The organism is Paenibacillus albiflavus (assembly GCF_004344915.1).
GTDB classification, from domain to species: domain Bacteria; phylum Bacillota; class Bacilli; order Paenibacillales; family NBRC-103111; genus Paenibacillus_AM; species Paenibacillus_AM albiflavus.
This window is the reverse complement of sequence record NZ_SKFG01000010.1, coordinates 173,015-288,357: the sequence shown is the minus strand read 5'-3', so window position 1 is coordinate 288,357 and position 115,343 is coordinate 173,015. Positions and strand designations below refer to the sequence as shown.

Sequence of the window (115,343 nt, the reverse complement as noted above, 5' to 3'; positions counted from 1 at the left end):
TCTAGTAAAGAGAAGATGATTACTAGTTTAATGAAACACGATCATTCAACCTATCATGAAGCACTGCATTGGGGTAGTCAGTCGAGCGATACAGAAGTGAGCGGAGAGTTCGCTCCAGCGCATCCTAAATGGAGAGCCAAACCAAGGCGTACCCATTAGAGCCATCGTTCCAGATGGCTCTTCCTTTGTTCCGGCGGATATTTATGGTACACTAGTTCTGTTTGAATCCGCATATTTCGTGGAATAAAACGAAATTTCGTAAATTTTACTACAGGAAGGTGAATTATGGCACATCAATCTAAATCATTTAATGGGAAACAATCGAAATCATGGCTGATCCTCATGAGTGTTTTAATTATCATAACCGTATTAGCGGCAGTGGCGGCATTATACTATCAAAATAAGCATCCTCACAAAATTGCAGAGCCTCAAGTGCTAGAGAAGGTTACCTCTTCAGAGACAATTGCGGATCAATATGATGTCGTTGTAGTCGGAACAGATCCAGAAGGGATAGCAGCAGCTGTATCTGCTTCGCGCAATGGACTTAAAACTTTGTTAGTGGACGGCAATAATCGCGAAATACTAGGTGGTTTATTTACATTAGGTTGGTTGAATACGATCGATATGAACTGGAAGCCTGGCGGCAATGGAATTACAGGACAAGTTCCACTCAATAAAGGCATTTTCTCGGAAATGTTTGGTCAGATTGAGGGCGATTCATTCGACGTCATAACAGCTGCCAATGTTTTTAATAGAATGGTGAAAAATGAGAAGAACATTGACCTCTTATTGCAGGTACAAGCGATAGAACCGCTGATGAAGGCTGAAGCGGGAGCAAATGGTAATAAAGTGATTGAAGGTGTAAATGTAACGCTGCACGATGGGACCAAGAAAACGATTAAATCCAAATCTGTTATCGATGCATCGCAGGATGCTGATCTAGCTGTAGCGGCAGGTGTTCCTTATACATATGGCAGGGAAGATCTTGTAGGCGATACGAAGACGAAGATGGCTGTAACTCTTGTATTCCGTTTAAAGAATGTAACGCCTGAGGTTTGGAAAAATATCAAGGACAAGCTCAACAATGACGATAGCAAAGATACTGGTGCCAATGATGTCAGCGCGTGGGGTTATTTTGAAATGTATCAATATCCGTCAAGTAATCCTGAACGTGTCAAAATGCGCGGTTTAAACATTGGTCGTCAAAATAACGAAACGATGCTGATTAATGCCTTGCAAATTTTCGGTATCGATGGATCAGATCCGAAATCAAGAGAAGAAGCTTTTGAAATTGGAATGAAGGAAGTTCCGCTTGTTGTGGAATATATGAAAACCCATTTCCCAGAGTTTGCAGGACTAGAGCTTGATGTGACAGCACCTGAATTGTATGTTCGTGAAACGCGTCATACGGAAGGTGAGTACCGTCTAAACATCCTTGATGTCCTTGAGAATAAAGATCAATGGGATCGAATTGCTTTCGGTTCCTATGAGGTTGATATCCAGAATTCAAGCGCAGCAGGCGATGGAACAGTTGTCGGGAAAACGGATCAATATGCGATCCCTTTCCGCAGTATCGTTCCACTTCAAGTAGATAATCTGCTAGTCGTTGGTCGTGCAGCGAGCTTCGATACCCTTCCGCATGGTTCTGCACGTACGGTGCCAGTTGGTATGGGAACAGGTGAAGCAGCGGGAGCAGCTGCCAAAATTGCACAGGATGCGAATATAACGTTCCGTGAATTGTCTGCTTCTAAGGAATTGATCGCCAAGCTGCAGGAACAGCTTAACAAGCAAGGCATGGATATTAATCCATTCACAATTGAACCTTATGCTTACATGAAGGATCCTCAATATGAAGGTCTTCGCGTCGCACTTGCCTATGGACTCGAATATCTGGGTTACAAAAAAGAGTACGATTACAGCAAGAAATCGAATCCAGTTCGTATGGCTAACTTAATTAGTGGAGTGAAGCGGATTAAAGCGGATGCAGTTAAAGCAGATCCAAGTAAAGCGGTTAAGGGTGATCTGAAAGAAGCAGCTAAACTACCGCTAACCTTAGAACAAGCAAGTTATACGATCGCTCTTGGATTAGGAGTTCAGGTGAACTCGCCAAGTGAGGCTCAAGCTGCATTAATCAAGGCAGGGATCGTGAAGGAAGCTACGTTCACAGCCGTGAAGGACATGAATAACCTGACGAATGGTGAAATGTTCATGATGCTGAAAGATATTAAAGTTAGTTTGATTGGCGAATAAATACAAGATGAAGGGGCTATACCAAGGTGGAATGACCTGAGGTATAGCCCCTTTGCTATTATTTAAACCACAATGCATCAAGCGAGTAATCGCCAGCACCGATGAAAGCAATGCCAACAACGACTGCAATTATGATTAGCGTGAATTCAATTCCGTTTGAAGTGACCCAAAAACCGTTCTTCGCATGAACTTTGAGTAATGCACCAAGCATAACGATCGTGATGAATGCAGCTCCTAGCCAAGTGAGGAAGCCTGCAGCAACCATGAGGCCGCCGCCAAATTCAGCTAAACCAACTAATACGGCAAGAAATACCCCTGGTTTGAAACCGATGGAATCGAAGAATCCACCAGTCCCTTTAGGACCGTAACCGCCAAACCAACCGAATAATTTCTGTGCGCCGTGTGCGGCTAAAGTTAACCCCACTACTAATCGAATAACTAATAAACCAATTGATGATAACATAAATGGACAACTCCTTATTTATTTTTAATAAGTTATTTATAATAAATTACTTACTTTATGTAAGTATAATATGTTAGTATCTATCTTTTTGTCAAGTAATTATGTTAAAATAAATATTATTAAGGAGATGAGTCAACATGGCAGAACGTTTATGTCCTAGATTCGAAGACGCGTTTGAGCTGCTAGGCAAAAGATGGACAGGAATGATTATTAAAGTACTGCTAAGTGGTCCGAAACGGTTTAAAGATATATCAGATGTGATCCCGAATATGAGTGACCGCATGCTTTCGGAGAGGTTCAAGGAGCTTGAAACTGCTGGAATTATTATTCGGCATGTGTACCCCGAAACACCAGTACGAATCGAGTATGAATTGACAGATAAAGGGAAAGACCTCGAAGGATCCATGAATGAAGTTCAGAAATGGGCTGAAAAATGGTGCTTAGATATTCCGAATTCATAATAAATAGGCTTGCAAAATGTTACAAATTATGATAAACATAGTATTAAGTTAATATTAGTGCGGAAGAACCGCCCATGACTCTTGAATCATTAGAGTTTTGGGCGGTTTTTTGTGCGTGAAAGGGGCTGTATAAGCCAATTGAACTATAGATGAAGCCATAAAGGGGGGAATTAATGCTATTACTTGTAGGAGGTGTTAATAAGGATGGAGGGGCACAATAGCAAGCTGCAAATTGCTGATATTCTAGCGAGTCGTTATCAAATTATCGGTTTGCTTGGACAGGGCGGTATGGGAACGGTTTATCTTGCAGAAGATCTTAAGCTAAGTGGCAAGCAATGGGCAATCAAGGAAACGATGCTTGAGAATGATGAATTTCAAAGATTCATTGATGAAGCCGAAATCCTGGTTCGCCTGAATCATCCCTTTTTGCCTAATGTCATTGACTATATACAGCCTGATGAACTAGGAACCAGTTATTTGGTCATGGACTTTATTAAAGGCGATACGTTACAGCGTATCTTTGATCGCAGGAATCGAAGGATTGATAGCAAGGCGGTCATGAAATATGCCATGCAAATCTGCGAACTGTTCGAATACTTGCATCACGGGCAGAGCACGCCAATCATTTATCGGGATCTGAAGCCTTCCAATATTATGATTGATGAGAACGACAATATTCGATTGATCGATTTTGGTATCGCACGAAGCTTTAAAGAAGGCAAGCAGACAGATACTGTACAGCTTGGCACGATAGGATTCGCAGCGCCAGAGCAATTCGAAGAGCAGCAGACCGATCATCGTACAGATTTATATACACTAGGTGCCGTGATGTACTACTTGCTTAGCAGGGGGAGATATTATTACGTCACTCAGAAACGGCTTGATGAAATCGAGCCAAATGTGCCGCAAGATTTGACGTTTATTGTCAACAAGCTGCTTCGTAAGTCTCCCTACGACCGCTATCAGAAGGCGAGCGATGTTAAACGAGATTTAGTCCGCGTCGGATCGGTGGATACGGCGCAGCAGCATAAGCTTAGCGCTGAACATGCTTCCAGCAAGCATCCTATAGGTCCCGTTATCGTATCGGTTACAGGCGTGTATAAGGGAGCGGGAGCTACACATACGGCGCTTATGATCGCTAACTATCTCGCTTACAAGAATGCAAAGGTAGCGATTGTCGAAGCGAATGATTCGCAGGATTTTGCCAGAATCGAAGCTGTTTATGAAGGATTCAAAGAGCCTCGTTATGTTACGGACAAGTTTATCATCAACGGTGCTGAGTATTATAAGGCTGCGCTTCAAGCAGATGTCGTTCCTTTGTTACTGGAAAACTACGCTTATATCATCTTAGATATTGGATGTTATTACGAGAATCATTGGTTTGAAGAATTTGTACGTGCCCATAAGCAAATCGTAGTCGCTTCTGGCAGCGAATGGCGCCAGCATGATTTATTGAAGTTTCACAAGTGTTATCCCTATTCGGTTCAGAATCGTTGTGTGTATGCAATTCCTTTCGCCGAGGAACAGTCGATTCAGGACATTACGAAGCAAATAACGAATTCGCAGGTTGTTTCGATTCCTTGTCATTCGGATCCTTTCATTATGAATCAAGCGATCGCGGAGATGATTGAACCAATGATTGGGGCAATACCTACTGAGAAGTCGTCGAAGCTATTCTTTTCTAAAATAAGGAAGCTGAGCTTCGTAATTTCAAGCGTAATCATAATCGTGATTATTTTATCTTTTGTAATGAAGTGAGAGGAGAGCTGGAATGGCTGTTATACGCCAAAGAACCAAAAATTTAATCATGGCAGGCTCGATCGGTGCTTTATTTATGCTCGTCGTATCAAGTGGGGCTGTTTTCTGGGGTTATCAGGAGTTACAGAAATCACATGAGGAGGCGATCACTGCTTATGAGCATAAGGTGCAAGAAGCTGAGCAGCTATTACTGGAACAGCAGAGGGATAAACAAAAGGTATACGTGCTAAGGCACAATATTCCAGCTGGGACGGTAATATCAGATGATGCCCTTGTTATGCAAGAGCTTCCTAAGGATATTCTGCCACTGAATGTGGTAGACAAGCGTGATGCGATCGGAAAAGTGACCAAGATTGATCTTGCTCAGAACACGCCGCTCATCCAATCGATGTTGTTCGTGAACGGCGCTACACCTCATGACTTGAGGAATAACGAATTTAAGCTGATTACCTTGCCGAGCAAGCTTAAGACGGGCGATTTTGCTGATATTCGCATTAAGTTCCCAACAGGTCATGATTATATTGTACTCACGAAGAAGAAAGTGATGGATTTAAATCTGGATACCATCTGGCTTGAGATGGATGAAGAGGAAATATTGACGATGTCGAGTGCCATTGTAGATGCCTATTTGGAACAAGCGACAATCTATGCGCTCAGTTATGTAGATCCCTACATGCAGAACGAAGCGATTACGACCTATCCTGTTAGCAGCACGGTTCTGGAACTGATTCAAGCTGACCCGAATATTGTGCACATCGCAAGAACGGTACTTGAGAAGAAGCATCGCGAGCTTCTAGAGAAGAGACTATCGGAACTTGGAGATGCAGATAAAATGACCTATACGTCCAAACAAAGCGCTAGTACACCTAGTATTCAGAATAGGCCAATTGTTGCTAATGAAAGTAGTAGTCCAACTCAACTACCGATTTCAAATGAACAGACGCCTTCAAATGTGCATGAGGATCAGGCTCAGATTTTTAATCTCGATAGTAATAACGGGCAATAAGGGGCGTATGGAATGAAGCGTATACTTATGATCGGAGCTTGTGATAAAAGTGATCTGCTCATTTATATGAGTAAAATTTTAACGACTGGCGGCTATAAGGTTTTATTAATAGACGCAACTTTGAATGGTAATTATCAGTACGCGATATCTCGTATATCCAGCATGCCAATGTGCGAACATGATGGTTTTGATCTTGCGACAGGTTTTGTTTCTCAGGACATGATTCAATCCTATGATTATGTGTTGATTGATATCGATCATGAATCTTACCTTGCGTACTACAGTGAGCATGAGAGTCTTGTCCTAGTTGCGAATTATGATAGGCACACAATCGTCCATAATCAATTGTTAATGGAGCATTTGTACCAAGTTCATGGATCGGAAACAATCCAGCTCTGCAAAGTCATCTATCATACGGATTGTCATTTGGATGAGAACTATTTGGATTCCACACTGGATACAGTCCCTATTGCATGGATCGAACCTACGATTACCATCCATTACGATGAATATAATCACGCAGTTAAACTCATTAATCAATTTGCAAGTAAAGTCCAACTTAAGGGATTGTCGCGGAATTATCGTAGTAATCTGCTTAGTTTACTTCGAATTGTATCTGATTTAGAGGAAAATGCCATTAAGAAGGCGCTAAAAAATGCAATCAGGAGGAAGCTGTCTTGAATCAAATTGCTTTTTGGGGAAATGTGCACGGACAGGTCGGTTCAACTTCAAATGTTATTGCCGCAGCAACGATGATAGGTATTGAATATGCAACGCGAATTCTCGTGGGACAAACGCAGTGGTCATTGTCTACGTTGGAATCTGCTTACTCGGTCTTCTCGGCTGGGGAGGAACGGAATGCTTATTTTACTAACGCAGGTATTGATGCGCTTGATCGACTGGCTAGAAGCAACAGGTTATTGCCTGAAATGATCTCTGATTATACCATTCCGATCATTAACGAACGTCTTGATTTACTTATGGGGACTTCCAAACCAACAGAACTGCTGTATGACAATATGAAGGATAACATTACGAGTATATTTAGCTGTGCAGGTCAGTATTATGATGCGGTGCTGCTTGATACACATAGTGGCAATAGGAATTCGCTAACAGGCGCTTTGCTGGAGACTTCCGATGTTATTGTGGTGAATCTGTGCCAGAATATGACGCTATTAGAGCGTTTCTTCTCTAAGCAGGATTGGCCAGAAGCGCTAAATAAGAAGCCGTATATGATTGTGCTTGGACAATACGATCCGAATTCGAAATATACCGCGGTGAATATTGCGAGAAGATTTGATTACAAGGATCCCATTTATACAATTCCGTATTGTACGGATTATAAGGATGCATGCAATGATAAGCGGGTATTGGAATTTTTCATCAGGCAGCGCAATATTAATCGCAAGCATGAGAACTACTTTTTTATACAAGAGATCAGACGGTTTATTAAAGCGTTGATGTCGAAGGTCGGGAATGATATGGATGCCAAAGTAATGGATCGGAGAGCGTCTTAAGATGTTATCTTATGCAGCGATTAATTTGGTACTGATCGTACTCATTTCGCTTGGACTCATCCTGTTCTTGTTCTTAAAGCTTGCCAGGCCGCGTTCTACTCCAATAAAGAAGTCTCTCCAGACAGACAAATACACAATTACGAACATGACGGAATTTATCCGGGTGAAGCTCGGTGAGCTAACGAATAGTAATCTGTATGATTTGGGGCTGACGGAAGAAGAGTTCAAGCGTCGCAGCAATCAGCGTTCTGAGCTGAAAAAGGCTCTAAAAGGTTGTTCAACAGGGGATTACAGTGATAAATCGTATGTCAAGCAATTCATGTTCGATATGCTAATCCAAACCTATGACTTGAATGCAGACACGATTAATCTGGCGATTCCTTTTGAAGACAGTAAGCTGCTGACGATTCAGGATAAATTCGATATTCTGCTATATGTTTATAAATCCAAGGTTGGATTTGAGGCACTGAACGAAATAATTCGTATTTATAGGTTGGACGAGCCTAAGGCGGTTATTGAGCATGAAGAGAGTGAGTCCTTTATCATCACCGAGCAGGATATTCAGCGGATCTATCAAGCTGTGAACCCAAGATTAACATTTGAGGACAAGCTATCGATTATCGTGCAACGGATTTATGCTTACTACAAAGGCTTTGGCATCATTGACGAGATTAGAGATATGAATATCGATGGCGTATCAGGCGGTGTGTCGGGGACAGGTGGGGACGACGAGATGTCGCAGCGCAGTATTTGGTTGTTTTACAAAGGTAAATCGATTCATTGCTCGTTCCTCTCTTTTGGCTCGAGGCTTGAGCTTAAACGGATCTGTCAGAACATCTATAAATATAACAATCCTGGGCAGTTAACCGAAGCTAATGGTTACATGGTGAATGAAATGAAGGATGGTTCACGTGTGGTCGTTGTTCGCCCTCCTTTTGCAGAATCATGGGCATTCTTCGTCCGTAAATTTGATCTGCCGAATGTCAGCTTGGAGAAGTTGCTGCAGGATGAGAATGCGTATCTCCCGATTGCACTTCTACAGTTCTTGATGAAAGGTGCGCGGATCACTGCTATAACAGGCGCACAAGGCAGCGGTAAAACAACCTTACTGATGGCGATGATTAAGTCGATCTATGCGACGCTTACGCTGCGTATTCAGGAAATGGCGTTTGAACTGCATGCACGCAATATTTATCCAGAGCGCAATATTCTAACGTTTCGCGAGACGAATGCGATCTCAGGTCAAGAGGGGCTAGATGTCCAGAAGAAGACGGATGGAGCGGTTAATATTCTAGGTGAGGTGGCTACTGATGCTGTAGCTGCATGGATGATCCAGATGTCGCAGGTGGCGAGCTTATTCACTGTATTCACACACCATGCCAAAACTTTCAAGGATCTTGTTTTTTCTCTGCGGAATTCTTTGCTTAAGGTTGGTATCTTCAATCATGAAATGATTGCAGAGCAGCAGGTGGTACAAGTGATTAACTTTGATATTCATCTCACCAAAGACTATAACGGCAAACGTTATATTGAACGAATAACAGAGTGTGTTCCGCTTGAATTTACGAAATCTGCAACTGCTTTGGGAGGCCAAATGTTCGAGGCAAGCAACATAGTAGAGTTTAAGGATGGTAAATATGTTGTCGGTAATCGAATTTCGGATCGAAATATATCTGCGATGGAGCAATGCATGTCGAGTAAAGATCGAGAAGAATTTCATGTTTTTCTAAAAGAGCATTGGGAGTGATGGATTTCAAATGTGGATGCTAACGGCAATTCTAATCTTGATTACTCTTGTATTATTTGCTCTCTTTCTATGGACAAGCTACAAGCACCAGGGTGGCAAAAAGCCAGCAGCGATAATAGATGAGCTTCTCTCAAAAGAAGAAGCCAAGAAGAAATTAATGCAGCTGTATCAACGCTCCTATAACTGGTCGATGAAGGTTCCCTTTCTTCAGCGATATGTGCGCAACATTCGTAAACGGCTTGAAAGTATTCATACGTATGACGGTTATACCTTGCGTAAGGAAGCGATGAAAATTACGTTCGCAACGCTTGGCAGCGCATTGATCCTTATCTTGTTAATTATGATCATCAATCCTAATTTGATGCTCTTCTTTTGGGTATTGCTTGGTTTAATTGTGATTAATGGCATGATGATTGATGCATTCGTCAATCGTCTTGAAGATCGGCTTATTAAACAATTCATCCAATGTCTAAGCCATGTTCGGCATTATTATCAGCAGCACAAAATGGTCGATGAAGCGATTTATGAAGCGGCACAAGTATCAAGCTATGAAGCTGCTTTACATGCGGAGCGGGTTCATCAGATGCTTACCTCGTATAATCCGAAGGCGAAGCTGGATGAATATTACGAAGTGGCTCCGAATCGCTATCTGAAGATGTTTGCGGGTATTTCCTTTTTTATCATGGAATATGGAGATAAGACGGTCAAGAACGGTTCGCTTTATTTGAATGCACTGAGCAAGCTTACGCAGGAAATGAACTTCGACATACTGCGTAGAGAGAAATTAGGACATTTGCTCAAAGGATTAACGGTGATCGCTCTGCTCCCTGTGCTTTTTACCTCACCGATTGAGAATTGGGCTAGAACGTATTTCCCAGCAATTAGTGACTTTTATGCAGGTCAGTTTGGGTTATTATTCAAAATTGTTGTATTTCTAACCATCATTGTATCTTATATTCTCTTACGAAAAATGCTTGAGAATGATGAGGCGAACTACAGCATCAAACCTGCAAGAAATCAATGGAGGAAGAGACTTTATGACATCCCTCCGATAAAATGGATCGTCAATCGTTTTGTGCCTGGTAAACATACCAAGCAGCATTTTCAAATATCAACTTTGTTAAAGGAGACGAATTCACCGCTTACGATTGAATGGTTCTATATGAATCGGCTGCTTCTAACTTTTGTTAGTTTTATCGGGGTAATGGTGTTATTCTTCTACATGCATTCCTTGACGGTGGATCGAATTCTTCATGCGCCTACTAAACAAGTGAATTACATCGGTAAATTACCTCCGGAAGAACAGCTTAAAGCTGAGCAATTAACGGAGTTTGATCGATCAATCATTCAAGATTTATCTCAAAGTTCTATCGTCGTAAAGGAGCGAATTATTCAGAAGGTAAGCGAAGCAACTCAGACAGATCGTAATTCTGCATCTGTTATCTTAACTGCCAATCGAATTTTTGGAAAAATCAATATTTTGAAGGATGAGTACTTGAAGTGGTGGGAGTTAGTCATTGGACTCGGGATCAGTATCATGATTTATTATGTTCCAGTCTGGATTCTTCGGTTTCAGAAGCGCTTGCGTGAAATTGATATGCAGAATGAGGTGGATCAGTTCCATACCTTGATTGGGATTCTGAGTGCGTTCGAACGTGTATCTGTTGAAATTGTACTCGAATGGCTGGACCGTTCAGCGATGATTTTCCGTGCCCCATTACAGACTTGTCTTCTTCACTATGATTATGGCGCTGAAAGAGCGCTTGAGCAATTGAAACAAGAGGTTGTATTTGTTCCTTTTGTACGTATAGTTGAACGGCTGCAGTTAGCTGTAGAGAAGATATCGCTGCAAGCTGCATTCGATGATTTAGAAATGGAGCAGGAATTTTATAAACAAAAGCGGGAACAGCATTACGAGAAGGTCATCGAACAGAAATCAAGTTGGGGAAAATTAATCGGATTTGCTCCTATGTATGCACTCATCTTCATGTATTTAGTTATTCCGCTCTTGTACATTAGCTCTGTGCAAATGACGCAATATGTTAAGGTGCTTCAACAATAATGAATAGAAAAGAGGAAATGAGATGAGTAATGCGCAAAGAGCCTTATTGGTTGCAGCAGGACTATTCCTAACGATCGCTTTGATTACACTGGTGGTAAATTTGTTTGGATCAGCTCAGGACGCATCCAAGCAAGCACAGAATGAGTTCTCGGCTATTCAAACGGAACTGGCTGAACAGACGTTCATGGTCTATGACAATACGAAGCTGTCGGGGAGTCAGGTGCTTAATGCAATTCGTAAATTTAAAGATAAAGACAGTTTTGGCGTTCAAGTCAGAACGGGAAAGAATAAAGCTGCTGGAATTGATGGGTCTTGGTATCATAACTATGTGATCGTAACAGGCAACCCTGATGATCCGAATTATGGCAAAATTAGCGCGAGTATGCCGACTGGCTCACTCACGAATGCAACAAGCGAGATAGATAATGATTATATTAATCCGAGTGGGAAGTTTAAGTCGAGTCTGATTCGTGACAAGAGCAATGCGATACGTGCCATTGTTTTTGTACAAGAAACTTAAACTGTTATGGGAAATTCATCTACTGCATTGATCAATCTGACTGTTGCGATCAGCTTATTTGTGGGTGCTCTCACACTATATGCAATCTTGTTTATTCATGTCGGACAAACAGTTGAATTAACGAACACGGTCAGAGTGGAACAAGATCGTAATATTCATACAACGCTTGTACTACCTGAAGATTATCGTGTGTCAGGTGCAGAAATTTTACACTCTATCTATCTCATTAGTGATCTTGGTATTGATATTCAGGTGGATACAGAGCTGTTTCCACATAATCTGGACATTGATAGTACAGATGTGAGCAAAATTAATGTTTTTGGTTTTTATAAACCAGTCTATGAAAGAGATGGGAAAGGTCAACTTATGAAAGTGACCTATATTCCAAGCTAGTAGGGGGTACACTTCTTGTGAATGCCATATCCAAAATTGTTGCTGCCATACTAGCTGTTATGCTCTTGTATGTGTATCCAGTAGCTGATTCTTACGAGAAGCAAGATAAGATTTCGTACCTGATTACGAATAAATTGGTTGTGAATTTCGTGGATTCTGTGCGGAATAAAGGTCATATTACGCCAACCATGTATAACGATTTAGAACAAGCTTTGCAGCTGACAGGCAATACGTTTGATCTTCAGATGGAGCATCAACATAAACGATATACCCCTGTTTATACGGATCCAGCTAATCCTGGCACGTTTCAATCGACATTTGAAGTTAACTACGACGGCTTCTATCAGGAACAGATTATGCAGATTCTGTTTCCAGATAATTATAAGGCTATTGATGATCCAAGCCGAATCTATAAGCTGACAGTTGGTGATTATTTTAAGGTGACGGTTCAAAATACGAATCGTACTAATGCGACCCTGCTTCGCGATTTGCTGAATCGATCGAATACAGGAGACAATACCACGATTTACATCCCATACGGGGGGATGGTGCTAAATGAAGATTACTAATCTAGCGATTATTTTCATCTTGATTATATTCCCATTCACATATATCCAGAATTCACAGTTGAAAAGTCAGCAAACAGCTCAGCAAACTGAGCAACTATATGACACTTATCTATCAGCAGCTGTGCAAGATGCAGCTGCTGTACTCAGGTTCAACGAGAAGCAGCAGTATGAGGCCACATATGAATCGATAAAAAAACTTAGAGCAAACAAAGAACAAGCGGTAGAGGCATTTCTGCGCACACTATATACGAATTTCTCAATCACAGATGATCCTGTTTCACAACAAGTATTGGCAGCTTATATACCTGTCATTCTAGTAATTGATTACGATGGCTATTATATTTATTCCGCCGAAGAATATAAGAATGTGAATCAGGAGCCGGAAGTTAAGCATGTATGGAAGCCTAAGAAATTCTATTCCTATGTCGATCAAGCAGGCAACAGTCTTTCTTTTACCCTGGACACCTATGTGTACGCCTATGATCGGGTAAATAAACAGTGGAGCAAAGGATTTCAGGCTGATCTAGCTGCGAGTACGCGTATTCCACTGCTTAAGAAGCCTGAGGAATTTGATCAGATTAGAAGGAGTACGATCGTAAATAGTATTCAGCAGGATCTTGCCTATTACATTAATCAGCATAATACGTATGCGCGTCATTATGGGATTACATACACGTTCACACTTCCCTTAATTAGTGAAGAAGAGTGGACGAACACAATTAATGATATGGGCGTGATTGCTTTTATCCAAGGCATTCCAATCGGTGCGAAGTATTACAACAATTACGCGCTTGGAGGAAGCAGGTTGCTGAAGAAGCCTGTTATTTATGGTGCGATTCGGGATGGAGTCAAGATTTATTATAGAAGCAGTTGCAACTATACCGATACAATCGTCGAAACGTTTACAAGTGAAATAGACGCTGCTAAGAAAGGTTATTTTCCCCGATCATGTATAAATTCGACTCATTAGCAGAAAAATGCTGAAAAACATACAAATCTTGGATATAATGACGATAGATGATATATTGAGGTGTATAAATTACCTGAATATTATGGTTTTTCTGAGTGCGTTCGGAGTCACAAAACCTAAAGTACAATAGAAGCAGTACATTTTTTGGATGCATTTTGTACATTCAAAATTGCCCAAAATGCCGATTTCTGAGTTTTGTCTGCATTTCCTGCAGGCAAAAGTAGCAGGTAGGGGTAGATTAGCTAAAACGATGAGTTTTGAATGTACTTTTTGCAGTCAAAAGTTAATTCTAAGCAGAAACTGTGATTTTGACTGTATGTTTTACATTCAAGTTGGGGTGTGCATAGCTTATATCAATTGCTTTTCCAAAATTTTAAAGGGGGATTTATTCGAGATGCGCAAAGGAATCCTGATTCTATTAATGAGTGTATTACTAGGAACGTTAAGTGGAGTAAGTCAAGCTGAGGATACAATAAAAGCAAAGGCATTTACAGACGTTAAAGATAGCCACTGGGCAAAGAAAGATATCATTGATGCAGTAGAAAAAGGTTATGTAGATGGCTATCCTGATGAGACATTTAACCCAGAGGGAACCGTAACCAAAGCTGAGTTTATCAAAATGGCTGCTGCTGCATTAAAGTATAAGCTTTCTACAGATGATAGTGCTTGGTATTCGAAGTATTGGAATACAGCTAAAGAGCAGAAATTGATCGTTAATAATGATTTGAGTGAACAGGAAGTGAACAAGCCTATTACACGCTTTGAAATGGCTCGTGTGGCTTCTAGGGCTATTGGTGAAACAACTACCGAGGAAAACAAATGGATGTACCTAGCGACAAGTAACGGGCTTATTCACGGACATCCAGGAGGGCTTCTAGCAGAAGAGGAGACAACGACAAGAGCGCAAGCTGTAGCGGTTATTGAACGGATTTTATCGGTTAAGGCTGGCGTTAAACTACCCTTAGATAAGTATGCTATATCAAGCGCAGAGATTGTTTGGCATAAGACGAACGTTTTAACGATGTTACCGCAGTATTTTGCTTATGATTATAATAAGGTCGGTACAAAATTTAAAGATAACTTGATGCGACAAGAGGGAAAGATTGGATACAGTGAAGTTGAAAAATATGTGATAGTAGATATGGATGATCTAAATGATCCGAATCGCAGTTTAATTCCTCCAAATGCACGTTGGATGTATAGAGATGGTAGCAAAATTACTCACCGTACAGATGTACCCACAAACAGTTATGCTTTGTTCTCAGTGAATCATATGGTGTTGGATTTGGAAAAAGATTTAGACGAATTTAGATTTAGCCGTGTAGAATTTTTTACAGATAATTTTGATTTCAAATCAGACAAATTAAAAGCAGATGGAAAACCACACGAGATTACTATGTATGCGGAGTATATAGAGAACAGGGGATATTTAGCTTCATCCGTTAGAGACCTTAAAAAAGGACATCACGATATACGAATTGTAACAGGAACATTAATTCCTAAAGGCGAGTTTCAGGTAAACAAGAAAAGTAGTATAACGATTTATCTCGAACCTTCACAAGAACTTGGATTTACAGGTGTAGATCAGTTGTATTCATCAAAAATTGATTATTCACTTAGTAAGTAGGTGATGAAGGTGTATAAAAAACTGCTGTATCTGCTACTCGCCCTGAGCATTCTCGGGGCGAATGCATCTTACGTTTCAGCTGCTAGTGGACAAGCTCAGAAAATTTCTGATGTAACAATTGACCCTGCAAAGATACTTTTCGATAAAGGCGACTACGTAATCGCTAAATCTCCCAAGCTCTCGTTTCCTGATGTGGAGGTAAATCTTCAAGGTAATTATCGTGTTGAGCTGCGCGATCAGTCGGGAACGAAGGTGATAAAGACACTCTCTAAATCAAGCGGCAATAAGTATTCCATAGGAGAAGTTGCGGGAGAAAAGATGGAAGCAACAGGCACTGAAAAAATAAACGAGGCTTCTTTTTCATGGTTTAGAGATCCTACTAATAAATCAGTGTGGATGTACGATTTCTTCGGTAGACATTGGCACAATACAAGCAAAATGAATCCAAGTGTTTATGAGCGTCCTCCTAGTGGGGCTTGTATAGAAACAAGCGGACCTTATCCAAATGACCCCAAAATAGGAGACATTCTATATTGCAATGTAGTTAGTGATTATCGTCAAGGTACGATGAAGATTTCCGAACTTACTATTACTGACACAAGAGATAAAGTAAAGATTGCTGATGTGGATGAATTGGGTTTCGATAAAGACAAATTTGATTTAGATAACGGTAAGAGAAAATTACAACAGGGCAATATTGTGAGCATTGGGGAAGCTAAGATAGTTAAGGCAGATATGAGCTATTATTTTGATTTTAAAGCGAGATACGACGTTGAAGAGGATGAGGTTTACACTAAACCAGATGATCCAAATAGAGGTCTCAGGTATTATAACAGTTGGCAAATCGGAGTTATAGGCTACGTCTACAAATATCCTAAAATGACCGTTTGGGCTGTCGAAGGCGACGATCCTGGAGGCGGCGATCCTGGTGGTCCAGGTGGTCCAGGTGGTTCTTGCTCATTTACGGTATCTGGTCCCTCAAAAGGAACTGTTAACAAAGCTACAACAATGGACCCTACAGCCCACGGAGTTATCAAAGCAGATCAACGTGGTAACGAGCAGTTTGATGTCCTTCAAGGTATACCTACATCAGAGAATCTCTATGCCAATGCCTTCGGAAAGAACTACTTATTCCAACATGAGTTTGTAAACAATACAGGAACCTACACGTTTACGGTTAACGTAAAGAAAACATATACCCTCACATGGACTGAAAAAACGGAAAATGGGAATGGTCCTGATGGTAAACCTTTACCGCCAATGTTAACACCGATGAGTGAAACGGAAGTAGTTGAAAAAGATTATCAAATCGTAAGAGATTTTTCGTATTGGACAATAGACAACTTAGAAGTCTACGGAATCGAGAAAGCTACGATGGAGAATTACGCGCTACCAGGTGGCAGCGTAATACTTACGCCAAATGGCTATTCTGCGCCAAGTGTAGACGCTAAGAACTCAGATTCATTTGAGGACCATGTTACTCCTGCTTCGTGTAAATCAGTTGAGCTATCTCAGACAATACCCGGGGGAGATAAACGTCCGGATGTAAAACCTGAAGATTTTACTTCCCAAGCTGAAGGAGCTGTCGGACAGAACAAAGTAAAAAACGATCTTGTAACCTTTAACGGCTCTAAGATCATGGACAACCAGGAAACAGAGAAGAGCGCACCTACGCCTTCACAAATCCCACAGCCAAGTGAAATTAACAATAATGTGCTTTATAAAAACGGTAATTTGATTAGCAGTTCACTCGTAAATAAAGCCAACACACCAAGTACAGGAACCATCTATTATAATTTAGTGCTTGGAATCAAGGGCGGTAGCCCAAAGAGTTACCCCATCAATGGCATCAACACAGTCACCGTACATACACCAGCTGTTAATTACTCCTCCGTTTCAGATGATAGACCTCACAACCAGAAAATCAATCCAGCACTTGATCGCTCAGCAGTTATTCTAGATCGACCGTTTATCGTTACGATTCCAACCAGTGGGCAGCATCTGAATATCCCCGGCTATGGAAATCGCGATTATGCCAAATATGTTCGAAATAAACAAGTGTGGTTCCCGTTTGATGTTTATAACGCAGATAAAACCATTTTTTATCCGAAAGGGCAGTGGATCGACATCCCGATTGCTCAGCTCAATACAACCTTTAATCTGCCTGTCTGGGTTGACGAAGGCTTCTATGATGTTTTATTCCGTACGATAGCCGAGAATGCGCCACCTTCTTTCACCTCACAGCCGAATGCGAATACGAATCTAGCCCACCATGTCGCTACGGATGTCGTCAAAGTAGATGTCGTAGGTCGACTCTATGATTTTCGCATTACAGATATCGCTGACTTTAACTGGGAAACGGTTTTCCGTAAGACTACCCTCAATAGTGAACCAACTGGAGCAGCCTACTACGTGGGAGATAAAGATATCGATGGTGCCCCAAGAGGCAATCAAGCCCCTTATTTGCTGCCGATTCGCCAAGGAAGCCACCCGGTTCAGGGTTATAAGAATATCGCAATCAAAACAGGCTACCAATTCAGTTTTGATTTACGAACCAAAGGGAATATGTTTGGAACAGGAGATGCGATTCGGATCACACCTAGATTCTATTTTGTAAACAAGGATGGCAGTAATCGTCAAGAAGTAGATTTGTATTACCACACGAATGACAAGCTGTTTGTCAAAGTGGGTTCAGCAGATGATCTGGAAAAACGTCAGGTCATACTAAATAGTCGACTGCGTAACGTTCCGATTCAAGATATTCGGAATACGGCGATGTATCTATATGATCATGACACTTCGATCAATCCCATAACAGGTATAAGTCGTACTCAGTATATCGATAACTATGTAGCAAATACAGGAAAACCGACTTGGATTGGCAAATATAACTGGCTGATTCTACCTCAGCAAGTGCGTGTATTTACTGGGCTTATGAATGCTCCAATGGGAGTGGATCAGCAGCGTAAATTAGCAGCCGAGCAGCAGTGGTATGGAGAATATAGTCTCCCAGCCCGTGTATATGTGGTAAAACAAGGAACCAATCTAGCAGAGTATGGGCGAACGCATAATGGCCTAGATGAGAAATCTCCTATTTTTCTGAAAAATGGGTACATCATCGTCAGATTCAACGTGGAAACTATACGTGATGAGAAGCTAGATCAACCTTATCTGCGATATTATCCATTAGAAAATGATTCATTTCCATTTGATAATCAGTGGTTAATGGAAGGGTTTCAGAGGACGATAAGAGACCCGTATGGCAATCGATTTGACTTGAAGGATGGAGATATTGTTTTCTACCACGGTGATCTATCCAGCTATGACGATTTTAATTCAAATGTTACTCACTAATTCAATATACAGGCTTGGATGATAGTAAATAAATCTCTCGTCCCTGATGATTAGACATCGTTAGGAACGAGAGTTTTTTTAACAAAACAGCGTATTATTTCAATGCTCCTTCAGTAAGCCCTCCGATAATATACTTTTGCGCAAATCCATATAGAATAAGAATCGGCAGCATAGTCATGAAAAAGCCGGCAAACGCCAAATTGTAGTCAAAGCTATACTCGCTTTTAAAGTTGTAGATGAACAGCGGTAGCGTCCAAAAATCCGAAGTTCTGTTCAACATAATCAGCGGTAGCATAAAATCGTTCCAAATCCAGAGGCTATTCAAAATCAGAATCGTCACGAGAATCGGCATCATGAGCGGATAGACAATACGTGTAAAAGTTTGCCACACTCCGCATCCATCGATTTTTGAAGCATCGTCCAGCTCCAGCGGCACATTTTTGAGGAAACCGACACATAGAAACATCCCCTGCGTAAACGAGAACGTTACATACATGATGATCAATCCGGGTTGATTGAGCAGATTCAGTGAGCTCATATGTTTATAAACGGGCAGCATGATCGCCTGAAAAGGAATGAAGATGCCCGCCAAAATGAACACGTACACGAATTTAAAATAAGGCTTTCGAGCATTCCGAGAGATTGCATACGACAACATCGGAATCAAAATTAGCATGACTGCGATCGAGACGACCGTGATGTACGACGAATTCCCTAAAAACAACCAGAACTTCCCCTTGTTGATCACCTGCTCAAAATTGCCCAAGTAAAAACTAGACGGGAGAGAAAAAAAGCTGGTTGTCATTTCGGTCGGCGTTTTCATGGCGATCGTTACCGTAAAATACATCGGCGCAGCGATCAAGAGCATACCGAGCACTAGAACGGCGTATTTCAATATTTGCGCGAGTCGGCTCGTTTTCATTGCTGCCCAGCCTCCTTTCGATTGAGCAGCTTGATTTGTACGATAGAAATGATCGCAATCAGCAGAAATACATAGATTGCTTCAGCAGTGCCATAGCCGAATTTCATCTCGTTCAGTCCGTGACGGTAAATCAAAAATCCGACCGATTCCGTTGCTTGTGCTGGTCCTCCGTCAGTCATCGCGACAATGTAATCGAACACGGTAATCGCGCCTTTAATCGCAATGATCAAATTGACGTTTAACATAGGAATCAAGAAGGGCAGCGTAATCGAGCGAAAGCGCTGAAACGGACCTGCTCCGTCGATAATGGCTGCTTCACGCAAATCCTGTGGTACGCTGGCAAGTCCCGCCATGAAAATAACCATAGGTATAGCGACGCCCTGCCATAAATTCGTAAATACAATTCCGTAGACGGCTGTGCTCTTGTCGGCCAATAAGTTATCCTTTAGCCATTCAATATCGAGTGCTTCACCGATAGCAGGGAGTACTGTATAAAAAATTTGATTGAAAATAAGCCCTACCGCAATCAAGCTTAGGACAGCCGGAAAAAAATAGACAGAACGCATAAATCCCCGCCACTTTACTTTGCCACTTAACAAGATCGCAAGGAACAGCGCAATAAGCAGTTTCAGAACGACATCCAGGACGGTATAATACAACGTGAAGCTTATCGAATTGAGGAAGCGGCTATCTTTCAGGATGGTGATGTAATTGTCCAGTCCGATAAAATTAAACTTTTTGGAGAACCCATCCCAGTCGGTCATGCTGTAATAGACGCCGGTTATCGTAGGATATATGAAGAACGCAACATATAACAATACGGGAGGCAGTGTGAATAATACGAATATCAGCTTTTGCTTCTGGAAAGCGAGTGATTTTTTCCTTGCAGCAAATCGGTTCTTTTCTATACCTTCCATTTATAATCCTCCTATCTTCCTAGTCATGTTCTTTCTCGGGCATATAGTAGGGAGAAAGGATCCCGCAACGCTTAGGAATCTTTTCTCCCCTGAATTTGAAAGCAATATTCGCTACTGAGTTTGCTTATTGTAGAAAATAGAATCCAGCTTTTTGAGATAATTATCGATATTGCCTGTGGAGATCAGTTCCTGCGTAGCGGCGCCAAATTCATCAAGCGCACCTGGCGGCCATTTCCGGCTAAGCGGTGCGTAAATTTTGCCATCGTTAATCAGATCGTTTAAGCTCTTGTTCTCAACTGCGTTGTTCTTCACCCCTTTGATTGCCGCTGGATACTGGGATGTACTGATATACTCTTCAACGGCTTCCTTCGAAGCCATGAATTCGATAAATTTCCTTGCTTCCTGCTGGTTCTTGCCATCTTTGGGAAGACCGATCCCCGTATCAACCGTTACTTGCACTTTCGTATCCTCTGCTTTCTCTGCTGGCAGCGGGAACATTGCAAACTTCAGATTTGGATTCGCTTCCTTCGTTGGTTGGATCGACCAGATCCCTTCAAAGAACATCGCAGCCTTGCCGTTTGCAAATTCGCGAATTCTGTCCTCTCGAGAAACGCCCAATGAATTTTTCTGCCCGAACTGGCGAAGATCGTATATCTTCTTCGCGAAAACTTTCATATCCGGATTATCCGTGATATGGACTTTTCCGTTCATGACGTCGTCGAAGAACTTTTCCGCATTCGGCACTTGCACACCCATCATCGTTGCGGTCGAAAAGTTAATCGCGGGAACTTCTTTGTCAGCGAACAAGAAGGGCACTTTGCCTGCTGCTTTAATTTTCTCCGCCGTTTCAATAAATTCGCTGTATGTTTGTGGGATGCTAAGGTTCAACTCTTTAAACATATCTTCGTTGTAGTACACACCAAGGGTAGCGAGGGCAATCGGCACCAAATAGTTCTTCCCATCGATTTTGCTCATTTCCAGGATGGCTGGTTGCACATCTTTTAAGAGTGGATCGTTGGTTAAGTCAACGATGCTTCCATCACGCGCTGCTTTCTGGAATACAGCATTGTGCGGGTAATGATTGAAGACCGGTGGCATATCGTTCGTCGATAGTCGCATCGTCCATACGTTCATCGAATTCGGCACACTATTCTGCTCAACGATGATATTCGGATTCTTTTCTTGAAACTCGCTAATGAGCTTGTCTACTTTCGAGGCAATTTCTGTCTTTTGCTGAAAATATTCGATTTTCACTTTCTCGCCCGCTTTAGGTGTCGCCTTGCTTTCCGGTGAAGCAACACTGGCAGGAGTTGCGCCTACCGGAGTGGCAGCGCTTTCGCTTGTGTCCGTCTTGGAGCAGCCGGCTACGGCCAACAAGCATGCAGTTAGCATAATAGGCAGTTGTTTGCTCGCTTTCTTCATCAATAGAATCACCCATCCCTTTTAACATCCTGTGGTAACGCTTACAAAATCGATTCCTGCGTTAATTATATGCGCAGTCAATCTCGCAAAATAGGTCATAAATGACTAGATGAATATGACAAAACTGTCCTTTTTACTCGCCAAGCGTTCCGCCGTTTTCTGCCTTTTTACTTTGCCTGGTGTTGCCCCAAAATGTTTTTTATACATCTGAATGAAATAAGAATAATCGCTGTAACCGACTGCGCTCGCCACATCCGACACGGAAAGAATGAAATCGCTTTCAAGAAGACTTTTGGCTTTGTTCATTCTATAGGAGAGCAAGTATTGTGAAAAGCTCGTGCCCACTTTATTCTTGAACAGCCGACTCAAGTACGAAGGATCTGTAAAATATTTATTTTTAGCCAAATCTTCAAGGATAATCTCTTGGTGAAAATGTTGCTGCACATAAAGTTTCATATCCTCGGTTATATCAAACTTGGAACTGCTCGATGCAAGTTTGGAGGCTGCTGATTCCATGAGATTAGCTAACTTATCTGCGATCTCATCCGTCGAGTCATATTGGTGCAAGTCAATTTGCTCCACATAGGGCATAAGCTCACCGGTTCTCTTGTTTTCCGATTCAATAAAAGAGTTTAAGATGGCCGTAATCTTCGCACACATATCGTACAATGCGTGCACAGACAATCGCACCTCACTTACTTCAGCAATCAATTTGCGAACAAGCGAAGCAGCATCGCCAAATCTATTGTTGATCACTTTATGATCAATTTGCGTAATCCAATTATTCATCCATTCGTGGTTATAGGGTGTGACCGCTCCCATATCTGACGCATCGAAAACGATGTTGTTCCCCATGATTAATCGGTATAAGACAGCGTGTTTGGCCTCAATGTACGATTTGGCAAGCTCTCGAACATCCCGCTTGACTGTGCTTAAGCCAATTGATAGCACGCCTCCAGCTGTCTCAGCATAAGCTTGTATCACATCCTGCAATATCTGTTGCCGATCACGCAAATGATTATCCTTGGAAGCATCCGTCGCATACATCCATAGAATAACCATGTCCGAATGACGCCGATCATTGCTCAAGACAAACGGGATGCCGCGCATAGATAGCATCCGCCTGGCAATCTGCTTTACAATATCCCGTTGAAGTCCGTCCGCACGCAACACTGCTGTTGTATAAGCGTCAATTGAGCCGAATTCATTCGACTCGGACGCGAAACTTTGCTCTTCATACAAACAGGCTGCTAAACGTTCCTCTAACCAGATTTCCGCAGAAGAAACCTTATGCTCGGATATTCGATTCAGCAGCGCAACCATTTCCTGCCGTTCCACAGGCTTAAGCAAATATTGTTCGGCCTTGAACCGAATCGCTTGCTGCGCATAAATAAAATCGTCATACCCGCTTATAATCACGCTAACAACCGACGGATATTTCTCACGGATAAGTGCAAGCAATTCAAGTCCATCGATGCGCGGCATTCGAATGTCGGAGAACACAAGATCGGGCTTGCATGTATCCATCATCTCAAGCGCTTCTAGACCATCTTCCGCTTCAAACACCTTTGATGCCGAATTCCAATCGAGTATCAGTTGAACAAGCGCTTTTCTCGTATAAAACTCGTCTTCAACGACCAGAATGTTCATCGTCATGCTCCTTCTCCGCCGGTATTTTGATTTCGAAGCACGTTCCAAGATGGGGGGTGCTGCTAACACGGATCCAATATTCATCGCCGTAAAAGTTCTTGATTCGGGCGTGCACATTACGTAATCCAAAATTCACCTTTGTATCGATGGCATCCACTTGAAAAGGATGTTCGAAAATTGCGTTGAGTTCGGCCAATTTCTGCTCGCTTATTCCGACACCATCGTCTTCAATGCAAATATGCAGCGAATGTCCCCTTTTTGTGATCGATAACCGGAGGGTTCCTTTGCCGCCTTTTGGCTCCAAACCGTGATAAAAGGCATTTTCTACAAGAGGCTGTAGCAAAAACTTTAATATTTTGTAAGGATATAACTCAGTATCGATCTCATATATGACGTTAAACTTAGATAGAAAACGAATCTGCTGAATGTTGATGTAATTTTTGATTTGCTCCAGTTCTTTTTCAATCGTTACATCATCGTTGTTTTTGATATTGTATCGATACAAGCTGGCTAGCGACTTTGCCATGACGGAAATTTCATTTAACCTGTTCAGTTCAGCAATGGAGTGAATCACATTAAGCGTATTGTACAGAAAATGCGGGTTGATTTGCGCCTGCAGCATATTCAATTCCGCGCGTTTCTGCAGACGATTGGACAGGATTTCCATCTCTCTGCTCTGTTTTAACCGCAAGATCATGGCATTGTAACTATCTATGAGCTGTCCGATCTCGTCCGTCATTCTTATATTCAAAACAACCTGATCCATATTTCCCGAATCGACTCGTTTCATCGCCTTCCGCAGCTTGTGAATCGGCTTAATAAAGCGCCTCGAAAAGAACAACGCGAGGAAAAAGGCAATAATTAGAGTTAGCAAGCTCAGGATCAGATAGTTGTGGGTATTGTTTAGAAAATTATCTTCTACAACATGCAGCGGAATATATTGAATAATATTCCAATTGGTCGTTTCGTTCACGGTCGAAGCAAACAAATATGTTTCGTCTTTCATGCGAAATTGTACGATTTTCTCTCCCGTGTTTTTCTTGCTCTCAATTTGTGATAAAAGCTGTTGCCATTCCGCATCATTCGAAGCATTCGGTGAATCGTTTGCTGGATAGATCATTTTCCCATCGGCCATAACAACAGTAGTTAGCTGAAGATTGGAGTCGGATATGCCATCGATCAAATTTCGAAACGATTTATAATGAATGTCAACCTTCACGTAGCCTTCCATGTTATTTTTCAGATTCAAGTCAGATAAGTAGCGCACGATCGAGAGCAGTTTTGGATTGCCGTTCATGCTGCTGCTCGCATAAGGCGACGACACGATTATTTTGCCCTTCTGCAATGCCTGTTTGGTCACTCGCTCGATGATTGGCTCTAAATCCCACGTATAGGCTGAAGTGCTATTATAGATCCGATTATTCGGAGCGATAACAGTAACCCCCGCGATATATCCGTTCATGAGCACGATCTGATCCATTGCCCGCATCATATAGTTGGCGTCTTCCAACAATTCCAAGTTTTCTTGCTGATAATTTTTATTCAAAATAGTTTGCAACCTCGTATCCGTTAAATAAAAGTACGAGTTCCGTGCAATATTGGAAATAAAGTCGTTGACGGTCACATTCGTTCTTGTGTTCAATTGCTCCAGAAAGTCTTCATACTTGCCCTTCGTTTGGTAATAAAACTTAAACCCAGACAACAGTAGGGCCGATAATACAGGGATCAGAATAATGATTGAATACGATAACAATAGCTTGACTTGGAACGAGCTATTCGAAAGTTTGCCTACCAACGCTTTCAACACTCTATCATCTCCATCGTTCGATTCGTATTCGGACGCGCTGGTTTTATTACCACATTTTACCACGTGCTACTGTTTGCCTACTAGGGTGTATTCTAGTAAAGTTGAGAATTATTCGATCGATCACTAGAATTGGACGATGTATTTTCTTGACATTCGTATAGATCGTGATTATTATGTAAATAATATATTTGGATAATCCTTTGATCCGATGAAGGGATAAAGTAATTTGCACCCACATATTCAGAGATGAAAGCCTAGGCTGCAAGCTTTCTTATGATGAGCAAGTGAAGGACTTCCCAGAGGACACTTGGTGAACACGGAATTGTGCTTGAATAAAGCAAATAAACGTTTAGTAACTAAACTGCGTAGACGGGCGTTAACCGTATGAAGCAAGACTGATGGAGCTTATGCAATGGCTTATTGGTTTTGGAATGTGGGTGGCACCACGGGTGATTATAAACGAATCTCTCGTCCCTAGCGATTGTAATAATCGTTAGGAACGGGAGTTTTTTTATTTTAGGGGGTCAATGAGATGAGTTTACAGAAACCAAAAGGAACGTCCGATTTGCTCCCGGGAACTGTTGAAAAATGGCAGTATCTCGAGGCACAGGCAAGGGACTTATGCCGTCGCTTTCATTATAAAGAGGTGCGGACGCCTATTTTCGAACATACGGAAGTGTTTGCTCGTGGTGTAGGGGAAACAACGGATATCGTTCAGAAGGAAATGTATACCTTCAATGATAAAGGAGATCGCAGTATTACGCTAAGACCAGAAGGTACTGCAGGCGTGGTACGCGCATTCGTTGAGAATAAGCTGTATGGTGAGCCTGATCTGACGAAATTGTATTATATCGGACCGATGTTCCGTTATGAACAGCCGCAAGCAGGCAGACAGCGTCAGTTCCATCAGTTTGGTATTGAAGCTTTTGGCGCGGTTGATCCGAGTCTGGATGCCGAAGTCGTTGCGCTTGGATATACGTTCTACAAGGAATTAGGTCTTAAGGATGTTACGGTTGAGATTAACTCAGTTGGAACGCCTGCAATCAGAGAGGCATTCCGCAGCAAGCTTCAAGCTTTCTTTGCTCCAGTGAAAGATCAGCTTTGCAAGGATTGTCAGACTCGTTTTGATCGTAATCCGATGCGTTTGCTCGATTGCAAAGTGGATCAAAAATTCTGCGAGGGTGCTCCTGAACTGCTAGAAGATTTGGATGAAGAATGTCGTACGCATTTTGACGCTGTGCTTGGATACTTGGAAGCGATGAAGATTCCTTATCGCATCAATCCACGTCTCGTTCGTGGTTTAGACTATTACACGCATACTGCGTTTGAGTATAAAGCCGCTGGCATTGGCGCAATTGATACGATTGGCGGTGGTGGTCGCTATAACGGACTTGTTAGCCAATTTGGGGGACCGGATCAATCTGGTGTTGGACTTGGTCTTGGGTTGGAACGGATTCTGATCGTTCTGGAAGCACAAGGTGTTGATATTCCTGCACCTAAGCCGCTTGATGTTTATCTGATCGGTCTTGGAGAAGCAGCAGAAAAGGAAATCACTCGATTAGTTCATGAACTAAGAGTTAAGGGCGTTATGGCTGAGAAGGATTACCAAGGTCGTAAAATGAAAGCCCAAATGAAGTCAGCTGACCGTACGAATGCAACTTACGTTGCAATTCTAGGAGATGACGAGCTTGCTCGCGGTGAAATCACCGTCAAAGCGATGGCTACAGGAGATCAACAAGCAGTTGCATTAACAGAGCTTGCAGATTGGATATTAAAGACTAAATAGTGGGGGGAATTAGACATGATGCTGAAAACACATCAATGTGGAGAAATTAGCAAAGAAACAATCGGACAGACCGTTGTATTGAATGGTTGGGTACAAAGAAGAAGAGACCTTGGGGGCGTACTATTCATTGATCTTCGTGATCGCAGCGGTTTAGTACAAATCGTATTTAACCCAGCGTTTTCAGGGGATGCGCTTAAGATTGGCGATCGTTCTCGTAACGAATATGTGCTGGCTGTTAAAGGTACAGTTGTGGCACGTGATCCAGAAACCGTTAATACGAATATGGAAACAGGTGAAGTAGAGGTTCAAATTACGGAAATCGAAATTTTGAACGCTGCCAAGAACCCTCCGTTTTTTATCGAAGATGGCATCGAAGTTGATGAAATGCTTCGTCTTAAATATCGCTATTTAGATCTTCGTCGTCCAGAAATGCAAAAAACGTTAATGCTACGTTCCAAAACAGCGAAGATTTTCCGTGATTTCCTTGACGAAAATGGTTTCATCGATGTAGAAACTCCGATTCTCGCGAACTCAACTCCGGAAGGTGCGCGTGACTATCTTGTCCCAAGCCGTGTACATCCAGGTGAATTTTATGCACTGCCACAATCGCCGCAGCAATTCAAGCAGCTATTGATGGTGGCAGGACTTGAAAGATACTACCAAATCGCACGCTGCTTCCGAGATGAAGACCTGCGTGCAGATCGTCAACCTGAGTTTACACAGGTGGATATCGAGACTAGCTTCCTGACACAGGATCAACTGCTTGAAATGATGGAAGAGCTTGTGGTTCGCCTGATGAAAGAAACGAAGGGAATCGACATTCCTCGTCCGTTCCAACGCCTGCCTTATGCAGAAGCTATGGGCAAGTATGGTTCAGATAAACCGGATCTGCGTTTTGGCTTAGAGCTGGTCGATTTATCCGATTTGCTTGCTAATACAGAAGCTAAAGTATTTGCTAGCACAATCCAGAATGGCGGACAAGTTAAAGCTTTGAACGCCAAAGGCTGTGGTCTATGGAGTCGTAAGGAAATTGACGATTTGACACCATTTGCAATGCGTTATGGCGCGAAAGGCCTTGCCTGGATTCAAGTGAAAGACGGCGAAATGAAAGGACCAATCGTCAAATTCTTGAGCGAGTCCGAGCTGAATGCGATCAAAGAACGTCTTCAAGTGGAAGATGGTGATTTGCTTCTATTCTCAGCTGATAATAAAAAGGTTGTTGCAGATGTGCTTGGTAACCTGCGCCTCAAAATTGGCCGTCAGCTAGGACTAATCGACGATTCCGTTTACAAATTTGCCTGGGTAGTTGATTTCCCACTGCTGTCATACGATGAAGATGCCAAACGCTATGTAGCTGAACACCATCCGTTCACACGTCCGAAGGAAGAGCATGTTGCTTACTTTGATACAGATCCTGGTCAAATCCTGGCACAAGCATATGACTTGGTGCTTAACGGTTATGAAGTTGGCGGCGGCTCGATGCGGATCTACAATCGTGAAGTTCAGGAGAAAATGTTTACTGCACTCGGCTTCTCACTCGAAGAAGCGAATGAGAAGTTTGGCTACTTCCTCGAAGCATTCGAGTACGGTACACCTCCACACGGTGGTATGGCATTTGGCTTTGACAGATTGGTTATGCTGCTTGCAGGTACGAATAATATCCGCGAAACGATTGCATTCCCGAAAACAGCAAGCGCAACTTGTCTGATGACAAATGCGCCTGGACCTGTGGACGATAACCAATTGGAACAACTATCGATTCGTATTGCACGTAAAATGCCAGCAGCTAGTAAAAATTAATCTTAGCGATTGAATAAGGCCCTTCGGGGCCTTTTATTTAGAATAAAAAAAGGAAGAAAGTGAGGTGCGGTATGCTCCATCAATTCTCTAGAACAGAGCTTTCGATTGGACCTGAAGGCTTGGAGCTAATGAAGAACAGCACGATTGCTGTTCTTGGTATTGGAGGCGTTGGCTCGATTGCAGCTGAAGCACTGGCAAGAACAGGTGTCGGCAGATTGATTTTGATCGATAAGGATGTCGTGGATATCACGAACATTAACCGCCAGATTCATGCCTTAACAACGACAGTAGGTCAGCCAAAAGTTGATCTGATGCGTGATCGAATCAAGCTGATTAATCCAGAATGCGAAGTAATTGCCCTTCGTATGTTCTATACAGAGGAAACATATGAGGAATTGTTCAAGTATCCGCTTGATTTTGTTCTGGATGCATCGGATACGATTTCTTATAAAATTCACTTAATCAAACAATGCTTAGCTCGCAAAATTCCGATCATTTCTTCCATGGGTGCTGCTAATAAATTAGACCCTACAAGGTTCCAAATTGCGGATATTTCCAAAACAACGGTTGATCCGCTCGCACGTGTGATTCGGACCAAGCTGCGCAAGGAAGGAATCAAGAAGGGCGTTAAAGTGGTATTCTCGACAGAAGAGCCGATAAAGCCTAGAGAAGACGTGACGAAGAAAATTGTACCTGAGAACGCGCCTGAAATTCGCAAAGCAAAGCAACCACCAGCTTCCAATGCTTTTGTACCGCCTGCAGTTGGGCTCATCATGGTAAGTTCGGTCGTAAGAGATATGCTAAAGAAGCTTGAACAATAAGATAAGAATCATTTAAAGAATCCGATTCACCTTTAGGTGGGTCGGATTTTTTGTGTAAAGAATTAGCGAGTTAATTTTTGGAAACAGTATAAGAGAAGGTGATGAAATGAAGAGTTATCAGAAGCATGAACGCAATTTAATGATCGTTTGTGTGGTCGTAGCAGGAATCCTGCTGCTTGCACTAGCTCGCAAAATGTTCTCGTAATGGAGTGGATGACAGCAATGTATGATGCGGTTTCGTATAGTCGACTATTAACTGAAATCACGCTTGGATTTCATATTATTTTTGCCACGATTGGGGTGGGAGTTCCCGTTATGATTGCATTGGCGGAATGGAGAGGGATTAAGCGAAATGATCCCTATTACATTCTGCTTGCCAGAAGGTGGACCCGTGGCTTTGTAATCACGGTTGCGATTGGAGTCGTTACAGGGACTTCCATTGGTCTGCAGCTTTCGTTATTATGGCCGAGCTTTATGCAAGTTGCGGGGCAGGCGATTGGTCTGCCGCTTTTTATGGAGACGTTCGCCTTCTTTGTGGAAGCAATTTTCCTTGGCATCTACTTGTATACATGGGATCGATTCAAGAACCCGTTTGTACATTTTATGCTCATTATTCCGATTGCTTTAGCTGCATCTGCCTCAGCGTTCTTTATTACTTGCGTAAATGCATTTATGAATACGCCGCAAGGGTTTACCTTGGAAAATGGTGTCATTCGTAACGTGGAGCCGATCAAGGCGATGTTTAATCCTGCTACAGCGACCAAAGTCAGTCATGTTCTGTCCTCTGCCTATATGACGTGTGCCTTCGTGCTTGCTGCGATTGCCGCATTTAGTCTGATCAAAGGTAGAAGTGATAAGGTATATGCACGCAAAGCGCTTAAGTTGACGCTAGTGGCTGGCATTATTTTTGGCATTACGAATGCACTTATTGGGGATTTCTCTGGTAAGTTCCTTGCTGCTTATCAGCCGGTGAAATTAGCTGCAGCCGAATGGCATTTTGAGACGAAGGACAAGGCTGAACTGATTATGGGTGGCTTTCTGACGGAGGATAATGAAATCAAATATGCGCTAAAAATCCCTTATGCCTTAAGCATTCTTGCAGGAGGAAGTCCGAATACGGTCGTTCATGGCTTAAATGAAACGCCTCCAGAATTGCAGCCACCTCTAAGAATTCATTACTACTTTGATGGAATGGTGCTCATTGGTACGTTAACGATTGCAATCGGGGTCGTCTACCTGTGGTTTTCACGTGCCAAAAGAAAGAAGCCTCTTCCGCGCTGGCTGCTAATCGCGATCGTATGCTGCGGACCCTTATCGGTTATTGCGATTGAGCTGGGCTGGATTTATGCGGAGGTAGGCAGATTGCCATGGATTCTAGTTGGCTATATGAAGGTAGAAGATGGCGCAACAACGGCTAATAATGTGCATATTATGCTGCTGCTCTTCTGTCTGCTGTACCTCGTACTGGCGATTTCGTGCATTAAAGTGCTAGCCAAGCTTTTCAGAAACGCACATGTTGCAGATGAATTATTGTCGCTAGGAATTGAGGGAGGCAAACGCAAATGAATATTGATATTCTTGGTATTTCGGTACTTTGGATTTTTCTGTGGGGATATATTATTGTAGCTTCGATTGATTTTGGGGCTGGATTCTTCGGGTTCTATTCAGTGGCGACAGGCAAAAAACATATTACCTACGCCATTATTGAGCGGTATTTATCACCTGTGTGGGAAGTTACGAATGTGTTTCTCGTTTTTTTCTATATTGGGATGGTCGGATTTTTCCCGGATACGGCGATGTATTATGGTACAGCTTTACTCGTCCCAGGCAGCTTGGCGCTTATTCTGCTTAGTATTCGTGGTGCTTACTATGCTTTTAGCAATTATGGGTCCAAGCAAAATGTTTGGTATATGTTCCTCTATGGTGCAACGGGCTTGCTGATTCCTGCAGCATTATCGACTGTGCTTGTGATTTCGGAGGGTGGGATCATACAGGTAATTGAAGGTAAAATTGTACTTCTGTGGAGTGAGCTCTTCAGCAGTTTATATACGTGGTCAGTCATTCTGCTAGCGCTGGTGAGTGTATTGTATATCTCTGCGATGTTTCTGACTTACTATGCCCACAAAGCAAAGGATAAGCCAGCCTACATGATTTTGCGTGGTTATGCGCTATTCTGGAGTTTGCCGACCATACTTGCAAGCTTGTTTGCTTTTTATGCCATATCGCAGCACAATAAGGAACATTTCAATAACATGCTAAGTCTGTCATGGATGTTCATCGCCTCGTTCATTTGTTTTGCTATTGCCGTGTTTTTCGTTTGGAAAGGTCGAAATTTAGGCCTATCCTTCATCATGGTGATGCTTCAATTCGGTTTTGCTTTCTTCGGATATGGACGAGCGCATTTGCCATACATTTTGTATCCCTATATTACGATTCGTGAGCATTTTACGAATGAAACGATGGCCATTGCGCTCGTCGCAGCATTTATTGCCGGCCTGTTCGTGCTGATCCCATCCATCGTATTGCTGCTTCGATTGTTCCTATTTGATGCGGCTTATGTTCGAGGAACGAAGAATAAGAAGGGGGGAAAAGGTAGCTATGGAAAATAATTTTTTCACGTTAATGATCGCGCCTGAACTATGTGTGCTTGCAGCGTTGATCCTGATTTTTGTGTGGGCAGCTATCGCAAAAGGGGAGATCGATGAGTAAGCTCTGCCATGACAATCGCCTGTTCGTTACGCTATAATAGAAGGATTAGATGAATGAGGCGGGTTGATGATGGATTTATTTACATATGCAGAAGCGTCTAATAATCGGGGTTCTGAATTATTAGCCGATCGCATGCGTCCTATTAGTTTAGATGAGTTTATCGGTCAAGAACATATTGTGGGGCCAGGCAAGCTGTTGAGAAGGGTGATTGAGGCGGATCAGATAAGTTCTATTCTGCTTTATGGACCGCCAGGTACAGGGAAGACGACTTTAGCCCATATTATTTCCAAATATACGCAAGGCGAGTTTGTTAAGCTTAATGCAGTGGATGCAACGGTCAAGGATGTTCGTGAAGTCATTGATCGCGCCAAAATGACGAAATCGATGTATGGCAAAAAAACGATTCTGTTTCTAGATGAGGTGCATCGATTCAATTCATCGCGCCAAGATGCGCTGCTGCCTGCAGTAGAAGCAGGCATTATCATCTTCATCGGCGCGACAACGGAGAACCCGTTCCACTATGTGAACGGGGCTTTGCTTTCACGCTCGACGCTGTTTCAGCTCGAGCTATTGACGCCTGCGCACGCGATGATCGCGCTGCGTAGGGCGCTCGCCGACCGAGATCGTGGACTCGGCGGCATGAACCTCAGCGCGGACGACGACGCGCTGGAGCATATTGCGCGCATGGCGAATGGGGACATTCGCCGCGCGCTTCACGCGCTGGAGCTTGCCGCGCGTGCGACCTTGCCCGATGTGGACGGTACGGTCCACATCGATCTTGAGGCGGCGGAAGAATCGATCCGCCGGAGGGTTGCGAAAGCGGACGAGTCGACGCAGTATGACGTCTTGTCCGCTTTCCACAAGAGCATCCGCGGCTCCTCGGATGCCGCGCTGTTCTGGTTTCTCTACGCGGTAGAGAAACTGGGCATGGACCCGATGGTGTTCATTCGCAGGCTAACGGTCGCCTGCTCCGAAGACATCGGGCTTGCGAACCCACAGGCCATGCCGCAGGCAGTGGCGGCAATGGACGCATACCACCGTATTGGCTGGCCTGAGTCGAAATATATCATTTCCCAGGCAATATTGTTTGCGGTGTCGAGTCCGAAGTCGAATGCTGTTGCAATGTCCATCATGCGCTCGATGGATCTTATGAATCAAGTTGGCACAGTAGAGGTGCCGCTGCATCTTTGCGATGCGCATTATGCAGGTGCCAAAGAGCTAGGTCATGTAGGATATTTATATCCGCATGATTATCCCAATCACTATGTGGATCAGCAATATTTGCCGACGAAGATCAAAGATGAAATTATCTATCAAGCTTCCGATCAAGGGATGGAAGAGAAGATCGCAATTAATCAGCGCAAGCGCAGGGCGCAGCGCAAATAAACGGATATGGTAATTTCGCTTGGTAACTTTATCAACAATTAGCATTGTATTTGCGCGGTACATTGTCCTGTGATGGCAACATCGTGCAGTAATGAATTAATTTCATAATACCTTTAGCTGCTTCAATCAAGGCTATATATAGATCAAAACGCTTTAATTTGTCTATATATAGTTTCAATATTATCGTTTTAATGAGTTATGAAATTGATTCGTGATAATCACCGGACTTTAGGTAGTTTATTTTTTCAGTGAATGTGATAGTTTTATCAAACCGGTTGCATCACCTGCATAAACCTAGCCATCCGCTCCAGCACCTTCTCCAAATCGACGAGCGAGGTTGCATATGAGCAGCGAATAAAACCTTCGCCGCCCGATCCGAATACATGTCCCGGCACGACCGCCACCTTCGCTTCCTCCAGTAGCCGAAGAGCGAACTGCTCAGATGACATGCCAGTAGAAGCAATTGAAGGGAAGGCATAGAAAGCCCCCTCAGGCTCGTGGCAGGCCAGCCCGATTGCATTCAAGCCGGCTACAAACAACTTGCGGCGTTCATTGTAGCTCGCCATCATCTCATCCTTGGCAGCCAAGCCATGACGCAATGATTCGAGCGCAGCGATCTGTGCAATGGTAGGGGCGCACATGGCCGTGTACTGGTGGATTTTCAACATGCAGGCTATCAACTCGCGCGGGCCGCAAGCATAGCCTACCCGCCAGCCTGTCATCGCGAACGCTTTGGAAAAGCCGCTAATGACAATCGTACGCTCCTTCATGCCCGGCAAGGAGGCGATACTGACATGCTTTCTCCCATAAGTCAGCTCGGCATAAACTTCATCCGAAATGACAACCAAATTATGTTTAATAATGACCTCTACAATCGGCAACCAATCCTGCTCTGTCATTACTGCTCCTGTTGGATTACTCGGATAATTGATCATCAAAGCCTTGGAATGAGGCGTAATCGCCGCTTGCAGTGCTTGCGGGGTCAGCTTGAACTGCTCCTCTGCCGCAGCCGCCACCTCCACGATTTTACCGCCATGCAGATGGGTAATCGGTTCATAGGCAATATAGCTTGGCGCCGGAATCAGCACCTCATCACCTGGATTGATCACTGTCCGCAGCGCCAGGTCGACGGCTTCACTGCTTCCCACCGTCACGATGATTTCATGCTCAGGGTCGTAGGAGAGCGCGAAACTGCTAGCCAAATATGTTGAAAGCTCCTCCCGAAGCTCTATTAAGCCGGCATTTGAGGTGTATTTCGTCTCCCCTTCACGCAATGCCTGAATGCAAGCTTCGCGTACCTTTTCCGGTGTAACGAAATCTGGCTCTCCGACTCCAAGGGCGATTGTATCTCCGCCTGTTGCATTCAGATCAAAAAAAGCGCGAATTCCCGATGGTCGAATATCTCGTACACGCGAGGATAAAAACCGCCCTGTACACTCTCCACTAAACATATTGCACCATCTCCCATTCCTGTTTCCGCTCATGGAGCGAGCTAGCAATAATACGGTCCAGCAGTTGTGTAAAGGTCATACCTGCTGCAGCTGCGCTCTTCGGAAGCAGGCTGCCTGCGGTCATTCCAGGTAAGGTGTTTACTTCCAGCACGTAAGGTATATCTTGACACAAAATCATATCGACCCTTGCATAGACCTTGCACTGCAGCAGCCGGTAACTAGCAAGCGCGGTCTCGCGCACACGCTGCTGGGTAATGGGAGGAAGCTGAATCACCTTCTCCTCAGCGCCGTCGGCTTCATATTTCGCTTTGTAATCGAACCACTCCGAATGCGCGGAGCGAATGCCGATAATCGGTAATACCTCGCCATCCACAATCGGGCAGGTAAGCTCCGTCCCTTTAATATAAGGCTCAATCAAGATCGTCTGATCCAAATTGCATGCCTCCTGAACAGCCGGCAGCAGCTCCTTCTCATTATGCACAAGCTGGATGCCGATGCTGGAACCTCCCGCATTCGGCTTCACAATAACCGGGTAACCCAGCTGTTCAACCTCCTGCGGATCATAATCGTCCATTCCCTGCCAGCAAAAGCCTGTAGGCGTATGCACGCCCACTGCCTTCAGCAGCATTTTGGACAGCTGCTTATTCATGCATAGGCTGCTTGCCAGGACACCGCTGCCTGTATATGGAATGCCCAGTGTCTCTAGCGTTCCCTGCACCGTACCGTCTTCGCCATATTGACCATGCAGCGCCAATATGGCGAGATCGATGTCTGCTTGCTGAACTTGTGCGATTAAATCAGCTCGCTGATCGATCACAATTGGAACCACCTCATAGCGACTGCGATCCAAATGACTGATCATCTCTTGACCTGTCTGCAGAGAAACCTCACGCTCAGAGGAAATACCACCCATAATAACGCCAATCTTCATCATGACACCTCATTTTTCTTATGAATTAAGAAAGCTACGCGCCTGCTCGCCGATTATCTGAATTCCCCGCTCGATATTTTCATCTGTTACTCGTGAAAAACCAAGCCGCAATGTATTCATCCCTTGGCCTTCTTGAATAAAAAACTTGTCTCCCGGTGTAAAAATAACTCCCTGTTCTGTGCAAGCTTCTAGCAGCTGGCGTGTATTTACCCATGACGGGAAGGTAAGAAACAAGTGCAAGCCCCCATCGCCAGACAGCTGCGCCTCAGGGAGATGTGCTTCACAGCATGCCTTCGTCAGTTCATATTTGCGCTTATATTCCATACGTGCTTTTTTTACATATTTATCGAAATTTCCATTGAGCAAATATTGATATAAAATTGATTGATCAATAGTTGATGTATGAATGGTGCGTGCACGCTTAATGCTTTCCAGAGTGTCGATCAGCTCTCGGTCTCCAAGCACCCAGCCTACTCGTAAGCCAGGGAACAGCACCTTAGAGAAGCTGCCAATATAGATTACTCCGTTCCCACGTGCTGCTGTCGCTATTAAGGGTGCAACATGTGCTCCCGAGTAGCGCAGTTCCTCATTAAATCCATCCTCGATTACCGGAACCTGATAGCGCATCATTAATTTTATAACAGCGCTGCGTTTTGCCGGTGACATGACGATGCCAGTCGGATTGTGATAGGAAGGAGTCAAATAGGCCAAATCGAAGCTGTTTGTCTGCTTCTGCAATACCGCCTCAAGCTGCTCCACATCAATACCGTCACGCTCCATCGGAATGCCGGTAATCTCAAATCCATGCAGTTTCAAATTTTTGATCGCTGTATGATGGGTCGGATTTTCGCAAATTGCCGCTCCGCGGCGCCCAGCAGGGCGAAGTGTCGACAGCACAATATCAAAGCCTTCTGTAAACCCGCTTGTAATCAGCATATCCTTGCCGCTTGTATCGACGCCCTTATTCTCCATATAACGTATCAGGTAATCGATCAGCGGCTTGTAGCCCTTTGCATAGCCGTAGTTGAGCAGCACCTGCCCTTCGATTGCCATCCGATCCATGAAGGCTCGCCTTACATTCCCCAGATCAAACAGCTGCTCATCCGGAGCGATGCTTGTGAACGAGATGGTTCCTTTCTTGGCACGAATGCCCTGCTTCATCATGTCCAGCTCTACAGCCGATACAGCATACTCGTTCATTCTTGCCTTCCAGTCGATCTGCCAGGCGGCAGAGCCGTCAGCTCCCCCGTTATAAGTAGCCAAATGGCCTGCCATAGCGGCCACATAGCTGCCTTTGCCGGGAATCGCATACGTAAATCCGTCATCCTCCAAGCCTTCATAGGCTGCAATGACTGTATTGCGGCTCACCTTTAGCAGACCGCTCATTTCTCGTGTGGAGGGCAGCTTCTGATCCGCCTGAAGCGCCCCTTTTATAATTAAACGTTTGACGTATTCTTTCACTTGTATCGCGACCGGACGGTCACCTACGAACTTGAAATTCTGGAACATCCTTCATCGCCCCCCATCTATAATGATGGCATAGGAGACAAGAGAAAAAAAGAACCACCGTACTGGATTTTTCATCCTTCGGTGGTTCCTTCGCATTTTATCCCCTGTATGTCCTGATATTCGTACATCTCAAGAGCGGTAGTGATCTACGCTTCTATTTATGCACCTTATCAATAATTCCGCCACCCAAGCAAATCTCGCCGTCATAAAATACGACAGATTGTCCAGGCGTGATCGCCTTCTGCGGCTCATCGAATACGACTTTGCAGGTATTGTCATCGATGAATTTCATCGTAACGCCTTGATCGGCTTGGCGATAGCGGAACTTCGCTGTGCAGTGGTATTCGCCTACAGGCTTAGTTGGAGAGATCCAGTTGACATTCACAGCAGTTAAGCCTTTGCTGTATAGTCTAGGATGCTTGTCCCCTTGAACGACGATGAGAACATTGCGCTCCAGGTCCTTATCTGCGACGAACCAAGGCTCACCTGTACCAGCGCCCCCAATTCCTAGACCTTGACGCTGTCCAAGTGTGTAATACATCAAGCCATCATGGCGACCCTTAACTTCGCCATCAACTGTGCACATATCACCAGGTTGAGCAGGGAGGTAGTTGCTGAGGAATTCTTTAAAATCGCGCTCTCCGATAAAGCATACTCCAGTGGAATCTTTCTTCTTGGCGGTAGCAAGGCTTGCTCCTGCAGCAATTTCCCGTACCTTCGGCTTTGGCATATGACCGATCGGGAACATCGCCTTGGATAATTGATACTGATTCAGCGCATGCAAGAAATAAGTTTGATCCTTGCCAGGATCGTTTCCTCTTAATAGAACAAACTCACCGTCACGATTTTCTACTTGTGCATAATGACCTGTAGCAATATATTCAGCACCAAGATCAAGCGCCTTATTCAAGAATTCACCGAATTTAATTTCACGGTTGCACATGACGTCAGGGTTAGGTGTGCGTCCGTTGCGATATTCGTCCAAGAAGTAGGCAAACACTTTATCCATATATTGTTTTTCAAAATTCACTGTATAGAAAGGGATTCCTACTTGATCACATACTCGGCGTACATCTTCTGCATCATCTTCCGCTGTACAATGACCAAATTCATCTGTATCATCCCAATTTTTCATAAATACGCCGATAACCTCATAACCTTGCTCTTTCAGCATGAGAGCAGCTACTGAAGAATCTACGCCTCCAGACATTCCGAGTACAACACGAGGTAATTGACTCATACTAATGATTCCTCTCTTTCACTTGAAGTAAGAATATATATGCGAATCAATTATGAAATTGATTCATGCTTCTTATATATTAGTTGAATTGTTGGTGCTTACGAGCATTCTTCCTATTATAACGTCATTTTGAATAAAATAAAATAATCTGTGCATGTGATGTAACTTTTGTTGTGACAGAAACGTTATATGTATGGTAATATAAAGTTTGATACACTGGGCGTATAGAGTGATTATATGCTTATGAATCAGGCAAACCTAATAAATAGGTGAGCAATCGGATCCTAGTTCAATTATTGTAATGAGGTGCTTTCCATTTGAAAATCTCGACCAAAGGTCGCTATGGCTTAACGATCATGATGGAGCTTGCAACTCGCGTAGGCGATGGCCCAACATCTCTTAAGAGCATAGCTGAGAAACATCAATTATCCGAGCATTATTTAGAGCAGCTTGTTGCGCCGCTGCGCAATGCCCTAATGATTAAGAGCGTTCGCGGGGCGTATGGTGGATATATACTTTCAAAAAATCCTGAAGAAATTACAGCAGGCGAAATCATTCGGGTGCTTGAGGGGCCAATCTCACCAGTAGATTTTACAGAAGAAGATGATCCAGCTAAGCGAGATCTATGGATGCGCATTCGTGATGCGATAGCAGAGGTGCTAGATTCCACAACACTTGCAGATCTGGTTTCTTTCAAGGATTCAGGCAAACACGATAACTATATGTTTTATATTTAAGTCAGGTGACAACTATGAAGGGCATTTACTTAGATCATGCCGCTACAACACCAATACATCCAGAAGTACTAGAAGCCATGATTCCTTATTTGAAGGAGGCATATGGCAATCCCTCTTCCATGCATACGTACGGGCGAGAAACACGTACCGCACTTAATCGGGCACGTGATTTGATCGCGAGTCGCATCCATTGCAACCCAGCAGAGCTTATCTTTACAAGTGGTGGAACTGAAAGCAATAATACGGCCTTATTCAGCACAATGACTGCTTATACAGGCGAGAAGAAACACATGATCACGACCCGTGCGGAGCATCATGCGGTTCTTCATCCATCACATGAACTGGAAAAGTTAGGGTTTGATGTGACTTATTTGGAAGTTGATTCGACTGGACTTGTGAATGTACAAGATGTTGCAGCAGCGATTCGTCCAGATACAGTTTTGATTTCCATTATGTACGTCAATAATGAAGTCGGTACATTGCAGCCTATTGAGCAAATTGGTCAACTAGCGCATGAACACGGAATTGTGTTTCATGTAGATGCTGTACAAGCACTAGGCAAGCTGCCGATTGATTTATCTCTACTACCTGTCGATATAATGAGTATGTCTTCACATAAAATTTATGGTCCGAAGGGAACAGGACTGTTGTATGTGTCGAAGCATATTCCTTTCTTCAATTACATTCATGGTGGTTCGCAGGAGAGGAAGCGTCGCGGAGGAACCGAGAATGTCGCAGGCATTATGGCATTTGCCAAGGCTGTGGAGCTAACAACAAGTGAAGAAGCGCTAGAGAACTGGTCCATTAAAGCGGAAGGCTTGCGCCACACAATGATAGAAGCATTAACCAAACACCTTGGTTCTGATGAATTCGTCATTAATGGGCATCCCGAGCAAAGAGTTCCGCATATTTTGAATATCAGTTTTATAGGCGTGGATACAGAGACACTTCTGATGAATCTGGATCTTGAAGGTATTGCTGCTGCCAGTGGCTCAGCTTGTACATCAGGATCACTTGAGGTATCGCATGTACTGCAAGCGATGAATTTACCAGATAATGTATTACATTCAGCGATTCGTTTTAGCTTCGGAATGGGGAACGATACAAATGATATCGAAACGGCAGCACAAAAAGTTGCAACCATTGTTAAACGAATACGTAAATAATGTAATGGGTGCTATCGTTTCCACAAAGTTGAAACTTAGTGGAGGTTAGATTCATTTGCTGAAAGCAAGACATATTATCGGACTTCCGATCATTTGTTTGCAGAATGGTAAGAGATTAGGTAAAGTATTCGATCTTCTAATTGACCAGGATTGGCAGCTATCTGGCGTTATTCTTAGCCCCAAGGGCTGGTTTAGTCAATGCCAGACCATTTCAAGTAATGATTTTGTAGCATGTGGAGAAGATGCGATTACGATTGAGAACCGCAGTTTCATACATAAATGGAATGAGGATTCAACACAGACGACCTTGCTTGAAGGTCAGCACAAAATCAAGGGGTTGCCGATTATTACGGTGACAGGAAATCAACTTGGTATATTAGAAGATGTTTATTTTAGCAAACAAATGGGTAATAAAATAAAAGGCTTTGAAATTTCCGAAGGTTTCATATCTGATTTAACGGAAGGCCGTAAATGGTTAGCTCTGCCCGATTCAGTTACACGTGGCGAAGAAGCGATCATCGTTCCGGCACGCTGTGAAGAAGAAGTGACTGAATTCTTCGTATCCAAAGAAGAATAGGGTGAAGTAGGATGATGCGTTGTCCAAACTGCAATTCCAAAGATATTGGCAAAATCGGCTCACATCAGTTTTATTGCTGGGGCTGTTTTATCGAATTAACGGTGAATGGTGAGAAAATGTCCGTCTATCAAGTGGAAGAAGACGGCACACTGAGTTCATTAGATGATCTCTTTTTTGAAGAGGAAATTCACCAAGAGCACTTGCATGCTGCTAACTAATATATACGCGTATATGGCTTAGTCTGCTTCTGCTAATCATACGCTGAATTCTTTCCGCAGGACGTACGACTGAATGTATGTATGCGATAAGGATTTAGCGTATTTTTTTGTGCTTATTAGGTTATTTTGGCAAGGTTGTACATATACTTCTATTGCAAGTACTAGCTATAGGAGTGGAGGATCAAGGGTGGAGCGATTATGGAAAAATCGTTGGTTTGCGATCTTAATATTCGTCTTGCTAAGTCTGCTTGTCCTGTACATGCTGATTCAAATACGTCCTCTACTAGTCGGGACTTATGATTTTATAAAAGCTGTGCTTGCGCCGTTTTTTGTCGCAATGATTGTTTCATACGTACTGAATCCCATCGTTAATTTGTTGAATGAACGCAAGGTTCCGCGTACGATTGCGATTTTACTGATTTATGCTGTCTTTTTCACCACTTTGACTGTGATTCTGATGAATATTATCCCTGTGCTAGTGATGCAGCTTAATGAGCTGAATGATCATATGCCAGACATCATGATGCATGGACAATCCATGTTTGACGGGCTAAATCAGAGCAAGCTGATGCCGGGATCTGTTCGAGAAGGCATCTATGCTTCGATGCGGATGTGGGAACAAAATATTTCAGTGATGATATCCAAATTTATCAATGGAATCGGCGGAACGATCAATTTGCTATTTACTGCATTTATCGTGCCGTTTCTTGCTTTCTATATCCTCAAGGATTTCCAGTTGATTGAGAAAACGGCGCTTGCTATCGTTCCAAAGAAGCGTCGGAAAGAAGTGGCCTCTTTATTAATTGATATCGACAATGCACTAGGTAGCTACATTCGTGGACAATTTCTCGTTGGCTTAATCGTTGGCATTCTTGCCTATATCGGTTATTGGATCATCGGGATGCCGTATCCGTTATTATTAGCTGGAATCGTGGCGATTTTTGATATTGTTCCGTACCTAGGGCCATTCTTGGGTGCTGCACCAGCTGTTATTATGGCTTCAACGGTTTCCTGGAAAATGGTGCTGCTCGTCATTCTGATCAATACGATTGTTCAGATCATGGAAAGCAACATTGTATCTCCACAGGTAGTAGGAAGAACCCTCAATATGCATCCACTTATTATTATTTTCGCCTTGTTAGTTGGTGGCGAGGTCGGTGGAGTGGTCGGGCTAATTCTTGCTGTACCGTTTTTTGCAGCGATGAAGGTGATTATCCAGCATGTCTTTAAGTATTATATTTATCGCAAAACGAATCGAATCTAAATGCCATAAGGTACAGATATTGACACTTGATTGACGCAATACTATAATTTCATTGATAAAGCGTTGATGAAACTATAGTAAGCCATAGACCACGTCCAGAGAGAAGATGAGTAGGTTGCTGTGACATCTTCACGTTGAAGGATGGCTGAATGCTTGTTTCGGAGTACGGATCCCAAAATCCGTCGGTTGGAACCGTTATAGTCCGTGCGAAGAGATTGTAATGGGCAATCGTCAATGATGACTTGATCGTTTCATTACAATAACTAGGGTGGTACCGCGAATCATATTCGTCCCTTTTTTAGGGGCGTTTTTTGTTTTTTTGAGTATTATAGAATTTATATTAATTGTGTCATAAATTCTAAGTAATACCTTAAGAAACGCACCGTCTCTAAGGACGGTGAAACCGTTTCTTCATGTATCAATATAGGGGGTATATACAATTATGAAAGCAAGTGAAATTCGTTCGAAGTGGTTAGAGTTTTTCCAAAGTAAGGGACATCATATTGAGCCAAGTGCATCCTTAGTACCGCATAATGATCCGTCATTGCTGTGGATTAACGCAGGTATGGCACCGCTTAAGCCGTATTTTGACGGACGTGTTGTTCCAGAGAATCCGCGTATCGCGAATTCTCAGAAATGTATTCGTACAAATGACATTGAGAATGTAGGTAAAACTCGCCGTCACCATACGTTCTTCGAGATGCTGGGCAACTTCTCCATCGGTGACTATTTTAAAGAAGAAGCGATTACTTGGGCATGGGAATTTCTTACGGATCCTAAATGGATTGGGTTTGATCCAGAACGTATCTCCGTTACTGTATATAAGGATGATGAAGAAGCTTTTGAACTATGGAATAAGAAAATTGGTCTTCCTGCTGAACGTATCTATAAGCTGGGGGATGACAATTTTTGGGATATCGGTGAAGGACCATGTGGACCTTGTACGGAAATCTTCTATGATCGTGGCGAGAAATACGGGGATCTTAATGACCCTGAATGCTGGCCAGGTGGAGAGAATGAGCGCTTCCTAGAAGTATGGAACAATGTATTCTCTCAATTCAATCATAATAAAGACGGTTCTTACACACCGCTTCCGAATAAGAACATTGATACAGGGGCAGGTCTGGAGCGATTTGCATCGATTCTACAAGATGTGGATTCCAACTTCGACACTGATTTATTCATCCCGATCATTGAACATACTTGCCGTATTGCGAATGTAACGTATAAAACGAATGAAGAGCATGACGTAGCGCTTAAAGTAATTGCCGATCATATCCGCACCATTGCATTCGCTGTTGCTGATGGCGTACTTCCATCCAATGAAGGACGTGGCTATGTCATCCGTCGTCTGCTTCGTCGTGCTGTACGCTATGGTAAGGTGCTTGGAATGGATAAACCATTCATGTATCAGCTAACGGCAACTGTTGGCGAGATTATGGGCTCCTATTATACAAGTGTTGTGGAGAAGAGTGCATTCATCGAGAAGGTTATTCGTATGGAGGAAGAACGTTTCCATGAGACATTGTCAGATGGACTTCATATTCTAAGCGAAATGGTAGACAAGCAGCGCGCAAATGGACTGACACAAATTACGGGTGAAGATGCGTTCAAGCTGTATGACACTTATGGCTTCCCATTTGATTTGACTGAAGATTTTGCTGCTGAGCATGGAATGACAGTAGATCGTGCTGGCTTTGATGAAGCGATGCAGGAGCAGCGCAACCGTGCTAGAAACGCGCGCCAGGATGCTGGTTCCATGAAAGTACAAGGCGGCGCTCTCGGTGAATTTACGGATAAAAGCGAGTTTGTTGGATATACTGATTTGGTAGTATCTACTACTGTTATTGCTGTGATTCATGAGAACGAGCTAACAGAGCTAGTCGGAACCGGAGAAACTTGCCAGGTTATTCTAGCAACTACACCTTTCTATGCAGAAAGTGGTGGTCAAGTAGGTGATCATGGTACAATACAGGGAGAGGACTATACGCTTCGTGTTGTTGAAGTGAGCAAGGCTCCTCATGGTCAGCATGTGCATACCGTTATCGTAGAACAAGGTGTATTGCACACGGGTACTCAAGTTGTTGCTACTGTGGATCAAGCAAAGCGTGAGGACATTATCAAGAACCATACAGCTACTCACTTGCTGCATAAGGCACTAAAAGAAGTGCTTGGCGAGCATGTGAATCAAGCAGGTTCGTTAGTAGCACCTGATCGCTTGCGTTTTGACTTCTCCCATTTCGGCTCTATTAGCGAAGCTGAGCTGCAAGACATCGAGCAGCGTGTGAATAAGCAGGTCTGGGCGAATATTCCTGTAGATATCAGCTTAAAGGCAATTGATGAAGCTAGAGCAATGGGTGCTATGGCATTGTTCGGTGAGAAATATGGCGATATTGTCCGTGTCGTTCGTGTAGGCGATTATAGCTTGGAGCTATGCGGAGGCTGTCACGTAAGCAGTACAGGTCAAATCGGTCTATTCAAAATTGCATCCGAATCAGGTATTGGTTCAGGTGTAAGACGAATTGAAGCATTCACAGGCCGCGGTGCTTATGAATACTTGGATTCTCAGCTGAACCTGCTGAAAGAAGCGGCTGATCAGTTGAAGTCGAACATTACGGATGTACCTAAGCGTATCGATTCCGTTCTGGCTCAGGTCAAAGAATTGCAGCGCGAGAATGAATCTTTACGGGGCAAGCTGGGTCGTATTGAAGCGGGTTCACTTACTGACAATGTGAAGCAAGTGCAGGGTGTGAACGTTCTTGCTGCTTCTGTGAATGCATCTGATATGGATTCACTTCGCAATATTGTCGATGAAGTGAAAGTTAAGCTTGGTTCAGCGGTAATCGTACTTGGTGCAGTCGCTGGTGATAAAGTGAATTTAGTCGCAGCCGTAACACCTGATGTGATCAGTAAAGGTGGTCATGCGGGCAAATTAATCAAAGAAGTTGCTGCGATCTGTGGAGGTTCAGGCGGCGGTCGTCCTGATATGGCGCAGGCTGGCGGTAAAGACATTTCGAAGCTTGAAGAGGCCATCGGTGCTGTTCATACGATCGTAGGTCAGATGATTGGCTAATTATATTTTGCTTTTGTAACAGGAATTTAGCGCCTGAGGGCGAATATAGAATACAGGTTTATGATAAATTGGGGGGTGTTTGCGGTGAATTCGATGGACAGAACGATGAAGTTCAACATGAAAGCTGATGAAATCGACATCTCACCTCAAGAGGTATTGCTGACGGTATATAATGCTCTCCAGGAGAAAGGCTATAATCCGATTAACCAAATCGTAGGTTATTTACTTTCAGGGGATCCTGCTTATATCCCGCGGCACAACAATGCGCGCAGCATCATCCGAAAGCGAGAGCGTGACGAGCTTATTGAAGAGCTGGTTCGCTCGTATCTAGTTCAGCATAAGTAGGCTCAGTATTTGATGTATCCAAGAATAATGGGGCTAGACTATGGTGACAAAACAATCGGAGTTGCTCTCAGTGACCCTCTTGGTCTGACTGCGCAAGGACTAGAGGTAATTCGCAGGGCGAAGCCAGAGCAAGATCTGCAGCGTTTGAAAGACATTATTGAACAGTATGAGGTAGAAGAAATCGTTGTTGGCTTGCCGAAGAATATGAACGCATCCATTGGAACGCGAGGCGAGCTCTGTATAGCTTTTGCTGACAATCTTCGAGATGAATTGAAGCTGCCTGTTCATTTATGGGATGAACGGTTAACTACAGTCTCAGCTACGAGAGCTTTACTCGAAGCTGATGTGTCTCGTAAGAAACGCAAAGCTGTCGTAGATAAAATGGCAGCTGGGTTTATTTTGCAAGGTTATATGGATTCTAATAAGAAGAGGTGAAAGGGTATGACTGATCATAACCAACGTGAAGAAGAACCGGAAATTATTTACATCCCTGATGAAGATGGCAACGAAGAAGAATTTGAGGTTATCTGCACGTTCGAAGTGGACGACACGGAAAAGAAGTATATGATGGTTGTTCCTGTCGAAGCCAATGAAGACGATTCAGACGAAGTTTACGCCTTTCGCTATGAAGAAGACGAGAATGGAGAAGACTTAAAGCTGTTTCCGATCGAAGATGAAGAAGAGTGGAAGATTGTTGAAGAGACATTCAATACACTAGTAGCTGAATCAGAGGACGGGCAATTATGAGTGTAACTCCAATCGATGTATTGCGTAATACTTATGGTGATGATATCATTTTAACGGATGAACAGGACGAATCTGTTGTATTCCGCCTTATGATGGAATTTGAATATAATGCCCGCAAATATGCCGTTTTGCAATCGGATGAGATGCAAAAGGATGATGAAGTTGAGCTGTTTCGGATTGCACATACGGACAATGGATACGAACTAGAGACGATAGATGACGACGATGAATGGGAAACCGTGTCGGAACTGTATGATGAGATAGCCTTTCCGATGAAGGATGAACTGTAATCGTTAAACCCGAGCGGAGCTAATCTCCGCTCTTTTTCCTGTTATTAAGGAGGTGGATTATGTCAAATGATGTCGAGTTTAATGAGGATAAACCCGATAAGCCTAGGAATATAGTTAAAAAGCTTCTGACCGCTTTCATAACACTCTTGCTGTTAGCGGCAATTGCAGCTGGCGGATTGTGGTACTACGTCACTGGAGAATTAAAGCCAACTACAGCTTCTGAGCAGGAGGTTCGAATCAAAATCGAGCCTGGATCAAGTCCAGCGATCATTGCGCAAAAGCTTGAACAGAATGGAATTATCCGTAATAATACGATTTTTGTATGGTACTTGAAGTGGAAAGGAATTGGCTCCAAGTTTCAAGCAGGCGAATATGCCATGAATCCTGGCATAACGAATGACCAGATCATTGAGATGCTGAATGCAGGACAGACTGTTAAAGAAGAGATGGTCCGTGTGACGATCCCCGAAGGCTATACAGTTAGACAAATTGCTGATAAATTAGCCGAGACAGGTCAATTTAGTGCAGAACAATTTTTGAAGATTGCGGAGTCAACTACAGGTCAGTATATAGCAGATGCATATCGTCAGATTCCTCAAGATTCATCGATCACACATCATCTGGAAGGGTATTTGTTCCCGGAAACCTACGAATTCGTGAAGGGTACGACCGAAGAGCAGGTTGTTGAACGCATGCTGCAAGAACTCGATAAGAAGCTGGCTACAATTGAGGGCTTGGATAAGCAACTGGATAAACTGGGTGTAAGCTTTCACCAAATGATGACGATCGCCTCGCTAGTGGAAAGAGAAGTCGTAGTGGACAAGGAGAGAGCGCTTGTCTCTGGCGTTATCTACAATCGAATCAAACAAAAAATGCCTTTGCAAATTGATGCAACGGTACAATATTTATTTGATAAGCCCAAAGAGCGTTTATTCGAGAAAGATCTTCAGATCGACAGTCCTTATAATACGTATAAAATCCCTGGAATACCGCCAGGACCTATCGGTTCTCCAAGTATAGAGTCGATCCGCGCTGCATTATTCCCAGAGGATACGAAATACTTATTCTATGTAACGAAGAAAGACGGTTCTAAAGAGCATTTGTTTGCTGAAACGTTCGAAGGACACAAGAAGAATATTGAAGAGAGTAAGAAACAGGCAAATAAGTGAATTAAGAAGGTGAGTATTTATGGTAAGACCTGAGCTTCTTGTTAGTGCAGGTTCCAAAGAAGAGATTAAGGTGCTGTTAAGTGCAGGTGCCGATGCCGTAGTCGTAGGAGAGCCAGCATTTGGCTTGCGTTTGCCAGGCACGATTACAACGGAAGATCTTGCTGAGATTATTCCATGGGCTCACGAACATGGTAAAAAGATCTATGTTTCCGTCAATACCGTAATTGAGAATCATAAAATTGCAAGTCTGAGCACTTACTTAAAGAAGCTGAATGATCTGCAGGTGGATGCCGTTATTTTTGGTGACCCCGCAGTTATTATGGCAGCAAAAGAGGCTGCTCCAGGACTCAAGCTGCACTGGAATTCCGAGATGACGACAACAAACTATGTTACCGCAGCATATTGGGGTGATAAAGGGGCATCCAGAGCGGTGCTTGCACGTGAGCTGAATATGGATGAGGTTTTAGAATTTAAACAGAATAGTGAGCTTGAGGTTGAAGTTCAAGTTCATGGACTTACGAATATTTATCATTCCAAGCGTGATTTGGTGGATAGCTACATGGGTCATCGGAACGTTCAGCAAGGTGCGGTTAATGCTTCTATGGACCGAGGCTTATTCCTAATTGAGCATGAAAGACCTAATGAGCGCTTTCCAATCTATCAAGACGAGAATGGCACACAGATCATGAGTTCTGACGATGTTTGCATGATTGAGAATTTGCCTGAACTATTGGATGGGAACATTGATAGTCTGAAGATCGAAGGATTACTGAAATCAGTTAAGTATAATGAAACAGTGGTACGTAATTATCGGGCAGCTATTGACAGCTATCTGGCTGATCCGGCGAATTATAAGTTTAAGGATGAATGGTTAGAAGAGATCCAGGAGCTGCAAGATCCTGATCGTGAGCTAACGTTTGGTTTCTTCTATAAAGAACAGGTTTATTGATTCGTACAAGGCAATAAAGGGGTGAAATTTATGAATACAACGGCTGTAGAGGCTAGAGCTAGAGCGACAAGAGTTCGTTTGGCAAAGCCAGAATTACTTGCACCCGCTGGTAATTTGGAAAAATTAAAGTTTGCGATCCATTACGGCGCAGATGCTGTGTTCATTGGTGGACAAAAGTATGGATTACGTTCTAACGCAGATAACTTTTCAATCGAAGAAATGCGTGAGGGTGTTGAATTTGCTAAATCCTACGGTGCACAAGTATTCGTAACGACAAATATTTTTGCGCACAATGAAGATATAGAGGGACTAGAAGAGTATTTAAAGCAGCTTGAAGAGGTTGGAATTGCGGCGATTATTGTTGCGGATCCGCTGATTATTGAGACTGCAAGACGCGTTGCGCCTAAGCTTGAAATTCACCTTAGTACGCAGCAATCGACGATGAACTGGCTGGCGATCAAGTTCTGGAAAGAGAATGGCGTAGATCGCGTCGTATTAGCGCGTGAGGCAAGCATGCAAGAGATTGATGATATCAAGAAGAATGTCGATATTGAAATCGAAGCGTTCATTCATGGTGCGATGTGCTCCGCTTGGTCGGGACGCTGCGTGCTATCCAATCATTTTACAGATCGTGACTCCAATCGTGGGGGCTGCTCGCAGTCTTGCCGCTGGAAATATGATTTGTACGCGAAGGATGTACCTTTGGCGGATGGTCCGCTTGTCCAAGGAATTCCTGTGTTTAACGAGGATGATGATCCGTTCTCCATGGGCTCTAAGGATATGTACATGATCGAGCATATTCCAGATATGATTGAATCAGGCGTTGATTCTTTCAAGATCGAAGGCCGAATGAAGAGTATTCACTACGTGGCAACAGTTGTGAATGCGTATCGTCAAGCCATTGACGCGTACTTTGACAATCCAGAGGAATATGAGATGAAGCGTGAGTGGCTTGAAGAAATTTATAAAGCAGCTAATCGTCCGCTTAATACTGGATTCTTCTATAAAGTGCCCGGAACTTCAGAGCATATCTATGAGCCGGAGGATAAGGCGGTAGGTTATGATTTTGTAGGACTCGTTACGGCTTATGATGAAGCTACAGGCATGGCTACAATTCAGCAAAGAAATCATTTTAAACCAGGGCAGGATGTAGAATTCTTTGGTCCCAATGGGACTCATTTCAAACAAACGGTTGAGGCCATTTGGGATGAGAATGATGCGCCGCTTGACGCTGCAAGACATCCATTGCAATTGATTAAAATGAAAATGAATCAACCTGTCCATGTATGGGATATGATGCGTAAAAAAACAGGAAAATAGTTTAGCGGATCAAGAAGAAACGGCTTCGCTGTCCTTATAGGACGGATGCGTTTCTTAAGGTTAATCAGAGGAAGTATAGTGATAACTTATACTTTCTGATTAACTAACGCTAAGCTCTCCCCCTTAAACCCAAATTGTTTATGGGGGAGATTTTATTTTTGTAAAATTTAAAATTAGACAAATATTATTGCCGTATCCTGCCGAAATAGAATAAAGATGATCTAAATAATCCACTAAACGCTCTAGGAAGGTGATTGTGTGAATGCAGCAAAGATTAAACAGACATTATCCTCTATTGGTACCATACTTCAAAAAGCAGGTTCAACTCTAACACGTCTGTTTATTACCAATCCATTAAAATCAGTTGGTTCCAAGTTGTTCTTTATTTTCTTTATTTCTATTGTGGCGTTCGTTCTGACGGTAGGTTTGATCTCGTATAATATCTCAAAAAATATTATTTCCAAGAACGCTTCTGCGTCCTCTGTTTCTATGCTGCAGCTAGGACAGTCAAGTTTGGAATATTTCTATGATTCGATCGAGAAGGCTTCTCTACAAATATTTGCCTCATCCGATGTTCGCACCATGATGAGTCAGCTTAGCGAAACGGATCGTTCGTCCTACGAATATGTTACGCTTCGTGCGACTTTGTCGGAACGGGTGATGCCGATTGGCTTGGCGAATAATGCTATTCGTTCGATAAGCGTTGTTGGGAAAGACGGATCAATGGATGCTTTATATGGAAGTGCAATAATAGAAGTTGGCTCAAATAACGCTTGGATGCAGCAAGTTTATGATTTAAGTGGTAAGAGCATGTGGCTGCAAGGGGGAGAGAATAGCTTCAGTTCAGATACAAGCAAAATTGCATCTGCAAGAGCGTTGATTGACCCTTATACGAATGAGCAATATGGTCTTCTTTTGATAGAGGTTCCAGTATCCGAACTGATGAGCGAGATTTCCGATATTTCGCTCGGACAAGACAGTCAAGTTATGATCGTAACGGGAAATAACAAATTAATTAATCAGGTCGGTACTTATCTTCCTGGTCAGGATTCGCCAATAGCTTTAACAGACGATCAATTAAAAATCGGCAAAGACTCGTTCCAAACGAAAGACAATTTAGTTGCTTTCGCCGGATCGGAAGTTAGCAACTGGACGCTAGTTGGCGGCGTGCCTATCGAATCTCTGACTCGCGATGCAGCACAAATATTTGAATTAACGATCTATATGTGCCTAATTGCTGTAGTAATTGCGGTTATTATCGGATTAATCATTATTCGAATGATTGCTCGTCCGTTGGTGAATCTCATGGTGCTAATGAGAGAAGGAGCGGGTGGCAACTTAAATATCCGTGCAAATTATAAATCGAAGGATGAGATTGGTAGACTTGGTCGTACCTTTGATGAAATGATGCAGGAAATTACTACTCTTGTAAAACAAACGAATCAATCAGCACAAGAAGTGCTTGAGACTGCTGTTGAATTAACGAACACTTCGAAGACGACTGCAATTGCTTCTCGTGAGATTGCTGTTGCGACTGAACAAATTTCAGGTGGTGCTGCTGGTCTTGCGATGGAATCTGAGAAGGGCAGCGAGCTTACTCAACGCATTGGGGATAAGATGAAGCAGGTGATCGATTCCAACGTTACGATGGGAACCGCTGCATCGAATGTTCGGACCTCCAGTGAGAACGGTATCCAGTATATGAATGATCTAAATAGTAAAACGCAAGCTGCAGATGATATGATCCGCTCGATGGTACAGAAAGTAGACGAGTTAAAGAACAGCACGCAATCCATTGTCAAAATTCTGGATGTGCTTAACAAAATGACGAAGCAAACGAATATATTGTCGTTGAATGCGACGATTGAAGCGGCACGTGCAGGTGAAGCAGGCAAAGGATTTAGAGTTGTTGCCGATGAGATTAATCAATTAGCGATACAGTCCAGACAATCGATCGATGTCGTCGCTCAAATTACAGAAACGATCCAGACTGGCATTAATGAGACAGTAACTGTACTCGGAAGTGCATATCCAATTTTCCAAGCTCAAATAGAGGCTGTGAAAGAAGCAAGTATTATTTTTGCTCATGTGCAAGAGGATATGGGTGGATTTATTAATCAGCTTAGTGAGGTCAGCGACTCAATTGTTGAGCTGGATGAATCGCAAAATGTGCTTTCGGTTGCCATGATGAACGTGAGTGCAGTTGCAGAGGAATCGCTCGCAACATCTGAAGAGGTAGCATCGTTAAGTTCTGAGCAGCTTACGATTTCTGATAATCTGGTTCGTCTATCAGACAAGCTTGAGCAGCTATCGAATAGCTTAAAGCAATCCTTATCAAAATTTACATACTAAAATTACAACAAGGGGCTTGCATTCTATTAAGAGTGCAAGCTTTTGCTTTATTTTACTCTAAACCGACTAAATATTTTCTGAATATTTAGATAAAAATCGATTTTAAACAAGGAAATTAGTTGCTTATGTCGAAAATATAACAACAGTTTATTGAAGGGTAGGTAATAAATGTGAACTTTAATCGAAAGGTATTGCATCGAATTCGTAAAAGTAACCCTTTAAGATCTGTTGGTTCTAAGCTTTTTATTATTTTCTTCATTTCGATTGCAGCATTCGTACTTGTAGTCGGGATGACATCCTACTCAATTTCTAAAAACGTCATTGCTAGCAACGCATCGGAATCCTCTGTGGAGGTTCTAGAGATGGCGCAAATCAATTTAGAATACTTTTATCAATCATTTGAGAAAGTATCTAAACAAATTGTGACCAACTCCGAAATTAGTAAGTATTTAACGGAAATAGATAACATAGAGGACAAAGCATCGTTTGATCATTTTTCCAAAGTCAGTAAGCTTTCAGAGAAGGTTATGCCCATTGGCCTTTCAAACTCAAGCATCAAAGGAATAAGTATCATGAACCCTAAGGGTGAGCTGCTAACGGTTTTTGGCAGTGCATCACAAATTAAGGATACAGGTTGGACGAAGAATTTGGATCCACTACAAACTGAATCGGTCTGGCTGCAAGGTGGTCCAGATTCATTCACGAATTCAGCTGATGTAATTGCGATTGCAAGAAGATTTGTGGATGCTTATACGCTTGTCGATCATGGGATAGTAGTGATCGAGATTCCAGTTAAGGAACTTGCTAAGGAGATGTCGAAGGTCACATTGGGCAATGGTAATCAAGTTATGATTGTAGACAGTCATAATACCATCGTTCAAGCGTCAGAATCACTCGAACCTGGTATGCCATCGCCAATTCAGCTAAGTACAGAGCAGCAGGCGATGGACAAGGATTCGTTCTTGCTTGACGATCATTTGATTGCTTTCTCCAAATCATCGAACAGCGGCTGGTACTTAGTAGGTACGATTCCAACAGATTCGCTTATTCAAGGTGCACGACAAATTCTAACGAATACGATTTATATGTGTATCGGTGCAGCGATACTCGCTATACTTATCGGCTTTCTCATGATTAGACTGATCGCTCGTCCGCTAGTTAAATTAATGGGCTTTATGGGAGAAGGCGCAAATGGGAATCTCAACATTCGCTCCAACTATAAATCCAAGGATGAAATAGGACGATTAGGCCGAAGCTTTGATCGAATGATGGAGGAGATCACGAATCTCGTGCAGCATACGAATCATTCCGCTCATGAGGTACTAAAGACTGCTGAAACGTTGACGAATGCTTCGAGAACGACAGCACTTGCCTCTCGTGAGATCGCGGTTGCGACAGAACAGATTTCTGGTGGTGCGGCTGGACTTGCAACAGAGTCTGAGAAAGGATCTGAACTTACACAGCAGATCGCAGACAAAATGAGGAATGTGATCGAATCGAACACGAGTATGAGTGAAGCAGCTCATGAGGTACGATTATCAAGTGAGCAAGGCATTCAGAATATGCAGCATCTGAACACCAAGACGGAAGCCGCTGATGAGATGATTCGTTCGATGGTCAGCAAAGTCGATCATTTGAACAAGAGTACACAATCCATCGTTAAAATTCTTGATATGCTCCATTCTATGACTAAGCAAACGAATATTTTATCGTTGAATGCTTCGATTGAAGCTGCTAGAGCTGGATCAGCGGGTAGAGGGTTCAAAGTCGTAGCGGATCAAATCTACCAGCTCGCTGCAGAGTCAAGGGAATCGATTGATATCGTAGGTCAAATTACAGAATCTATCCAGAATGGAATTCAAGATACGGTGCAAGTGCTTGCTAGCGCGTATCCTATTTTTCAAGAACAGATCGATGCGGTTAAAGAGACAAGTGCTATCTTGCAGAAGGTGCAAGGGAATATGGGCAACTTTATTGGGCAGTTAAGCTCAGCAAGTGAATCCGTTGCCGACTTGAATCAATCGCAATCTGTGCTATCTGCGGCGATGATGAATGTGAGTGCTGTAGCCGAGGAAGCGCTTGCGACATCCGAAGAGGTAGCTTCACTAAGTTCTGAGCAGTTAACGGTATCAGATAACTTGGTTCAGCTATCGGAGCAACTGGAACAGTTATCGGACTCTCTTCATCAATCTTTATCTAGATTCAGGGTTTAGGATGAAAGCAGCAGATTTGGTTCTGCTGCTTTTTGGTGTTTTTTCATCCATTTCATGATTAATAAATCGTGTATGTTACCAAAATATGGGGCGATACTAGGTAGTGACAGATTAGAAATAGAGATGGTGAACATACATGATGATAACAAACCCCAAGAAGCAAGTAAGATTTAGAATGTTCATTACCTTGCTCACGTTAACTACCTTTATTGTGTCGATCATGGTAAGGCTATTCTGGATTCAAATTGTAGCGAATCGCAATTATTCGAGTTATCGGGTTGATTTGGTACGAAATTCAGTCATTCAGAGGCAAAAAGGCGTTGTACTAGATACTGGTCGTGGACAATTCTACGACCAACATATGCAGCTTCTTACAGGTGAACTGAAGTCAGCTCTAGTTGCATTTCCCATTACAGCGGAAGATAATCGAGTGGCAGAGCAGGCAATTAAACAGTTAGCTGTTATTTTAAAAACATCAGAAGCGGCTTTGGCCCATTGGATTCGATCTAATAAGCAACCCTCGTTATGGAAAGGTTCCAAGGATCAACGCATGACAGAAATAGATGAGAATCAAATCGAACAAATTAATCGGATGGGCTGGCCTTATGTCCAAGTTGTACAAGTTCATGATCGGTATCGCGATAATTTGGTTGCTTCTCATTTACTCGGTTATATTGGTCAGGACCCTGAGCGGATTGCTTCTCAATATAAAAACCAGCTTGATCGAGGAACCCTAAGTTTGTCTAGTGAAATTGGGGGCGCGGGCTTGGAGAAAACGATGCAGCACTGGCTGCGCGGTGATGGCAGTACTTCTTTATCTTTGTTCGTTAATTCGCGAGGGCAATATATACAAGGTTTAGGTGCGCGTACAGTTGGGGGAGATAGCAGGCATTATCCCTTGAAGGTCGTCACGACAATCGATATGTCAGCGCAGCAAATCGTGGAACGATTATTGAAGCAGTCAGGAATAACGGAAGGAGCAGTTGTCGTCCTTGATCCAGTATCAAGTGACATAGTCGCAATGGCCAGCATGCCATCTTTTAATCCCTATCAAGTGGAACCGGAGAAGCGTAACTGGAACAATCATGCGATCCAAATGGCAGCTCCAGGATCAATCTATAAAACAGTGATAGCTGCAGCTGCATTAGAAGAAGGTGTCGTAAAGAAGGATGAACTGTTTGAATGTACGGGTTCACTTGGCAAATATCATTTTCATTGCTGGAAAAAAGATGGTCATGGTCTCTTGACATTAGAGGAAGCATTCGCTGATTCCTGCAATATTGTTTTTGCGAAGATAGCAGAGCGGCTAACGGATCAGCAGATTGAAAAATACGCCAAGAAACTTGGTCTTCTATCGACAGTAGGCTGGTCTGGCAAAGTAAGTGGAATGAAGGGAATATTCGAGCAGCTGGATCTGGAGGATGCGGGACAATTGTTTGCAGCAGGAACAATGCGATCGGATGAAGGTGTGCGCATCCAGACTGCAATTGGTCAGCGGGATGTTAGGGTCACTCCGCTGCAAGCAGCTAATCTTATTGTTACGCTATTGCATGGTGGTATCGTGAATCAAACAAGAGCAGTAACAGAAATTCAGTTCCAGAACGATACGCATTATGTTGATTTTGAGCCAAGCATGTTAGTCCGAAGAAATGAAGGGATATCGATCAGAACCTCGAGCAAGCTGCTAAGCTGGATGCGTGAAGTTGTGACAAGCGGCACAGGTCAAGCCTTGCGGTCAGCGAAGTGGAATCTGGCAGGGAAAACAGGAACGGCTGAAACCATCGTTAATGGGCAGGAGCGCGTGAACCAATGGTTTATTGGATATGGTCCTACTGAGTCACCAAAGTATGCTTTTGCCATTGTAGCAGAGAATATATCACCTCAAGCTCCGAATTTAGTGCTGCCTCTAACACGGAAGATAATGGATGCATTTGCGGATAATGCGGATTAACCTTTACAATAGATGAATGAATATGGCTTACGACCACATACATGCTATATTTGTTTACTTGTTAAGATTAGGGGATGAAGTTAGATGCTTGATATTTTACGATCTGCCCGTTTGCTGGATCGAAGTTCAGATCTGGCGGGTGGCGATATATTATATCCATTCGCGCTTGAGGAGCTATTGTGCCGTGAGGTGGGAAAAGGTGCTGATCCGATTGTCCATCTATGGAGACATCCTCGTGCATTCGTTATGGGATTACGCGATAGCAGGCTGCCTGGTGCAGTTCAGGCCAAGTCGAGTTTAACTGAACAAGGATATGCAGTTACAGTTAGAAATTCAGGCGGTGCAGCAGTTCCATTAGACGCAGGTGTAATTAATATGACGATCATTATTCCGAAAGCAGAGGGGAAGATTGATTTTCATGATGACTTTGAGCGGATGTATCAGCTAGTTAGCAGAACGCTAAGTAACTGGACGGATAAAGTTCGCAAAGGAGAAATAGGCGGTTCGTACTGTCCTGGGGATTACGATCTAAGCATTGACGGACGCAAGTTCTGTGGAATTGCCCAGCGGAGATTGCTTAAGGCGATCGCCGTACAAGCCTTCATCGTGGTTGAAGGGAAGGGAATGGACTATGCGGAAGGAGCTCAGGCATTCTATGAGCAAGCAGCATGCGGCCAGGAGGCTGATTATCCGCAGGTTACTTCGCATTCCATGGTTTCTTTAGCAGAAGCAATTGGTGAACATGTGACGGCCCAAAGTTACCTAGAAGAAATTAAATCAACGCTGAATCAATTGGAGGCTGACAAAATCATGAAGCTAGAACAATTGCCAGCCCCAACTGATGTAGAATCGATGATCGGAACGCTAAGAGATCGTTACGATATTCCATCTCCAAGAAAATAATGCAGGGCGTCAGACATTTCTTTTTGCCAAAAACCCCATAAATGCTGACCAGGCTTCTCGATATAGAGAAGCTTTGTTTGTTTTTGATCCAGAATTTCCTTCGTAAGGCGATTTTCAAGTACGAAATCAAAAGTACCGCGCTCTGTTGCGACAGATGTTTCATCGGTGCCGATAATCATAAACATTTGCAGCCAGGAGAGATCCTTGTGCTCAGCAAGTGCTTGCTGGGTAGATTTCAAATAAGCGCCAGAGAAGGATATTATTTTACAAAATAGGTCATCATAACGTAAGGCTAGGTGTAGAGAAACGGTTGCTCCGAGTGAATCCCCCGCTAATATCCTTTCGTCACGGTCAGTTCGAACAGGGTAATGCTGCTCTACCCATGGGACAAGCTCTTCTGCCATAAAGCTGATATAGGCTTGATGACGATCACCATCGGGTGCATACTCTGCAGTGCGATTGACGATGTTAACGTCTACACCGACGATAATAGCAGGCTCAAGCCCTTCATCGAGAATTCCGCGGGTCATAAAGGTGGCAATTCTACCGAAATTGAAAAACTCCTCACCATCCTGACAATAGATAACGGGATAGGTTAGAAGCTCGTTATAGCCAGGAGGTAAATATATACGTAAAGATCTCTCCTCATTTAAAAATGTAGAGGAAATTGTTTTTTTCTCGATGGTCCTTTTGTAAAAGCGGGATAAATCGGAATCCATAGTAAGCTGCCTCCTACTCGCTGTGATTTTTGTCATATAATAGTTTTTGTAAAAAGGTCAAACTGTATTATATGAAATGTTAAACTGTAGTATATGAAATATTTTCATTATTGTTTTTATTACATTGATAGTGTACTTTTTACAAAAACAGAACTATAATAATACTATAACAGATCTAAACTAACATTAAAATATACTTTGAGGTGAATGGAATGAGTAAAGTACTCAGCAAGTTGAACTATGAAGTAAGTTCTGAAGATATTTCTCCATTATCAGTGCTTGCCCTTGATGGTTCGATTGAACATGAAGAGAAAATGCCAAACCTAAGTGATGATCAGCTTCGCGAATTGATGAGAAGAATGGTGTTCACCCGTACATGGGATGAGCGTGCGATAAATTTAGGTCGTCAAGGTCGTCTTGGTTTCTACGCTCCTGTATCTGGACAAGAAGCTTCGATGGTTGGTTCAGAATTTGCTCTTAACAAAGATGATTTCATCTGCCCTGGATACCGTGATATTCCTCAGTTGGTATGGCACGGACTTCCAATGTACCAAGGATTCCTATACTCCAGAGGTCACCAGCATGGTGGACAAATTCCTGAGGACGTACATGTCTTAATGCCTCAAATTATTATCGGTGCTCAAGTGCTTCATGCAATGGGTATCGCAATGGCGTTCAAACTTAAAGGTGAAAAACGCGTAGCTATTACTTATACAGGTGACGGAGGAAGCTCTGAGGGCGACTTCTACGAAAGCTTGAACTATGCTGGAGCTTTCAAATTACCTGTTATTTACTTTGTTCAAAATAATGGATACGCGATTACAACTCCATATGCGAAGCAAACTGGTGCACAGTCAATTGCACACAAAGCGCTTGCAGCTGGTATTAAAGGTGTTCAAGTAGACGGTAATGACGTGCTTGCTGTTATTCAAGCTGTTACTGAAGCAGCAGAGCGTGCTCGTAACGGTGAAGGTGCTACCTTGATCGAAGCTATTACTTACCGCTTTAAGCCGCACTCCTTAGCGGATGATACAACTAAATACCGTACGAAGGATGAAGAAGCTGAGTGGTCTGAAAAAGATCCACTAGTTCGTTTCCGCAACTTCTTAACGAAGAAAGGTCTTTGGACAGAAGAAGAAGAAGCTAGCGTGAAGGAAGAAGCTAAGGCAACTGTTGCTGAGCAAATCAAGAAAGCAGAAGCTACTGAGGCTATGACAGTTAATGGCTTGATCGATTCCATGTTCGAGCAAACACCTAAGCATTTAGAAGAACAAAAAGCTAACTTCTCATAATAAATAACGCAATTAAATCAGATGGATTTTCTATATATGAATAAGCATACCAAGTCTCATAAGGAGACTTCTAACTAGGGAGGCAGTGACTAGCATGGCTCAAATGAACATGATTCAAGCGATCAAAGACGCACTGCGCGTTGAGCTCGAGAGAGATAAGAATGTACTAATTTTTGGTGAAGACGTAGGACATGTAGGTGGCGTATTCCGTGCTACTGAAGGCTTGCAAAAAGAATTTGGCGATCATCGTGTATTCGATACACCGCTTGCTGAATCAGCAATCGGCGGTATGGCTGTAGGTCTTGGTATTCAAGGCTTCCGTCCAGTAGCTGAGATTCAATTCGTAGGTTTTATTTACGAAGCTCTTGACCAAATCGCAGTTCAAGCAGCCCGTATGCGTTACCGTTCAGGCGGACGTTACAATTCACCAATCGTATTCCGTACACCATTTGGCGGTGGTGTAAAAGCAGCGGAATTGCACACAGATTCTTTAGAAGGACTACTTGTCCAAACACCTGGTATTAAAGTAGTTGTTCCATCTAATCCTTATGATGCAAAAGGTCTAATGATCGCAGCTATCCGTGATAATGATCCTGTATTCTTCATGGAGCATTTGAACCTATACCGCGCATTCCGTGCTGAAGTACCAGAAGGCGAATATACAGTTGAAATTGGTAAGGCGAATGTTGTACGTGAAGGATCAGATGTTACGATCATTACTTACGGTATGATGGTTCATACTTCCGTAAAAGCAGCAGAAGAGCTTGCTAAAAACGGTGTAAACGTAGAAGTAATCGACCTACGTACTTTAATGCCGCTTGATATCGATACAATTGTTGAATCGATCAAGAAAACAAATCGTGCAATTGTTGTTCAAGAAGCTCAGCAAACATCTGGTATTGCGGCTGAAGTTATTGCACAAATCAATGAAAAAGCAATCCTGCACCTTGAAGCGCCAGTGCTTCGTGTTGCTGGTCCTGATACTGTTTATCCGTTTGCTCAAATCGAGGATGTCTGGTTGCCAAATCCAGCTCGTATTATGGATGCAGTTAAACGTGTAATGGAATTCTAAATCACTTATACCTAATAAGCATCTGCTTCTGAACAAATTTAGCTTATACAACATCATGTTCCTTACACCTTAGAGTTGAGCAAATTCTTTTCTGAAGCAGTTTTGCTTGTTCATAAATCCCAAAACCAACTTGTAGGAGGTCATCTCTCGTGGCATTGTTTGAATATAAATTTCCAGAGCTAGGTGAAGGTATTCACGAAGGCGAAATCGTCAAAATGAACATCAAACCAGGCGATAAAGTCGACGATGAAACAATTATTATGGAAGTACAGAATGATAAGGCAGTTGTTGAAGTGCCTTGTCCAGTAGAAGGTATTGTAAAAGAAGTGAAAGCAACTGATGGCCAAGTGTGCACAATCGGTGAGGTTGTAGCGATTATTGATGTAACTGGCGAAATGCCAGCAGGTGCTGAGCCAGTAGCTGAAACAGCAGCTCCAAGTGCTCCAGCAGCAACTCCTGCAGCATCAGCTCCAGCAGCGGCAGCGGCTCCAGTAGCTTCCAGCAGCAAAGATGTTCTTGCGACTCCAAGCGTACGCAAGTTAGCTCGTGAGAAGGGCCTCAACATCGCTGACGTTCCAGCTACAGGCAAGAATGGCAAAGTAACACGTGAAGATGTTGAAGCATTTGCAGCAGGTGGCGTAGCTCCAGCAGCAACACCGGCAGCAGCTACTACAGCAGCGCCAGCGGCAGCAGCTAGCACACCAGCAGTTGCAGCAGCAGCTAACTTGGCTGAAGAACGCGTACCATTCAAAGGTATTCGCAAAGCGATCTCCAATGCAATGGTTAAATCCGCATACACAGCTCCACACGTTACGATTATGGATGAAGTTGATGTAACTGAGCTTGTAGCATTCCGTGCTAAAATGAAGCCAGTAGCTGAGAAAAAAGGCGTTAAAGTAACATACCTTCCATTCATCGTGAAGGCTCTAGTTGCGGCATGCCGTGAATTCCCAGCGCTTAACGCTTCAATTGATGAAGAAAAACAAGAAATTGTTTACAAAAAACACTATGATATCGGTATTGCAACAGATACAGATAACGGCTTGATCGTTCCTGTCATCCATGAAGCAGATCGTAAAAATATTTGGAACGTCGCTGCTTCCATTACTGACCTAGCTACACGTGGACGTGATGGCAAGCTTGCTCCTAACGAAATGAAAGGCAGCACAATTTCAATTTCAAATATTGGATCAGCTGGCGGCATGTTCTTTACACCGATTATCAACTATCCAGAGGTTGCAATCTTGGGTACAGGACGTATTACAGAGAAACCTGTAGTTAAAAACGGCGAAATCGTAGCTGCTCCAGTAATGGCGCTTTCCCTAAGCTTTGACCACCGTTTGATCGATGGTGCTACAGCACAGAACTTCATGAATTACATTAAAAAATTACTTGCTAGTCCAGAACTGTTCTTAATGGAGGTGTAACACAATGGTAGTAGGAGATGCTTCTTTAGATATTGATGTGTTGGTAATTGGTGCAGGTCCTGGTGGCTACGTTGCCGCTATCCGTGCAGCACAATTAGGTAAAAGTGTTCTTATCGTTGATAAATCGGAATGGGGCGGCGTTTGTTTAAATCGCGGTTGTATTCCTTCAAAGGCTCTAATCTCAGCTGCTCATCGTTATGAGCATATGACACACTCCTATACAATGGGTGTAACTGCAGAGAATGTATCCGTTGATTTTGGTAAAGTTCAAGAATGGAAGGGATCCGTTGTTAAGAAATTAACAGGCGGTGTTGCAGGTCTTCTTAAAGGTAACAAGGTTCAAATGTTCAATGGCGAAGTAATGTTCATTAATGAGAACGAAGCACGTGTATTCAACGATCAAGAAGCGCCGCGCTATCGTTTCCAACATTGCATCATTGCAACAGGTTCCCGCCCGATTGAGCTTAAGCCATTCCCATTCAGCGGACGTATTCTTTCTTCAACAGAAGCGCTTGAATTGAAAGAAATTCCGAAGAGCATGGTTGTTATTGGCGGAGGCTACATCGGTATTGAGCTTGGTCAAACATTTGCTAAATTCGGTACAAAAGTAACGATCCTTGAAGGCTCCAAGTCAATTCTTCCAGCTTCCGAAGCTGATATGTCCAAGCTTGTTGCGAAGAATCTTGATCGCTTGAAAGTAGATGTATATACAGAGGCACTTGCACAGTCTTCTGAGCAAAACGATAAAGAAGTTACCGTTACTTTCACTGCTAAAGGTGAAGAGAAGAAAGTTACTGCTGAATATTGCCTAGTAACAGTAGGTCGCCGTCCGAACACGGATGGAGATCTTGGTCTTGAGCTTGCAAACGTTAAGGTTGGAGAGCGCGGTCTAATCGAGATCGACAACCAAGGTCGTACAAGCAATCCTCACATTTACGCAATTGGTGATATCGTTGCTGGTCCTGCACTTGCTCACAAAGCAAGCTATGAAGGTAAAGTAGCGGCAGAAGCGATCGCTGGTCTACCAAGCGTGATCGACTATAAAGTGATTCCGGCTGTTGTGTTCTCAGATCCTGAGATTGCTTATGTTGGATATAGCGAAAAAGAAGCGAAAGAAAGCGGCATTAATGTTGCAGTAGGTAAATTCCCTTATGTAGCTAATGGACGTGCGCTTTCTATGGACGTATCCGATGGTTTTGTGAAGGTTATTGCGAACAAGGATACAGGAATTATCCTTGGGGCACAAATCATTGGTCCTGAAGCTTCCAACCTGATTTCTGAAATGTGCTTAGCGATTGAAATGGGCGCAACTCTTGAAGATGTTGCTATGACAATCCATGCGCATCCAACACTTGGTGAAATTACAATGGAAGCAGCTGAAGTTGCTCTTGGTCACCCAATTCACCAAATCGTTTCTGGAAGATAATTAATTGTACAAATAAAGGCTATTCTCTTGAAGAAATAATCTTCAGGGAATAGCCTTTTTTCTTCTTGTGTTATTTAATGATACTTAAAGCCTGTTTGAGCACACGGATTTCAAAATTGGAATTGGCTAATGCTTCACCATCGGCTTGCACTTGCTGTGGAGAATCTGGTTTTAGTTCAATATGTTTTCCTCTCAGTATGGTTACCGCTGGATGATGAATATGTGTACCTGAATAAATGGAACGAAATATCGAGATTAGCTTCATTTTATTATTGCAATGAAAGACGGTTACATCTACTTCTCCGTCATCACTGACTGCATGAGGGCATACCTTCATCGCCCCGCCGAAGTAAGGTGCATTGGAATTAACAATCATCCAAACAGAGGAAAAATGATACGCTTTACCATCTACAATGATGTCTGCGGAATAAGGGCGGAATGTAGCAAACGCCTTAATAGCTGAAATAAAGTAGGATAGCTTGCCTAATTTGAAATTATTAAGAGCTTTCTTGTAAGTCGCTTCATTCGTATATCTCGCTACTACGGCATCGAACCCAACCCCAATGCAATTGAGTGCAACGGTGCCATCAACTTCCAATAAATCGAGTTTACCCCCATCTTGATTATTAAGAATAAAGTTTAATATTTGTATGGGATCAGACGATAAACTGTGGCTTCTGGCAAAATCATTTCCAGTTCCTCCTGGTATATGACCAAAACGAACGTTATGCAATTGACCTGATTGATAGAGTCCATTAGCAGCTTCATATATTGTTCCGTCTCCGCCAATTGCTATTAAGGTATCAATGTTGTGCTCACTTAGCAGATCTTGTGTCAAACGGGTTGTCTCACCGCGTTGTTTGGTGATTCTATAGGCGTAATTAACGCCTCGATTACGTAATTCACGCTGAATCTGATTCCAGAGAGTTAAGCCTCTACCGTAACCTGATGCAGGGTTAATAATAAAACCTAGCATTTATACACCTCTTCTATTGATGGTAATTTAATATTATCGTAATTTCAGGCTTTGTAAAGAAGAAGAGGATTTTATCCCTATTTAGTGGAAATATTCACCTGTGAGGATAGCATATTCCCGACTATACTTTGAATTGTAAGAGTTATTTAAAAATATCGGGAGGTCAAAAGATGAAAAAATCAGCAGTAACTATGGTTTCTCTACTTACAGTAGGGGCAGTATTAGCTGGATGCAGCAAAGAAGCAGCTCCATCAGCAAGCTCACCTACGCCGGCAGCACCAGCTGCATCAACGGCACCTGCGTCGACTCCAGCTCCTGAACAAGCTAAGCCTTTTACAGTTAAACTTCGCCACATCATGGTTAAAGAAACACAAATGAAAGAATTAGATCGCATGAAAGGTACGAAGCAAAGACTTGAAGAGTCTATACCTGGATTGACATTAGAACTTGAAGGACTTGAAGAGCAAGTTCACCGTTGGCAGAAGCTGCGTGCTGAAATGTCTGCAGGCAATCCTCCAACAATTTTCAACTTATTCGGTGGTACAGACATTAAGGATTTTGCAAAGACAGGCAACTTGCTTGACATCACACCGATTATTGATGAGCTTGGCATTAAAGATCAATTCTGGAATTTATCTGAATTTACAGTAGATGGCAAAGTATATGGCTTGCCGCTAGCTGGCTTCGTAGAAGGTGTATTCTATAACAAAAAGTTATTCGCAGATAACGGAGTTGAAATTCCTAAGGATCTAGCAGGTTTAGAGAAAGCTGCCGAAACTTTCAATTCCAAAGGTATTACCCCGTTCGCACTTGGTGGTAAAGATGCATGGGTAATTGGTATGCCTCTTAATACAACTTGGGTACGTATGGCGGGTACAACGATCACGAAGGATATTCAAGATGGCAAAGCAAAATGGACGGATCCAGGCGTAGTTGCCGGATTTGAGAAATTCCAGGATTTTGTTAAAAAAGGCTACTTCTCTAAAAATGCACTTGGATTAGGCTATGCACAAGGACAAAATGAATTCCAAACGGGCAAAGCTGCGATGATCTTTGACGGAGCTTGGGCTGCTGGAGCATTTACAGATCCTGAGCGTACGCCAGTTGCGGCTGATGTAGGATTCTTTGGCTTCCCAGGAATTGGTGGCCCTGGAGATAATGCAGTTAACTCTTCATTCTCCAACGGTTATGGTTTCTCTGCTAAGGCAAATGAGCAAGAGCTAAAAGTTATTAAAGCGTTTATTAAAGACGTATATTCCAAAGAAATGCAAACTGCACAAAACAAAGAAGACAGCTGGTTGCCGTCCATGAAGTTCGAAATCGATGGTGCTAAGCCAATTATGAAGGAAATTATGGAGTCCACGTCTGGCAAGGACTTATTCCCAGCGTTTGACTCAGAGGTTCCTGGTAAAGTTAACAACGCAATCCAAAGTGCAGCACAAGAACTATTAGGTAATAAAGGCTCTGCTGCTGACATTTTGAAGAAGCTGCAAACTGTTCAAGATGAGGCAAATGCAGAAGCTGCTGCTAAAGCGAAGAAATAATAGCGATTACGGCTGAAGGTAACGGGTATCACCGTAAAGTGATACCCGTTGCTTTATTAGTCTTATAGAATTGATAACTAACGTCTCGTAGTTTGACATAAGGGAGGTTTGCCAACGATATGAACAAAACATTACGCAATCCGAAGGTATATATCCTTTTTCTGATTCCGACCCTCTTGTTGTATTCCGTTTTTTATTTGTATCCCGTGTTCAATACGATTACATATGGATTTACCTTGTGGGATGGTGTGAATTCACCCATCTTCATTGGCTTAGACAACTACATCAAGGCTTTTACCAGAGATGATGTGTTCTGGACTGCTTTTACGAATAACATTATTTTTGTGCTCTTTTCTGTATTTATCCAAATTCCGGTTATTATCTTGATATCAGTTTTGATTTCAGAGGTTAGAAAGTTTTTTGGTTTTTACAAAACCGTTGTTTTCTTGCCAAGTATCTTATCAACTGCTGTTGTTGGCGTATTGTTCTCATTTGCTGTATTTCATCCTGATCTTGGAATGATCAATCAGTTTTTGAATGCAGTTGGGCTTGAAAGTTTAACAAGGGTATGGCTAGGAGATGAGAGCACGGCATTCCTATCCATCCTAATTACGAATGCTTGGCAATGGACAGGATTCTATGTCGTACTTGTTCTGGCGGCTATTCTTGGAATTCCGAAGGAAATTTATGAGGCGGCAGATATTGATGGAGCAACCATCTTTCAGAAATTAAGGCTTATCACAATTCCGCTGATTCGTTCCGTTCTGATGGTTATTATTTTGTTATCGATCACCGGAGCTATGAAAGCTCTTGATATTGTACTTGTCATGACGAATGGAGGACCATTTAATTCTACGGAGTTAATGGCAACACATATGTATACGTTAGCTTACAAAAATGTGGAGTATGGATATGCCAATGCGACTGCCAATATCATTTTTATATTTACGATTGGTATCACATTGATTTATAACTTTATTGCGAAGAGAATAGGAGATGTGGAGAGCTGATGGGAAAATCAAAAAAAATAATAATCCACATATTTCTTTGGCTCTATGTTCTGTTTACGCTCTATCCAATATTCTTTGCATTTCAGAACTCTTTTAAGACATCTGCGGATGTCATAAGCAGTCCGTTTAGTCTTCCGTTTACTACATTTACATTAGAGAATTATATAAAAGTATGGGAAGTAACGCCTGTTTTTCGCTATTTCCTTAATAGTATGTATATTTCCGTTGGCGCTAGTGCTGTCTCTATGATTCTAGCTTCAATGACGGCTTTTGCTATTGTTCGTATGCGATTTAAAGTTGCAAGCAAGTTTGTCACGCTATTTGTTGGAGCAGCATTGATGATTCCAGGTAGTTTCTTGCTGATACCACTATATTTCTTGCTCGTTAACTTACATCTGGCTGATACACCATGGGCACTATTGATGCCGTATATCACATTCGGAATTCCGCTTAGTGTATTCATTGTTAGTGCATTCTTAAGATCGATTCCGAATGAGCTTGAAGAAGCGGGTGTCATGGACGGCGTGAGCGCGTTTGGCCTATTTATTCGAATTATTTTACCAATAACGATGCCTGCACTTGTTACGATCTTTATTTTAAGCTTCCTTGGCAACTGGAACGAGTTCATTATGGCTTCATTCTTCCTATCAAGCGATAAAATGAAGACACTTCCTGTTGCGATGGTTGCCTTCCGAGACTCGATGCAGCTTAACTATGGTAGATTGTTTGCATCTACGATGTTTAGTATCGTTCCTGTTATTGTGATTTACGCCTTCTTACAAGAAAAAATTATTGAAGGGGTTACAGCAGGGAGTATTAAGGGTTAAAATAGTTAATAGATTGGTCGAAAGATTCCAATAAATCAGAGATTGCTGCTCTTGGGTATGAAGACGGAGGAGAACGCTAGATGAACTTAAGAAATAAAATGCTCATGGCTTTCTTCGTGTTTATTATTGTTCCCCTCTTCTTTGTAGGCAGTGTCACTTATTTTTTGATGCAAAATATTATTGAACGGAATTATAACGATCAAACAGAGCTGGCGATTAAAGCGGTGAGCAATAATGTTTCTTTGGTGCTTAGAGAGGTAAATAGCTATTCCGAATATTGGCGGCACAAGAGTCAGCTAACGTCGATCTTTGCCCAGCCTTCTCCGGAGTGGAAAGATAATGAAACGAAAACGAATAATGAAACAAGGCTATATATCTCGAAGGTTTTGAGTGAGACCTTTCTTTTTTACACTCCGATTCATGAAGTAACGATTTACAATCTGGAAGGCGAATCTGTTGGAGTGGCTAAGGATCAATTTACTACAGTATATCCAGTGGATTTACAAACGCTTAAGAAGTATCCCTTCTTTAATGAAGTCGTTAAGCTTAGCGGTGCGCCCAAAATGATTGGTCCTTATGAAATGCCAGATATTACGGCTTTGAATTCGATGTATACAAATGTTCGCATGATGGTTGATCCAAGTACAATGAGCGTTAAAGGCTATATGATGCAAAGGCTCAATCTGATGGAGCTTGATAATATTTTTAGATTTTTCTTATACAATCAACCTGCTGACAGTCGATTTATGATTATTAATCAAGATGGGCTCATTATGCAGGATAGTGGGCATAAGCTTGGCGGGAGCAAATTAAGTGAGCAGCTCTCTCACCCCATCGATTTTAGCAAGGAATATACTTCGAATAAAATAATGTTTGGGGATGTCGATAGTATTGTGACTACCTACAAACTGGATCTTGAACGAGATGGGGTTAAAGATTGGTATGTGGTTTATGTAACACCATGGAGCGCCATATCCAATGAAACCTTATTTGTGCTTAAAGTAGTTGCGGCTATTATTGTATTTTGCTTGATATGCGCGATTGTGTTTAATTTATTTTTCTTAAACCGATTTATTCGGTTTCTGCTAGGCTTTGTAAGCTCGATGAAGCGTGTTGAAATGGGAGATTTAAGTGTAAGACTACCTATCAAAGAGAAGAGAGAGATGGGTGTTCTAGCTCGAAGCTTCAACTCATTAGTCGAGCGGATCGCTTCTTTATTAGAGGAAGTTAAGCTGGAACAGCAGCATAAGAATAAGGCGGAGCTAATGCTTCTGGAAGCACAGATTAAGCCGCATTTTCTATTTAATACATTAGAGTCGATCAATGGTCTTGCAGTTCAGAATGAAGGCAAGAAGGTTAGTCAGCTAATCTATCGATTAGGTTCGATGCTTAGAATGTTTGAGCATGAAGAAGAAATTTCTCTGACGCTTGAACTCGATTATTTACGCAATTATTTGGAAATCCAGTCCTTTAGGTTTGAGAATTTATTTGAATATCAGATCGACGTGCCAACTTCACTAAAAGACTATTATATCCTTAAATTAACGCTGCAGCCGCTTGTTGAGAACAGTATACATCATGGATTCGAAGGTTATGAGTCTGGTGGAATAATTGCTATTCGTGCTGAAGAACAAGAGGATCGGATCCTCATATGGGTACAAGATAATGGATCAGGAATTCCGATTGAAGTGCTGCAACGACTTAAATACAAAACCTCTCAAGTTACGATTAACAAACAGATTGAGGGGAATGAAAGAATTGGTCTTGGTATCGTGAATGTGGCAGATCGACTCCGAATTCACTATGGGGCTGAGTATGGCATTTGGATATGTAGCGATACAGACATTGGAACGACAATCAAAATTGTCATTCCTAAATATAAGCCGCCGGGTGATGATAATGGAATTGAAGGTATTGCTGGTCGACGACGAGATTAATATCGTGCGGAATTTGCAGAAAATCATTCCTTGGCATAAGTATGATTTTACAAAGGTTGATACGGCTTCGAATGGCGCTAAGGCGCTGGAGTACGTCCTAAACTACGATACAGATCTAATCCTGTGTGATATTCGAATGCCCCAAATGGATGGACTTTCTTTTCTCGAGAAGTTAAAAGATCATGGCAAGAAATGTACAGTCCTAATGTTGACGGGTTACCAGGATTTTGATTATGTCAGATCTGCTTTGAAAAATGGTGCAAGGGATTATATCTTGAAGCCGATCAATTATGAAGAACTTGAGAGAATTATTGCAAAGCATGCCACAGAGATAAAGAATAGGAAGCTGGAGCAGATTAAGGAACGGAATAAATGGAACAAAGCCATGATTGTGGCCTATGAGAAATTTCTCTATGATGTTCTGCTAGATTATACAACCGTTAGCAGCAGGCAATTTTTATTTGATGAAGAAAATAAACTCGATGAGCTTCAATATACACTGCTGCTGATTGATTTAGATGATTACTCTCAAATTTCTAGGGGATGGAATGAGAAAGAGCGCAAATTAATCAATTTTGCAGTACGTAATGTACTTCTGGACGCTTTGATGAGTCATTCACTTGCGTATGCTGTTCTCCAGACACGTGAGGGTGAATGGTGTGTACTCATCCAACATCAGAAGAATTCCGGATATGATTTAGAAATGGTTCACATGTGGTCAAGAAAAATGCTGAATGCTGTGAGTGAAAATGTTAAACTAACAGTATCAGTCGGTATTTATCCTGTACATGTACCGATTGACAAGCTTGCGGATGCTTACAAGCAGCTTCAAAGAACAGTTCATCTATCTCCTCAGAATCATCAGATCATTGTTCTTGAAGAGGAAGTCTCACAGCCAAATGAGCTTAAATATTCGATGTGGGGCCTCGTAGAAGAAATTGTATCATCGATCAAGAAGCGAGATCGTGATAAAATGGAACAAGCATTCCAAGAGCTTAACAATACGTTACGAGAGATATCGGGTCAGTCGCTTCAACGGGCTGAGCAGTTTCTTCATTTCATGATTCTCCACTTATTGCGGGAGATGCATGAAATTAACGTATTAACTAGTGAAGATGAGAAATCCGTATGGACGATGCTAGAACGTTCAATATCGATCAAAAGCTTGCTGGATATTATTCATAAGCTGCTGAATGATTCGTTTAACTCAAGTACCAATCGTAAACCAAGCGATATGCTGATGGTTTCGGCAAAGGATTACATTGATAAGAATCTAGCAAATGATCTGGGTGTAGAGGAAATATCCGATTATTTGGGCATTTCTTATTCCTATTTCTCCATGCTGTTTAAACAAACCTTTGGAGAAACCTTTCTCGAATACTTGACCAAGCAGCGGATTGAGTTAGCCAAATCAATGCTTCTCGCAAGTGACAAAAGTGTGGCACAGATTGGTAAATTGGTAGGGTACTCGGAAAGACGCTATTTTACTAGAGTTTTCTATAAGTTTACTGGCTCGACACCTTCTGAATACCGCGAGAAGAATGCAGACCCGAAATCCATACTTCCCGATCTATCATCTTAGTTACAGGATTGAGTAATACAGCGTTTATAATATTCCAATTGATTCCCTATAATTCGGATGGGGAACAACCAGAAGGGGTGGCATGATGCGTTTATCTGATTTAACTCTTAAACAAAAGATTGGACAAATGTTCATGTGCGGATTTGATGCTGTTGAGGCAAATTCTCATATTGAACGCCTGATTCGTGAGAATGAAATTGGAGGGGTCATTTATTTCCGTCGCAATCTCCAAAATCCAGCTCAGGTCGCTGCGCTTTCTAATCAATTGCAACAATTAGCATCTGAATCAACGGATATCCCTTTAATGATCTCAATCGACCAAGAAGGTGGAATGGTCACTCGTATTGAGGAGGGCGTCTCCTTAATGCCAGGCAACATGTCTCTTGGCGCAATGAATGATCTAGAAGCTGTGTACCAAACGGCATGCGTTTCAGGTAGAGAGCTTCGTGCAATGGGGATAAATGTGAATTTTGCCCCAGATGTTGATGTGAATAACAATCCATTGAATCCAGTAATCGGTGTACGTTCATATGGAGAAGATCCTCATGCCGTTGCTGACATGGGAATAGCTGCCGTACGCGGTTATGAAGCTGCTGGTGTCGCAGCTACGATTAAGCATTTCCCGGGTCACGGTGATACGGAATCGGATAGTCACTATTCACTTCCGGTTGTTCCGCATGATCTTAATCGTTTGAATGAGATTGAGCTTGTGCCTTTCAAGAAGGCAATTGACCAAGGCGTTGATATCGTGATGTCTGCACATGTCATTTTCCCAGCATTAGAGCAAGGAGATCTTCCTTCCACATTATCACCGAAGGTGATTGATGGTTTTCTACGCAAGGAGCTTGGATTCCAAGGTGTTGTTTGCTCAGACTGCATGGAAATGAAAGCAATTGCAGATCACTTTGGTTTTGTGGATGGTACAATACTTGCAGTTGAAGCGGGTGTGGATCTTATCCTTATCTCCCATAGATACGAGTATCAAGTTGCAGGGATTAACGCATTAGTCGAAGCTGTCGAGAGTGGAAGAATTTCAGAAGAGCGGATTAATGAGTCCGTAGAACGTATTCTTACGCTTAAGGAGAAGCTGAAGAATCAATCGAACCAATCCATGATTACACTTGAAGAAGTAGGGATGCCTGAATGGAAGGAACTTGCTTCTAGCATATATGAGAAGAGTGTCACACTTGTGAAGAACGATGGTCAGGTTCCACTAGATGTTCGTGAACGTACGCTAGTGATTTGGTCAGAAGTACGTACGGATACTCAAATTGTAGAAGCTATAAAGCAAGAGGAGACACTTGGCTACTTCTTGAAGGAGCTTAAATTCGACGTAGAAGAAGTTCGTCTTGGATTAACCCCGCAAGATGACACTGTAACGAAGCTGTTGGATCGTGCTAAAGCATACAAACAGGTTGTATTCGTTACATATAATGCAACTTTCTCAGAGGGTCAAATTCGTATTGCACAAGAGCTTGCTACAAGCTGCAAACAATTTGTCGTTGTTGCAGGACGGAATCCATTTGATCTGATGAAATTCCCAGAGGTTCAGGCCTATATTGCAGCTTATGAGAATCGCCCATTAGCAATGAAAGCTGTTGCTAGGGTGCTCAAAGGTGAAATCCAAGCGCAAGGTAAACTGCCTGTTTCGATTACATCGGATTATTCGAAGGGTTGGTCAATCTGATTCATTAATCCTATAAACTATTAAAGTCTGCTGCGGTCTGTCGCATGCAGACTTTTTTTATATGAGCAAGGCATAAAATAGAAACCTACTAAATATTTTAGTAATAGGACATGTGATTCGATTTTCTAGAAATAGAGGTGATACACAAATGTCTATTGTATCAAGATGGTTCTCGCGTAAACAGAAGACAAATCATACAAGCGATGTGCAGTCTACTGAATCAGGCACTCTGCAACAAGAGGGGACAGAACTGGAAAATCAATCGAATCTATTGAAGGAGGAAGAAACGATGGAAGAAAAAGAAGTTTTCGTAGCCATGACGGAGGAAGTCGAAGTAGAGACTCTTGAGGCTGTTCAAGAAGAAGAAGTAGTCGATGCAGTCGAAGAGGTAGAGGAAGTTACACTGGAAGCTGATGATGAGAGCGAAGAGTCCGAAGCTGACGAAGAGGCTGAAGAAGAAGCTGAAGATGACGATGGTGATGACGAAGAAGATGTAGAAGAGGAAGAAGACGAGGAAGAAGACGAGGAAGAAGAAGCTGACGATGAAGATGAGGCTGATGAAGCAGCTGATGATGAATCCGCAGAAGATGCAGATGCTGGTGGCGATGACGCTGGGGAAGCCGAAGCATCAGATGCGGATGATGCAAGCGAAGCTTAAAAATTAAGAATAAAATATGGCGGTGAGGGGATGCGAAAGCATCTCTTTTTGTGTTGTACGATAACTGAAGCTCCTTGTTTATGCTATAGTTAAACTATCGATCTATTGCGATACAAGGAGTGTTCATAGTGCGAAATCGATATATACCGAATCAGCATGGTGCTTGGGCGATGCTCACAATTCCATTCTTGCTGGGGACATTTGCTGCAAAGGCTTCTTTTATTCATATTCTATTATTTATTGGTTGGCTGCTTGTTTACTTGCTCTCATTCCCCTTCTTGCAATTCATCCGAACAGGCAAAAGCAAGCTCTATTTGCGTCCGATTCAAATCTATGGCGTTTTGTTCGTGGTGGTTGGCGCAGCGTTGCTTATCTTAAAGCCAGTCCTTGCTTTGATAGGACTAGCTTACATTCCTTTATTTTCAATAAATGTTTATTATGCAAAGCTTAACCAAGAAAGAAGCTTTATCAATGATATGGTTGCCGTCGTACAATTCTGTTCGATGCTGTATGTTACTTATTGGCTTGGCGGAGGAACAGACTGGATACTTGCTAGTGAGCTATTTTTAATCGTATTCCTTTATTTTACAGGTACAGTATTCTATGTAAAGACGATGATTCGAGAGAAGAAGAATAAATCATTCTATGTCATTTCAGTCATCTTCCATAGCATCAGTCTAGTGTTTATAGGATTGTATATATCTCCATTGCTAATAATTCCGATGCTGATCGTATTGGCTAGAGCGGTTATTTATCCCAAGATTAAGCTGAATATTATGCAGATTGGGATTAGTGAAATTGTATTCTCCTTGATTCTGACTATTTTTTCCTTGGGAATCTATTCTTAGAATTTGATTAGAATCTTCTACTTTCATAGACTAGTGTTAGTAAATAATAGTAGAATTGAAACTAGAGTAGAAAAAGGTTAGAACTACGAATAGGAGGTAGACAGCTTGAGAAAACGCAGAATAATGATGGTATTGCTAGTGCTGCTCTTATGTTTGCAATCAACATTCGTACTAGCTAAAACCGAGCCAAAGATTAATACGAACGTGAAAGTGCTTGTGAATGACAAAACCGTATCCTCGGATGCACCGCCTTATATTATCGAAGAGAGCGGCATAACGATGGTTCCATTAAGGTTCATATCGGAAGCACTAGGGGCGGAAATCAATTGGGATCCGAAGCCTAAGAAGATTACAATACATATGGAAAGTAATTCAATTTATTTAACGATCGGTCAAAAAACCGCTGAAGTCAATGGCAAGAAATCAGCTTTGGAAGTCGCTCCAGAACTGAGAAACGATTGGACGATGGTTCCGCTTCGTTTTGTTAGTGAGAGCTTAGGTGCTGAAGTCAAATGGGAGGCTGCTACTAAGACGGCCAAAATTTATTCCTCGGGAAATAATGTGCCTGATGTTAAGCCTGAGGAGCCGGATGCGGGGAAGGAACCTGAGAAGAAGCCAGATCCGACGCCAGTTCCTAAACCGGAAGATCCCAATAAAGTGCCTGATACTGGACAAGTTAATCAGGATGAAATGCGCGCTGCATGGATCGCTACCGTCTTTAATATCGATTGGCCGTCTAAGCCGGGTCTTGATATTGCCAAGCAGAAGCGTGAGTTTACAGATATGCTCGACAACCTGAAGAATATAGGGATGAATTCGGTAATCGTCCAAGTAAGACCAACATCTGATGCTCTATATCCGTCCAAATTAGTTCCTTGGTCCAAGGTATTAACAGGTACACAAGGCAAAGATCCAGGTTATGATCCGCTTGCGTTCATGATTGAAGAGACGCATAAACGTGGAATGGAGTTCCACGCATGGTTCAATCCATTCCGTGCGAATACAGATACGAAGGTTGAACAATTAGCCGATAACCATCCAGCTAAACTGCATCCGGATTGGGTAGTTGCTCATAGAGGGCTTCTGCTATTTAACCCAGGCATTCCAGAAGTACGAGCGCATATCATCGATGCGATTATGGAAGTCGTTCGCAACTATGATATCGATGGTGTTCATTTGGATGATTATTTCTATCCGTATGGCATATCCGATGAACCGTTCCAAGATGATGCCACTTTCGCGAAATATAATCCGAAGAAGATTGCAGATAAAGGTAACTGGCGTAGAGATAATATCAATCAATTTATCCAGCAGCTATCCGCTTCGATTAAACAGGTCAAAAGCAAGATTGAATTTGGGGTTAGTCCATTTGGAATATGGCGTAACCAAAGTGATGATTCAACAGGTTCGAAAACAAATGGGTTAGCTTCCTATGACAGCTTGTTTGCAGATACGCGTACATGGATTCGCAATGAATGGATTGATTATGTAGCACCTCAGCTTTATTGGAGCATTGGATTCAAGGTTGCCAGCTACGATACGCTTGTAGACTGGTGGTCACAAGAAGTCAAGAATACGAAGGTGAAGCTGTATATTGGTCACGCTGCACATCGACTTGGGACTAACAGTACGGACTGGGCAACGAGTGATGCGATTATCGGTCAACTGCAATATAATTCTAAGCGTCCAGAGGTTAAGGGCAGTATATTCTTTAGTGCGAAGAATCTAATTAGCAATCCAGTAGGAATTAGAGAGGCACTTCAAACCTTCTACAATAAAGCAAATTAACGAGAAGCGCCGTCAGTTGGAGGAATTCCAATGACGGCGCTTTATTATATGTTTCTAGCTCAACACTAAAATAAGCACTTGATCCCTGCGTAGTGACCGCTGCGAGGACGGATCATTCTTACGATCGCTGTTGTCACCAAATTTCCTGATCCGATAAGCCATTAAGGGGTAGAAATTCGGTGACAAAGGCGAACGCTAACGCTTCTCCAGAACGATTCCGTCCTCTCCGCTCCTTTCGCTAATGGTCAAGCACTGATTATTGTTTTGAGCCATGTTTTTTTGTTTACTATAGTTTATAACCAAAATGACGAGATAGCTTTTGCGTAGTTTGGACAACAGTATCCGCCCAATGATCCAGATTCTGAGTCATTCGGTCTGTAGGACCTATTAGAGAGATGGATGCAGCTACTTTACCTTCAGCATCAAAGATGGGTGCAGCGATCCCTGTTACTCCGATATTACGTAAATTAGAGCTTATTTCATAGCCAAGCTGCCTGATCTTCGCAAGTCGCTGCTTCATTTCTTCAGGATCCGTAATGGAGTAAGGCGTATATTGTTTAAATGGCTGACTCAGGACTTGATCAATCATTTCAGGAGAGCAATAAGCAAGAATAACTCTCGATGCACTAGTTGCATATAAAGGGAAACGTCGATAGGCTTCGACATTAAATCGAATCGGATATTGGGATTCAATTTTATCGATATACATCGCATCTTGACCATCAATAATGCAGAAACAAGCTAATTCCTTCGTATAATCAGCCAGCTTCTGAATACTCGGCTTGGCAAATTCAGCCCAATCGTGATTGTCCTTCACTTTCGTACCTAATTCTAGCAAGGTATAGCCTAATGAATAAAGCTTATTGTTTGGGTTTTGTTTAATAAATCCTTCACTTTCAAGTGTAATGAGTAGTTTATGTACAGCACCTTTGGAAATTTGCAGTTTTCTGCTTAGATCGCTGACTCCAAGCTCTTTCTCCGCATTCAGAAAAAGTTTCAAAAGCGTACAACTCTTCTGGACAGAAGTTAAAATAGACCTCACCTCTTATTACCTAATAGCGAATCTAATTAATATATAAATCTAAATTCATTAATAAAATCTCAAAATTCTGTATTGAATATAGCATTTTATCGTGCTAAAATCAATTAACGGTTACACATAGTAAACGATGTTCACATATAGTGAACGATAAACCAAATTTCTGGAGGGGTAATATGAAAAAGAAAAAAATGCTCTCTGCTTTATCTGTTTTAGCAATCTGTGGTTCTCTATTAGCTGGTTGTGGCAATTCTAATAGTGCAGCGGGCACACCAGCCCCAAGCGCGACACCTGCAGCTCAAGCAGCAGCGACGCCAGAAGCTGTTAATGCTGTTACTCCAGAGAAAGAATTGGTTGTAGCAGGTAACGGCGCAACAGTAGAACAGCTAATGAAAGACGTAATTTTCAAAAAATTCAATGAAAAATATCCAGATGTTAAGCTATCATACGTATCTGGCGTATCAACCGAACTAGTTGCGAAAGTTAAAGCGCAAAAAGGTTCAGCACAAATCGACTTAACCATTGTTGAGGGCGGCGAGCAAGAGGCTGGACGTGCAGAAGGCTTGTGGGAAACATTAAATCCGCAAGAAATTCCGAACATGGCAAAGGTAGATTCTAATTTAAAAGTCAAAGATGAAAGCGGTGTCGCGGTTAATTTTACCCCTATGGGTATCTCCTATAACGCTGATATCGTCAAAGAAAAAGGCTTACCAATTCCGCAATCCTGGAACGATTTAACGAAGCCTGAACTTAAAGGCAACATCACGATGGCTGAAATCTCCAGTAACTTCGGACGCTCAGCAACAATCATGCTTGCCTATGCAAACGGTGGTTCCGAGAAAGATATGAACCCTGGTTTTGATAAGCTCAAAGTTATTGCTGGCTACATGCCAACATTCGCGAAGAACGCTTCACAGCTTCAGCAAAATCTTCAAGATAAAACAGCAGCATATACGACTTGGACGATGGCTAGAAGCATTGTGCAAAATAAAGAGAACGGTGTGCCACTAGAATTCGTTGTTCCATCCGAAGGTTCCAACCTTGTTCCGAACGTAGCGACAATAGTTAAAGGTGCTCCGCATCCAAATGCTGCTAAGCTATTTATCGATTTCTTATTATCTGATGAAGTTCAAACGCTCTACGCAACTAAGCTATACTACAACCCAGCAGTAAACGTACAGCTTCCAGATGACATTGCAAAATTGCTTGAATTCGATCGCAGCAAAGTAAAGAATTTTGACTACGAAGTAATTAGTAAAAGCACTAAAGAATGGCTAGATCGCTTCAATAAGGAAGTTGCTCCTTTAGTAGGAAAATAATAAGGGGATAAACGGATGACAAAAAAAATTGATGTTGAGCTCAGAAATATTCAGAAAAGGTTTGGCGACAATACTGTTGTTGAGAATTTCAATTTACAGATCGAACAAGGCCAGTGCGTATCTTTCTTAGGTCCTTCGGGCTGCGGAAAGACGACAACGCTCAATATGATTGCAGGCTTCCTGGAGCCTTCACAAGGTGAAATATGGGTAAAAGGTAAACTAATGAATGGGGTCCCGTCCAACAAACGGGATCTCGGTATGGTTTTCCAAACCTATTCCTTATTTCCCCATATGACTGTTGAAGAGAACGTCGCTTACGGTCTTAAGCTTAGAAAAGTGCCTAGCAAGCAAATCAAAGAAAGAGTCGGCAAAATTTTGCAAGTTGTTAAGCTGCCACATTTGGCAGATCGCCTACCCAAACAGTTATCGGGTGGACAAAGACAACGAATTGCGATTGCGCGTGCAATGGTAACAGAACCTTCGGTTCTCCTACTGGATGAACCCTTAAGTAATTTGGATGCCAAATTGCGTGAAGAGCTTCGCGAAGAAATTAAGCGCCTTCAACAGGTCATGGGGGTCACGACGATATTCGTCACGCATGATCAGGAAGAGGCGATGTACCTGTCTGATCAAATCGTTGTACTGGATCATGGTAAGGTGGAGCAAATCGGAACACCATGGGAGATCTACAATCAACCAGCTTCCGAGTTTGTTCACCAGTTTATTGGAAAATCAAATCGAATCTCAGGTGTTGTGCAAGGAACGAAGCCAGATGAAATCGAGCTGATGACTGAAAGCGGTATCAAGATTGTTGCTCAGCAGCGACAATTCGCTTATAGCTCAGGACAAGCCGTATCCATCTATATTCGCCCGGAGAAATTGAAGATTACGCCTACTGACATTGAAAAACGTGAACCTCAGCAAAGCTCCGATACAAATTCGATGTTGGCAGTTGTTCAATATACGTCGTTTTTAGGCTCCTTTACGGAATGTATCGTAGAAGCGAATGGGAATCTAATGAATATTCGTTTGGATTCCACTGATCCAGATATGCTGCTAGAAGCAGGTTCGATGGTTAAGCTGAGTTGGAATCAGAAGGACGTCTATGTCTTTTCAGCAAAGGAGAGTTAGAGCATGAAAAAGTTTTCAGGAAAAACCGTTGCTTTGTTTCTCCTTACCCCCAGCTTGATTGTCATACTTGGCGCGTTTGTTTTGCCGATGGCGTATATTTTCATGCTCAGCTTCCAAAGCGATGAAGTTAGCTTTACATTTAAAAACTACTTGTTATTTTTTCAAGATCCGTATTATTTTCAAATTTTATGGAGAACAATCAAGATTAGCTTGATGACAGTAATCGCATGTCTATTGCTTGGATACCCAGTGGCGATGTATATGGCCAAGGCATCGCCTAAGATGCGTGGCTTCATCACTTTCTTAATTATTTCGCCTCATCTCATTAGTGTAGTTATCCGCAATTTTGGCTGGGTCGTTATTCTAGGTCCCAAAGGGTTTGTGAATAGCACACTGATGCATTTTGGCATTATCGATCAACCGCTAAAGCTAATTTATAACGAGCTTGGCGTTGTAATCGGTTTAGCCGATTCTGTAATTGTGTATATGATTCTCGCGATCGCAACGAGTCTATATAGTATTGATGGATCCTTGTATAAAGCAGCTGATATTCTAGGCGCATCGAAGCTAAAAGGATTTTTTACGATTACCCTTCCGCTTAGCTTGCCTGGCATTATCGCAGGAACAACGCTTGTGTTCAGCTTGTCTATGAGTTCATTCGTTACGCCAGCGTTACTTGGAGGAACTTCGGTTAAAGTAATGCCCGTTATTTCCTACGAGACGATTATGGTATCGCTTGATTGGTCATTTGGTGCAGCGCTTGCCTTCCTGTTAATCGTATTCGCACTTGGATTAGTTGCTTTGTTCACTAGGTTGATTGAAACGAAGAAGTACAAGGAGGTGTTCTCATCATGAGAATTCGCTTTCCTTGGCATGGCTTCATTACAACGATTGTTATTCTAATGTTGATTGCGCCGCTTTTGATCATTATTCCGACTTCATTTACTTCGGCAAACTATTTATCCTTTCCACCAGAAGGTTTTTCTTTTAAATGGTATACCAAAATTCTGGATCGTCCCGAATTTATTGATTCCTTCTGGTATAGTTTGAAGCTTGCTGCAATAACGGCAGTAATCTCTACGATTATTGGCACATTGGCAGCGATTGCCCTGCATAAATATAAATTACCAGGCAGGGGCTTTATTAATGGTCTTTTGCTATCACCACTTACGGTGCCAGCTATTATTATTGGTATTGCAGCGCTGATTTTCTTTACGAAGATCGGTCTTGCCGGTACGTTTGCGGGCTTGTTGCTAGCTCATATCCTCATTACGATTCCTTATGTCGTAAGATTGGTGCTAACAGGGCTTAGTTCATTCGACTATACGCTTGAGCGTGCAGCTTACATTCTTGGAGCCAGCCCTCTCAATGTATTCTGGAACATAACAGTTCCACTTCTTAAGTCAGCGATTCTATCAGGCGCTGTATTCGCATTCTTAACTTCATTTGATAATGTGACGATCTCCTTATTCATGGTGACTCCGTCCTCGAATACATTGCCGATGGCGATCTTCAGCCACATGCAGGAATCATTAGATCCGCTTGTTGCTTCGGTATCCGCTGTGATTATTTTGCTTAATCTTTTATTTATTTTTATTCTTGAAAAGGTTTATGGATTGGATCGTTTATTCGGGTCCAATACTCACTCTCACTAAGGAAGGCAGACAATGTGATGAATCTGGTTACGCAAATTCAAAACTACATGACAGACCTATTAATTTACTTGGAAGAAAGCGTAAATATGGATTCTCCTTCCACTGACAAGGCCTTGAATGATCGCATGATCGATTGGTATGCAGCTTTGTTCCTTAAATTAACGAACGGTCGCGTAGAACGTGTGAGCAATGAGGAATTTGGTGATCGTTTAGTATGCAGTGTTGGGCCTGAGCAGGGAGCTAACAAACGAATACTTATTCTCGGTCATTGCGATACCGTATGGCCAGTAGGGGAAGCAGTAAGACGTCCTTTTGCAATAGAAGGTAATCATGCATACGGTCCAGGCGTTTATGATATGAAGGCTGGTCTACTTCAGGCGATGTATGCAATAAAAGCGCTGATGGATCTTGGAAGAATGCCGCAAGATACGGAGATTGTGCTGCTGATTAACAGTGATGAAGAGATTGGCAGCCGAACTTCCCGTGCTCATATTGAACAAGAAGCAATGAAATCAGATGCTGTCCTCGTACTTGAGCCTCCAATGGAACCAACAGGTGCGCTCAAAACCTGGCGTAAAGGTAGCGGCAGTTTTAAGCTTAAAGTGGAGGGACGTTCTGCACATGCTGGTGTAAATCCAGAGCTAGGCGTTTCGGCAATTAAGGAATTGGCTGAGCAGATCGGTCAGCTTTATGAGCTTGAGGATTTAAGCTTGGGAACGACACTAAACGTAGGCATCGTTCAAGGCGGAATTGCTTACAACGTAGTCGCTGCTGAAGCAGAAGCAATCATTGATGTTCGTGTTGCGACAATGGAAGAAGCAGCACGAATTGAGCGTGCGATGCTGGAGAAGAAGAATAATCACCCAGAGGCTGTCGTGACAGTTACTGGTGGAATTAGAAGACCTCCAATGGAGCGAACCTCTAAGATTGAGACATTGTATAAGTTGGCGGAACAGGTTGCAAGTGAAGAGCTGCCTGAACTCATTCTACAAGAAGCAGGTACAGGCGGCGTGAGTGATGGCAATTTCACAGCAGCATGTGGAATTCCTACTTTAGATGGACTTGGAGCGAGTGGCGACTTTGCGCATTCTCCTAAGGAATATGTACGCATTGATCAAATTCCGCAGCGAACAGCGCTGCTTGCAGGCTTAATTGAACGGATATAATTGTACAAGAATAGCCCACCAATGAGGTGGGCTTTTTATTATGCTTGAGCAGTAAGATTAGTCCTGAAACTGCATTTTATTCGGCAAATAATGAACGGATTTAATATAGCGGATCGTCTTGGTTTTGGCACGCATCACGATGGAATCGGTTTGCGCTTTCTGTCCAGGAAGCTGATGCACACCGCTCAAGAAATCCCCATTCGTAATTCCTGTTGCAGCGAAGATGACATCATCATTTCCTACCATATCAGCCATGCTTAGGATTTGAAGCGGGTCGCTAATTCCCATTGTACAGCATCTCTGCATTTCTTCATCGTTCATCGGCATCAGTCTGCCTTGCAATTCACCCTCCAAGCAGTATAGTGCTGCAGCTGCAAGCACGCCTTCAGGCGCACCTCCTGAACCGACATAGAGGTCAACATCCGATTCTTCAAAAGCAGTAGCAATCGCCCCAGCGACATCGCCAGCACTGAGCAGCTTTATGCGAACGCCAAGCTCGCGCAGCTCAGCGATCTGCTTCGCATGACGTTCACGATCTAGGATTGAAACAGTGATATCACCGAGCGGTTTATTTAATACTTGAGCAGCTTTGTGAAGTGTGACCGTCAGCGAATCATTTAAGTTGAGATGGCCTTTAAGTGCAGGTCCAACAGCGAGTTTCTCCATATAGATATCAGGGGCATGAAGCAAATTCCCTTTGTCTGAGATTGCAATAACGGCAAGGGCGTTATTAAGACCGCTAGCAACGAGTTCAGTTCCTTCAAGTGGGTCAACGGCAACGTCAACTTCAGGCCCGATTAGATTACCAACCTTTTCACCTATATACAGCATAGGCGCTTCGTCCATTTCACCTTCACCGATGACGACAGTTCCGTTAATCGGAACGGAATCAAGCATTCGGCGCATAGCTGCTGTGGCAGCACCATCAGCCTCGTTCTTAACACCTCTACCCATCCATTTGGCGGAAGCAAGTGCGGCTAGTTCAGTAACACGTACAATTTCTAATGTAAGTTCTCTATTCATAGTATCCACTCCAATTAAGATGTATTATTTTCCAATGAGTGATATATATTGTGTCATATATAATAATATAGTATATTATATAAGTATTCAAGGCCAATGTTACATCTTAATTATAAATTGGGGGGTAAATCATGCAAAAGCGAGTAGTTCATTTTGAAGATGGGAATCAAGAAATGAAATGGTTATTAGGTGGCAAAGGTGCCAATTTGGCTGAGATGACTCGAGCTGGGTTACCCGTTCCTCCAGGCTACACGATTACAACCGAGGCCTGTAGACAATATTTGGATAAGGGAGAATTGCCTGATGGCCTCCTGGATGAAATTATTAGTGCAATGCAAGAGCTTGAACGTAAGAAAGGGCAGCAGTTCGGCGATCCCTCTAATCCGTTGCTAGTTTCGGTGCGCTCGGGTTCCGTTAATTCAATGCCTGGGATGATGGACACCATTCTTAACTTGGGACTTAATGATGCTAATGTTCATGGGCTCGCTCAAATAACGAATAACGAACGATTTGCTTACGATTGTTATCGCAGATTAATCCAGATGTTTGGAAATGTTGTATGCAATGTAGAATCGTATCATTTTGAACGATTATTGCTTGAACAGAAGAAAGCAAAAGGTGTGGAGCTGGATCAGGATTTGACAGCAGATGATCTGAAGCAACTAATTATCGAATATCAAGATGTGTTCGAAAGAATGGCGAAGCAACCTTTTCCGCAAGATGTTAAGGAGCAATTAAGACTGGCTGTAGAAGCTGTTTTTCGTAGTTGGAATAATCAACGTGCAATCATATATCGAAGAATTAACCAAATTCCTGACGATCAAGGAACAGCAGTTAATATTCAATCCATGGTGTTCGGTAATTTAGGGTTGGATTCAGGGACTGGTGTATTATTCACTCGTAATCCTGCAACTGGTGAAGATCATCTCTACGGTGAATTTTTAACAAATGCACAGGGGGAAGATGTTGTTGCCGGGATTCGTACACCACGTACAATATCGGAGCTTAATGATGAGATGCCTGAAATTTATCGGGCTCTACACACAATGGCTAAGAAGCTAGAGGCACATTACCAAGATGTGCAGGATATCGAATTTACGATTGAAAAAGGGCAGCTCTATATGCTTCAAACGAGAAATGCGAAGCGTACAGCGCAGGCAGCCGTCAAGACAGCAGTTGATTTGGTAAAAGAAGGTGTCATCACACGAGAAGAAGCGATTATGCGGTTAGATGAATCTCATTTGAATCAGTTAATGCACCCGACAATTGATACGACGGAGCCTCTCACGCAGATTGCATTAGGCTTGCCTGCATCACCTGGAGCTGCATCGGGGCAGGTTGTATTTGATGCAGATACGGCGGAGTTATGGGCAAGTAAGCAGAATGGCAAGGTAATTCTCGTTCGGACGGAGACAACGCCAGAAGATATTCATGGTGTGTTTGCCACACAAGGTATTCTGACCAGCAGAGGCGGAATGACGAGTCATGCTGCTGTTGTGGCGCGTGGGATGGGGAAGCCTTGTGTATGCGGCTGTGAATCGATCCTCGTTGATGAGAATCAGAAGGTCATGCGAATCGGGGAGCAAGAAGTTAAAGAAGGTGACTGGATCTCCATTGATGGAGCTACAGGTAAAGTATATGCAGGGAAGGTTGTCGTTAAGGATGCGACTTTTTCATCTGAATTGACCGAACTTATTAGCTGGGCGGATAAGATTCGTCGATTAAAGGTGTTCGCCAATGCGGATTACCCGCAAGATGCGGCTAAAGCTCGTGAGCTTGGAGCGGAAGGTATTGGCTTATGTAGAACAGAACACATGTTCTTTGGAGCCGATCGTCTTCCAGTTGTTCAAGCGATGATTCTAGCCGATGATCAAGCAGCTCGCGATGAAGCACTTAAGCAATTGCTTCCGATGCAGCAAGCTGATTTTGAAGGCATTTTCGAGGCTATGGATGGATTGCCCGTTACGATTAGACTGTTAGACCCTCCGCTGCATGAATTTTTACCTCATATGGATGAGCTCGATGCAGAATATGCGGAGTTAGTTGGAGCAGGACAAGAGTTGAGTAGGGAAGCAGCACGGATCCGTATGGTAATGAAGAAAGTACGTGCCTTACAGGAAACCAATCCAATGCTCGGCCAGCGTGGATGTCGATTAGGCATTCTATTTCCTGAAATTTATGATATGCAAATTAAGGCTATTTTCTTTGCTGTCAAGAATAGTTTGGCTAAATCCATCAAGGTTATTCCACAAATCATGATTCCGCTAGTCGGGCATGTGAATGAATTGAAATTCTTTCGGGAGCGTATTGATCGCATTGCAGAGCAAATTTTAGGTGAAGCTACGGAACAATCTCGCTACGTAATAGGTACAATGATTGAGGTACCTCGCGCTGCATTAACCGCTGATCAAATCGTTCCTTATGCAGACTTTTTCTCCTTTGGCACGAATGATCTGACCCAAATGACGTTCGGATATAGCCGAGATGATGCTGAGGGTAAGTTCTTGTCCCACTATGTGGAGCATAAGCTGCTACCGAATAACCCGTTTCAAGTGCTTGATCGAGATGGTGTTGGTCAATTGATCGAGATGGCGGTAAATAAAGCCAAAACGCATAAGCCAAATATGAAATCTGGTGTTTGTGGTGAGCATGGTGGAGATAAGGAATCGATTATTTACTGTCATCAGATTGGATTGGATTATGTTAGCTGTTCACCGTACCGAGTTCCCCTTGCTCGGATAGCGGCAGCGCAAGCTAAGATTCTAGAGGGCTAATTGTTTCTTTCCCTCATTTGAGATATGATAATTCAGAGAGAATGTTTTTTTGGAGGGGTTATTATCCAACTAACGACTAGACAGTTAGAGATTGTAAGGCTAGTGACCAGTCAAGCGCCAATCACCGGCGAACAAATTGCAGAACAGCTCGGTGTGAGTCGTCCGACGATCCGCTCCGATCTCTCCTTGCTCGTCATGCTTGGATATATCGATGCTAAGCCGAAAGTTGGTTACTTTCCTGCACCAACAGCCGTTCAAGATAATGTCCATGTTCAGAAGCTTGCTTCACTCAAAGTCAAGGATGTTCAGTCACGCGCAATTATCGTATCTGAAACATCGACTGTTGGGGATGCAGTCGTTACTTTGTTCTTGGAGAACGTTGGCAGCTTAATTGTTGCAGACGAGGAAGGATCTTTGCAGGGAGTCGTATCGCGCAAAGACTTATTGAAGGTCACCTTAGGCAATGCGGCGGCAGCTTCTATGCCGATTGGTATGGTCATGACACGATCAAATCTAGCAACAGTAGATGCTGAAGATGATGTTGTAGAGGCAGCACGCAAGTTGATTTATAACGAGGTCGATAGCTTGCCTGTTGTGAGAAAGCATGAATTAGACGGGAATAAGACCAGGCTTGAAGTAATCGGTAGAATAACCAAAACATCCATGACCAAATTATTATTGGAGTTTGTATTAGGACACTAGTTTAAATATCATTAGCTAGAATCCTACGTGAAAAAGGGGAAATCATCGTGGAGAATAAGCAAACGATAACGATTTGTTCAGATTCTGTTGGGGAAACAGCAGAAGCAGTAGTGAAAGCGACACTGCGTCAGTTTCCGAACCGAGATGTGCGAATCAAACGAATTGGTCATATTCGATCAGAGAGTGAAATTACTTCAATTATGGAGCAAATAGCAGCAGAAGGTGGTTTTGCAGCCTATACGCTCGTTCAGCCTGAGCTTAGGGAAATGATGAAGCAGGAATCGATCCGTCTAGGTGTTCGTGCAATCGATATTATGGGACCGATGATGCAGGCTTACATTGATACATTTAATGATGCGCCAAGCCGTAAGCCAGGCTTGCTGCATGAGCTCGATCGTGATTATTTTAAACGAGTCGAAGCGATAGAATTTACCGTTAAATGCGATGATGGTCGCGATCTTAGCGCAATTCTTAAAGCAGATATCGTAATTATCGGTGTGTCTCGTACATCCAAAACACCGTTAAGTATTTTTCTAGCGCATAAGGGCTACAAAGTAACGAACTTCCCGCTGATGCCTGAGGTCCGAATTGCAGAAGAGTTGTATCGTGTACCGAGCAACAAAATAATTGGACTATCCATTGATCCCGAGAGCTTGCTCAAAATTCGAACAGAGCGTTTAAAAACACTAGGTCTGCCGCATGGATCACAATATTCGTCTATGACGAGAATTATTGAAGAGCTGGAATTCGCAACTTCTCTAATGAAGCAATTGCGCTGCCCGATTATTGATGTGTCGAATAAAGCGATTGAGGAAACAGCAGGTCTTATTTTGGATCATATAACGGTATAAGTTATGAGACTACCTTTTCATATTGAAGAGGTAGTTTTTTTGTTTAAGGATGAAATTCTTGTTATTTGGCATAATAATTGCTATACTAGAAGTATGAAAACGGTTTCAAAATAATTTTCCATAAGGAGGGATGAGCGATGCTGCGATTTTGGAGACGTGAGAAGAAGGATGCGCCAACTAAGCCGCATACAAAGCTTAACTTAACACTCCGTGAGGTTAAAGAAGCGATTAATAAATACGAGGAAACTTTAACTGAGCTTGGAATCAAAAGAACCGTTCTCATCGAAGCGGATAATCAAATCAATTTTGAATTGTTGGCAATGTTCTTAGGTGGAGTTCCCGACAAGAAATTCTACATGTCGCGTGAAACGTACGAAATTTTTGAAGAGAAGGATAAGCATATTCCTGTGTACTTGGATATGGTCCAAGGGGCAGTGGATGATTATATTAGTGAGAAGCGCAAGCTTCCGATCATCGACAATAGCAGTGACCAACGAGTCAATTTTGATCTTCTGATTCATAATCATAATTTAAAGGAAAAGCCAACGATTCCGCTATTTATTAGTAATCAAAGTGATATGGTTACACATGATGAGAATTGGCGACAAGATTCGTAAAAGAAAATGGATGAACCTCCTCGAACGGGAGTAATAATATTGCAAGGTCAGCCAGAACTATTTGGCTGGCTTATTTTTTTGGAGAAAATCATTAACAAATGAAGAAAAGAGTGTATTCTTGTCCATTCGTGGTCCTTTTTAGCGGTTTATAATTTGGAGTAAAAAAATATTAAAATTTCCAAATTTATGATTGACAAATATATTATTCTATAGTTTCATATAAATAACTAGATTATTGTAATTTTTCCCAATTTTAAAATAATATTTCTCTAGAAAAGGAGACAATTATGAACAAAGGATTGATTTATAATAATTACATTACTGTGGTGTTTGTTGCAATTGCCTTAGCTTTACTTGTTTATGGATTGCCAACTGGCATAAAGAATGGAAATGTTTTCGAGGCGCTTAAACCTGCTTTAATTTCATTAATTCCTTATATGATATTTGTTATAAGGGGTTTGATTTTATCTAGTAAATTCAAAAAAGATTATCCGGAAAACAAAACTTATTCCACTAATCTCCTGTCCTATATTTTATGTCTTTTTTGGATTACAAATATTGTAGCTATTCCAATGTTAATATTATGTTCATTAAAGTTATTAAAGCATATGAAGAGAAACATAGAATATATGTAATTCTGCTACAACTCAGAGTGGATTCATTTTATGTATTTGCTACGTACAACCTGCAAATCTAAAAGGAATCCATTACTTTTTAATAATACAACATTCAAATAAAGATAGGAGGTATGTGAGTTTCGTTCGTTTGCTTTTTGAATCAAGTTATAGCAGAATGGCTTGACTTAAATTATCTGAATATTTTGACTATTTGGTTTTTCGGGCATTTCAACAACCTAATTTATGAAAGGGGTATTTAAAATGGATTTGGAAAAGCAGATTCTAGAAATGATAATTGAGAGGCTTGACTTGGTAGATATAGATGTAAACGGTGTTGATTACGATGCACCGCTCTTTGCTTCATTTGACGATGAAAGAATTGGATTGCAATTAGACTCAGTGGATGCATTGGAGCTGGTAGTGGGAATTAATGAAAAGTTCGGCGTTAAAATCGGTGATGAGGATATGGCTATTTTCAGAAGTATTTCTACGATAGCGGACTTTATTCGTGAAAAAACGGAGAGCTTAGTGTGAAAAAGAGAGCTGTAATAACAGGAGTGGGCATTATATGCGGATTAGCCAATAATTCCTCCGAGTTTGAAAAAAAGATTTTTTTAAATAACACGGGTATAGATAATATATCATTATTTGATGCGAGCAGAATGAGAAGCCAGAAGGCAAGTGAAGTGAAACAGGAAATAGCCAAAGAAGACGATGTAGAACGTTTGGAGCAGTTTGCGAAGATTGCTTTAAATGAAGCTATTGAAGACTCAGGCGTATTTAAGCGTCAGACGCGCATAGAAAATAAGAGGATATCATTAAGTTTCGCAACTTCCTTGGCCGGAAATGAGAAAGTCATGGACAGGCTGAATGTCGTCGGAGAACAAAGAAAACCATTAATATCGCATTGCCCCAATTTCCTAAATCGCATTAAAAATATTGCGAAAATCAATACGTTTTCTTTTGTAACAACTACTGCATGTGCTTCTGGTAGTGGAGCAGCAGGATTAGCATATGAGATTATCGCAAATGATTTATCCGATATTGTGATATTGGGCGGTTCGGATTCCTTGACCCAATTTGCTTCCACCGGTTTCCATTCTTTAAAATCACTCAGCAGCAGTATATGTAAACCGTTTGATGTTGACCGTAATGGAATAAATATTGGTGAAGGAGCAGCATTTTTAATTGTTGAGGAGTACGAACATGCAAAAGATAGAGGCGCTTACATTTATGGTGAACTCGTGGGATATGGAATATGTAATGATGCCTATCATATGACTTCTCCCCATCCTGAAGCATGCGGTGCGATTCGTTCAATGAAGATGGCTCTTAAAGACTTTGAAGAGAAAATTGATTATGTAAATGCCCATGGGACAGCAACTCCTATAAATGACCAGGTTGAAATGAAAGCTATTGAAAACGTTTTAGGAAATCAAGATGGCGATGTTTTTGTTTCATCTAACAAATCAATGGTTGGACATTGCTTAGGAGCAGCCGGAGCTATTGAACTTGTTGCAAGTGTTCTGGCCATCAAACATAATATGGTTCCTCTTAATTACAATTTGGTTAACCCCATCAGCAGTGATGAAAGCAAATTGAAGATAGTGCGGGAAGAAAATAAAAAGGCTGAAGTAAATACGGTCTTATCCAATTCCTTTGCATTTGGGGGAAATACGGCAAGCATAGTGGTAAAAAGAATTGAAGCAAGTATAAATAATGAACTCGGAGTGATCTAATGAGAATTGCCGTTATCGGATCAGGTATTTCAGGTTTGGCATGTGCTGCTGCAATGTCTGCGAGAGGGCATCAGGTCGTTGTCTTTGAACAGTACAAGAAGATTGGGGGCTATGCACACTCATTTTTCAGGAAGAAATTCCAATTCCATTCTTCCGTTCATGCTTTCCCTGGAACGGTTTATCAATATCTTAGCCTATTGAATATAAAGTATGATCGCAATGGAATGATACCATACCGGATGTTGTACCAGTTTGAGGACAGATATCAGTTTATTGCCAGTAATCATATAGCGCAGCAATTAGCGGGAGTATTTCCGGGGAACAAGGAATCTTTAGAAGGCTTTTTTCAGGAAGTTAATGACGCGTATAAAATTTTTATTAAATTAGATGTTGTTAAAGGCGATATTTTTAAATTGAAAGCTGCGGAGTTAAAACATTTTATTCAGTTTTCCAAGAGTACCGTTAAGGATCTGTTGGTTAAATATTTTCCTGCGGATGAAGATATGGAGGTCAGGAACATTATACTGGCACTCGTAGACTTATCCCCGGATTCTACAGCATTATTGCTGCCTATCACCATCAATGAAATTAAGCAGGATGTTGTGGAATATATGATCAGTGGTGGAGCTCCGACTATACTTAATGACCTTAGATCTGTAATCCTAGACTCTGGTGGAGAAATTAGGTGTAATGAAAAGCTTGAAAAGATTCATGTTGTTGACAGGGAAGTGAAAGCGCTTACCACTCGGAAGGGTGAATTTACGAATTTTGATTACGTTATATCTTCAGTGGATATCGTTCAAGTATATAATACGATATTGGATGGGGTAAGTAAGGAGAAAATGGACTCACTTAAAAAGAGTATTGCTGATTTTGAGCCTTCCGATTCGAGTGCCACTGTTTGGTTGGGACTGAACTGTCCGCCAGAAAAATTGGGGATATCTGATATTGTGTGTTATTATCCCAAGATTTCGACGATTGAATCGAAAAGGCGGTACTTCAACCAGGATAAATATGCAAGGCTAGATAAGGACAATATTCATCTGTTGATTATCCCGACATTTTCCTTTGATCCTAAATCTACTCCCGCTAATAAATCACAGCTATGCCTTGGATTAAACGTTCCATTTTCAATCGAAAATACCTGGTATGAGCAAGACAATGCTGAGTATCAGCAAAGGAAGAAGGAAATTGTAGAACTGTTTGTCAGTCTTACAGAAGAAGTTATCCCTGATTTACGAAAGTATATTGAGGTTGTTGAATGCGCGACACCCAGAACTTATGAGAGATACACGCTAAACCCCAAAGGGGCGTCAGTTGGATTTGCTAAGACTACGGCCTATGTAACGTCACAAAATAAGCCAAGGGAATATGATGAGTATTTCAAAAATTTATTATTTACCGGAAGTTGGGTGAGTGACTTCTCAGGGGTTTTTGGGACTATTGACGTTGGATTCAGAACGGCAAACAAGCTATTGGAATTACTGGGAGAGGAGCAGTATTCTCTTCCGAAGAGAACGGTGATGTAGCAGCCTATGCAACGTACTATATATTTTCCAAGAATAAAGAATATGGTTGTGGAGACATATCCGGAGTTAAGTTCCTTAGTGACCTTTCTAAATTATTCAAAATTATATGAAATGGACAAGATTGTTGCCACCATTGAAAATGTTATGACTGAAAAAAAGGATCGGTCATTAAGTGCTGACTTCGTTGAAAGAATCGCAAGAGCAATTTCGTATTCATATGGTATTTATTTTGAATTGTTCGGGTTAACCGATAAAGAAAATTTCGAAGCTGAGATTTTGCGCCAGTTAAAAATGAGAATCTCCCCCCCAATTGTGAAAGTACCTACTTCTTTATTAAAGGGCGCTTGTACTCCTGAAAGTGAAATATGGTGTATTTGTTGTGGTATCGAAGGTAAAGCGATGGTTCTTATCAATCCTTTTGAACGTGACTACGAACTTGTTGACCCCAATTCCATCCCAGGGAAAATATCGTTCTTCAATTTAAATATTCCTGGTTTCTCAAGACCAAGTTACATTACCGACGGTAATAACCGTTTTAACAAACTAAAAAAAATCTTATAAGGAAGTATGAATATTGAAAACGGTTCTTTTGGATAAACTCGTAAAAGTGCATAGCATGGGTTCTAACTGCTGTACAAATAGTATCAGGACGATATTAAAATACTATGATTATGATGTTTCGGAAGATCTCGTGTTCGGGTTAGGTTCTGGACTAGGATTCATCTATCAGAATTATTTGGATGAAGGCTATTTTATTAGCGGACGGAATGAAAGCTTGGAGTTTAATCTAGCATATCTGCTGGAAGGGGAGCTAATTTCCGATGTTAACGACTGCTTTCAGACTGAATGGGAGAAAAACAAGGAATTTTTGGAAAAAGGCATACCTATTATTGTTGATTTAAGCATTCCATACTTACCCTACTATAAGAGGTTTACTGTCCAGTCTGAAAATGTGGCTTTCGGACTGCATAACGCTGTTTTAGCAGGCTATGATGATGAGGGAGTGTATCTTCTAGAGCATCGCTGGTCGGAGGTACTCAAAATATCGCATGAGGATTACCAATTGGCTAGAAGCGTTCACAATACTTCCGTTTCGCCGCAAAATGCCTGGAAAGTATTAAGAGTCCCTGAAAAACTTCATAAGGGAAATATGAAGCCATATATTGTTGATTCTATTCAGACCATGCTCAACAGGATTAGACAACCATTTGCTTTTAAAATCGGGCTGAAGGGCTTAGAGATGTTTTGTAAGGAAGTTGAACATTGGAATTCCTTACCACAGGATGAACTGAAAAGAAATCTAATGATCGCCGGTGTTTACCTTGAAAGGCTGGGCACAGGAGGTGGAAACTTTCGAAGGATGTATTCCCGCTTTTTAAAAGAGGCGGCTGGTTACTTGGACAATGCGTTGATTCAACAGGTAGCAGCAAAATACTCAAGTCTAGCTAGCGAGTGGAAACAGTTGGTATACGATTTTGATGAAGCTTTATGTAAGGAGGTTACTATAATTGAGGACAAGTCCCTAATAAGGCTGCAGAAAATATTAGAGATGGAGGTAGACGCTGTGGAGTGCCTACTTTTACTGTAATATTTTTTAATAGGAGGAAAACATTAATATGAGCGTTATTATTACTGGAATTGGCGTAACGGTTCCAAATAAAATTGTTCTGGAAGACTATTTCAGTTCGTTGGAAAGCGAACCGGATAAGGATCAGAAGCTTGACAATATAGAATTTACACTGATTCCAAAAGCTAAGATGAGACGCATGAATCACTATACGTCTCTGGTCATGTCCAGCGTGGAAAGGGCAATTATCGATAGTGAGATTGATTTTCAAAATATTGACAAGCATAGAATCGGCACAATATACAATACGTGTTACGGACCACTCGAAACTAATCTTGAGTTTGGAAAATTCGTTAAAGACGGGGACCCCGATTTGGGAAGTCCCATCGTTTTTGCCAATACCGTAACGAATGCTGCCATCGGTCATCTTTGTATAATAATGGGGTATAAAGGTGTAAGTACACAACTCATGGGGAGTAATAACTTATTATACTCCGAAATACTGCTTAAATCCGAACATGCTGATTATATTTTTACTGGCGGTATAGAAGACTATGTTGGGTTCTTGGATGAGGAATACCAGGCTTTCTATAATCAGATTTTTGAGGAAGGGATTTCAGGAGCGGGTGTCTCACTCCTTTTACAGCGGGATACCAGTGAGTATCAGAAGGTCTATGGAGAAATAGGAAAAACAAGACAAAAGTACATGGGAATTATGCCCTTTCAAGAAAAGGCAAAAAATGAAACCTTCGATGCATTAAATGATGTGTTGGGCCAGTTTGCCCAGGACAAAATTGATTTTCATGTTTCCATGACGAATAAGAATGAGCTTCGTGAGATGGAAACAATGTTGGTAAAGGATTTTTACAAGGAAATTCCTGTTATTTATCCGAAGGATGTATTTGGAGAACTATTTGGTTGTAATTTATCCTTTGGAGTTGCCGTTGCAGCTATGGTTCTTCAAAAGTACCCAGCAAAGGACAATGTATTGGTTACGTGCTACGATACCGCCGGAGATTATACTGGAATTTGTATTAGGAGGTGTTGAAATGGATTTTACAAACAAAATAGTTCTTGTTACGGGTGGATCGCGAGGAATTGGTGAAGCAATCGTTCAAGAATTCTACAAGGCAGGTGCCGAAGTTATCTTCACTTATTGTAATGGAGAGAAATTGGCGCGAGAAGTTGAACAAAAATATCCGGGAAGCAAATCATATCAAATGAATTTGGAAGACTTATACGATATTGAAAAGGTGTACGAACAAATTCTAGCTGATTATGATCGGATTGATATTTTGATAAATAATGCCGGTGTGACTAGGGACGGTTATGCAATGCTCATGTCTGAAAACTCCTGGGATACCGTAATAGATACAAACCTAAAAGGGACTTTCTGGCTGACTAAAAAAATGTTGTTGCATATGTTGCAAAATCGAATGGGAGTCATTATTAATATGTCTTCTGTTGCAGGACTTATCGGTGTAGCCGGACAAGCAAACTACTCTGCAAGTAAGGCCGCTCTTATAGCGCTAACGAAGACATTAAGTAAAGAGCTGGCTGGAAAGGGGATCAGGGTTAATGCAATTGCGCCAGGTTATGTAAAAACGGATATGGTAGAAAAAATACCTGAAAAGATGAAGCTCCAGTATGAGGAATCCATTGCTATGAAGCGCTTTGCCGAGCCCTCTGAGATTGCTTCCGTTGCTTTATTTCTGGCTAGTGATGGGGCAAGTTATATTAATGGTGAGACGATCGTTGTTGATGGAGGTCTAAGATAGAAATGTCCAAACTGCTTCTTATTGGATTGGGGCATATTGGGGAAGGGTTAGTAAAAAAAGGGTACCTGAACCCGGCGGATATTATATTAATAGACAAGATTCAAACGGATATAGAATTTTGTGACTTCAGGCAGTGTGATGTAAGCAACCCTAGTGAATATATCAATGTTCTTAATGAAATTAAAAATATTCACGTGTTTGATACGGTGATCTATCTTGCAGGAGTAATGCTGCCGGGTAGTGCAGGTGATATTCCTTACTTAGATTGGGAGTCTAGCTTTCAAGTCAATGTAACGGGTGCATTCCTGCTGGTTCAAAACACGGTGAACTATTTGATCCAAAACGGTGGGGGGAATTATATATTTATATCCTCGATTTTCGGGTCCACTACAGGATATGAATTAGTAGCATATAACTCCTCTAAAGCAGCCTTAAACGCTTTTGTAAAATCAGTTGCTCTTGATTATGTAAATCACAATATCAGGGCAAATACAATATGTCCGAGTTTTGTTAAATCACCTATGCTTGATAGTGCAATGCAAGTGATCGGTAAGAATAGGAATTGGTTTAGCTCTCTATCAGGGTTTAAAAATAAGCATGTAAATGTTTCGAGTATAGGCGAGGCTATTAAGTTTTTTATGATCCAGAATGATTGTAACGGTGTGGATTTATTAATTGATGGAGGGTATTCTATCAGATGAATAAAGGAGAGCAAGATGTATGGCATTGTTTTTCCCAAATGCGTGAGTTTTACCGGAACACCCCTATAATTCTAAACAGGGCTGAGGGTCATTATTTTTACGATGTGAAAAACAAAAAATATTATGATGGTGTTTCAACACTTTTAAACGCATCCTTTGGACATAACAGATCGGAGTTGATGGAGGCCATCTACACCCAGGCGAGAAAACTGGATGTAACGTCATTGTTCAATGCAGGTAATGATATTTCGCAACAGTACTTCGATCGCTTGAAGCTATATCTGCCTCCAAATTTAAACAAGGTATTCTATACGAATAGCGGTTCGGAAGCAGTGGAAACGGCTTATAAAATATGCCGCCAATATCATTGGCTTGTCGGTGATGAAAAGAGAACAAAATTTATTTCCATGAAGGGTGCCTACCACGGATCTAATTTATTGGCGAATTATATTACAGCGGCATCATCGATCAATAGAGGTATGGAAAAGATAATAGATCAAGAGCTTTTTTTCGTGGTGGATATCCCGGATTCTTATGATGAAACGGATGCCACCGAGAATGAACTTGTCGTTGATAGATTACACAGCTTGGAAAGCATGATTATAGATCAGGGTCCTGAAACCTTTTCATCAATTATTCTGGAGGTTGTGCAGTTATCGAACGGTGCCTACCCTTTGCCAAAGCTTTTTTTGGAAGGCGTGCAGAATCTATGCAGAAAGTATGGTTTGCTATTTATCATTGATGAGATAGCGACAGGGTTCGGCAGGACTGGGAGCATGTTCGCCTTCGGGACATATGACCTAAAACCAGACATCATTACTTTGGGTAAAGCCATTAACAACGGATTAATCCCAATGGGTGCAGTCGTTGTTTCCGAGCATATATTCAATGCTTTTTTAGGAGAAAAGGATGAAGACAAAGAACTGCTACATGGCTATACCACAAGTGGGCATCCAATTGCCTGTGCGGCTGCTCTCGCGACTTTGGATCTAATGGAAAATACATCCATCCTCGAGTGCGTCAATGAATTGGGAAGTAATCTTAAAACTAGTTTGATGCCACTATTAAATTACGAATTTGTAAAGTGTATCAGTGGTAATGGTATGATGCTAGCATTGCGTTTTAAGCCAGGCTATCGGGTTGCTATGAGCGAAAAATGGGGAATCTCCCATATCCTTGATTCAAAATTAAAGCAGAGAGGATTTTTGTTTTATCCAGACGATGAAGATACCTTGATCATTGCTCCGCCTTTAACATCTTCCAGAGAAGAAATTGTTTCTTTAGTTGATACTGTTTTATCTACTATTGAGATATTGAGTAAAGGAGTTGTAAGGAAATGAGCATGAAAACGTATGATGTTATTGTCATCGGCGGGGGCATATCAGGAATGCTGGCAGCATTACTGCTAGCAAAAAAGAAGATGAAAGTTGCACTGATCGAAAGAACAAAATTACTAGGTGGCTTCTTTAAAACAATTAATTTGGACGGTAAGGTTCTTCCTTATGGGGCTCATCATATCGGACTGGGTGGAAATACCCTTAAAAAATTTTTCGAAAAAATAGATATTGATATTGATATAGGCTTTAAGGTTCAGGATATTTTTCACATCAAAATTGGTGAGAAGGAATATGAAATTCCTATCGACTTAGCAAAACTGTCGAAGTCATTAGTACAATACTTTCCTCATCAACAAAATGAAATAATTGATTTCTTCAACAAGATAATTTCTTTTTCGAAGGATCTAGAAGAGGATAATGAGCACCGGGTAGCCGAGTACTTTCGGAAAACTGTAAGTATTCCCTATATAGATTTTTTAAAGGAACGGTTCAAAGACGAAACTTTAATTCTATTGTTATTAAGTATCGGACCTGGATATGGCGGCGTTAATGAGCAGGATTCGGCATTTACCTACATATCCATACTTGCCACCTATGGTAAGGGATCAGGCTATTTTAAGGATTACGGCAAAAACCTGTATCATTTATTAATAGAAAAAATGGATGAATTGGGAGTAGAGGTTTATTTATCAAGTCATTTTGAGATCGATAGGTTTAACGAACACAATGTTCAGGGAACACTTTTACAAAATGGGGAACTTGAGCTTGCGGTTACAGGTAAAAAGGTTATTGTTGCCTGCCAGCCATTGGGTATACTGAACAAAGCATTTGAGCAGGGTATTATTCACCACCGAGAATTGACTAAGTTTTCCAAATTGAAGAAAAGCCCCACTGCATTCAGAAGCTATCTTAAAATAAATAAAAAGGCTTCTCTCAAAAAGGGTGAATATATCTTTTGCCCGAATGAAAACATCCATATATCCCTGCAACAATATATAGACATCAGAAGGGGGAAATTGCCCGTCTCAATCATCTCTATATTTGAGGACGATCACTATTACTATGCTATGATTACATGTAACTATAGCAGTGAAGCAAGCTATGACATCGACAAGCATGAGACCAATAGTTTTATCAATAAGCAGTTTTGTGAGATATTCGGAGTGAATAGGCAGGACATTGAAAGATCACTCTTAATGGCATATCGGGATAACCAATCCCCTGCATTCCTGCCCGTTTTCGGTTGGTACAGGAATCAAATCGGAAATATATCTTTGAATTCCCTCGATATTATAGAGAAGCGGTTGAAGAATGTATATTTTATAGGGCACTGGTCAAAATCATTTGGCATCTACGGGAGTGTTTTATCCGTTACTGACTGCATGGTTAGAATGGCATGAAGATTCATCATTTTTCTGGTATCCATGTGGCCTTGTTTATTGTCGAACATCGCAAGAAAAAGTATAAAAGGAACTTTAATCGGATTGAAAAGGAAGGGATGAAAAAAGCCCTTTTCAATCATTACTCTGAGTGTATCGGGGATTTTAAGTATAAAAGCTATTCTTATTCGTATCCGACGGCAGCTTTTATATTTTCTAACTTTCCTGTCGGAGTAGATATCGAAATGAACAAGTGCCTTACGATTGAAGAAGCTAATATTTTTATATCGGCCAAGGAAAGAGAGTTCTGCGATCAATTGGGAAATGATAAATTTCTTATATATTGGACACTAAAGGAAAGTATCGGTAAATATCTGGGGCATGGTTTGGGAAAGGGATTTACTTCAATTGAAATTTTGGACAACCATATTCTCGTACATTTCCCAATTAGGGATAAGGTGTGTGATATTACTGCGATGGTTATTATAGACGGGAAAAGGATTATTACTATTGTTTTGCCTGTAGATTGCAACATACCGGATAATTTGATGAGTTTGGCATGGAAGAAAGAATACACAATAAAGGAATGGGAAGTGTCGTGAAAGATATTATTGCAATCCCCAGTGGAGAAATAGAATTTGTTTTATTCAAAAAAAAGTTTCCTGTTTATATATTTATCATTAAGACAACACAAGGAAATATATTATTTGATTCGGGATTTTCAAGTACGATTTTTTCAGATTCCTATAATCCCGAGCAATATCTTGGCTCTGCTCATAAATTTGCAAATATTAACCTAAGCGACGATCAGAAAGCAATTCATATGCTGAAACGGCATAATATCGAGACGGGAAATATTGGCACCGTTGTATTATCTCATTTACACTTTGACCATGCAGGTGGCATCCTTGATTTCCAAGAATTTAATAAAGAGAAAATATTCGTACATGAATTAGAGTATGAGGAAATATATTCCACGTATACAATGTTTGGCGATTATGGCAAGAGCATATTGTCATTTGTAAAGAACGTTAGAAAAATAAATGGGGATCGATATGATCTTTTTGGAAATGGAGAAGTTACCTTGTTGCATACCCCGGGACATACGAAAGGTCATATTTCATTATTATATAAATCCTGTAAAACAGGCGATAATTATTTGTTTCTGGGGGATGTTTCCTATACAGTGGAAGACTTCCTGAATAATAATTATTCAGGATCGGTGTACAGAAAAACGGCGCGAGATACATTTGATAAGATCAGGAAAATTATTATTGATGAGCAGGTTAAGTATGTATTAACTTCTCATAGTCTTGGAACTTGTGAGGTGTAACAATGGCAGCTATTTTGATCAATGGTTATAATATCATTTCAATCGCTACAGCACTGCTACTTGCGGAAGAAAACTATTCGGTAGAAATATGGTATGAACAAAAAAATCAGAATTATCAGTGTATTTATTTCTACGATGATATAGAAAAGGGAAGCTTACACAAAATCGTAAAGAAAATTGATCTGCCAACACTGGCTTTAGAGGAGTATCCAGTGGTAGATACCATTTGTATTCATAGAAACAAAATTGATAGACTTGCGGATTTTGAGGGGTATATCCAATCCCTTAAGCAAATATTTCCAGGGGAGTCGGAGAAACTGGATGAATATTATCAAGTGATTACAGCCCTAGGAGTGCAATGGCTTGATTCTTTGACTAACGGAGAAATTGATTTTGTACGTCATAAAAAAATGATGGAATACTCCCAAATCGGATATTCCCAATTTCTGGACAAACTATTTGTTGATCCAAATATTAAGGCTGTTTTGCAAGTAGGGATACCAACAAGTACCGTATCCTTGAATGTCATGGCCGGACACCTTTTTAGCCAAATATTTGTAAACAAAAGGGCATCAGGGGGGCTTCAAGCCGTGTGGGAGCATTTGGAAAGATTGGCGTTAAGGAACAAGAATATTAAAGCGTACAACAAGAAGGCAGTCAACCTTGAAATGAACTGCAAGACGGACAACCAGTATTTGATAGAGGCAACTGACGGATCACAACATAGATTTGGCGTCGTAATCAACACTGAAAGAACCTCTAAGCAGGTTTCTGGTTTTGGTAAATCCTTGGGGGTTGAAATAAAATTCAAGGACGAACATGGGGTGCAAAATCCACTTTGGTTGCTGTCAGAGACTGTTCCCAGTGTCAAGTATTTAGAAAAGGTTATAAACAACCAACCTAATGAAATAAGTGATTTCTTTTGTATTGCATGGCGGACAGCTAATGACCGCCTAAGGGTCTATCTTACAGTATCGGAGAGCATGCATCATGAAGATAACTATAAGTTAATATTGGATGAGATCTATCAAAGGTTAAATGCCATAGGGATTGCAACTGACAATATAGCCGGTACAGAGGTATTTGGAGATGAAGAGTTTTTCTCAAATATCGGCTTTGCAGATGCTCTACACAATCAATGGGGATTTTCGGTGACTCAGACAAATAAAAATCCAGTTAAATTGAAAGACAAGAATGGAATTCTGCAGACTCATCAGTGGGGAGGAGCATGGTTTACGATCAGTTACCTAGCTTATATAAATGCAGCCAAGGAGGTGGAAGGATAGTGTTGGAGTCGGAATATGTCTACCGGACAAAGCCACGATTTATTGATATTGACGCCTACGGTATTATGCATCATAGCAAATACTTCTCGCTTCTCGAGGAGGCACGCTTCGGTTATATCACAGACGTACTTAAATTTGAACTAGAGGACTTCATGACAAAAGGAGTACTTTTTCCCGTATTGAATGTATCCGGAAAATATTACAAGAGCATTACCTACGGAGATGAAATTTCAATCCACATGAAGGTACAGTTTCATGAGGAAGGGAAGATCACATTTAATTATATACTGTACAACCAGTATGAAGAAAAGCTATTTGTTTCTCAGGTCATAGTTGGCTATATCGAGGAAAGAACAAGAAGATTATTGTTAACGCCCCCAGCTTGGCTGTTTGACAGGATTAAGGAAGTTTTTTTAACGATGGAATAAATGGGAGATTGGGGGGAGTTCTTTGAATAACATTGACATTCGGAGCGTACTAAGGCACAGGTATCCTTTTTTGCTAATCGATCGAATTGTTGAGCATCAGTATGGAGAAATGGTGGTGGCCGTTAAGAACGTGACCAACAATGAGCCATGGACTACTGGGCATTTCCCGGAAAATCCGGTATATCCGGGGGTTTTTATTTTCGAGAGTATGGCGCAGGCTGGGGGGATTTTGTTTTATGATTTCTCCCAGAAGGATGGTTCGGAGCGTCCACGTTTTGCTTGGCTAGCAGGTGCTGAAAAAATTAAATTTCTAAAGCCGGTAGTCCCTGGAGATATATTAAGGATTGCAGCAAATAAAGATATTATGGCTGGGAATGTAGCAAAGGTTTCATGCACAGCTTATGTGGATGATCAAAAGGTAGCAACGGCAAGGGTCTTATATGTATTTGAGTGATGCGCAAATAAAAAAAACTCTGCTTCAAGGGGAAGAGTTTATTTTAATAAAAAAGGCAAACCTTCAACTTGAGGAAAAACAAGTCGCAGCAAAAATAAGAATTCCGAATAGCTGGAATACGGGTGAGGTTCCTGTGGGATTACTGATTGAAGCCATAGGACAGGCAACCGAGCTGCTTATCCGACATTGTTATCCAATCAAAGGAATGCTTTATTTGGCGCAGTTAAAGAATGTTAAAATACATTCGGCCCTTATAAGTACGGAATACTTTGATGATATGAGTATTCAATCCGAAATAGTAGAAAAGGTCCAGGGAAATATTTTAAGCAGGGGAAAGATGTCTATTGGGGAAATATACTTATATGAGCTTACAATGAACCACTATATGGTAGAGGAGGATAAGAATGGAGCTGATGCTAGAAACGATTTTGAAAAAATGTGAAGAAGATCCCTTTCAGGTTATTTTGAGAACCGCTGAAAGAGACTATACGCTGAGGGATATTATTAATAAGGCGTGGTGCATAGCACACCATATAAAAGAAGATATGCGCGACCAAGAAGTTCTACCTATTGTTATGGATGCTTCGCCTTTATTGGTGTCTTCAGTGATAGCTGCTTTAATGCTTGGCAAAACCTATTTACCTGTAAGCATACAACTCCCGAAAGAGCGACAAATGTATTTATTGAAGGATTTCGAGGTAGGATGTTATTTAACAAATTCCGCTAACTTTGATTTTGAAGGGTATAGGCCCATGTATATTAGTGATTGTTTTGAAGAAACCTCACCGATAACGATGGATCGAAGCTCTGGAAGCTACTTTGGATTATATTCGGCTGACGATATAGCGGTTATTTTGATGACTTCAGGAACCACGGGTAACCCCAAAAAAGTGAAAATTATGCACAAGAATCTCGCATGGATACTTAAGACTCTTAATAAGCAGTTTCCTTTCGGAAAAGACGATTCAATTTTACAGATATCTTCTATAGACTTTGACGGTTCCTTGTTTGAATTGTTCTATTGGGTACATGGATACGGAAGTACGGTTATTTTACCACCAGTTGAGGACAAGAAAAAGATCGTTTTGATTCCAGAATACATTAAAAAGTTTGGAGTAACCCATTTTTTATGTCCTCCGACTGTATTCTCCATTATCATGATGTTCGACAGCCAATTTCACGAAAAATTATCCAGCTTGAAGATTTTGTTCGTTGGGGGCGAGGAAGTAAGTGCTTCTACTGTAAGGAAGATAAAAAATGCTATGCCTTCTCTTCAGTTGTTCAATGCCTATGGACCGACGGAGACATCAATCATTGCCACTATTTACCCGGTTGTAGGGGATGAAGAAGGCGTGATGCCTATCGGGGTGGAGCTACCGGGTGCTAAGGTTAAAATTATCGATAAGCATTTGAATGAGGTGAGTGACGGTCAGGAGGGTGAAATCTCTATTGGAGGTTTGGGCGTTACGGCGGGGTATACTTCCAAAGAGCTTACGATAAAGAAATTCAGAGACGTGCAAGGCGAATTGTATTACATTACTGGTGATTACGGCATTAGACGCAACGATGGCAATATTGTGTTCCTGGGAAGAAGGGACGAGCAAATTCAGCATCATGGTGTGAGAATAGAAGTTAGAGAATTGGAAGCTCGATTTTGTAATGCATTTAAGGATCTAAACTTCAAAGTGATCTACCACGACCATAAAATTATTTGCTTTATAATTGCAGCGAATATTTCACCAGAACAGATTACCGAAGTAAAGAAGTTCGCACGCCAAAATCTAGACGTGTACCGTAAGCCCAAGGTCTTCGTCCCGTTGAATAAATTTGTCCTAACCAAAAACAGAAAATTTGATACAAAAGAAGCGATAAGGCTATATGAAGAAAATAGATGAAGAGGGGGACCACTTGCATTGTTAACTCTTAAGCAGATTAATAAGGCCTATGGGCTTGGTGAAGCACGAGCAAACGTGCTTAATGACATTAATTTAAATATTAAGCAAGGTGAACTGATTGTTATTTTAGGTCCATCAGGTTCCGGCAAGACAACCTTGCTTAATGTGATTGGCGGCCTTGAATTCGACTACAAAGGGAAATATTTCTTCAAAGAAGAGGAAATCAACAGGATGAGGGAATCAAGACTTATTGAATTTAGAAGGAAAAATATTGGTTTTGTATATCAGGGCTATAATTTACTACCAAGCTTGACTGTGGAGGAAAATATAAAGCTCGGATACAATCTCGCCTGGGATAAAAAGGACAATTATAACATCGACGAACTATTGGAATTAGTCGGTATGAAGGGATATAACAAGAAATACCCATTTCAATTATCCGGTGGAGAGCAGCAGCGTGTGTCAATTGCGCGCGCCATAGCCAAGAAACCGAATCTGTTATTGGCTGATGAACCGACGGGTGCGTTGGATGACAAGACCTCGAGTAAAATCATGGACCTTATTAAAAAACTAAATGACATCGGAACTACAATCGTAATCGTTACTCATAATAACGAAATCGCCAAAATTGCTGATCGGCTTATAAAGATGAATAGTGGCAAAATCGTGGATATCGTTGAGAACAAGTAGAGTAACCAATGTGAAGAGGGAGAACCTGAATGAAAGAATTAATCATAAACCATTTCCGGACGCTACTAAGAAGATATAAGGCACAAACCTTTTTTTTGGTGCTTATGGTTTTTCTGACGTCTTTTTTAATGAGTATATTTGTTAATTTGTGGGTTACATACTCCCAGGGAATATCAGAATACAGCAATAGTCTGAACATGGAAACCGCTAGCTTTCTTCCGGATGTTAAAGTAAAACAGGAAGATCTAGCAGACAAGTACCATATGGATATTCAAAAGGAAGAGTATAAAGTAATTCAGGACGGATCAAAAATTTATAAATTATTTACTAACGAAGATAAAAAGATAAATAAATATACAATTATCGATGGCCGTAATGTGAGAAATGAGGATGAGGTTCTGGTCGATCCTGATTTCTTAGAGGCAAATGGAGTTGGAATTGGGGAACAACTGAATTTTTCTAATCAAACATATACAATCGTAGGGACCTTCATCTTGCCGAATCAGGTTGTTCCGACCATCGATGTGAATAAAATGTACAACAGTAAAAACCAAGCTCTTATTATTTTAACTACCCCAGCATTTCATAAGATCGATGCAAGCCTCCAATTCTATTACTCTACCAATGCCTCGGAGGAACAATTAGAGGAGTTAATCAACAATGAACAACTACAATACATTCTAAAGGCAGATGACAATCCTGAAATATCACCTCTTCTATCTAAATTTCAATTAATAAAAATGATTGTTGGAATATCGGGGAATTTACTTGTGATTATAGTTTGTATCGTTTTGATTATGGCGTTGGTCCAGAACATCAATGACGATAAAAAAATACTTGGCATACTGAAGGGAGAAGGGTATAAGGATATCCAATTGATACTGTCCTATTTTCAGTATGCTTTTATTGCAACATGGACTGCACTTTTAGGGTCTATGGTGGGCGTTTTATTCGTACCGATGGTGATAAAACTACTTAATACGAATATTACTATGCATTTAGAGATTAATATTCTCCAAGAGGTTTTAATTAATTTTATAATTTGTTCAATTCTAGGAACAATTATGTGGATTGTTTCAGTTATTACTGCTAATGTGCTGCTAAGCAAACCTGCGCTTGCTTTGATACGACAGCCGTTTATGGAAAGTGGCGGAAAATTGCGCTTGTACAGCTCAATGAATATTGAGAAAATACTGCAGTTAAAACTGATAACTAGAAGGACTTTAATTATAATCCTTGTTGTTTTTGCAGGCTACGCCCTTAGTGGCCAGTTTATCTTCGGCCAGGCAATGTATCAATTATCAGATAATATTTCCGTTGAATCCGTACGGGGAATTAACTATAACGCTAATGTTATTTTTAAGGATGCGACGGAGGATTATTCTCAGGATGGCGTGAGATATGTCCGGAATAACGTTAAGTTCGATAATGACCAGTATAGCTTGATTGCCTTAGACGCAAACAAGGACTACAAGGAAGCCATCGGCTTTTTCTCAGAAGGTGGAGATGTGGATATAACACAACAGCTCGATGAGGGTGTTATTATCAATCGTCTTACGGCAGTTCAAAAAAATCTAAAAGTTGGTGATACAATTCAAGTTTCAGGCTCTGAAAACCGCCAAATGACACTGAAGGTCTCGGGTATCAGCCAATTCCTGCAGGGTAAGGAGTTCTATACCTCAACCAAATACTTATTGCAGTATGACTCATTGGAGAAGAGCTTTAACGGCATATATGTAAAGAATCCAGACAAATTCGCAGGAAATGATGCTGTAATGAGAGTGATCACGGTTTCGGACATAAAAAACAATTTAATAGAAACTACGACGAAATTTAAGACAGTCGGCTTAATCCAGTACGTTATTGGTATTATTTTGGGATGCGCGATCCTTATTATGGCGTTAAATATTGCAATCTTTCATAATCGGAAAGAGATTTCACTGCTTCTTGCCATGGGATACCCGTTAAAATCGGTAAAGAGGATCACCGTATACTCCTATGGCTATCTAGTGGCTGTCGGTTTGATTATTGGAGGAGCAATTATTGCGCCCGAGATTAAATTCCTATTCACTCTATTTTCGAAAGCTTCAACCATCTTCTACCCTGTTACAATTCCGCCCGCGATCTATATAGAAGCAATACTGGCCAGTATACTCATTTTTTACATATGTGCATTCTTCTTTGTCCGCAGGTTAAGAAAACAATCCTTTGTCGAGCTTTTTATGGATTAAGTACAAGAACGAAAGGGGGTAAACGGATTGATCATCGAAGGTATAAATCACAACAAGGGGCTATCATGTCATCTAACGGCGATCAGGAATATTTTAAACACTCAGGGTGCTATGATGGAAGAACGGAAGCTTTTTGGACTAAGTTCGTCAATGACAATCAATTACTCGAAAATGGCCGGTAAAAATAATTTTCCGATTATATCAGGTCTTAATTCACAATGTTTAGATAATTTGGCTACCTTTTTTCAAATGGACTATCGGCACTATTTTGATGCCGATAGTTGCAAGGCCCACCAAATGCTGGTGGACAGATTAAATGAAAATACACCTGTTATAGTGACTGTTTCCTTGAAGAAATATAGGGAATGGTTGTTTTCCAATAAAAGTATGGAGAACAGACAGTTCGGGTTTAACATAGAAAGTATTTTAAGTGGGTTAAAATGGGTGGGACATGTTATTTTGGTTGTGGGATATGACAAACGCAAGGATGAATTCAAATTTTATGAAAATACCTTGACTGAATTGCAAAGTATTTCTAAAACCGATCTGATGAGTGTAAGAATGTTGAATAACACCCAAGGGTGGAATATCTTTAACGAAGCTTTTATCATAAGACCTGCTCCGGTGCGGGTCGAAGCACGTGACTATATTGAAGCTGTGACAAGGAATATTTACACCTATCTTTACTCCACACATCCGAACTGTGGATATCACGCCGTACATTTATTTTTTGATGATTTTCATTCAGGAAAATGGAGAGATTACTACAGCAAAGAGGAATTAGCCAGTATATTTTATTTTCTTTATTTTACTATAGATACTACGTCCGGTGGATTATTCAGAAAGTACTATGCCATGTTCCTAATGGATATCTATACAACATTCGGTCTTGAAAAATTCGATGACGTATCGAACTATTACAAGGAATTATCGAAACTATGGAATAAATTCGCAGGCAAGCTCCTCATGTATGCACGTAGCGATGACATATACGAAGCCTTTAACGATATGAGCATAAAAGAGGTAACAGATACGATTATTGAGGCTGAAGCGGAAGGGATTGATAAACTAAGTGAATGTGTTAGAAACCACCATTTGCGAACAAAGTTTATTTGATATTATTACCTCCATTCAAAAAGATTTTGAAAGCATTTCTTATAGAAGGTTCTTGATTCTATCAGGAGGTTATGTCTTTTCTGCAACAGGAAAGGGAGGCCGTCTACTTATAGATTTTAGTCATTATTGTCCTATTGAACGTATTTGCAGTTCAATTGGTTTTTTTCACGCATCTGTAATATCCTCCGTCGAGGTAGAGACTATTGACAAGGATAAAGTAAAGCTGCATCTAGAATCGGGTGCAGTTGTGATTGTTGAGCATAATGGCAGGTTCTTTCCATGTGATGATTTTGAAATATTTATTGATACTGTTCAATCGATTTCCCAAGATTATGGAGTTAAGGAAACGGTGTGTAGCCACTTTATATATCGAGCCCGCAAGTACAAAGAGATTCAATATGTGGAGCAATATCTTTTGGACAAAGTAATAAAACACCGGATAGAAACGTTAGGTTATATTATAGAGAATAAATACAGGTGGAAAACTATCCTAATAAAAGGGAAAAGTAATTTAGGACATATTGTAGATGCTGAACACCCTATGCATCAGCAATTCCAGGAGATGTCTCAAAGATGGGAGCTACTGTTGCAGAAAGACAACATAAAGTTTTCCGGGATTAGAGATTTATTGAACAATGAGAAAGAGCTTTTACATTCATTAATTCCATAGGATATACGAAGACTTCTGCTAGTATCTGTAAAAAAGTATAGTTATGCAGGAACGGAGAGTAGTTTATGAGGTTAAGGAACAAAGTTGCTTTGGTAACAGGAGCCGGTGCGGGAATCGGCAGAGAAATCGCTATTCTATTTGCTAGAAATGGTGCAAAAGTAATCATAATAGACATTGATAATGAAAATGGGCTTCAGGTGTGTAATTTAATAAAGCAAGAAGGGGGGCATTCTGTATTTTATCCTGGTGATGTTACGGATTCAAACTCCATAAGGAATATTGTTAATTCCATCTTAGAAAATAATAGTTCAATAGATATTCTTGTTAATAATGCTGGAATTAAATCTTTGGGTAACATTGAACAATTATCGGAAGAGAAATGGGATAGGGTACTTGATGTTAATTTAAAAAGTGTTTTCCTTCTCTGTAAACATATTGTGCCAGTAATGAGAAGGAATCGATCTGGCTCAATTATAAATATTAGTTCCGTTGACGGATTAACTGGCAAAGCCAACATTCCTGCTTATAATGCCGCTAAGGGAGGAGTTATTACTTTAACTAAAAATCTAGCAGTGGATTATGGTAAATATAATATCCGTACAAATTGTATCTGTCCTGGATTTATTTATACCCCGATGATCTCAAAAGAATTTGAAAAATACAGCAAGACATTTAATAAAGAAGCGATGGACTATATTTTTAAGAGGATCGAAGAAGAAATTCCATTAAAGCGCTTGGGTTCCGCTGTAGAAATAGCGAAATCCGTCCTGTTTTTTGCTTCCGATGATTCTAGTTATTGTAATGGCTCAATTCTGGTTGTTGACGGCGGTAAAATGTGCGGTGAAGTGAGTATGCTAGAAAGGTCAGTAAGGGATTATTTTGTCAACAAAGGAATTTGAAAAAATGGGTCTGCTGAATGATTAAGAATTTCTTTGTCTATCTGGATATAAGACTGTACAGGTGCAGCCAGTGGATTTGTTCCCGCATATGGGGCATATGGAGTGCTGTGTGTTGCTCACTAGGGAGTAGTATCATCCATATTTGCTTGTATAACGTCCTCCCAATTTGTATTATGCATCATCTCGGAAGAATCCCCTTGAAATGCCTTCATGGCTTCCTGATCATCAAGCAGCCAATATCTCATCCAAGCCGTCAAGTAACCCCTATGATTGCCACCATTACTTTCAATCGCTGTATGAGCTGCACCTTTGGCCATCCCCATCATAACAGGCGTGCTTGCGTTAGTAGTATGCAAAGCTAATTTATTCGTTGATACCGGTGAGATTAGAAAATCTCGTGTACCGCCCATTATGAAGAAAGGAACGGTAATACGTGATGTATCGTACACATCTTCTGGATCACAATGCTTCAAATCCGGGAGAGCGATGGATACAACCGTCTTAATCAACGATCCACTTTTATAGTTGGTATGAGCATTAATGACCCCAGTAGACCCTTGAGAATGTCCAGCTACACCAATCCGTTCCATTTGTATTTTTTGATAAAACAAGCTGTTTGCTAGTTGGTTTTCATTGATCAAATAATCAATAGCCGCCACAATTTCTTTGCCTGTTCCTGTTGTCTTGCTATAGGAATCTATTACAATGAATCCCCAGCTAGCAAGATGCGTTAAGAGCTCATCATAACGATCTGGCGAGGCATCTGTCCCATTCCCCCAAGAAATAATAGGATAGGATTCGTCTCCTTGAAATGTTGGGTAGTATATTCTAAATAAAGCCTCCCTGCTCGTACTCGTAACTTCTTCTACCTTTACAGAATAGCTTCCTTGCTCAGCATACTGCTGCTCAATGCTTCCTACCGCAAGTACGGGTACATTCGAATGGATGATGATTTGCAAGAAAATTGTAATTGAAATTGCAATGATAAGGAATAAAGCTGACAACCATAAAATCCACTTTCGTTTTTTCAAAACAGACATACACGTGACCTCTACGATAGTCTATAGGTTTCTCTATCGTTTTCTTTGTTAAAATATGACACTAAAGAAATATACGTGAAAGATGTAGTTATGTTTCATTAACAAAGTACTAAATTGAAAAGTAGATACGGAGGACCGGGAACAAAAAAAATCGTCACTTCTGTGACGATTCAGTATATTGTACGCGAATTTTGACGACTTTTGTAAATATTTATACAAAAAAACTGGTAATTTAGTGAAAAATACCGTAACATAGTAGGGGGCTATTTTTTTTGGGGAATTTTTCACAAGGTTATTCAAGGTGGGAAAACCTAGGTATTGGCAGCGGTTGAATTTTCATAATACATAAAAAAGGGAGAGAATTAATTAACAATGAAAAAGATATTAACATTTGTATTAGCTATTTCTATGGTTGCTATCCTTGCGGCATGTGGCGGGAGTGACAAATTAACAGATTTTAAGAGTAAAGACAGCAAGTTTCAAATAAGTGCCACTAGTGGTTGGAAAGATTCGAAAGGCCAATTACATCCAGAGAGTGACCTTGAAATCTATAATCCTCAAAAAGAAAAGTATTTCATCGCACTACTCGAATCAAAAGTGGATTTCGACGGTGGTTCACTACAAAAGTATTATGATTTAGTTACCCCAGATTTCGTTTCTTCAATAGATGCTCCAAAACAAGGAGATGTAAAAGAAGTTACGATTAATGGTAATAAGGCGCTACAATATACGCTTGAAGGTAGTTCAGGCGGTGTAAATGTTGCTTATTTAATCACAGTTATCGAAACACCTACACATTATGGTCAATTGATGGCTTGGACGCTTAAGAGCAATTGGGATAAATATCAAGGTGAATATTTGAATTTAGTCAACAGTTTTAAAGAAGCAAATTAATCCCTGACCTCATGACCTGTATAGTTCTGAAATACCCCATTAGCAAGACACTTAATTATAAAATAATAGCCTTAATTTAGGGGCTGTCCAATACGTCACTAAAAAGTAAAAGCAGATGGAGATAAACGTCGTTTAACTCCATCTGCTTTTTTGTTTTTTTGGGGTTATTGAAATAGGCGGATGTCCGTTACTTTTAATAGATTGTGTGCTAAGTCGGTCATATTGATGGTTCGAAAATGAGATGTGATAGTATCGCTCAAATGTAATGTTGATGAAGTTTTAGGTTGCTGTACCCTTTGCCGCATCCGGTGAAAAGCCTGAATCAATCACATTATCGCCTGAGTTATTTACTTTTAGATGCTATACTCCCTAGCAACGAAGATATTAATATGACCAATAATGCCAACCACGTTTTTGAATCGATCTGATCTCCTAATAAAACTGTACCGAGAATAACGCCAATCACGGGAACAAAATAATTAGTCAAGGATGCAAAAGCTGCTCCGGATTGTTGAATGAGCAGATTAAACATCATATATACGATTCCTGCATGGAAAATTCCAAGAATTAGAAGGCACAGTATTTCAATGGAAGTAAGCCTGATGCTTAGCGGGCTCTCCAATATAAAGCTAGCTGGAATCAGGACAATAGATGCGATAAAAAGTATATTTCTCATTGCCAGCACAGAAGACATGGGCGGCAGTTTTTCAATCAGGACCAAAGAAATCGCAAAGCTTAATGAAGCAAAAATCAAAGCGGCCATTCCCCATAAACTTTGATTCGTAATATCGATCGTTAAAGAGGGAAGAATGATAAGGAGAATACCAACAAAACCAACGCCAATACTAATAAAGTGCATCAAACGCAATCGACTGACTTTAAAAAGAAATAAGATAAGCAGCGTGAAAATAGGGATTGTTCCCATAATAATAGAAGCCATGCTACTGGATACTCTTTGCTGTCCCCACCCAATTAAGAAAAAGGGAATAATCGCTTCAAAAAATGCTATGGCGGTATAAAGCAGCATTAATCTTTTCCTAGGATATCTTAGAACAATCGGACTTTGCTCTTTCTTGGAAAATAAAATATAAATTAACGTTAGTGTTATTGCGCCAACAAATGCTTTTGCTGCAGCAAGTGTAACTGGTGACACACTGGAAATAATTATATCCGTAAAGAAAAATTGTGAACCCCAGATGAAGCTAATTCCTATTAGAAATATAACTCCTTTTATTTTCATACGAACGACCTCCTCTATTTACATTCGGCTCGTTTTAGAATGCAATTGTTTTTTATTCGTACCCAACACTCCTGCAATGATCATCATGGTACCGATCAAATGGTAAATCGTAATATGCTCCTTTAAAATTAAAGCACCAGCCATGATGGAAATTAGCGTCGATAAATTACTGAATACGCTGACTTTAGAGGCTTCGAGCCGTGATAATGCAAAACTTGATAAAAGTGTGGTTCCTACAGAGGATAGTACTCCTAAGTATAGGAGTGCGATCACATAAGCGGGTTGAGTAAACGGCTGAAAAAATGTATACATTGTTCCTGCCGCTGTATGCCGAACGAGCGAAGCGGCCATGAATACAATAAAACCCATCCCCATTGTTATGAAGGTGATCTCCATCGGCGCGTATTTTTTGGCAAGAGGACGGGCCAAGACGCTATAACCAGCAAATGAAAGCGCAGATAAGACCAGTAAGGAGATGCCGCCCAGATTCGTTGTATTCAGACCACTCCCACCTTTCATGACGAAAATCAATACGACGCCCGCCACAGACAGGATCAAAGACAGCTTCTGTATTAGGCTTGTTCGTTCTTTTAAGAAATAAGAAGCGAGGATCAAGGTAAAAATAGGAACGGTTGCCTGAATTATACCTGCCTCCGATGAAGAAGTGTTGATTAATCCATAAGTCTGAAAGGCGAAGAACAACACAGGTGAAAACAGGCCTAAAGGAATGATTCTCCATATGTCGCTTAATGAAAACCGAAGATGAACCCAACCGAACAAAAAAGGAATGCTCACAGCAATCAATCCGATAAAAAAACGATGAGCCAGCACATCCAAAGGATGAGCTGCTGTAACGGTTAGTTTAACAAACAAAAATGAAAACCCGATAATGACCGCATAGGCAATCGTCGCCATGTAAGCGGCAAGGTTTGTTCGCTTTACGTTTTTCATGGTCTGCCTCCTCACGAATAGAATGACTTTCCGCTATCCAATTTAAACATGAGGAACCTGATGCTACAATAAATAAAAAGTGCATCTGTACCGATACAGATGCACGAGGGAGCGAATGAAGTGCATAAATTTTTTCTTATCGTTAAGGAATTAGAAGAACAAATTGTTAACCATAAT

At 41.6% G+C, this 115,343-nt stretch carries 103 protein-coding genes and 1 other annotated feature (2 of these 104 running past the window's edge); of the genes, 86 read left to right on the top strand and 17 right to left on the bottom strand.

The annotated features are described in order from the left end of the window. A protein-coding gene (locus tag E0485_RS25095; protein WP_165921161.1) for a hypothetical protein crosses the window boundary here: on the top strand, nucleotides 1-159 show its 3' portion. It extends 9 nt beyond the left edge of the window; only the last 159 of its 168 coding nucleotides appear in the window; the start codon falls outside the window, past its left edge; the stop codon is at nucleotides 157-159. Between the two features lie 126 nt (nucleotides 160-285). After that, nucleotides 286-2,250 (top strand): FAD-dependent oxidoreductase, encoded by a 1,965-nt coding sequence (locus E0485_RS12340; protein ID WP_132418345.1) that lies wholly within the window; start codon nucleotides 286-288, stop codon nucleotides 2,248-2,250. A gap of 58 nt (nucleotides 2,251-2,308) precedes the next feature. On the opposite strand, the gene E0485_RS12335 is transcribed toward E0485_RS12340, so the two are convergent. Beyond that, on the bottom strand, nucleotides 2,309-2,713 hold the full coding sequence (locus E0485_RS12335) for a DoxX family protein (protein WP_132418344.1): 405 nt from the start codon (nucleotides 2,711-2,713) through the stop codon (nucleotides 2,309-2,311). A 137-nt stretch (nucleotides 2,714-2,850) separates the two neighbouring features. Between E0485_RS12335 and E0485_RS12330 the strand changes: the two genes are divergently transcribed. The 13 genes from E0485_RS12330 to E0485_RS12270 all read left to right on the top strand — a co-directional run bounded on the left by E0485_RS12330 (nucleotide 2,851) and on the right by E0485_RS12270 (nucleotide 18,697). After that, nucleotides 2,851-3,174 (top strand): winged helix-turn-helix transcriptional regulator, encoded by a 324-nt coding sequence (locus E0485_RS12330; RefSeq protein ID WP_132418343.1) that lies wholly within the window; start codon nucleotides 2,851-2,853, stop codon nucleotides 3,172-3,174. 204 nt (nucleotides 3,175-3,378) lie between these two features. Continuing rightward, nucleotides 3,379-4,932 carry a serine/threonine protein kinase gene (locus E0485_RS12325; RefSeq protein WP_132418342.1) on the top strand — a complete coding sequence of 518 codons (1,554 nt, stop codon included), beginning with the start codon at nucleotides 3,379-3,381 and terminating at the stop codon, nucleotides 4,930-4,932. A gap of 13 nt (nucleotides 4,933-4,945) precedes the next feature. Further along, on the top strand, nucleotides 4,946-5,938 hold the full coding sequence (locus E0485_RS12320) for an SAF domain-containing protein (RefSeq protein WP_132418341.1): 993 nt from the start codon (nucleotides 4,946-4,948) through the stop codon (nucleotides 5,936-5,938). Nucleotides 5,939-5,950: 12 nt separating this feature from the next. Further along, nucleotides 5,951-6,619, top strand: coding sequence for a hypothetical protein (locus E0485_RS12315; protein WP_132418340.1), 669 nt, complete (start codon nucleotides 5,951-5,953; stop codon nucleotides 6,617-6,619). Beyond that, a complete protein-coding gene (locus tag E0485_RS12310) occupies nucleotides 6,616-7,455 on the top strand; it encodes a chromosome partitioning protein ParA (RefSeq protein ID WP_132418339.1) in 840 nt (279 codons plus the stop codon). Before E0485_RS12315 ends, E0485_RS12310 begins: the two co-directional genes overlap by 4 nt. Before the next feature lies 1 nt (nucleotide 7,456). Further along, nucleotides 7,457-9,202 (top strand): ATPase, T2SS/T4P/T4SS family, encoded by a 1,746-nt coding sequence (locus E0485_RS12305; RefSeq protein WP_132418338.1) that lies wholly within the window; start codon nucleotides 7,457-7,459, stop codon nucleotides 9,200-9,202. A 10-nt stretch (nucleotides 9,203-9,212) separates the two neighbouring features. Next, nucleotides 9,213-11,264 (top strand): hypothetical protein, encoded by a 2,052-nt coding sequence (locus E0485_RS12300; protein ID WP_132418337.1) that lies wholly within the window; start codon nucleotides 9,213-9,215, stop codon nucleotides 11,262-11,264. Nucleotides 11,265-11,286: 22 nt separating this feature from the next. Further along, nucleotides 11,287-11,784 carry an ABC transporter permease gene (locus tag E0485_RS12295; protein ID WP_132418336.1) on the top strand — a complete coding sequence of 166 codons (498 nt, stop codon included), beginning with the start codon at nucleotides 11,287-11,289 and terminating at the stop codon, nucleotides 11,782-11,784. A gap of 6 nt (nucleotides 11,785-11,790) precedes the next feature. Beyond that, entirely contained in the window at nucleotides 11,791-12,177 is a 387-nt protein-coding gene (locus E0485_RS12290; protein ID WP_132418335.1) for a hypothetical protein, read from the top strand. A 17-nt stretch (nucleotides 12,178-12,194) separates the two neighbouring features. Continuing rightward, the gene (locus tag E0485_RS12285; protein ID WP_132418334.1) at nucleotides 12,195-12,746 is read left to right on the top strand and encodes a hypothetical protein; all 552 of its coding nucleotides are present in this window, start codon (nucleotides 12,195-12,197) and stop codon (nucleotides 12,744-12,746) included. Then, nucleotides 12,733-13,716 carry a hypothetical protein gene (locus tag E0485_RS12280; protein ID WP_132418333.1) on the top strand — a complete coding sequence of 328 codons (984 nt, stop codon included), beginning with the start codon at nucleotides 12,733-12,735 and terminating at the stop codon, nucleotides 13,714-13,716. The genes E0485_RS12285 and E0485_RS12280 overlap by 14 nt, the downstream gene beginning before the upstream one ends. Nucleotides 13,717-14,110: 394 nt before the next feature. Continuing rightward, nucleotides 14,111-15,343 (top strand): S-layer homology domain-containing protein, encoded by a 1,233-nt coding sequence (locus E0485_RS12275; protein WP_165921160.1) that lies wholly within the window; start codon nucleotides 14,111-14,113, stop codon nucleotides 15,341-15,343. A 9-nt stretch (nucleotides 15,344-15,352) separates the two neighbouring features. Continuing rightward, nucleotides 15,353-18,697, top strand: a complete 3,345-nt coding sequence (locus E0485_RS12270; RefSeq protein ID WP_132418331.1) for a DUF5704 domain-containing protein — start codon at nucleotides 15,353-15,355, stop codon at nucleotides 18,695-18,697. 94 nt (nucleotides 18,698-18,791) lie between these two features. Here E0485_RS12270 and E0485_RS12265 read toward each other — a convergent pair whose 3' ends face one another. From E0485_RS12265 to E0485_RS12245, 5 genes are all read right to left on the bottom strand, one after another. Then, nucleotides 18,792-19,619 (bottom strand): carbohydrate ABC transporter permease, encoded by an 828-nt coding sequence (locus E0485_RS12265; RefSeq protein WP_132418330.1) that lies wholly within the window; start codon nucleotides 19,617-19,619, stop codon nucleotides 18,792-18,794. Beyond that, nucleotides 19,616-20,536 carry a carbohydrate ABC transporter permease gene (locus E0485_RS12260; RefSeq protein ID WP_132418329.1) on the bottom strand — a complete coding sequence of 307 codons (921 nt, stop codon included), beginning with the start codon at nucleotides 20,534-20,536 and terminating at the stop codon, nucleotides 19,616-19,618. The genes E0485_RS12265 and E0485_RS12260 overlap by 4 nt, the downstream gene beginning before the upstream one ends. Before the next feature lie 111 nt (nucleotides 20,537-20,647). Next, nucleotides 20,648-21,958 (bottom strand): ABC transporter substrate-binding protein, encoded by a 1,311-nt coding sequence (locus tag E0485_RS12255; RefSeq protein ID WP_132418328.1) that lies wholly within the window; start codon nucleotides 21,956-21,958, stop codon nucleotides 20,648-20,650. Between the two features lie 105 nt (nucleotides 21,959-22,063). Continuing rightward, the gene (locus E0485_RS12250) at nucleotides 22,064-23,608 is read right to left on the bottom strand and encodes a response regulator (RefSeq protein ID WP_207910971.1); all 1,545 of its coding nucleotides are present in this window, start codon (nucleotides 23,606-23,608) and stop codon (nucleotides 22,064-22,066) included. Continuing rightward, a complete protein-coding gene (locus E0485_RS12245) occupies nucleotides 23,589-25,412 on the bottom strand; it encodes a sensor histidine kinase (RefSeq protein WP_132418326.1) in 1,824 nt (607 codons plus the stop codon). The genes E0485_RS12250 and E0485_RS12245 overlap by 20 nt, the downstream gene beginning before the upstream one ends. A 535-nt stretch (nucleotides 25,413-25,947) precedes the next feature. Between E0485_RS12245 and hisS the strand changes: the two genes are divergently transcribed. From hisS to E0485_RS12215, 7 genes are all read left to right on the top strand, one after another. Beyond that, a complete protein-coding gene (gene hisS, locus E0485_RS12240; RefSeq protein ID WP_132418325.1) occupies nucleotides 25,948-27,201 on the top strand; it encodes a histidine--tRNA ligase in 1,254 nt (417 codons plus the stop codon). 18 nt (nucleotides 27,202-27,219) lie between these two features. Continuing rightward, nucleotides 27,220-29,001, top strand: coding sequence for an aspartate--tRNA ligase (aspS, locus tag E0485_RS12235; RefSeq protein WP_207910977.1), 1,782 nt, complete (start codon nucleotides 27,220-27,222; stop codon nucleotides 28,999-29,001). A 71-nt stretch (nucleotides 29,002-29,072) separates the two neighbouring features. Continuing rightward, entirely contained in the window at nucleotides 29,073-29,822 is a 750-nt protein-coding gene (locus tag E0485_RS12230) for a tRNA threonylcarbamoyladenosine dehydratase (RefSeq protein ID WP_132418323.1), read from the top strand. A gap of 213 nt (nucleotides 29,823-30,035) precedes the next feature. Next, on the top strand, nucleotides 30,036-31,388 hold the full coding sequence (locus E0485_RS12225; protein WP_132418322.1) for a cytochrome ubiquinol oxidase subunit I: 1,353 nt from the start codon (nucleotides 30,036-30,038) through the stop codon (nucleotides 31,386-31,388). After that, nucleotides 31,385-32,431, top strand: a complete 1,047-nt coding sequence (locus E0485_RS12220) for a cytochrome d ubiquinol oxidase subunit II (RefSeq protein ID WP_132418321.1) — start codon at nucleotides 31,385-31,387, stop codon at nucleotides 32,429-32,431. The genes E0485_RS12225 and E0485_RS12220 overlap by 4 nt, the downstream gene beginning before the upstream one ends. Continuing rightward, on the top strand, nucleotides 32,421-32,531 hold the full coding sequence (locus E0485_RS25900) for a cytochrome bd oxidase small subunit CydS (protein ID WP_407944847.1): 111 nt from the start codon (nucleotides 32,421-32,423) through the stop codon (nucleotides 32,529-32,531). Before E0485_RS12220 ends, E0485_RS25900 begins: the two co-directional genes overlap by 11 nt. Before the next feature lie 69 nt (nucleotides 32,532-32,600). Continuing rightward, complete coding sequence (locus E0485_RS12215) at nucleotides 32,601-33,917, top strand: replication-associated recombination protein A (RefSeq protein ID WP_132418372.1); 1,317 nt, start codon at nucleotides 32,601-32,603, stop codon at nucleotides 33,915-33,917. Between the two features lie 266 nt (nucleotides 33,918-34,183). Here E0485_RS12215 and E0485_RS12210 read toward each other — a convergent pair whose 3' ends face one another. The 4 genes from E0485_RS12210 to mnmA form a co-directional block, all read right to left on the bottom strand. Then, the gene (locus E0485_RS12210) at nucleotides 34,184-35,368 is read right to left on the bottom strand and encodes an aminotransferase class I/II-fold pyridoxal phosphate-dependent enzyme (RefSeq protein ID WP_132418371.1); all 1,185 of its coding nucleotides are present in this window, start codon (nucleotides 35,366-35,368) and stop codon (nucleotides 34,184-34,186) included. Then, on the bottom strand, nucleotides 35,361-36,299 hold the full coding sequence (locus E0485_RS12205; protein ID WP_132418370.1) for a D-alanine--D-alanine ligase: 939 nt from the start codon (nucleotides 36,297-36,299) through the stop codon (nucleotides 35,361-35,363). Before E0485_RS12205 ends, E0485_RS12210 begins: the two co-directional genes overlap by 8 nt. 18 nt (nucleotides 36,300-36,317) lie before the next feature. Further along, nucleotides 36,318-37,808 carry an aminotransferase-like domain-containing protein gene (locus E0485_RS12200; RefSeq protein WP_132418320.1) on the bottom strand — a complete coding sequence of 497 codons (1,491 nt, stop codon included), beginning with the start codon at nucleotides 37,806-37,808 and terminating at the stop codon, nucleotides 36,318-36,320. Between the two features lie 154 nt (nucleotides 37,809-37,962). Continuing rightward, complete coding sequence (gene mnmA, locus E0485_RS12195; RefSeq protein ID WP_132418319.1) at nucleotides 37,963-39,048, bottom strand: tRNA 2-thiouridine(34) synthase MnmA; 1,086 nt, start codon at nucleotides 39,046-39,048, stop codon at nucleotides 37,963-37,965. A 317-nt stretch (nucleotides 39,049-39,365) separates the two neighbouring features. Between mnmA and cymR the strand changes: the two genes are divergently transcribed. From cymR to E0485_RS12110, 17 genes are all read left to right on the top strand, one after another. Next, nucleotides 39,366-39,785 (top strand): cysteine metabolism transcriptional regulator CymR, encoded by a 420-nt coding sequence (cymR, locus tag E0485_RS12190; protein WP_132418318.1) that lies wholly within the window; start codon nucleotides 39,366-39,368, stop codon nucleotides 39,783-39,785. 14 nt (nucleotides 39,786-39,799) lie between these two features. After that, the gene (locus E0485_RS12185; RefSeq protein ID WP_132418317.1) at nucleotides 39,800-40,951 is read left to right on the top strand and encodes a cysteine desulfurase family protein; all 1,152 of its coding nucleotides are present in this window, start codon (nucleotides 39,800-39,802) and stop codon (nucleotides 40,949-40,951) included. Nucleotides 40,952-41,006: 55 nt separating this feature from the next. Continuing rightward, the gene (locus tag E0485_RS12180) at nucleotides 41,007-41,528 is read left to right on the top strand and encodes a PRC-barrel domain-containing protein (RefSeq protein ID WP_132418316.1); all 522 of its coding nucleotides are present in this window, start codon (nucleotides 41,007-41,009) and stop codon (nucleotides 41,526-41,528) included. A gap of 11 nt (nucleotides 41,529-41,539) precedes the next feature. Continuing rightward, the gene (locus E0485_RS12175) at nucleotides 41,540-41,746 is read left to right on the top strand and encodes a hypothetical protein (protein WP_132418315.1); all 207 of its coding nucleotides are present in this window, start codon (nucleotides 41,540-41,542) and stop codon (nucleotides 41,744-41,746) included. 187 nt (nucleotides 41,747-41,933) lie between these two features. Next, nucleotides 41,934-43,010, top strand: coding sequence for an AI-2E family transporter (locus tag E0485_RS12170; protein WP_132418314.1), 1,077 nt, complete (start codon nucleotides 41,934-41,936; stop codon nucleotides 43,008-43,010). Between the two features lie 54 nt (nucleotides 43,011-43,064). After that, nucleotides 43,065-43,308: a binding site (T-box leader), on the top strand. 144 nt (nucleotides 43,309-43,452) lie between these two features. Then, a complete protein-coding gene (alaS, locus tag E0485_RS12165) occupies nucleotides 43,453-46,083 on the top strand; it encodes an alanine--tRNA ligase (RefSeq protein ID WP_132418313.1) in 2,631 nt (876 codons plus the stop codon). 84 nt (nucleotides 46,084-46,167) lie between these two features. After that, nucleotides 46,168-46,428 (top strand): IreB family regulatory phosphoprotein, encoded by a 261-nt coding sequence (locus tag E0485_RS12160; protein WP_132418312.1) that lies wholly within the window; start codon nucleotides 46,168-46,170, stop codon nucleotides 46,426-46,428. Between the two features lie 12 nt (nucleotides 46,429-46,440). After that, nucleotides 46,441-46,863 carry a Holliday junction resolvase RuvX gene (gene ruvX / locus E0485_RS12155; protein WP_132418311.1) on the top strand — a complete coding sequence of 141 codons (423 nt, stop codon included), beginning with the start codon at nucleotides 46,441-46,443 and terminating at the stop codon, nucleotides 46,861-46,863. 6 nt (nucleotides 46,864-46,869) lie between these two features. Further along, nucleotides 46,870-47,175, top strand: a complete 306-nt coding sequence (locus E0485_RS12150) for a DUF1292 domain-containing protein (protein WP_132418310.1) — start codon at nucleotides 46,870-46,872, stop codon at nucleotides 47,173-47,175. Beyond that, nucleotides 47,172-47,465 carry a DUF1292 domain-containing protein gene (locus E0485_RS12145; RefSeq protein WP_132418309.1) on the top strand — a complete coding sequence of 98 codons (294 nt, stop codon included), beginning with the start codon at nucleotides 47,172-47,174 and terminating at the stop codon, nucleotides 47,463-47,465. The genes E0485_RS12150 and E0485_RS12145 overlap by 4 nt, the downstream gene beginning before the upstream one ends. 59 nt (nucleotides 47,466-47,524) lie before the next feature. Continuing rightward, nucleotides 47,525-48,634 carry an endolytic transglycosylase MltG gene (mltG, locus tag E0485_RS12140; RefSeq protein ID WP_132418308.1) on the top strand — a complete coding sequence of 370 codons (1,110 nt, stop codon included), beginning with the start codon at nucleotides 47,525-47,527 and terminating at the stop codon, nucleotides 48,632-48,634. Between the two features lie 19 nt (nucleotides 48,635-48,653). Then, nucleotides 48,654-49,583, top strand: coding sequence for a peptidase U32 family protein (locus E0485_RS12135; RefSeq protein ID WP_132418307.1), 930 nt, complete (start codon nucleotides 48,654-48,656; stop codon nucleotides 49,581-49,583). A 30-nt stretch (nucleotides 49,584-49,613) separates the two neighbouring features. Next, nucleotides 49,614-50,903, top strand: a complete 1,290-nt coding sequence (locus E0485_RS12130) for a peptidase U32 family protein (RefSeq protein ID WP_132418306.1) — start codon at nucleotides 49,614-49,616, stop codon at nucleotides 50,901-50,903. Between the two features lie 258 nt (nucleotides 50,904-51,161). Further along, nucleotides 51,162-53,255, top strand: coding sequence for a methyl-accepting chemotaxis protein (locus tag E0485_RS12125; RefSeq protein WP_235857542.1), 2,094 nt, complete (start codon nucleotides 51,162-51,164; stop codon nucleotides 53,253-53,255). A gap of 170 nt (nucleotides 53,256-53,425) precedes the next feature. Next, on the top strand, nucleotides 53,426-55,468 hold the full coding sequence (locus E0485_RS12120) for a methyl-accepting chemotaxis protein (RefSeq protein ID WP_132418305.1): 2,043 nt from the start codon (nucleotides 53,426-53,428) through the stop codon (nucleotides 55,466-55,468). A gap of 136 nt (nucleotides 55,469-55,604) precedes the next feature. After that, the gene (locus tag E0485_RS12115) at nucleotides 55,605-57,419 is read left to right on the top strand and encodes a peptidoglycan D,D-transpeptidase FtsI family protein (protein WP_132418304.1); all 1,815 of its coding nucleotides are present in this window, start codon (nucleotides 55,605-55,607) and stop codon (nucleotides 57,417-57,419) included. A gap of 84 nt (nucleotides 57,420-57,503) precedes the next feature. Next, nucleotides 57,504-58,322: a lipoate--protein ligase family protein gene (locus E0485_RS12110; protein WP_132418303.1), complete on the top strand. Its 819-nt coding sequence runs from the start codon at nucleotides 57,504-57,506 to the stop codon at nucleotides 58,320-58,322. Here the strand turns inward: E0485_RS12110 and E0485_RS12105 are convergent. After that, the gene (locus tag E0485_RS12105) at nucleotides 58,295-59,041 is read right to left on the bottom strand and encodes an alpha/beta hydrolase (protein WP_132418302.1); all 747 of its coding nucleotides are present in this window, start codon (nucleotides 59,039-59,041) and stop codon (nucleotides 58,295-58,297) included. The two genes, E0485_RS12110 and E0485_RS12105, sit on opposite strands and share 28 nt — an antisense overlap. Nucleotides 59,042-59,253: 212 nt before the next feature. Between E0485_RS12105 and pdhA the strand changes: the two genes are divergently transcribed. The 4 genes from pdhA (at nucleotide 59,254) to lpdA (ending at nucleotide 64,258) form a co-directional block, all read left to right on the top strand. Further along, entirely contained in the window at nucleotides 59,254-60,333 is a 1,080-nt protein-coding gene (pdhA, locus tag E0485_RS12100) for a pyruvate dehydrogenase (acetyl-transferring) E1 component subunit alpha (protein WP_132418301.1), read from the top strand. Nucleotides 60,334-60,427: 94 nt separating this feature from the next. After that, nucleotides 60,428-61,405: an alpha-ketoacid dehydrogenase subunit beta gene (locus E0485_RS12095; protein WP_132418300.1), complete on the top strand. Its 978-nt coding sequence runs from the start codon at nucleotides 60,428-60,430 to the stop codon at nucleotides 61,403-61,405. A 149-nt stretch (nucleotides 61,406-61,554) separates the two neighbouring features. Next, complete coding sequence (locus E0485_RS12090) at nucleotides 61,555-62,832, top strand: dihydrolipoamide acetyltransferase family protein (RefSeq protein WP_132418299.1); 1,278 nt, start codon at nucleotides 61,555-61,557, stop codon at nucleotides 62,830-62,832. Between the two features lie 4 nt (nucleotides 62,833-62,836). Beyond that, nucleotides 62,837-64,258 (top strand): dihydrolipoyl dehydrogenase, encoded by a 1,422-nt coding sequence (gene lpdA / locus E0485_RS12085; RefSeq protein WP_132418298.1) that lies wholly within the window; start codon nucleotides 62,837-62,839, stop codon nucleotides 64,256-64,258. A 70-nt stretch (nucleotides 64,259-64,328) separates the two neighbouring features. Here the strand turns inward: lpdA and E0485_RS12080 are convergent, their stop codons facing one another. Further along, on the bottom strand, nucleotides 64,329-65,234 hold the full coding sequence (locus tag E0485_RS12080; RefSeq protein WP_132418297.1) for a diacylglycerol/lipid kinase family protein: 906 nt from the start codon (nucleotides 65,232-65,234) through the stop codon (nucleotides 64,329-64,331). Nucleotides 65,235-65,404: 170 nt separating this feature from the next. Between E0485_RS12080 and E0485_RS12075 the strand changes: the two genes are divergently transcribed. The 9 genes from E0485_RS12075 (at nucleotide 65,405) to E0485_RS12035 (ending at nucleotide 77,115) form a co-directional block, all read left to right on the top strand. Continuing rightward, the gene (locus tag E0485_RS12075) at nucleotides 65,405-66,778 is read left to right on the top strand and encodes an ABC transporter substrate-binding protein (RefSeq protein ID WP_132418296.1); all 1,374 of its coding nucleotides are present in this window, start codon (nucleotides 65,405-65,407) and stop codon (nucleotides 66,776-66,778) included. Nucleotides 66,779-66,897: 119 nt separating this feature from the next. Then, nucleotides 66,898-67,788 carry a carbohydrate ABC transporter permease gene (locus E0485_RS12070; RefSeq protein ID WP_132418295.1) on the top strand — a complete coding sequence of 297 codons (891 nt, stop codon included), beginning with the start codon at nucleotides 66,898-66,900 and terminating at the stop codon, nucleotides 67,786-67,788. Then, nucleotides 67,788-68,615 carry a carbohydrate ABC transporter permease gene (locus tag E0485_RS12065; RefSeq protein ID WP_132418294.1) on the top strand — a complete coding sequence of 276 codons (828 nt, stop codon included), beginning with the start codon at nucleotides 67,788-67,790 and terminating at the stop codon, nucleotides 68,613-68,615. The genes E0485_RS12070 and E0485_RS12065 overlap by 1 nt, the downstream gene beginning before the upstream one ends. Before the next feature lie 80 nt (nucleotides 68,616-68,695). Beyond that, nucleotides 68,696-70,552 (top strand): sensor histidine kinase, encoded by a 1,857-nt coding sequence (locus E0485_RS12060; protein ID WP_132418293.1) that lies wholly within the window; start codon nucleotides 68,696-68,698, stop codon nucleotides 70,550-70,552. Then, the gene (locus E0485_RS12055; protein WP_132418292.1) at nucleotides 70,515-72,134 is read left to right on the top strand and encodes a response regulator transcription factor; all 1,620 of its coding nucleotides are present in this window, start codon (nucleotides 70,515-70,517) and stop codon (nucleotides 72,132-72,134) included. Before E0485_RS12060 ends, E0485_RS12055 begins: the two co-directional genes overlap by 38 nt. 82 nt (nucleotides 72,135-72,216) lie before the next feature. Further along, nucleotides 72,217-73,821, top strand: coding sequence for a beta-N-acetylhexosaminidase (gene nagZ, locus E0485_RS12050; RefSeq protein ID WP_132418291.1), 1,605 nt, complete (start codon nucleotides 72,217-72,219; stop codon nucleotides 73,819-73,821). 148 nt (nucleotides 73,822-73,969) lie between these two features. Then, nucleotides 73,970-74,479 carry a hypothetical protein gene (locus E0485_RS12045; RefSeq protein WP_132418290.1) on the top strand — a complete coding sequence of 170 codons (510 nt, stop codon included), beginning with the start codon at nucleotides 73,970-73,972 and terminating at the stop codon, nucleotides 74,477-74,479. A 128-nt stretch (nucleotides 74,480-74,607) separates the two neighbouring features. Beyond that, nucleotides 74,608-75,327 (top strand): YwiC-like family protein, encoded by a 720-nt coding sequence (locus E0485_RS12040; RefSeq protein ID WP_132418289.1) that lies wholly within the window; start codon nucleotides 74,608-74,610, stop codon nucleotides 75,325-75,327. Nucleotides 75,328-75,432: 105 nt separating this feature from the next. Further along, nucleotides 75,433-77,115 (top strand): family 10 glycosylhydrolase, encoded by a 1,683-nt coding sequence (locus E0485_RS12035; RefSeq protein ID WP_132418288.1) that lies wholly within the window; start codon nucleotides 75,433-75,435, stop codon nucleotides 77,113-77,115. 286 nt (nucleotides 77,116-77,401) lie between these two features. On the opposite strand, the gene E0485_RS12030 is transcribed toward E0485_RS12035, so the two are convergent. Continuing rightward, nucleotides 77,402-78,157, bottom strand: coding sequence for an IclR family transcriptional regulator (locus tag E0485_RS12030; RefSeq protein WP_132418287.1), 756 nt, complete (start codon nucleotides 78,155-78,157; stop codon nucleotides 77,402-77,404). Nucleotides 78,158-78,330: 173 nt separating this feature from the next. Here E0485_RS12030 and E0485_RS12025 point away from each other — a divergent pair, with 173 nt between their 5' ends. The 5 genes from E0485_RS12025 to E0485_RS12005 are packed head-to-tail and all read left to right on the top strand — an operon-like array spanning nucleotide 78,331 to nucleotide 83,425. After that, nucleotides 78,331-79,473, top strand: coding sequence for an ABC transporter substrate-binding protein (locus E0485_RS12025; protein WP_132418286.1), 1,143 nt, complete (start codon nucleotides 78,331-78,333; stop codon nucleotides 79,471-79,473). Between the two features lie 15 nt (nucleotides 79,474-79,488). Continuing rightward, a complete protein-coding gene (locus E0485_RS12020; protein WP_132418285.1) occupies nucleotides 79,489-80,604 on the top strand; it encodes an ABC transporter ATP-binding protein in 1,116 nt (371 codons plus the stop codon). A 3-nt stretch (nucleotides 80,605-80,607) separates the two neighbouring features. After that, the gene (locus tag E0485_RS12015) at nucleotides 80,608-81,459 is read left to right on the top strand and encodes an ABC transporter permease (protein WP_132418284.1); all 852 of its coding nucleotides are present in this window, start codon (nucleotides 80,608-80,610) and stop codon (nucleotides 81,457-81,459) included. Beyond that, the gene (locus E0485_RS12010; protein ID WP_132418283.1) at nucleotides 81,456-82,259 is read left to right on the top strand and encodes an ABC transporter permease; all 804 of its coding nucleotides are present in this window, start codon (nucleotides 81,456-81,458) and stop codon (nucleotides 82,257-82,259) included. The genes E0485_RS12015 and E0485_RS12010 overlap by 4 nt, the downstream gene beginning before the upstream one ends. 17 nt (nucleotides 82,260-82,276) lie before the next feature. Next, complete coding sequence (locus tag E0485_RS12005) at nucleotides 82,277-83,425, top strand: M20 family metallopeptidase (RefSeq protein ID WP_132418368.1); 1,149 nt, start codon at nucleotides 82,277-82,279, stop codon at nucleotides 83,423-83,425. Nucleotides 83,426-83,482: 57 nt separating this feature from the next. Here the strand turns inward: E0485_RS12005 and glpX are convergent, their stop codons facing one another. Next, nucleotides 83,483-84,448 carry a class II fructose-bisphosphatase gene (glpX, locus tag E0485_RS12000; protein ID WP_132418282.1) on the bottom strand — a complete coding sequence of 322 codons (966 nt, stop codon included), beginning with the start codon at nucleotides 84,446-84,448 and terminating at the stop codon, nucleotides 83,483-83,485. Nucleotides 84,449-84,579: 131 nt separating this feature from the next. Between glpX and ppdK the strand changes: the two genes are divergently transcribed. The 27 genes from ppdK (at nucleotide 84,580) to E0485_RS11865 (ending at nucleotide 111,041) form a co-directional block, all read left to right on the top strand. Further along, on the top strand, nucleotides 84,580-87,222 hold the full coding sequence (ppdK, locus tag E0485_RS11995) for a pyruvate, phosphate dikinase (protein ID WP_132418281.1): 2,643 nt from the start codon (nucleotides 84,580-84,582) through the stop codon (nucleotides 87,220-87,222). A 24-nt stretch (nucleotides 87,223-87,246) separates the two neighbouring features. Further along, nucleotides 87,247-87,924, top strand: coding sequence for a helix-turn-helix transcriptional regulator (locus tag E0485_RS11990; protein WP_132418280.1), 678 nt, complete (start codon nucleotides 87,247-87,249; stop codon nucleotides 87,922-87,924). A gap of 44 nt (nucleotides 87,925-87,968) precedes the next feature. Then, nucleotides 87,969-88,775: a pyruvate, water dikinase regulatory protein gene (locus E0485_RS11985; protein WP_407944849.1), complete on the top strand. Its 807-nt coding sequence runs from the start codon at nucleotides 87,969-87,971 to the stop codon at nucleotides 88,773-88,775. A gap of 137 nt (nucleotides 88,776-88,912) precedes the next feature. Further along, a complete protein-coding gene (locus E0485_RS11980) occupies nucleotides 88,913-89,392 on the top strand; it encodes a DUF3939 domain-containing protein (protein WP_132418278.1) in 480 nt (159 codons plus the stop codon). Nucleotides 89,393-89,679: 287 nt separating this feature from the next. Then, nucleotides 89,680-90,027 carry a hypothetical protein gene (locus E0485_RS11975; protein ID WP_132418277.1) on the top strand — a complete coding sequence of 116 codons (348 nt, stop codon included), beginning with the start codon at nucleotides 89,680-89,682 and terminating at the stop codon, nucleotides 90,025-90,027. Between the two features lie 243 nt (nucleotides 90,028-90,270). Then, the gene (locus E0485_RS11970) at nucleotides 90,271-90,543 is read left to right on the top strand and encodes a phosphopantetheine-binding protein (RefSeq protein ID WP_132418276.1); all 273 of its coding nucleotides are present in this window, start codon (nucleotides 90,271-90,273) and stop codon (nucleotides 90,541-90,543) included. Further along, on the top strand, nucleotides 90,540-91,748 hold the full coding sequence (locus E0485_RS11965; protein ID WP_132418275.1) for a beta-ketoacyl-[acyl-carrier-protein] synthase family protein: 1,209 nt from the start codon (nucleotides 90,540-90,542) through the stop codon (nucleotides 91,746-91,748). The genes E0485_RS11970 and E0485_RS11965 overlap by 4 nt, the downstream gene beginning before the upstream one ends. Further along, the gene (locus E0485_RS11960; RefSeq protein ID WP_132418274.1) at nucleotides 91,748-93,277 is read left to right on the top strand and encodes a phytoene desaturase family protein; all 1,530 of its coding nucleotides are present in this window, start codon (nucleotides 91,748-91,750) and stop codon (nucleotides 93,275-93,277) included. The genes E0485_RS11965 and E0485_RS11960 overlap by 1 nt, the downstream gene beginning before the upstream one ends. A gap of 6 nt (nucleotides 93,278-93,283) precedes the next feature. Next, a complete protein-coding gene (locus E0485_RS11955) occupies nucleotides 93,284-93,838 on the top strand; it encodes a hypothetical protein (protein ID WP_132418273.1) in 555 nt (184 codons plus the stop codon). Between the two features lie 13 nt (nucleotides 93,839-93,851). Beyond that, nucleotides 93,852-94,865 (top strand): BtrH N-terminal domain-containing protein, encoded by a 1,014-nt coding sequence (locus tag E0485_RS11950; protein ID WP_132418272.1) that lies wholly within the window; start codon nucleotides 93,852-93,854, stop codon nucleotides 94,863-94,865. Between the two features lie 28 nt (nucleotides 94,866-94,893). Continuing rightward, nucleotides 94,894-95,892: a beta-ketoacyl-[acyl-carrier-protein] synthase family protein gene (locus tag E0485_RS11945; protein WP_132418271.1), complete on the top strand. Its 999-nt coding sequence runs from the start codon at nucleotides 94,894-94,896 to the stop codon at nucleotides 95,890-95,892. Between the two features lies 1 nt (nucleotide 95,893). Beyond that, on the top strand, nucleotides 95,894-96,622 hold the full coding sequence (fabG, locus tag E0485_RS11940) for a 3-oxoacyl-ACP reductase FabG (protein ID WP_132418270.1): 729 nt from the start codon (nucleotides 95,894-95,896) through the stop codon (nucleotides 96,620-96,622). A 2-nt stretch (nucleotides 96,623-96,624) separates the two neighbouring features. Beyond that, nucleotides 96,625-97,323, top strand: coding sequence for an SDR family NAD(P)-dependent oxidoreductase (locus tag E0485_RS11935; RefSeq protein ID WP_132418269.1), 699 nt, complete (start codon nucleotides 96,625-96,627; stop codon nucleotides 97,321-97,323). Continuing rightward, entirely contained in the window at nucleotides 97,320-98,663 is a 1,344-nt protein-coding gene (locus E0485_RS11930) for an aminotransferase family protein (RefSeq protein ID WP_132418268.1), read from the top strand. The genes E0485_RS11935 and E0485_RS11930 overlap by 4 nt, the downstream gene beginning before the upstream one ends. Then, nucleotides 98,660-100,060 (top strand): FAD-dependent oxidoreductase, encoded by a 1,401-nt coding sequence (locus E0485_RS11925; RefSeq protein ID WP_132418267.1) that lies wholly within the window; start codon nucleotides 98,660-98,662, stop codon nucleotides 100,058-100,060. Before E0485_RS11930 ends, E0485_RS11925 begins: the two co-directional genes overlap by 4 nt. Next, nucleotides 100,057-100,641, top strand: coding sequence for a 4'-phosphopantetheinyl transferase family protein (locus E0485_RS11920; RefSeq protein ID WP_132418266.1), 585 nt, complete (start codon nucleotides 100,057-100,059; stop codon nucleotides 100,639-100,641). The genes E0485_RS11925 and E0485_RS11920 overlap by 4 nt, the downstream gene beginning before the upstream one ends. Beyond that, entirely contained in the window at nucleotides 100,599-101,372 is a 774-nt protein-coding gene (locus tag E0485_RS11915; protein WP_132418265.1) for an MBL fold metallo-hydrolase, read from the top strand. Before E0485_RS11920 ends, E0485_RS11915 begins: the two co-directional genes overlap by 43 nt. Before the next feature lie 2 nt (nucleotides 101,373-101,374). Then, a complete protein-coding gene (locus E0485_RS11910) occupies nucleotides 101,375-102,658 on the top strand; it encodes a hypothetical protein (protein WP_132418264.1) in 1,284 nt (427 codons plus the stop codon). Further along, the gene (locus E0485_RS11905) at nucleotides 102,658-103,086 is read left to right on the top strand and encodes an acyl-CoA thioesterase (protein WP_165921158.1); all 429 of its coding nucleotides are present in this window, start codon (nucleotides 102,658-102,660) and stop codon (nucleotides 103,084-103,086) included. Before E0485_RS11910 ends, E0485_RS11905 begins: the two co-directional genes overlap by 1 nt. 22 nt (nucleotides 103,087-103,108) lie before the next feature. Continuing rightward, nucleotides 103,109-103,540 carry a 3-hydroxyacyl-ACP dehydratase FabZ gene (gene fabZ / locus E0485_RS11900; RefSeq protein ID WP_165921157.1) on the top strand — a complete coding sequence of 144 codons (432 nt, stop codon included), beginning with the start codon at nucleotides 103,109-103,111 and terminating at the stop codon, nucleotides 103,538-103,540. Beyond that, nucleotides 103,533-103,982, top strand: coding sequence for a hypothetical protein (locus tag E0485_RS11895; protein ID WP_132418261.1), 450 nt, complete (start codon nucleotides 103,533-103,535; stop codon nucleotides 103,980-103,982). The genes fabZ and E0485_RS11895 overlap by 8 nt, the downstream gene beginning before the upstream one ends. Next, nucleotides 103,945-105,435, top strand: coding sequence for an AMP-binding protein (locus E0485_RS11890; RefSeq protein WP_132418260.1), 1,491 nt, complete (start codon nucleotides 103,945-103,947; stop codon nucleotides 105,433-105,435). Before E0485_RS11895 ends, E0485_RS11890 begins: the two co-directional genes overlap by 38 nt. An 18-nt stretch (nucleotides 105,436-105,453) precedes the next feature. Further along, nucleotides 105,454-106,125: an ABC transporter ATP-binding protein gene (locus tag E0485_RS11885; protein WP_132418259.1), complete on the top strand. Its 672-nt coding sequence runs from the start codon at nucleotides 105,454-105,456 to the stop codon at nucleotides 106,123-106,125. Nucleotides 106,126-106,154: 29 nt separating this feature from the next. Further along, nucleotides 106,155-108,356, top strand: a complete 2,202-nt coding sequence (locus tag E0485_RS11880; protein ID WP_132418258.1) for an ABC transporter permease — start codon at nucleotides 106,155-106,157, stop codon at nucleotides 108,354-108,356. Nucleotides 108,357-108,383: 27 nt separating this feature from the next. Then, entirely contained in the window at nucleotides 108,384-109,472 is a 1,089-nt protein-coding gene (locus tag E0485_RS11875; protein WP_132418257.1) for a DUF4872 domain-containing protein, read from the top strand. Then, nucleotides 109,429-110,142 carry a hypothetical protein gene (locus E0485_RS11870; RefSeq protein ID WP_132418256.1) on the top strand — a complete coding sequence of 238 codons (714 nt, stop codon included), beginning with the start codon at nucleotides 109,429-109,431 and terminating at the stop codon, nucleotides 110,140-110,142. Before E0485_RS11875 ends, E0485_RS11870 begins: the two co-directional genes overlap by 44 nt. 65 nt (nucleotides 110,143-110,207) lie before the next feature. After that, entirely contained in the window at nucleotides 110,208-111,041 is an 834-nt protein-coding gene (locus E0485_RS11865; RefSeq protein ID WP_132418255.1) for an SDR family NAD(P)-dependent oxidoreductase, read from the top strand. Nucleotides 111,042-111,160: 119 nt separating this feature from the next. On the opposite strand, the gene E0485_RS11860 is transcribed toward E0485_RS11865, so the two are convergent. Then, nucleotides 111,161-112,081, bottom strand: a complete 921-nt coding sequence (locus tag E0485_RS11860) for a poly(ethylene terephthalate) hydrolase family protein (protein WP_132418254.1) — start codon at nucleotides 112,079-112,081, stop codon at nucleotides 111,161-111,163. A gap of 372 nt (nucleotides 112,082-112,453) precedes the next feature. Here E0485_RS11860 and E0485_RS11855 point away from each other — a divergent pair, with 372 nt between their 5' ends. Then, complete coding sequence (locus E0485_RS11855; RefSeq protein WP_132418253.1) at nucleotides 112,454-112,975, top strand: hypothetical protein; 522 nt, start codon at nucleotides 112,454-112,456, stop codon at nucleotides 112,973-112,975. A 343-nt stretch (nucleotides 112,976-113,318) separates the two neighbouring features. Here the strand turns inward: E0485_RS11855 and E0485_RS11850 are convergent, their stop codons facing one another. Next, complete coding sequence (locus E0485_RS11850; RefSeq protein ID WP_132418252.1) at nucleotides 113,319-114,215, bottom strand: DMT family transporter; 897 nt, start codon at nucleotides 114,213-114,215, stop codon at nucleotides 113,319-113,321. Between the two features lie 18 nt (nucleotides 114,216-114,233). After that, nucleotides 114,234-115,166: a DMT family transporter gene (locus tag E0485_RS11845; protein ID WP_132418251.1), complete on the bottom strand. Its 933-nt coding sequence runs from the start codon at nucleotides 115,164-115,166 to the stop codon at nucleotides 114,234-114,236. A gap of 120 nt (nucleotides 115,167-115,286) precedes the next feature. Here E0485_RS11845 and E0485_RS11840 point away from each other — a divergent pair, with 120 nt between their 5' ends. Then, a protein-coding gene (locus tag E0485_RS11840; RefSeq protein ID WP_132418250.1) for an aminotransferase-like domain-containing protein crosses the window boundary here: on the top strand, nucleotides 115,287-115,343 show its beginning. The gene runs 1,305 nt beyond the window's last position; 57 of the gene's 1,362 nt are visible here — the first part of the coding sequence; its start codon is at nucleotides 115,287-115,289; its stop codon lies beyond the right edge, outside the window.

Coding starts and splice junctions, on each gene's coding strand:
- E0485_RS12205 (WP_132418370.1), bottom strand. CDS start 36,299: ATGAAGATTGGCGTTATTATGGGTGGTATTTCCTCTGAGCGTGAGGTT.
- E0485_RS12020 (WP_132418285.1), top strand. CDS start 79,489: ATGACAAAAAAAATTGATGTTGAGCTCAGAAATATTCAGAAAAGGTTT.
- E0485_RS12220 (WP_132418321.1), top strand. CDS start 31,385: ATGAATATTGATATTCTTGGTATTTCGGTACTTTGGATTTTTCTGTGG.
- E0485_RS11990 (WP_132418280.1), top strand. CDS start 87,247: ATGATAATTCAGAGAGAATGTTTTTTTGGAGGGGTTATTATCCAACTA.
- E0485_RS11970 (WP_132418276.1), top strand. CDS start 90,271: ATGGATTTGGAAAAGCAGATTCTAGAAATGATAATTGAGAGGCTTGAC.
- E0485_RS11850 (WP_132418252.1), bottom strand. CDS start 114,215: ATGAAAATAAAAGGAGTTATATTTCTAATAGGAATTAGCTTCATCTGG.
- E0485_RS11915 (WP_132418265.1), top strand. CDS start 100,599: ATGGAAGAAAGAATACACAATAAAGGAATGGGAAGTGTCGTGAAAGAT.
- E0485_RS12005 (WP_132418368.1), top strand. CDS start 82,277: ATGAATCTGGTTACGCAAATTCAAAACTACATGACAGACCTATTAATT.
- E0485_RS12115 (WP_132418304.1), top strand. CDS start 55,605: ATGATGATAACAAACCCCAAGAAGCAAGTAAGATTTAGAATGTTCATT.
- E0485_RS11880 (WP_132418258.1), top strand. CDS start 106,155: ATGAAAGAATTAATCATAAACCATTTCCGGACGCTACTAAGAAGATAT.
- E0485_RS11945 (WP_132418271.1), top strand. CDS start 94,894: ATGAGCGTTATTATTACTGGAATTGGCGTAACGGTTCCAAATAAAATT.
- E0485_RS12295 (WP_132418336.1), top strand. CDS start 11,287: ATGAGTAATGCGCAAAGAGCCTTATTGGTTGCAGCAGGACTATTCCTA.
- E0485_RS12230 (WP_132418323.1), top strand. CDS start 29,073: ATGCTCCATCAATTCTCTAGAACAGAGCTTTCGATTGGACCTGAAGGC.
- E0485_RS12225 (WP_132418322.1), top strand. CDS start 30,036: ATGACAGCAATGTATGATGCGGTTTCGTATAGTCGACTATTAACTGAA.
- E0485_RS11935 (WP_132418269.1), top strand. CDS start 96,625: ATGTCCAAACTGCTTCTTATTGGATTGGGGCATATTGGGGAAGGGTTA.
- E0485_RS12320 (WP_132418341.1), top strand. CDS start 4,946: ATGGCTGTTATACGCCAAAGAACCAAAAATTTAATCATGGCAGGCTCG.
- E0485_RS11960 (WP_132418274.1), top strand. CDS start 91,748: ATGAGAATTGCCGTTATCGGATCAGGTATTTCAGGTTTGGCATGTGCT.
- mnmA (WP_132418319.1), bottom strand. CDS start 39,048: ATGAGTCAATTACCTCGTGTTGTACTCGGAATGTCTGGAGGCGTAGAT.
- E0485_RS12010 (WP_132418283.1), top strand. CDS start 81,456: ATGAGAATTCGCTTTCCTTGGCATGGCTTCATTACAACGATTGTTATT.
- E0485_RS12150 (WP_132418310.1), top strand. CDS start 46,870: ATGACTGATCATAACCAACGTGAAGAAGAACCGGAAATTATTTACATC.
- E0485_RS12305 (WP_132418338.1), top strand. CDS start 7,457: ATGTTATCTTATGCAGCGATTAATTTGGTACTGATCGTACTCATTTCG.
- E0485_RS12070 (WP_132418295.1), top strand. CDS start 66,898: ATGAACAAAACATTACGCAATCCGAAGGTATATATCCTTTTTCTGATT.
- E0485_RS11925 (WP_132418267.1), top strand. CDS start 98,660: ATGAGCATGAAAACGTATGATGTTATTGTCATCGGCGGGGGCATATCA.
- E0485_RS12335 (WP_132418344.1), bottom strand. CDS start 2,713: ATGTTATCATCAATTGGTTTATTAGTTATTCGATTAGTAGTGGGGTTA.
- E0485_RS12145 (WP_132418309.1), top strand. CDS start 47,172: ATGAGTGTAACTCCAATCGATGTATTGCGTAATACTTATGGTGATGAT.
- lpdA (WP_132418298.1), top strand. CDS start 62,837: ATGGTAGTAGGAGATGCTTCTTTAGATATTGATGTGTTGGTAATTGGT.
- alaS (WP_132418313.1), top strand. CDS start 43,453: ATGAAAGCAAGTGAAATTCGTTCGAAGTGGTTAGAGTTTTTCCAAAGT.
- E0485_RS12185 (WP_132418317.1), top strand. CDS start 39,800: ATGAAGGGCATTTACTTAGATCATGCCGCTACAACACCAATACATCCA.
- pdhA (WP_132418301.1), top strand. CDS start 59,254: ATGAGTAAAGTACTCAGCAAGTTGAACTATGAAGTAAGTTCTGAAGAT.
- E0485_RS25900 (WP_407944847.1), top strand. CDS start 32,421: ATGGAAAATAATTTTTTCACGTTAATGATCGCGCCTGAACTATGTGTG.
- E0485_RS11920 (WP_132418266.1), top strand. CDS start 100,057: ATGAAGATTCATCATTTTTCTGGTATCCATGTGGCCTTGTTTATTGTC.
- E0485_RS11975 (WP_132418277.1), top strand. CDS start 89,680: ATGAACAAAGGATTGATTTATAATAATTACATTACTGTGGTGTTTGTT.
- E0485_RS12060 (WP_132418293.1), top strand. CDS start 68,696: ATGAACTTAAGAAATAAAATGCTCATGGCTTTCTTCGTGTTTATTATT.
- E0485_RS12015 (WP_132418284.1), top strand. CDS start 80,608: ATGAAAAAGTTTTCAGGAAAAACCGTTGCTTTGTTTCTCCTTACCCCC.
- E0485_RS11910 (WP_132418264.1), top strand. CDS start 101,375: ATGGCAGCTATTTTGATCAATGGTTATAATATCATTTCAATCGCTACA.
- E0485_RS11860 (WP_132418254.1), bottom strand. CDS start 112,081: ATGTCTGTTTTGAAAAAACGAAAGTGGATTTTATGGTTGTCAGCTTTA.
- nagZ (WP_132418291.1), top strand. CDS start 72,217: ATGATGCGTTTATCTGATTTAACTCTTAAACAAAAGATTGGACAAATG.
- E0485_RS12025 (WP_132418286.1), top strand. CDS start 78,331: ATGAAAAAGAAAAAAATGCTCTCTGCTTTATCTGTTTTAGCAATCTGT.
- E0485_RS12045 (WP_132418290.1), top strand. CDS start 73,970: ATGTCTATTGTATCAAGATGGTTCTCGCGTAAACAGAAGACAAATCAT.
- E0485_RS12260 (WP_132418329.1), bottom strand. CDS start 20,536: ATGGAAGGTATAGAAAAGAACCGATTTGCTGCAAGGAAAAAATCACTC.
- E0485_RS11955 (WP_132418273.1), top strand. CDS start 93,284: ATGCAACGTACTATATATTTTCCAAGAATAAAGAATATGGTTGTGGAG.
- E0485_RS12055 (WP_132418292.1), top strand. CDS start 70,515: ATGGAATTGAAGGTATTGCTGGTCGACGACGAGATTAATATCGTGCGG.
- E0485_RS12280 (WP_132418333.1), top strand. CDS start 12,733: ATGAAGATTACTAATCTAGCGATTATTTTCATCTTGATTATATTCCCA.
- E0485_RS12075 (WP_132418296.1), top strand. CDS start 65,405: ATGAAAAAATCAGCAGTAACTATGGTTTCTCTACTTACAGTAGGGGCA.
- E0485_RS12340 (WP_132418345.1), top strand. CDS start 286: ATGGCACATCAATCTAAATCATTTAATGGGAAACAATCGAAATCATGG.
- E0485_RS11930 (WP_132418268.1), top strand. CDS start 97,320: ATGAATAAAGGAGAGCAAGATGTATGGCATTGTTTTTCCCAAATGCGT.
- aspS (WP_207910977.1), top strand. CDS start 27,220: ATGCTGAAAACACATCAATGTGGAGAAATTAGCAAAGAAACAATCGGA.
- E0485_RS12275 (WP_165921160.1), top strand. CDS start 14,111: ATGCGCAAAGGAATCCTGATTCTATTAATGAGTGTATTACTAGGAACG.
- E0485_RS12210 (WP_132418371.1), bottom strand. CDS start 35,368: ATGTTTAGTGGAGAGTGTACAGGGCGGTTTTTATCCTCGCGTGTACGA.
- E0485_RS12105 (WP_132418302.1), bottom strand. CDS start 59,041: ATGGATTCCGATTTATCCCGCTTTTACAAAAGGACCATCGAGAAAAAA.
- fabG (WP_132418270.1), top strand. CDS start 95,894: ATGGATTTTACAAACAAAATAGTTCTTGTTACGGGTGGATCGCGAGGA.
- glpX (WP_132418282.1), bottom strand. CDS start 84,448: ATGAATAGAGAACTTACATTAGAAATTGTACGTGTTACTGAACTAGCC.
- E0485_RS12215 (WP_132418372.1), top strand. CDS start 32,601: ATGGATTTATTTACATATGCAGAAGCGTCTAATAATCGGGGTTCTGAA.
- E0485_RS12065 (WP_132418294.1), top strand. CDS start 67,788: ATGGGAAAATCAAAAAAAATAATAATCCACATATTTCTTTGGCTCTAT.
- E0485_RS12095 (WP_132418300.1), top strand. CDS start 60,428: ATGGCTCAAATGAACATGATTCAAGCGATCAAAGACGCACTGCGCGTT.
- E0485_RS12175 (WP_132418315.1), top strand. CDS start 41,540: ATGATGCGTTGTCCAAACTGCAATTCCAAAGATATTGGCAAAATCGGC.
- E0485_RS12110 (WP_132418303.1), top strand. CDS start 57,504: ATGCTTGATATTTTACGATCTGCCCGTTTGCTGGATCGAAGTTCAGAT.
- E0485_RS12135 (WP_132418307.1), top strand. CDS start 48,654: ATGGTAAGACCTGAGCTTCTTGTTAGTGCAGGTTCCAAAGAAGAGATT.
- hisS (WP_132418325.1), top strand. CDS start 25,948: ATGAGTTTACAGAAACCAAAAGGAACGTCCGATTTGCTCCCGGGAACT.
- E0485_RS11890 (WP_132418260.1), top strand. CDS start 103,945: ATGGAGCTGATGCTAGAAACGATTTTGAAAAAATGTGAAGAAGATCCC.
- ruvX (WP_132418311.1), top strand. CDS start 46,441: ATGTATCCAAGAATAATGGGGCTAGACTATGGTGACAAAACAATCGGA.
- ppdK (WP_132418281.1), top strand. CDS start 84,580: ATGCAAAAGCGAGTAGTTCATTTTGAAGATGGGAATCAAGAAATGAAA.
- E0485_RS11855 (WP_132418253.1), top strand. CDS start 112,454: ATGAAAAAGATATTAACATTTGTATTAGCTATTTCTATGGTTGCTATC.
- E0485_RS12315 (WP_132418340.1), top strand. CDS start 5,951: ATGAAGCGTATACTTATGATCGGAGCTTGTGATAAAAGTGATCTGCTC.
- E0485_RS12130 (WP_132418306.1), top strand. CDS start 49,614: ATGAATACAACGGCTGTAGAGGCTAGAGCTAGAGCGACAAGAGTTCGT.
- E0485_RS11845 (WP_132418251.1), bottom strand. CDS start 115,166: ATGAAAAACGTAAAGCGAACAAACCTTGCCGCTTACATGGCGACGATT.
- E0485_RS12330 (WP_132418343.1), top strand. CDS start 2,851: ATGGCAGAACGTTTATGTCCTAGATTCGAAGACGCGTTTGAGCTGCTA.
- mltG (WP_132418308.1), top strand. CDS start 47,525: ATGTCAAATGATGTCGAGTTTAATGAGGATAAACCCGATAAGCCTAGG.
- E0485_RS12300 (WP_132418337.1), top strand. CDS start 9,213: ATGTGGATGCTAACGGCAATTCTAATCTTGATTACTCTTGTATTATTT.
- E0485_RS11865 (WP_132418255.1), top strand. CDS start 110,208: ATGAGGTTAAGGAACAAAGTTGCTTTGGTAACAGGAGCCGGTGCGGGA.
- E0485_RS12200 (WP_132418320.1), bottom strand. CDS start 37,808: ATGTTCCAGAATTTCAAGTTCGTAGGTGACCGTCCGGTCGCGATACAA.
- E0485_RS12080 (WP_132418297.1), bottom strand. CDS start 65,234: ATGCTAGGTTTTATTATTAACCCTGCATCAGGTTACGGTAGAGGCTTA.
- E0485_RS12290 (WP_132418335.1), top strand. CDS start 11,791: ATGGGAAATTCATCTACTGCATTGATCAATCTGACTGTTGCGATCAGC.
- E0485_RS11980 (WP_132418278.1), top strand. CDS start 88,913: ATGCTGCGATTTTGGAGACGTGAGAAGAAGGATGCGCCAACTAAGCCG.
- E0485_RS12325 (WP_132418342.1), top strand. CDS start 3,379: ATGGAGGGGCACAATAGCAAGCTGCAAATTGCTGATATTCTAGCGAGT.
- E0485_RS12265 (WP_132418330.1), bottom strand. CDS start 19,619: ATGAAAACGAGCCGACTCGCGCAAATATTGAAATACGCCGTTCTAGTG.
- E0485_RS12255 (WP_132418328.1), bottom strand. CDS start 21,958: ATGAAGAAAGCGAGCAAACAACTGCCTATTATGCTAACTGCATGCTTG.
- E0485_RS12250 (WP_207910971.1), bottom strand. CDS start 23,608: ATGAACATTCTGGTCGTTGAAGACGAGTTTTATACGAGAAAAGCGCTT.